This window comes from Pseudoxanthobacter soli DSM 19599 (assembly GCF_900148505.1).
GTDB lineage: Bacteria > Pseudomonadota > Alphaproteobacteria > Rhizobiales > Segnochrobactraceae > Pseudoxanthobacter > Pseudoxanthobacter soli.
Genome location: NZ_FRXO01000005.1, coordinates 341,434 through 455,541 on the forward strand (window position 1 = coordinate 341,434; position 114,108 = coordinate 455,541).

At 68.8% G+C, this 114,108-nt stretch carries 99 protein-coding genes, 1 tRNA gene, 1 other RNA gene and 1 pseudogene (1 of these 102 only partly in view); 79 read left to right on the plus strand and 23 right to left on the minus strand.

The features are described 5' to 3' along the window. The coding region (locus tag BUF17_RS23105) for a hypothetical protein (RefSeq protein WP_210215448.1) at positions 1-466 on the minus strand (466 nt) is incomplete at its 3' end. 729 nt (positions 467-1,195) lie between these two features. Here BUF17_RS23105 and BUF17_RS22615 point away from each other — a divergent pair. From BUF17_RS22615 to BUF17_RS14475, 33 genes and pseudogenes are all read left to right on the plus strand, one after another. Then, positions 1,196-1,648, plus strand: a complete 453-nt coding sequence (locus tag BUF17_RS22615) for a hypothetical protein (RefSeq protein WP_139282539.1) — start codon at positions 1,196-1,198, stop codon at positions 1,646-1,648. Continuing rightward, entirely contained in the window at positions 1,593-2,927 is a 1,335-nt protein-coding gene (locus tag BUF17_RS14325; RefSeq protein ID WP_073629801.1) for a DNA-packaging protein, read from the plus strand. Before BUF17_RS22615 ends, BUF17_RS14325 begins: the two co-directional genes overlap by 56 nt. 314 nt (positions 2,928-3,241) lie before the next feature. Then, entirely contained in the window at positions 3,242-4,441 is a 1,200-nt protein-coding gene (locus tag BUF17_RS14330) for a phage portal protein (protein WP_084564683.1), read from the plus strand. Between the two features lie 24 nt (positions 4,442-4,465). Further along, on the plus strand, positions 4,466-4,654 hold the full coding sequence (locus BUF17_RS14335) for a hypothetical protein (protein WP_073629803.1): 189 nt from the start codon (positions 4,466-4,468) through the stop codon (positions 4,652-4,654). 22 nt (positions 4,655-4,676) lie between these two features. Beyond that, complete coding sequence (locus tag BUF17_RS22970; protein WP_175563705.1) at positions 4,677-4,847, plus strand: hypothetical protein; 171 nt, start codon at positions 4,677-4,679, stop codon at positions 4,845-4,847. Between the two features lie 104 nt (positions 4,848-4,951). After that, positions 4,952-5,464, plus strand: a complete 513-nt coding sequence (locus tag BUF17_RS14340; protein WP_073629805.1) for an HK97 family phage prohead protease — start codon at positions 4,952-4,954, stop codon at positions 5,462-5,464. Positions 5,465-5,468: 4 nt separating this feature from the next. Next, positions 5,469-6,740 carry a phage major capsid protein gene (locus BUF17_RS14345; RefSeq protein WP_073629807.1) on the plus strand — a complete coding sequence of 424 codons (1,272 nt, stop codon included), beginning with the start codon at positions 5,469-5,471 and terminating at the stop codon, positions 6,738-6,740. 97 nt (positions 6,741-6,837) lie between these two features. Next, the gene (locus BUF17_RS14350; RefSeq protein ID WP_073629809.1) at positions 6,838-7,404 is read left to right on the plus strand and encodes a head-tail connector protein; all 567 of its coding nucleotides are present in this window, start codon (positions 6,838-6,840) and stop codon (positions 7,402-7,404) included. Then, complete coding sequence (locus tag BUF17_RS14355) at positions 7,401-7,727, plus strand: phage head closure protein (protein ID WP_073629811.1); 327 nt, start codon at positions 7,401-7,403, stop codon at positions 7,725-7,727. The genes BUF17_RS14350 and BUF17_RS14355 overlap by 4 nt, the downstream gene beginning before the upstream one ends. Next, complete coding sequence (locus BUF17_RS14360) at positions 7,724-8,128, plus strand: DUF3168 domain-containing protein (RefSeq protein ID WP_073629813.1); 405 nt, start codon at positions 7,724-7,726, stop codon at positions 8,126-8,128. The genes BUF17_RS14355 and BUF17_RS14360 overlap by 4 nt, the downstream gene beginning before the upstream one ends. Positions 8,129-8,159: 31 nt before the next feature. Next, the gene (locus tag BUF17_RS14365) at positions 8,160-8,573 is read left to right on the plus strand and encodes a phage major tail protein, TP901-1 family (protein ID WP_073629815.1); all 414 of its coding nucleotides are present in this window, start codon (positions 8,160-8,162) and stop codon (positions 8,571-8,573) included. Between the two features lie 13 nt (positions 8,574-8,586). Then, positions 8,587-8,934, plus strand: coding sequence for a gene transfer agent family protein (locus tag BUF17_RS14370; RefSeq protein WP_073629817.1), 348 nt, complete (start codon positions 8,587-8,589; stop codon positions 8,932-8,934). Positions 8,935-8,960: 26 nt separating this feature from the next. After that, positions 8,961-9,137: pseudogene (locus BUF17_RS14375) on the plus strand (phage tail assembly chaperone); the annotation flags it as partial. 98 nt (positions 9,138-9,235) lie between these two features. Then, positions 9,236-9,829 carry a phage tail tape measure protein gene (locus tag BUF17_RS14380; RefSeq protein WP_073629821.1) on the plus strand — a complete coding sequence of 198 codons (594 nt, stop codon included), beginning with the start codon at positions 9,236-9,238 and terminating at the stop codon, positions 9,827-9,829. Positions 9,830-9,832: 3 nt separating this feature from the next. Beyond that, positions 9,833-10,465 (plus strand): DUF2460 domain-containing protein, encoded by a 633-nt coding sequence (locus tag BUF17_RS14385; protein WP_073629823.1) that lies wholly within the window; start codon positions 9,833-9,835, stop codon positions 10,463-10,465. Next, positions 10,462-11,340, plus strand: a complete 879-nt coding sequence (locus tag BUF17_RS14390; protein ID WP_073629825.1) for a DUF2163 domain-containing protein — start codon at positions 10,462-10,464, stop codon at positions 11,338-11,340. Before BUF17_RS14385 ends, BUF17_RS14390 begins: the two co-directional genes overlap by 4 nt. A gap of 39 nt (positions 11,341-11,379) precedes the next feature. Beyond that, complete coding sequence (locus BUF17_RS14395) at positions 11,380-11,811, plus strand: DUF6950 family protein (RefSeq protein WP_073629827.1); 432 nt, start codon at positions 11,380-11,382, stop codon at positions 11,809-11,811. 12 nt (positions 11,812-11,823) lie between these two features. Beyond that, on the plus strand, positions 11,824-15,726 hold the full coding sequence (locus BUF17_RS14400; protein WP_073629829.1) for a baseplate multidomain protein megatron: 3,903 nt from the start codon (positions 11,824-11,826) through the stop codon (positions 15,724-15,726). Then, on the plus strand, positions 15,719-16,420 hold the full coding sequence (locus BUF17_RS14405; RefSeq protein WP_073629831.1) for a DUF2793 domain-containing protein: 702 nt from the start codon (positions 15,719-15,721) through the stop codon (positions 16,418-16,420). Before BUF17_RS14400 ends, BUF17_RS14405 begins: the two co-directional genes overlap by 8 nt. A 67-nt stretch (positions 16,421-16,487) precedes the next feature. Then, positions 16,488-16,757: a spike base protein, RCAP_Rcc01079 family gene (locus tag BUF17_RS14410; protein ID WP_073629833.1), complete on the plus strand. Its 270-nt coding sequence runs from the start codon at positions 16,488-16,490 to the stop codon at positions 16,755-16,757. Positions 16,758-16,770: 13 nt separating this feature from the next. Then, positions 16,771-18,045 carry a hypothetical protein gene (locus BUF17_RS14415; RefSeq protein WP_073629835.1) on the plus strand — a complete coding sequence of 425 codons (1,275 nt, stop codon included), beginning with the start codon at positions 16,771-16,773 and terminating at the stop codon, positions 18,043-18,045. A gap of 224 nt (positions 18,046-18,269) precedes the next feature. Then, a complete protein-coding gene (locus BUF17_RS14420; RefSeq protein WP_139282540.1) occupies positions 18,270-18,581 on the plus strand; it encodes a PepSY domain-containing protein in 312 nt (103 codons plus the stop codon). Positions 18,582-18,659: 78 nt separating this feature from the next. After that, complete coding sequence (locus tag BUF17_RS14425; RefSeq protein ID WP_073629839.1) at positions 18,660-19,322, plus strand: response regulator transcription factor; 663 nt, start codon at positions 18,660-18,662, stop codon at positions 19,320-19,322. Positions 19,323-19,345: 23 nt separating this feature from the next. After that, entirely contained in the window at positions 19,346-20,722 is a 1,377-nt protein-coding gene (locus BUF17_RS14430; protein WP_073629841.1) for an ATP-binding protein, read from the plus strand. Positions 20,723-20,899: 177 nt separating this feature from the next. Then, complete coding sequence (locus BUF17_RS14435) at positions 20,900-21,478, plus strand: RT0821/Lpp0805 family surface protein (protein ID WP_175563706.1); 579 nt, start codon at positions 20,900-20,902, stop codon at positions 21,476-21,478. 346 nt (positions 21,479-21,824) lie between these two features. Next, positions 21,825-22,940: a c-type cytochrome biogenesis protein CcmI gene (gene ccmI / locus BUF17_RS14440; protein WP_073629845.1), complete on the plus strand. Its 1,116-nt coding sequence runs from the start codon at positions 21,825-21,827 to the stop codon at positions 22,938-22,940. 89 nt (positions 22,941-23,029) lie between these two features. Beyond that, positions 23,030-23,551, plus strand: a complete 522-nt coding sequence (gene ccmE, locus BUF17_RS14445) for a cytochrome c maturation protein CcmE (RefSeq protein WP_073629847.1) — start codon at positions 23,030-23,032, stop codon at positions 23,549-23,551. A 16-nt stretch (positions 23,552-23,567) separates the two neighbouring features. Then, the gene (locus BUF17_RS14450; RefSeq protein WP_073629849.1) at positions 23,568-25,547 is read left to right on the plus strand and encodes a heme lyase CcmF/NrfE family subunit; all 1,980 of its coding nucleotides are present in this window, start codon (positions 23,568-23,570) and stop codon (positions 25,545-25,547) included. Beyond that, positions 25,547-26,095 carry a cytochrome c-type biogenesis protein gene (locus BUF17_RS14455; protein WP_073629851.1) on the plus strand — a complete coding sequence of 183 codons (549 nt, stop codon included), beginning with the start codon at positions 25,547-25,549 and terminating at the stop codon, positions 26,093-26,095. The genes BUF17_RS14450 and BUF17_RS14455 overlap by 1 nt, the downstream gene beginning before the upstream one ends. Before the next feature lie 236 nt (positions 26,096-26,331). Next, on the plus strand, positions 26,332-27,876 hold the full coding sequence (locus BUF17_RS14460) for a Do family serine endopeptidase (protein WP_084564715.1): 1,545 nt from the start codon (positions 26,332-26,334) through the stop codon (positions 27,874-27,876). Positions 27,877-28,237: 361 nt separating this feature from the next. Beyond that, positions 28,238-28,927, plus strand: a complete 690-nt coding sequence (locus BUF17_RS14465) for a winged helix-turn-helix domain-containing protein (RefSeq protein WP_428977654.1) — start codon at positions 28,238-28,240, stop codon at positions 28,925-28,927. Between the two features lie 2 nt (positions 28,928-28,929). Then, entirely contained in the window at positions 28,930-30,351 is a 1,422-nt protein-coding gene (locus BUF17_RS14470; RefSeq protein ID WP_175563707.1) for a sensor histidine kinase, read from the plus strand. Between the two features lie 105 nt (positions 30,352-30,456). After that, positions 30,457-33,438 carry a bifunctional [glutamine synthetase] adenylyltransferase/[glutamine synthetase]-adenylyl-L-tyrosine phosphorylase gene (locus tag BUF17_RS14475; RefSeq protein WP_073629857.1) on the plus strand — a complete coding sequence of 994 codons (2,982 nt, stop codon included), beginning with the start codon at positions 30,457-30,459 and terminating at the stop codon, positions 33,436-33,438. A 72-nt stretch (positions 33,439-33,510) separates the two neighbouring features. On the opposite strand, the gene BUF17_RS14480 is transcribed toward BUF17_RS14475, so the two are convergent. Beyond that, the gene (locus BUF17_RS14480; RefSeq protein WP_073629859.1) at positions 33,511-36,048 is read right to left on the minus strand and encodes a PAS domain-containing sensor histidine kinase; all 2,538 of its coding nucleotides are present in this window, start codon (positions 36,046-36,048) and stop codon (positions 33,511-33,513) included. 208 nt (positions 36,049-36,256) lie between these two features. Beyond that, positions 36,257-38,899 (minus strand): aminopeptidase N, encoded by a 2,643-nt coding sequence (pepN, locus tag BUF17_RS14485; RefSeq protein ID WP_073629861.1) that lies wholly within the window; start codon positions 38,897-38,899, stop codon positions 36,257-36,259. Positions 38,900-39,154: 255 nt separating this feature from the next. On the opposite strand from pepN, the gene BUF17_RS14490 reads away from it, so the two are divergent. The 6 genes from BUF17_RS14490 (at position 39,155) to BUF17_RS14515 (ending at position 48,552) form a co-directional block, all read left to right on the plus strand. Further along, positions 39,155-40,096, plus strand: coding sequence for a DMT family transporter (locus BUF17_RS14490; RefSeq protein ID WP_073629863.1), 942 nt, complete (start codon positions 39,155-39,157; stop codon positions 40,094-40,096). A 138-nt stretch (positions 40,097-40,234) separates the two neighbouring features. Continuing rightward, positions 40,235-42,166, plus strand: coding sequence for an adenylate/guanylate cyclase domain-containing protein (locus tag BUF17_RS14495; RefSeq protein WP_073629865.1), 1,932 nt, complete (start codon positions 40,235-40,237; stop codon positions 42,164-42,166). A 308-nt stretch (positions 42,167-42,474) separates the two neighbouring features. Continuing rightward, a complete protein-coding gene (locus BUF17_RS14500) occupies positions 42,475-44,376 on the plus strand; it encodes an ABC transporter ATP-binding protein (protein ID WP_210215450.1) in 1,902 nt (633 codons plus the stop codon). Next, complete coding sequence (locus BUF17_RS14505) at positions 44,373-46,346, plus strand: ABC transporter substrate-binding protein (protein WP_084564689.1); 1,974 nt, start codon at positions 44,373-44,375, stop codon at positions 46,344-46,346. The genes BUF17_RS14500 and BUF17_RS14505 overlap by 4 nt, the downstream gene beginning before the upstream one ends. A gap of 5 nt (positions 46,347-46,351) precedes the next feature. Further along, positions 46,352-47,377, plus strand: coding sequence for an ABC transporter permease (locus BUF17_RS14510; RefSeq protein ID WP_073629867.1), 1,026 nt, complete (start codon positions 46,352-46,354; stop codon positions 47,375-47,377). Beyond that, positions 47,374-48,552, plus strand: a complete 1,179-nt coding sequence (locus tag BUF17_RS14515) for an ABC transporter permease (RefSeq protein WP_073629869.1) — start codon at positions 47,374-47,376, stop codon at positions 48,550-48,552. Before BUF17_RS14510 ends, BUF17_RS14515 begins: the two co-directional genes overlap by 4 nt. A gap of 129 nt (positions 48,553-48,681) precedes the next feature. Here the strand turns inward: BUF17_RS14515 and BUF17_RS14520 are convergent, their stop codons facing one another. The 6 genes from BUF17_RS14520 to BUF17_RS14545 form a co-directional block, all read right to left on the minus strand. After that, on the minus strand, positions 48,682-49,980 hold the full coding sequence (locus BUF17_RS14520; RefSeq protein WP_073629871.1) for an arsenic transporter: 1,299 nt from the start codon (positions 49,978-49,980) through the stop codon (positions 48,682-48,684). A gap of 155 nt (positions 49,981-50,135) precedes the next feature. After that, positions 50,136-50,897: a polysaccharide deacetylase family protein gene (locus BUF17_RS14525; RefSeq protein WP_073629873.1), complete on the minus strand. Its 762-nt coding sequence runs from the start codon at positions 50,895-50,897 to the stop codon at positions 50,136-50,138. Continuing rightward, the gene (locus tag BUF17_RS14530; RefSeq protein WP_073629875.1) at positions 50,894-52,042 is read right to left on the minus strand and encodes a glycosyltransferase family protein; all 1,149 of its coding nucleotides are present in this window, start codon (positions 52,040-52,042) and stop codon (positions 50,894-50,896) included. The genes BUF17_RS14525 and BUF17_RS14530 overlap by 4 nt, the downstream gene beginning before the upstream one ends. Then, on the minus strand, positions 52,039-53,157 hold the full coding sequence (locus tag BUF17_RS14535) for a glycosyltransferase family 4 protein (protein WP_073629877.1): 1,119 nt from the start codon (positions 53,155-53,157) through the stop codon (positions 52,039-52,041). The genes BUF17_RS14530 and BUF17_RS14535 overlap by 4 nt, the downstream gene beginning before the upstream one ends. Before the next feature lie 15 nt (positions 53,158-53,172). After that, positions 53,173-54,393: a glycosyltransferase family 4 protein gene (locus BUF17_RS14540; RefSeq protein WP_073629879.1), complete on the minus strand. Its 1,221-nt coding sequence runs from the start codon at positions 54,391-54,393 to the stop codon at positions 53,173-53,175. 126 nt (positions 54,394-54,519) lie between these two features. Continuing rightward, on the minus strand, positions 54,520-55,734 hold the full coding sequence (locus BUF17_RS14545; protein ID WP_073629881.1) for a glycosyltransferase family protein: 1,215 nt from the start codon (positions 55,732-55,734) through the stop codon (positions 54,520-54,522). Between the two features lie 309 nt (positions 55,735-56,043). On the opposite strand from BUF17_RS14545, the gene BUF17_RS14550 reads away from it, so the two are divergent. Genes BUF17_RS14550 through BUF17_RS14560 form a run of 3 tightly spaced genes read left to right on the plus strand, consistent with a single transcriptional unit; the run spans position 56,044 to position 60,019 of the window. Further along, on the plus strand, positions 56,044-58,725 hold the full coding sequence (locus BUF17_RS14550; RefSeq protein ID WP_073629883.1) for an ABC transporter ATP-binding protein: 2,682 nt from the start codon (positions 56,044-56,046) through the stop codon (positions 58,723-58,725). Then, positions 58,722-59,171 carry a Crp/Fnr family transcriptional regulator gene (locus BUF17_RS14555; protein ID WP_073629885.1) on the plus strand — a complete coding sequence of 150 codons (450 nt, stop codon included), beginning with the start codon at positions 58,722-58,724 and terminating at the stop codon, positions 59,169-59,171. The genes BUF17_RS14550 and BUF17_RS14555 overlap by 4 nt, the downstream gene beginning before the upstream one ends. Before the next feature lie 2 nt (positions 59,172-59,173). After that, positions 59,174-60,019, plus strand: a complete 846-nt coding sequence (locus tag BUF17_RS14560; RefSeq protein ID WP_244530892.1) for an MBL fold metallo-hydrolase — start codon at positions 59,174-59,176, stop codon at positions 60,017-60,019. A gap of 49 nt (positions 60,020-60,068) precedes the next feature. On the opposite strand, the gene metC is transcribed toward BUF17_RS14560, so the two are convergent. Then, entirely contained in the window at positions 60,069-61,268 is a 1,200-nt protein-coding gene (gene metC, locus BUF17_RS14565) for a cystathionine beta-lyase (RefSeq protein ID WP_244530893.1), read from the minus strand. Between the two features lie 560 nt (positions 61,269-61,828). On the opposite strand from metC, the gene BUF17_RS14570 reads away from it, so the two are divergent. From BUF17_RS14570 to BUF17_RS14585, 4 genes are all read left to right on the plus strand, one after another. Further along, positions 61,829-62,863 carry an amino acid ABC transporter substrate-binding protein gene (locus tag BUF17_RS14570; protein ID WP_073629887.1) on the plus strand — a complete coding sequence of 345 codons (1,035 nt, stop codon included), beginning with the start codon at positions 61,829-61,831 and terminating at the stop codon, positions 62,861-62,863. A gap of 74 nt (positions 62,864-62,937) precedes the next feature. Continuing rightward, on the plus strand, positions 62,938-64,146 hold the full coding sequence (locus tag BUF17_RS14575) for an amino acid ABC transporter permease (RefSeq protein ID WP_073629889.1): 1,209 nt from the start codon (positions 62,938-62,940) through the stop codon (positions 64,144-64,146). Positions 64,147-64,154: 8 nt separating this feature from the next. Further along, positions 64,155-65,276 (plus strand): amino acid ABC transporter permease, encoded by a 1,122-nt coding sequence (locus BUF17_RS14580; RefSeq protein ID WP_073629891.1) that lies wholly within the window; start codon positions 64,155-64,157, stop codon positions 65,274-65,276. An 84-nt stretch (positions 65,277-65,360) separates the two neighbouring features. After that, entirely contained in the window at positions 65,361-66,149 is a 789-nt protein-coding gene (locus BUF17_RS14585; protein ID WP_073629893.1) for an amino acid ABC transporter ATP-binding protein, read from the plus strand. A 131-nt stretch (positions 66,150-66,280) separates the two neighbouring features. On the opposite strand, the gene sseA is transcribed toward BUF17_RS14585, so the two are convergent. Both sseA and BUF17_RS14595 read right to left on the minus strand, forming a co-directional pair. Beyond that, positions 66,281-67,165 carry a 3-mercaptopyruvate sulfurtransferase gene (gene sseA, locus BUF17_RS14590; protein ID WP_073629895.1) on the minus strand — a complete coding sequence of 295 codons (885 nt, stop codon included), beginning with the start codon at positions 67,163-67,165 and terminating at the stop codon, positions 66,281-66,283. Between the two features lie 69 nt (positions 67,166-67,234). Beyond that, positions 67,235-68,275 carry a cysteine synthase A gene (locus tag BUF17_RS14595; RefSeq protein WP_073629897.1) on the minus strand — a complete coding sequence of 347 codons (1,041 nt, stop codon included), beginning with the start codon at positions 68,273-68,275 and terminating at the stop codon, positions 67,235-67,237. A 267-nt stretch (positions 68,276-68,542) separates the two neighbouring features. Between BUF17_RS14595 and cysE the strand changes: the two genes are divergently transcribed. The 4 genes from cysE to BUF17_RS14615 all read left to right on the plus strand — a co-directional run bounded on the left by cysE (position 68,543) and on the right by BUF17_RS14615 (position 71,627). Continuing rightward, positions 68,543-69,391, plus strand: coding sequence for a serine O-acetyltransferase (gene cysE, locus BUF17_RS14600; RefSeq protein WP_073629899.1), 849 nt, complete (start codon positions 68,543-68,545; stop codon positions 69,389-69,391). Positions 69,392-69,549: 158 nt separating this feature from the next. Then, positions 69,550-69,762 (plus strand): DUF3126 family protein, encoded by a 213-nt coding sequence (locus BUF17_RS14605; RefSeq protein ID WP_073629901.1) that lies wholly within the window; start codon positions 69,550-69,552, stop codon positions 69,760-69,762. Between the two features lie 220 nt (positions 69,763-69,982). Further along, the gene (locus BUF17_RS14610; protein WP_244530894.1) at positions 69,983-70,699 is read left to right on the plus strand and encodes a histidine phosphatase family protein; all 717 of its coding nucleotides are present in this window, start codon (positions 69,983-69,985) and stop codon (positions 70,697-70,699) included. 196 nt (positions 70,700-70,895) lie between these two features. After that, positions 70,896-71,627 carry a hypothetical protein gene (locus BUF17_RS14615; RefSeq protein WP_073629903.1) on the plus strand — a complete coding sequence of 244 codons (732 nt, stop codon included), beginning with the start codon at positions 70,896-70,898 and terminating at the stop codon, positions 71,625-71,627. A gap of 174 nt (positions 71,628-71,801) precedes the next feature. Here BUF17_RS14615 and BUF17_RS14620 read toward each other — a convergent pair whose 3' ends face one another. After that, positions 71,802-72,233: an RbsD/FucU family protein gene (locus BUF17_RS14620; protein ID WP_073629905.1), complete on the minus strand. Its 432-nt coding sequence runs from the start codon at positions 72,231-72,233 to the stop codon at positions 71,802-71,804. Between the two features lie 411 nt (positions 72,234-72,644). Here BUF17_RS14620 and BUF17_RS14625 point away from each other — a divergent pair, with 411 nt between their 5' ends. Next, positions 72,645-73,616, plus strand: coding sequence for a GntR family transcriptional regulator (locus BUF17_RS14625; RefSeq protein WP_175563708.1), 972 nt, complete (start codon positions 72,645-72,647; stop codon positions 73,614-73,616). Positions 73,617-73,798: 182 nt separating this feature from the next. Further along, complete coding sequence (locus tag BUF17_RS14630; RefSeq protein WP_073629910.1) at positions 73,799-75,076, plus strand: alpha/beta hydrolase; 1,278 nt, start codon at positions 73,799-73,801, stop codon at positions 75,074-75,076. A gap of 231 nt (positions 75,077-75,307) precedes the next feature. On the opposite strand, the gene BUF17_RS14635 is transcribed toward BUF17_RS14630, so the two are convergent. From BUF17_RS14635 to BUF17_RS14645, 3 genes are all read right to left on the minus strand, one after another. Then, positions 75,308-75,673 (minus strand): DUF423 domain-containing protein, encoded by a 366-nt coding sequence (locus BUF17_RS14635; RefSeq protein ID WP_073629912.1) that lies wholly within the window; start codon positions 75,671-75,673, stop codon positions 75,308-75,310. Between the two features lie 141 nt (positions 75,674-75,814). Beyond that, entirely contained in the window at positions 75,815-76,735 is a 921-nt protein-coding gene (locus BUF17_RS14640) for a hypothetical protein (protein ID WP_073629914.1), read from the minus strand. 247 nt (positions 76,736-76,982) lie between these two features. Further along, a complete protein-coding gene (locus BUF17_RS14645) occupies positions 76,983-77,699 on the minus strand; it encodes a DUF1134 domain-containing protein (RefSeq protein ID WP_244530895.1) in 717 nt (238 codons plus the stop codon). 239 nt (positions 77,700-77,938) lie between these two features. Here BUF17_RS14645 and chpT point away from each other — a divergent pair, with 239 nt between their 5' ends. After that, complete coding sequence (chpT, locus tag BUF17_RS14650; RefSeq protein ID WP_073629916.1) at positions 77,939-78,568, plus strand: histidine phosphotransferase ChpT; 630 nt, start codon at positions 77,939-77,941, stop codon at positions 78,566-78,568. Between the two features lie 255 nt (positions 78,569-78,823). Here the strand turns inward: chpT and ctrA are convergent, their stop codons facing one another. Next, positions 78,824-79,525, minus strand: a complete 702-nt coding sequence (ctrA, locus tag BUF17_RS14655; protein ID WP_073629918.1) for a response regulator transcription factor CtrA — start codon at positions 79,523-79,525, stop codon at positions 78,824-78,826. A gap of 448 nt (positions 79,526-79,973) precedes the next feature. Here ctrA and BUF17_RS14660 point away from each other — a divergent pair, with 448 nt between their 5' ends. After that, positions 79,974-80,384 (plus strand): hypothetical protein, encoded by a 411-nt coding sequence (locus BUF17_RS14660; protein WP_073629920.1) that lies wholly within the window; start codon positions 79,974-79,976, stop codon positions 80,382-80,384. 93 nt (positions 80,385-80,477) lie between these two features. Here BUF17_RS14660 and BUF17_RS14665 read toward each other — a convergent pair whose 3' ends face one another. From BUF17_RS14665 to ssrA, 4 genes are all read right to left on the minus strand, one after another. Further along, positions 80,478-80,690: a ribbon-helix-helix domain-containing protein gene (locus BUF17_RS14665; RefSeq protein ID WP_073630084.1), complete on the minus strand. Its 213-nt coding sequence runs from the start codon at positions 80,688-80,690 to the stop codon at positions 80,478-80,480. A 278-nt stretch (positions 80,691-80,968) separates the two neighbouring features. Next, complete coding sequence (locus BUF17_RS14670) at positions 80,969-81,181, minus strand: DUF4169 family protein (RefSeq protein ID WP_073629923.1); 213 nt, start codon at positions 81,179-81,181, stop codon at positions 80,969-80,971. A gap of 55 nt (positions 81,182-81,236) precedes the next feature. Then, the gene (locus tag BUF17_RS14675; RefSeq protein WP_073629925.1) at positions 81,237-81,824 is read right to left on the minus strand and encodes an SspB family protein; all 588 of its coding nucleotides are present in this window, start codon (positions 81,822-81,824) and stop codon (positions 81,237-81,239) included. Positions 81,825-82,147: 323 nt separating this feature from the next. Continuing rightward, positions 82,148-82,504, minus strand: a transfer-messenger RNA (tmRNA) gene (gene ssrA, locus BUF17_RS14680). 178 nt (positions 82,505-82,682) lie between these two features. Between ssrA and BUF17_RS14685 the strand changes: the two genes are divergently transcribed. The 9 genes from BUF17_RS14685 to BUF17_RS14725 all read left to right on the plus strand — a co-directional run bounded on the left by BUF17_RS14685 (position 82,683) and on the right by BUF17_RS14725 (position 91,674). Next, positions 82,683-83,477 (plus strand): thymidylate synthase, encoded by a 795-nt coding sequence (locus BUF17_RS14685; protein WP_073629927.1) that lies wholly within the window; start codon positions 82,683-82,685, stop codon positions 83,475-83,477. Further along, entirely contained in the window at positions 83,474-83,965 is a 492-nt protein-coding gene (locus tag BUF17_RS14690) for a GNAT family N-acetyltransferase (RefSeq protein ID WP_073629929.1), read from the plus strand. Before BUF17_RS14685 ends, BUF17_RS14690 begins: the two co-directional genes overlap by 4 nt. Then, positions 83,962-84,531, plus strand: coding sequence for a dihydrofolate reductase (locus BUF17_RS14695; protein WP_073629931.1), 570 nt, complete (start codon positions 83,962-83,964; stop codon positions 84,529-84,531). The genes BUF17_RS14690 and BUF17_RS14695 overlap by 4 nt, the downstream gene beginning before the upstream one ends. A gap of 284 nt (positions 84,532-84,815) precedes the next feature. Further along, positions 84,816-86,048: an FtsH protease activity modulator HflK gene (gene hflK / locus BUF17_RS14700; protein ID WP_073629933.1), complete on the plus strand. Its 1,233-nt coding sequence runs from the start codon at positions 84,816-84,818 to the stop codon at positions 86,046-86,048. Then, positions 86,045-86,977 carry a protease modulator HflC gene (gene hflC / locus BUF17_RS14705; protein WP_073629936.1) on the plus strand — a complete coding sequence of 311 codons (933 nt, stop codon included), beginning with the start codon at positions 86,045-86,047 and terminating at the stop codon, positions 86,975-86,977. Before hflK ends, hflC begins: the two co-directional genes overlap by 4 nt. Then, on the plus strand, positions 86,974-87,159 hold the full coding sequence (locus BUF17_RS14710) for a DUF2065 domain-containing protein (RefSeq protein ID WP_073629938.1): 186 nt from the start codon (positions 86,974-86,976) through the stop codon (positions 87,157-87,159). Before hflC ends, BUF17_RS14710 begins: the two co-directional genes overlap by 4 nt. A 410-nt stretch (positions 87,160-87,569) precedes the next feature. Continuing rightward, entirely contained in the window at positions 87,570-89,087 is a 1,518-nt protein-coding gene (locus BUF17_RS14715; RefSeq protein ID WP_084564693.1) for a DegQ family serine endoprotease, read from the plus strand. Between the two features lie 257 nt (positions 89,088-89,344). Further along, positions 89,345-89,728, plus strand: a complete 384-nt coding sequence (locus BUF17_RS14720) for a GtrA family protein (RefSeq protein ID WP_139282543.1) — start codon at positions 89,345-89,347, stop codon at positions 89,726-89,728. An 11-nt stretch (positions 89,729-89,739) separates the two neighbouring features. Then, positions 89,740-91,674 (plus strand): hypothetical protein, encoded by a 1,935-nt coding sequence (locus BUF17_RS14725; protein WP_084564695.1) that lies wholly within the window; start codon positions 89,740-89,742, stop codon positions 91,672-91,674. Positions 91,675-91,697: 23 nt separating this feature from the next. Here BUF17_RS14725 and serB read toward each other — a convergent pair whose 3' ends face one another. Next, positions 91,698-92,633 carry a phosphoserine phosphatase SerB gene (gene serB / locus BUF17_RS14730; protein WP_073629940.1) on the minus strand — a complete coding sequence of 312 codons (936 nt, stop codon included), beginning with the start codon at positions 92,631-92,633 and terminating at the stop codon, positions 91,698-91,700. 15 nt (positions 92,634-92,648) lie between these two features. Between serB and miaA the strand changes: the two genes are divergently transcribed. The 5 genes from miaA to BUF17_RS14755 all read left to right on the plus strand — a co-directional run bounded on the left by miaA (position 92,649) and on the right by BUF17_RS14755 (position 98,390). Continuing rightward, on the plus strand, positions 92,649-93,623 hold the full coding sequence (gene miaA / locus BUF17_RS14735) for a tRNA (adenosine(37)-N6)-dimethylallyltransferase MiaA (RefSeq protein WP_073629942.1): 975 nt from the start codon (positions 92,649-92,651) through the stop codon (positions 93,621-93,623). A gap of 322 nt (positions 93,624-93,945) precedes the next feature. Then, a complete protein-coding gene (locus BUF17_RS14740) occupies positions 93,946-95,712 on the plus strand; it encodes an acetolactate synthase 3 large subunit (protein WP_073629944.1) in 1,767 nt (588 codons plus the stop codon). An 86-nt stretch (positions 95,713-95,798) separates the two neighbouring features. Then, positions 95,799-96,338: an acetolactate synthase small subunit gene (gene ilvN, locus BUF17_RS14745; RefSeq protein ID WP_073629946.1), complete on the plus strand. Its 540-nt coding sequence runs from the start codon at positions 95,799-95,801 to the stop codon at positions 96,336-96,338. A 222-nt stretch (positions 96,339-96,560) separates the two neighbouring features. Beyond that, positions 96,561-97,580 carry a ketol-acid reductoisomerase gene (gene ilvC / locus BUF17_RS14750; RefSeq protein ID WP_073629948.1) on the plus strand — a complete coding sequence of 340 codons (1,020 nt, stop codon included), beginning with the start codon at positions 96,561-96,563 and terminating at the stop codon, positions 97,578-97,580. Positions 97,581-97,874: 294 nt separating this feature from the next. Beyond that, complete coding sequence (locus BUF17_RS14755; RefSeq protein ID WP_073629950.1) at positions 97,875-98,390, plus strand: hypothetical protein; 516 nt, start codon at positions 97,875-97,877, stop codon at positions 98,388-98,390. An 11-nt stretch (positions 98,391-98,401) separates the two neighbouring features. Here the strand turns inward: BUF17_RS14755 and BUF17_RS14760 are convergent, their stop codons facing one another. Then, the gene (locus BUF17_RS14760; protein ID WP_084564697.1) at positions 98,402-99,085 is read right to left on the minus strand and encodes a TetR/AcrR family transcriptional regulator; all 684 of its coding nucleotides are present in this window, start codon (positions 99,083-99,085) and stop codon (positions 98,402-98,404) included. A 149-nt stretch (positions 99,086-99,234) separates the two neighbouring features. Here BUF17_RS14760 and BUF17_RS14765 point away from each other — a divergent pair, with 149 nt between their 5' ends. From BUF17_RS14765 to rpoC, 11 genes are all read left to right on the plus strand, one after another. Further along, positions 99,235-100,509, plus strand: coding sequence for an MFS transporter (locus BUF17_RS14765; RefSeq protein ID WP_073629952.1), 1,275 nt, complete (start codon positions 99,235-99,237; stop codon positions 100,507-100,509). Between the two features lie 310 nt (positions 100,510-100,819). After that, entirely contained in the window at positions 100,820-101,476 is a 657-nt protein-coding gene (locus tag BUF17_RS14770; RefSeq protein ID WP_073629954.1) for a TerC family protein, read from the plus strand. 206 nt (positions 101,477-101,682) lie between these two features. Further along, positions 101,683-101,758 (plus strand) — tRNA-Trp (locus tag BUF17_RS14775). 499 nt (positions 101,759-102,257) lie between these two features. Beyond that, positions 102,258-102,455, plus strand: coding sequence for a preprotein translocase subunit SecE (secE, locus tag BUF17_RS14780; RefSeq protein ID WP_073629956.1), 198 nt, complete (start codon positions 102,258-102,260; stop codon positions 102,453-102,455). A 26-nt stretch (positions 102,456-102,481) separates the two neighbouring features. After that, positions 102,482-103,012, plus strand: coding sequence for a transcription termination/antitermination protein NusG (gene nusG / locus BUF17_RS14785; protein ID WP_073629957.1), 531 nt, complete (start codon positions 102,482-102,484; stop codon positions 103,010-103,012). Positions 103,013-103,260: 248 nt separating this feature from the next. Beyond that, on the plus strand, positions 103,261-103,692 hold the full coding sequence (rplK, locus tag BUF17_RS14790; protein ID WP_073629959.1) for a 50S ribosomal protein L11: 432 nt from the start codon (positions 103,261-103,263) through the stop codon (positions 103,690-103,692). 6 nt (positions 103,693-103,698) lie between these two features. Continuing rightward, entirely contained in the window at positions 103,699-104,397 is a 699-nt protein-coding gene (gene rplA, locus BUF17_RS14795; RefSeq protein ID WP_073630089.1) for a 50S ribosomal protein L1, read from the plus strand. 535 nt (positions 104,398-104,932) lie between these two features. Continuing rightward, complete coding sequence (gene rplJ, locus BUF17_RS14800) at positions 104,933-105,451, plus strand: 50S ribosomal protein L10 (protein WP_073629961.1); 519 nt, start codon at positions 104,933-104,935, stop codon at positions 105,449-105,451. A gap of 57 nt (positions 105,452-105,508) precedes the next feature. Further along, positions 105,509-105,889: a 50S ribosomal protein L7/L12 gene (gene rplL / locus BUF17_RS14805; RefSeq protein ID WP_073629963.1), complete on the plus strand. Its 381-nt coding sequence runs from the start codon at positions 105,509-105,511 to the stop codon at positions 105,887-105,889. A gap of 232 nt (positions 105,890-106,121) precedes the next feature. Further along, positions 106,122-110,282 carry a DNA-directed RNA polymerase subunit beta gene (gene rpoB / locus BUF17_RS14810; RefSeq protein ID WP_073629965.1) on the plus strand — a complete coding sequence of 1,387 codons (4,161 nt, stop codon included), beginning with the start codon at positions 106,122-106,124 and terminating at the stop codon, positions 110,280-110,282. A gap of 143 nt (positions 110,283-110,425) precedes the next feature. Beyond that, positions 110,426-114,108: the 5' portion of a DNA-directed RNA polymerase subunit beta' gene (rpoC, locus tag BUF17_RS14815; protein ID WP_073629967.1), read on the plus strand. 532 nt of this gene lie beyond the right edge of the window; the window shows 3,683 of its 4,215 coding nt (coding positions 1-3,683); the start codon lies at positions 110,426-110,428; its stop codon lies off the right edge, out of view.

Genomic DNA, 114,108 nt, shown 5'->3' on the forward strand with positions numbered 1-114,108 from the left:
GCGGGCTGCGGGCTGCGGGCTGCGGGCTGCGGGCTGCGGGCTGCGGGCTTCGTTTCGCGTGTTTTACGCGTTTTGCCGGTTTTGACGGCTTTACCGATTTTAACGGCTGCGACCGCTTTACGCGGGAGCGGCCGGTTATTTCGATGTCGATGTCGATGTCGATGTCGATGTCGATGTCGGCATGATTCAGGTTGGATTTTAAGGAACGGGCCGGCGGCGCTTTCGGGTGCCGCACGACCCGTTTTCGTTTCTGGACCGTCCGGTCGCGGGCAAGCCTTGCTGGACCGGGCATCGTCGGCAACCGGGAGATGGGCGCATGACCGCGAGGAGATTTGAGGCGGGCATGGGGCCTGCGGCGCGGGCCGCTGACGGCCATGCCGGCGGGGCCGAGGCGGTTGGTGTTCTCTGCGGCGATGCGGATGCCGACGGTGCCTTCGCCAGCGACGCTGACACCGGCGAAGCACATGGCCGCGATGCGGCGGGGAGGAATGCGGCAAGCCCGACTGCGAAAGGCCGGAGTGCAGCGGGCCTGGATCCGGCAGGGCGCGAGCCAGCGGATCGGGATGCAGCTGGTCGGATTGCAGCAGGCCGGGATTCTGCGGGTTGCGATGCCGCGGGTCGGGATTCGGCAGGTGGCGATGCAGCCTGTCGCGATGCAGCAGATCGGGATGCGGCAGGGCGGGGGGCGGCGGGCCGGGATTCGGCAAGTCAGGACGCGGCAGGTCGGGATGTGGCAGGGCGCGAGCCAGCGGGCGGGGGGTCGGCAGGTCGGGGGTCCGCAGGTCGGATTGCAGTGGGTCAGGATTCGGCAGGTTGCGATACCGCTGGTCGGGTTGCGGCAGGTGGCGATGCAGCGTGTCGCGATGCAGCGGACCGGGATGTGGCAGGGCGGGAGGCAGCGGGCGGGGATTCGGCAAGTCAGGGCGTGGCAAGTCAGGGTGCGACAAGTCACGGCGCGGCACGTCGGGACGCGGCAAGTCAGGCCGCGGCAGGCCGGGATGTGGCGGGGCGGAATGCGGCAAGCCCGACTGCGACAGGCCGGAGTGCAGCGGGTCCGGACCCGGCAGGGCGCGAGCCAGCGGATCGGGATGCGGCCGGCCGCGATATCCCGCGTCGCGGTGCGGCCGGGCGCGATGCGGGCGGTGGCGGGCGGGCGGCGAAGCGGGGTGCGGGCGGGCGCGGGGGCGAGATCGCGGTGGAAGCCCGCGGGCGCGACAGGGCGCGCGGGCTTTACGAGGGCGACGGCATCCTGATCGGCGACATCGCCGAGGCGATGGGGGTGACGCCCTCGACCGTGCGGCGGTGGGCAAGGCTCGGCGGCTGGCAGCGCGGCGAGCGGCCGATCCCCCGCCGGCGCAAGGCGGACGCGGAGACGGACACCGACCGGGGCGCGATGGTGCGCCGGCTGATGCTCGCTTTCGCGCGGCAGGTGGCGGAGGTGGAGGCGCGGCTCGGCCCGGCCGGGAAACCGGCGGGCGAGCGCGATGCCCGCACGCTCGGCGTGCTCGCCAAGACGCTGGAGACGCTGATCGAGCTCGACCGCGCGGCCCGGGCGGGCGACGGCGGCGGCGACGAGGCGGGAAAGGATGCCGATGCTGTCCGGGAAGACATTGCGCGCCGCATTGATCGGCTGCGCGGAGCGCGGTGAACTCGAGGACCTGATCGCTGGGCTCGACCGGGCGAGCCTCGATGCCCTTGCCCACGACTGGACGCTGTGGGCGCGGGACGACCAGCTGCCGCCGGACGGCGGATGGACGCTGTGGCTGGTGCTGGGCGGGCGCGGCGCCGGCAAGACGCGGGCGGGCGCCGAGTGGGTGCGCGCCATGGCGACGGGCCGGGCGCCGTTCGCGGCCGCCCCGGCGGGCCGGATCGCGCTCGTCGGCGAGACCCTGGCCGACGTGCGCGAGGTGATGATCGAGGGCGTTTCCGGGCTGATCGCGATCCACCCCAAGGGCGAGCGGCCGGAGTGGCAGCCGTCGCGGCGGCGGCTGACGTGGCCGAACGGAGCGGTGGCGCAGGTGTTTTCCGCCGAGGACCCCGAGGGATTGCGCGGGCCGCAGTTCGATGCGGCTTGGGCGGACGAGATCGCCAAGTGGCGCCATGCCGAAGCGACCTGGGACATGCTGCAGTTCGGGCTTCGGCTCGGCGACCGGCCGCGACAGGTGGCGACCACCACGCCGCGGCCGATCCCGCTGCTGAAGCGGCTGATGGCGGAGCCGCGAACGGTCGTCACCCATGCGCCGACGGCGCGCAACGCCGCCAATCTGGCCCCGGGTTTTCTGGAGACCATCGTCGGCCGCTATGCCGGCACGCGGCTCGGCCGGCAGGAACTCGACGGCGAGCTGATCGAGGACAGGCCCGATGCGCTGTGGCGGCGCGGCGCCATCGAGGCGCTGAGGGTGGAGGCGGCGCCGGCGCTCGGCCGGGTGGTGGTGGCGGTCGATCCGCCGGCATCGAGCGGCGCAAACGCCGATGCCTGCGGGCTCGTCGTCGCCGGGCTCGGCCTCGCGGACGGGGTCGGCTATGTGCTGAAGGATGCGAGCGAACGCGGGCTGAGGCCGGCGGAATGGGCGGCGCGGGCCGTCGCGCTCCATCGCCGCTTCGAGGCGGACGGGCTCATCGCCGAAGTCAACCAGGGCGGCGAGATGGTGGCGGCGGTGCTGAGGGAGGTCGATCCCGGCGTGCCGGTGACCATGGTGCGGGCGACGCGGGGCAAGTGGCTGCGGGCGGAACCGGTGGCCGCGCTCTATGAGCAGGGCCGGGTGCGCCATGTCGGCACCATGCCGGAACTCGAGGACGAATTGTGCGATTTCGGCCCGTCCGGGCTTTCGAGCGGGCGTTCTCCCGACCGGCTGGACGCGCTGGTATGGGCGATGACGGCGCTGATGCTGGGCCGGGCGGGCGAGCCCAAGGTGCGGCGGATGTGACGGCCGCGGCAGCCACGGGCTGACGGGGGTGTGCGGCGGGCCGGCCGGGGCCGCCGGGCCGTTCGCGATCAGGGCCGGCGCTCCGGGGCGACTTGTCCGAGGGAACTCGTCCAAGATAACGCGTCCAAGGGTGGCTGTCCCCGCGGCTTGTCCCGCGGAGCCTGGAGCGCTTTCCGGCCGGGTGGCTCGTCCGATCGGGAGCCATCGCTCCGGCTTCGGAGGCTCGAGCACGACCTGCGTCCATGAGGCCGGCCCGGCGCGATTTGGTGGGGCACGGTCGTGCGGCGGTGAGATTCTCAGAGCAGGAGAGCGAGATGCGGAATTGGCTGCGCTTCGGCAGGGCGCGGGCGGCGGCGCGCGGCCGTGAAGCGGGAGGCGGCGAGGCGAAGGCATCGAGGACGGGGGCGCTGGTGGCGTTCTCCCGCCTCGGCCGGCCGGTGTGGACGCCCCGCGATTATGCGGCGCTGGCGCGGGAGGGCTTCGGCCGCAACCCGGTGGTCTATCGCGCGGTGCGGACGATTTCCGAGGCGGCGGCCTCGGTGCCGTGGCTGGTGTTCGAGGACGAGCACGAGATCGACGACCATCCGCTCGCCCGGCTGCTGGCGCGGCCCGGCGGGCAACGGGCCGGCGCGGAGCTGATGGAGGCGGTCTACGGCCATCTTCTCGTGGCGGGCAATGCCTATCTGGAGGCGGTCGGCGTCGACGGCGAGGTGAGGGAACTCCACGCGCTGCGGCCGGACCGGATGAAGGTGGTGCCGGGGGCGGACGGCTGGCCTTCGGCCTACGACTATTCGGTCGCCGGGCGCAGCGTGCGCTTCGCGGCCGAGAGCGAGGCCGGGGTGCGGCCGATCCTGCACCTTCGGCTGTTCCATCCGACCGACGACCATTACGGCTTCGCCCCGATCGAGGCGGCGCTGACGAGCCTCGACATCCACAACGCCGCCGGGGCCTGGGCGAAGGCGCTGCTCGACAATTCGGCGCGGCCCTCGGGGGCGCTGGTCTATAGCGGCGGCGAGGGCGGCAACCTCAGCGACGAACAGTTCGACCGGCTGAAGAAGGAGCTGGAAGAGGGCTTTTCCGGCGCGCGCAATGCCGGGCGGCCGCTGCTGCTGGAGGGCGGGCTCGACTGGCGCGCGATGGCGCTGACGCCGCGCGACATGGATTTCGTCGAGGCCAAGAACCTGGCGGCGCGGGAGATCGCGCTCGCCTTCGGCGTGCCGCCGATGCTGCTCGGCATTCCCGGCGACAACACCTACGCCAATTATCAGGAAGCCAACCGGGCGCTATGGCGCCAGACCGTGCTGCCGCTGGTGGCGCGCACGGCGGCGGCGCTTTCGGCCTGGCTGGCGCCGGCCTTCGACCGGCCGGTGCGGCTTTCCTTCGACGTCGACGCCGTGGAGGCGCTTTCGACCGAGCGCGAGGCGCTGTGGGCGCGCGTCGGCGCCGCGGGCTTCATCGACGACGACGAGAAGCGCGCCGCGGTGGGCTACGGCCCGCGACGCGGCAGGGACTGAAACGAGACAACCCCGGAGGCGCCCATGGACCCCGTCACCCAATCGGTCGTCCAGCGCGGCGACCTCGCCCATCTCGCGCTGTTCCTGTGGGCGAGCGGGGCGAGCGGCCTTCTGATGTGGGCGCTGCGCGAGCTTGCGGCCTCGAACCGCCGCTTCAACGACTTCGTCAACGAGATCGCCCGGCTGAACGCGCAGTTCCGCGACCGGGAGTGATTTTTCCAGAAGGAGAACGGCCATGGCAACGCTGCTGATTGCGGCGGGCCGGCTGACGCGTGCCGCCTTCGGCGGCCGGGCCGGCCGGGACAGGGACGAACACCGGCGGGTGTTCCGGGACTTCGCCGCCGGGCTCGGCGCCGTGCTGGCGCCGCGCCGCAGCGCCGCGCGGGTTCGGGCGGTGGCGCCGTGAGGGGCTGCGCGGAGGGGCGGGGAGCTGAGAGGCGGGGCGCGGCGGATGGCGCGGCCGATGCGGTCGACCTTGCCCGGCGCGAGACCAAGACGGTGCCGGCGGAGATGGGGCGGGCCGATGCCGACGGCGTGTTCGAGGGCTATGCCAGCCTGTTCGGCCGCGAGGACCTCGGCCGCGACCGGGTGATGCCCGGCGCGTTCCGCCGTTCGCTCGCCGCCCGTGGCGCGGCCGGCGTGAAGATGCTGTGGCAGCACGAGCCGGGCGAACCGATCGGCCGCTGGCTCGACATCCGCGAGGACGCGCGCGGGCTTCATGTCCGCGGCCGGCTCGCGCCCGAAGTCGCCCGCGCCCGGGAGGCGCTGGCGCTGATGCGCATCGGCGCCATCGACGGCCTTTCGATCGGCTTCCGCACGGTGAAGGCCCGGCGCGACGCGGCGGGCGGCGGCCGCGCGCTGATCGAGATCGACCTCTGGGAGATCTCGATCGTGACCTTTCCGCTTCTGCCCGAGGCGCGCATCGCGGCGGTGAAGACTGCCGGCGCGGCCGGGGCCGAGCTTTCCCGCGCGCTCGCCGGATCGTTCCGACGGGCCGCACAGCGCATCCAGACGATGAGGTGAGACGATGCAGGACATTCCGCGCGCGCCTGAGGCGAAGATGGCGGCGGCCTATCGCGACGGCCGCGATCCGGTCTCCGCGTTCGAGGACTTCATGACGGCGTTCGAGACCTTCAAGGAGGTGAACGATCGCCGGCTCGACGAGATCGAGCGGCGCTCCAGCGCCGATGCGGTGACGCTGGAACGGCTCGACCGCATCGACCATGCGCTCGACGAGCAGAAGCGGCGGCTCGACCACGCGAGCGTGAAGGCGCGGCGGCCGGGACTGGCGCCGGAGACCGGCGAGGCCGCCGGCCGGGCGGGCGCGGGCGAGCGCAAGGCGGCGTTCGAGACCTATGTCCGCACCGGCCGCGAGGCGGTTCATGCCGCCGGCATCGAGGCGAAGGCGCTTTCGGCGGCGTCGCCCGCAGACGGCGGCTACCTGGTGCCGGAGGAGACCGAGCGCGAGATCATGCGCCGGCTGGCGGCGATCTCGCCGATCCGCCGCATCGCCGGCAGCCGGCAGGTGTCCGGCACGGTCTACCGCAAGCCGTTCTCGGTGGCGGGGCCGGCGGTCGGCTGGGTGGGCGAGACGGCGGCGCGGCCGGAAACCGCGGCGCCGACGCTCGCCGAGCTCTCCTATCCGACGATGGAGCTCTACGCGATGCCGGCGGCGACGGGCACGCTGCTCGACGATACGGCGGTCGACATCGACCAGTGGATCGCCGAGGAGGTGGAGACGGCGTTCGCCGAGCAGGAGGGCGCGGCCTTCGTCGGCGGCAACGGAATCAACCGGCCGAAAGGATTCCTATCCTATACCACCGCCGCCGAAAGCGCCTGGAGCTGGGAGAAGATCGGCTATCTCGCCACCGGCGCGGCCGGCGCGTTCCCGGCGAGCAACCCCTCCGATGTGCTCGTCGATCTCGTCTATACGCTGAAGGCGGGCTACCGGCAGAACGCGAGCTGGGTGATGAGCCGCAAGACCCAGGCCGCGATCCGCAAGATGAAGGACGCCGAGGGCGCCTATATCTGGCAGCCGCCGGCCTCGGCCGGGACCGAGGCGAGCCTGATGAACTTTCCCGTGGTGGAGGCGGAGGACATGCCGGCGATCTCCGCGGGCAGCCTTTCCATCGCCTTCGGCGACTTCCGGCGCGGCTATCTGGTGGTGGACCGGGTGGGCGTGAGGGTGCTGCGCGATCCCTATTCCGCCAAGCCCTACGTGCTGTTCTACACGACGAAGCGCGTGGGCGGCGGGGTGCAGGACTTCGACGCCATCAAGCTTCTGAAGTTCGCGGCCTGAGCACGGCGCAAAGCCGCGAGAGATCGCGCGATCGCTGAGACCTTGCGGCCCCGCCGGGCGATCCGGCGGGGCCGTTTCTTTTTCGAGGGGACGGACGATGGCGACATTCCTGGTGCGGCCGCCGGAGGCCGAGCCCGCGAGCCTGCAGGAGGCGAAGCTGTTCCTGCGCGTCGACGGCGACGACGAGGACGACCTGATCGCCGGTCTCGTGACCACGGCGCGGACGCATGTGGAGCGCGAGGCGCGGCGGGCGATGGTCTCGCAGGGATGGCGCACGGTGCTGCCGGGCCGGCCGTCCGGCGGACGGGTGCCGCTCGGGCCGGCGCCGGTGATCGCGGTGACGGCGGTGACGGCCTACGACGCCGAAGGCACGGCGACGGCCGTCGATGCGGGCCGGTACCGTGTGGACCGCGCGGGCGAACCGGCGGAGCTGGTGCTGGAGCGCGCCGTGGCGGGGGCGGAGAACGGCATCGAGATCGATTTCGACTGCGGATACGGCACGGACGGCGCGGCGGTGCCGCGTCCTCTGGTGCAGGCCGTGCTGATGGTCGCGGCGCACTGGTACGAGCACCGCGAGGCGGCGACGCTCGGCGCCGTGACGGCGCCGGTGGCGCGCGGCGTCGAGGCGCTGATCGCGCCCTATCGCGCGGTGAGGCTGCGATGACGGCGATCGGACGGCTGTCACAGCGGCTGGTTCTGGAGCGGCCGGTGGCGGTCGGCGACGGCGCCGGCGGGCGGGTCGAGACCTTCGCCGCCCTGGGCGAGGTCTGGGCCGAGATCGTGCCGGCAGGGGCGGCGGAGCGGGAGATCGCCGGACGGCTCGACGGCGTCGCCAGCCATCGCATCGCCATCCGCCATCGCGGCGACGTGCGCGGCGGGATGCGGTTCGTGGCGGCGGACGGGCGGGTGTTCCGCATCCTCGCGACGTTCGATGCCGACGGGCGGCGGCGCCGGCTCGTCTGCGTGGCCGAGGAGGAAGGGCGATGAGCGGCGACGCGGCGACGGCGCTTCGGGAGGCCGTTCATGCCCGGCTTGCGGGGGATGCGGCGCTGGCGGCGCTGCTCGGCGACGGCGGCGTTCACGACACGGCGCCGCGCGGCGCGGCGTTCCCGTGGATCGCGGCCGGACCCTGGCGGGTGCGGCCGCTCGGCGACGGCGGGCTTTGCGAGCATCGCTTCGACCTCGCGGTGCGCTCGCGGGCTGCCGGGCGGAAGGAGGCGGAGGCGCTCGCGGCCCGCATCGAGGCGCTGCTGGACGGCACGGCGCTGGCGCCGGCGGGCCACCGGCTCGACGCGCTGCACGTCGTCGAGCGGGTGACGATGCCCGGCCGCGACGGCCGTTCCTTCGAGGCGACGGCCTCCTTCCGCGCCGTGACCGAACCGATCTGAACGAAATTCCGAACGAGAAGGGAGGCCGGCGATGGCGGCACAGAAGGGCAAGGACCTGCTGCTCAAGGTCGATACCACCGGGGCCGGGGTCTACGCGACGGTGGCGGGGCTGCGCTCGCGCAGGCTCGCCTTCAACGCCGAGGCTGCGGACGTGACGGACTCCGAATCCGCGGGGCGCTGGCGCGAGCTGCTGGCGGGGACCGGCGTGCGGCGGGCGAGCCTGTCGGGCTCCGGCATCTTCCGCGACGCGGCGGCCGACGCCACCGTGCGCGGCCTGTTCTTCGACGGCACCATCCGCAACTGGCAGGTCGTCATTCCCGATTTCGGCTCCGTGACCGGGCCGTTCCACGTCTCCGGCCTGGAATATGGCGGCGAGCACGACGGCGAGGTGACGTTCGAGATCGCGCTGGAATCGGCCGGCGCGCTGGCGTTTTCGGCACTGTGAGGGAGATTTCGCGATGAGAGCGAACAGGCGGCGCGGAGAGATCGAGGCGGAATTCGACGGCGAGCCCCATGTGCTCTGCCTGACGCTCGGCGCGCTGGCGGAACTGGAGACGGCGTTCGGGGTCGACGACCTCGGCGCGCTTGCCACCCGGTTCGGCGCAGGCAGGCTTTCGGCGGGCGACGCCATCAAGGTGATCGGCGCCGGGCTGCGCGGCGCGGGGGCGGCCGCCTCCGACGAGGACGTGGCGGCGATGGGCCGCCACGACGGCGCAATCGGCTTCGCCGCGGTGGTCGCGGACCTGCTTGCCGCGGCGTTCGGAGGCGGCGGGGACACGGCAAACCCTCCGCCGCCGCGGACGTAGGCGCGCCCGCGGCATTTCCCTGGGACTGGGTGATCGGCTTCGGCATCGGCCGGCTCGGCCTTTCGCCGGAGGCGCTATGGCGGGCGACGCCCCGGGAGATCGCGCTCGCGGCGGACTGTCTCGCGGGCGGACGGGCGCGCGCGGCGGACACGCCCGACCGCGCAGCGCTCGGCCGGCTGATGGCGCGCTTTCCGGACGCATGACGGCGAGAATGCAAGCAAAGCTTTGAATCCGAAGCGATTTCTCTTGGGTCGGACGGTTTCCAGCCGGTCGGAAAGCGCTCCGTGCGGAGGAGGACGGCATGGTGGACGAGACGACGGAGGGGGTCGCCGCGCTGACCAGGGCGACGGGCGACCTGGAGGACGTGTTCGACGGCATCGGCCGCGGGGCGCGCAGCTTCACCGGCACGCTGGTGTCGGGACTGAAATCGGCGGTCGGAGAGGGGCGCAGGCTCGACGGCATCCTGCAGCAGGCGGCCCTGAGGCTGAGCGACCGCGTGCTCGACAAGGCGCTGTCGCCGTTCGAGGACGCGGTTTCCGGCGCGCTCGCCGGTCTTGCCGGCGGGGCGGGCCTCAACCTGTTTCCCGCCCGGCTCGGCGCGGTGATCGGCAGCGGGCGGGTGCGCGCCTTCGCGAACGGCGGCGTGGTCGCCTCGCCGACCTTCTTTCCGCTCGGCAACGGCATCGGGCTCGCGGGCGAGGCGGGGGCGGAGGCGATCATGCCGCTGGCACGCGGCGCCGACGGGCGGCTCGGCGTGCGGACGAACGGCGGGGGCGGCGGCGTTTCGGTGACCTTCAACGTGACGACGCCGGATGTGGCCGGATTCCGCCGGTCGGAGGCGCAGATCACGGGGATGCTGGCGCGCAGCGTGGCGCGCGGCCGGCGGGGGATGTGAGCGATGGCCGGTTTTCACGAAGTCCGCTTTCCGGTCGACGTGGCGTTCGGCTCCACCGGCGGGCCGCAGCGCCGCACCGAGGTGGTGACGCTCGGTTCCGGCCGCGAGCAGCGCAACAGCCGCTGGGCCCGCTCTCGGCGCCGGTTCGACGCGGGCTACGGCATCCGCACCCTCGACGAACTCGCGGAGGTGATCGCCTTCTTCGAGGAACGGAGGGGCCGGCTCTACGGCTTCCGCTTCCGCGATCCGCTCGATTTCAAGTCCTGCCCGCCGAGCCGCGCGCCGGCCCCGACCGACCAGCAGATCGGCATCGGCGACGGCGCGACGAGGACCTTCCGGCTGGTGAAGCGCTACGGCGCGGGTTTCGCGCCCTATGACCGCGAGATCGCGAAGCCGGTCGCCGGCACCGTGCGGGTCGCCGTCGGCGGGGCGGAACAGGTGGCGCCGGCCTTCGCGCTGGACACCTCGACCGGTGTCGTGACGTTCGCGAGCCCGCCGGCAGCCGGCGCCGTCGTCACCGCCGGCTTCCAGTTCGACTGCCCGGTGCGGTTCGACACGGATGCCATCGAGATCGACCTGTCCGCCTTCCAGGCGGGGGCGCTGCCGTCGGTGCCCGTGGTGGAGATCAGGCCATGAAGACATTCGATGCCGCCTTCGCCGCGCACATCGCCGGCGAGACCACGACCCTGTGCCGCTGCTGGAAGCTGATCCGCACCGACGGCGCGGTCCGGGGGTTCACCGACCACGACGAGGCCGTGACGTTCGACGGGGTCGCCTTCGAAGCGGCGGGCGGACTGGAGGCGAGCGCGGAGACCGCGGGTTCCGGCCTTTCGGCCGGCGGCATGGACGTCGCGGGGGCGCTTTCGTCCGAAAGCCTCGACGAGGCGGACCTTGCCGCCGGGCGCTATGACGGCGCGCGGGTGGAACTCTGGCTCGTCAACTGGGCGGCGCCGTCGATGCGCGCGCGACTGCGTGTCGGCACGGTCGGCGACGTGACGCGGGAGGATGGGCGGTTCCGCGCCGAGGTCCGCGGCCTCGCCCAGGCGCTCGACGAGCCGCACGGGCGGATCGTGGGGCGGACCTGCGACGCGGTGCTCGGCGACGGCCGCTGCCGGGCGGACCTCTCGGGCCTCAGGGTGACCGGAACCGTGACGGCGATCGACGCGGCCGGCCGGCTCGTGGTCGGCGGGATCGGCGACCGCGAGGCCGGCTGGTTCACCCACGGCACGGCCAGCTTTCTCGACGGCGACGGGGCGGGCGAGCGCTGCGAGATCCGGCGCCACGGCCGCGACGGAGACGGCGCCCTGATCGAACTCTGGCAGATGCCGCGCGCGACCGTGGCGGCCGGCGACAGGGTGGAACTGACGGCCGGCTGCGACAAGCGGTTTGAGACCTGTGTCGCGAAATTCGCCAATCACCTGAATTTCCGCGGTTTCCCCCACGTGCCCGGCAACGATTTCGCGCTCTACCCGGCGAGCGGCGATGCCGCCGGCGGCGGCACGCTCGTCTGATCGACGAACCCGGCCAGCGCGGCCTTCCGGAGAGCGAACATGAAACGAGAGCGGATCGTCGCCGAAGCGCGGCGCTGGATCGGCACGCCCTATCGCCACCAGGCCTCGATGATCGGCGCGGGCGCCGACTGCCTGGGGCTCGTGCGCGGCGTCTGGCGCGCGGTCGTGGGGGCCGAGCCGGAGGCGGCCGGGGCCTATACCGCCGACTGGGCGGAGGCGACCGGCGAGGACCGGCTGGCGGAGGCGGGACGGCGCCATTTCACGCCGTGCGCGCCGGATGAACGGCAGGCGGGCGACGTGGTGCTGTTCCGCTTCCGCCCGGGCGCGCCGGCAAAGCACGCCGGGATCCTCGTGGAGATCGACCGGTTCGTGCACGCCTACGAGGGCACCGGCGTCGTCGAGACCGATCTGAGCCCATGGTGGCGGCGGCGGTTGGCGTTTGTGTTCCGCTTTCCCGGCATCGACGATTGAGGAGACCGGCCGATGGCGACATTGGTGCTTCAGGCCGCCGGCGCGGCGGTGGGCGGGCTGTTCGGCCCTATCGGCGCGCTCGTCGGCGGCGCGCTCGGCGCGGTGGCCGGCGCGGCCGTCGACCAGCGGCTGTTCGCCGGCCCGGCGGCCAGTGGACCGCAGCTCGGCTGCGTCGCGTTCCAGGGGGGGGCCGAGGGCACGGCGCTGCCACGGGTCTACGGCCGGATGCGGCTGTCGGGCACGGTGATCTGGGCGACGCAGTTCACGGAAACCGCGACCACGGCGAGCGGCGGCAAGGGCGCCGCGAGTGCCGGCGCGACCAGCTATTCCTATGCGGCGAATTTCGCGGTGGCGATCTGCGAGGGGCCGGTGACGCGGATCGGGCGCATCTGGGCCGACGGCAAGCCGCTCGACCGCGCGACCGTGAACGTGCGCCTCCATCACGGCGACGAGGGGCAGGGCGCCGACGTGCTGCCGGTGTTCTACCAGGGCCATGCGCCGGCCTATCGCGGCACGGCCTATGCGGTGTTCCAGAACCTGCCGCTCGCCGATTACGGCAACCGCCTGCCGCAGCTCTCGTTCGAGGTGATCCGCGTCGTCGACGATCTCGAACCGATGATCCGCGCGGTGACGCTGATCCCCGGCGCGACCGAGTTCGGCTACCACCCGGCGCCGGTGGTGACCACATGGCGGTTCGGCGGCGGCACGGCGATGAACCGTCACGTCGCCTCGGACCTGACCGATATCGAGGCCTCGCTCGACGAGCTGCAGGCGGTCTGCCCCCGTCTGGAGCGGGTGGCGCTGGTGGCCGGCTGGTTCGGCGACGACCTGCGGGCCGGGGCGTGCACGCTGCGCCCGAAGGTCGAGACCCGCGAGCGGGCGACGCTCGGCGCCGACTGGGTCGTCTCCGGCCTTTCCCGAGCGGATGCGCTGGAGGTTTCGCGCACCGACGGCAGCTCGAACTATGGCGGCACGCCCTCCGACGAGACGGTGATCGCGGCGATCCGGGCCATCCGCGCGCGCGGCCTGAAGGTGACGCTCTACCCGTTCGTGCTGATGGACGTGCCGGGCGGGAACGGACTGCCGGACCCCTATGGCGGCGGCGAGCAGGCCGCCTTTCCCTGGCGCGGGCGCATCACGGTGCATCCGGCCCGGGGCCGGGCGGGCAGCCCGGACGGAACGGCCGCGGCGGCCGGACAGGTGGCGGCCTTCGTCGGGACCGCGACCCGGACTGTCTTTGCGGCGGACACGGCGACCGTTCGCTATACCGGCGCGGAGGAATGGTCGCTGCGGCGGATGGTGCTGCATTATGCCCATCTCTCGGTTCTCGCCGGCGGCGTCGATGCGTTCGTGATCGCCTCGGAAATGCGCGGCCTTTCGACGGTGCGCAGCGCGCGGACGCGCTTTCCGTTCGTCGAGGCGCTGACCGCGCTCGCGGCCGACGTGCGTGCGGTGGTTGGGGCCGGACCGGTGGTGACCTATGCCGCGGACTGGTCGGAGTTCACCACCTACCGGCCGGACGACGGCAGCGGCGACGTGTTCTTCCACCTCGATCCGCTGTGGGCTTCGGCGGCGATCGACGCCATCGGCCTCGACGCCTACTGGCCGCTTGCCGACTGGCGCGATGGCGACCATCCCGACGGTGCGGTCGCCGGATCCACCTACGATCTCGGCTATCTCGCGGCCAATGTCGCAGGCGGGGAGGGCTACGACTGGTATTATGCGGATAACGCCGACCGGGCGGCGGCGGTGCGCACGCCGATCACCGACGGCGCCCACGGCAAGCCATGGGTGTTCCGCTACAAGGACATCGCCCAATGGTGGATGAACCACCATTTCGAACGCACCGGCGGCACCGAGAACGCCGAGGCGACGGGGTGGGAGCCTGGCTCCAAGCCGATCTGGTTCACCGAGATCGGTTGCCCGGCCATCGATCGCGGCGCCAATCAGCCGAACGTGTTCGTCGATCCGAAATCCGCCGAATCGGCCGTGCCCTATTTTTCGAGCGGGGCGCGGGACGACGCCATCCAGCGCCGCTATCTGCAGGCGCTGATCGGGCATTTCGACCCCGATGCGCCGGGCTTCGAGGCCGGTGCCAACCCGGTGCATCCCGCGACCGGCAAGCGGATGGTCGATGTGGGCGCGATGCATGTCTGGACCTGGGACGCGCGGCCCTTTCCCGCCTTTCCGGCCCTGACGGACATCTGGGCCGACGGGCCGAACTGGGAGCGGGGACACTGGCTGACCGGGCGGCTGGGGAGCACCTCGCTCGCCGGGCTCGTGAAGGCGATCTTCGCCGATCACGGCTTCTCGGACGTCGCGATCGACGGGCTGGAGACGGTGGTCGACGGCTATCTGGTCGACCGGCCGATGTCGCTGCGGGATGCCGTCGTGCCGCTGGCCGACGCCTTCCGGTTCGTGCTCGCCGACGGCGGCGACCGGGTGCTGGTGCGCGGGCTCGACCGCAAGCCGGCGGCGACGCTCGGCGACGACGATCTGGTGGAGACCGGAAGCGACGGCGAGCCGGCCGTGGCGTGGACGCGGACGCAGGATTCCGAGCTGCCGGCCGAGGTGCGGTTCGCCTATCTCGATTCAGGGCGCGACCTGCAGGCGGGCGCGGCCTCTGCGCGCCGGGCGATCGCGACGAACCGCCGGGTGGAGACCGTGGACCTCGCGGCGGCGATGCAGGAAGGCGTCGCCCGGCGGGCGGCGGAAATCCGCTTGCACGACGCCTGGACGGCGCGGGACCGGGTTACGCTGCGCCTGCCGCCGGGACAGATGGCCCTGGAGCCCGGCGACGTCATCGCGGTCGCCGCGCGGGGCACCGGACGCGAGGCGGTGATCGAGGAAATCGAGGACACCGACCACCGCCGGGTGACCGCACGGGCGCTCGACCGGCGGGTGCTGCGCGGAGGCGGGGGCGATGCCGCCCCGGGCACCGGCTGGTTGACGGCGACACCGGCGGGGCGCGGCCCTCCGGCGGTCGCGATCCTGGACCTGCCGATCCTTCAGGAGACCGTCGCCGCGCAACGGCCCTGGATCGCGGCGACGGCGACGCCCTGGCTCGGCGCGCTCGCGGTGATGCGTGCCGTCGGCGGCAGCGGCTTTTCCGAGGTGGCGCGGATCGAGCGGGCGGCGGCGTTCGGGTTCCTGACGGACGCGGTCGGATCCGGCCCGGTCGGGCGCTGGGACCGGGGCACCGTCATCCGGATGGACACCTCCGGGTCGCTGTCGTCGCTCTCGCCGGCGCAGGTTCTCGCGGGCGGCAACGTGCTCGCCATCCGCTCCGCCGCGGGCACCTGGGAGGTGCTGCAGTTTGCGACCGCGACCCTGGTAGGTAGCGGCCGCTACGAACTCTCCGGCCTGCTGCGCGCCCAGATCGGGACCGAGGACGCCATGGCGGCCGGCCATGCGGCGGGAGCGCTGGCGGTGCTGCTCGACGACCGGCTCGTCGCGCTGCCGATGGAGCGCGGCGAGATCGGCCGCAGCTTCGACTATCGCGTGATGTCGCCCTCGGTGCCGCTGGACGATCCGACGGTGACGGCGCTGTCGGCGACGGCCACGGGGCGCGGGCTGAGGCCGCTGAGCCCCGTCCACCTGCGCGGGCGGCGGGACGACGCCACCGGCGACGTGACGCTCTCGTGGATCCGCCGGACGCGGATCGGCGGCGACGACTGGGGCGGCGCGGACGTGCCGCTCGGCGAGGAGAGCGAACTCTACGCCGTCGAGATCCGCGAGGCGGCAGGGATGCCGGTCCGGCGGCGGTTCTCCGTGACCGCGCCGCGCGTGGTCTACACCGCCGCCCTCCAGATCGCCGATTTCGGCGCGCTGCCGGCGGGCTTCCGCTTCAGCGTCGCGCAGGTCGCGGCCGGCACCGGCGCCGGCACACCCCGGGAGGAGACTTTCCATGGCTGAGACGCCCCGTCTGGCGCTGCCGCTGCTTGAACCGGCGCAGGCGCAGAAACATGTGACCGTCAACGAGGCCCTGGCGCTGCTCGATGCGTTCGCGCAGCCGGTGGCGGTGAGCGCGACGCTTGCCGCTCCGCCCGCGAGCCCGGCCGAGGGCGCCTGCTATCTGGTTCCGGCCGCAGCCACCGGCGCGTGGGCCGGGGCCGGCGGCAAGCTGGCGCTCTGGTCCGGCGGCGCATGGACCTTCCGTGCGCCCTTCCGGGGCATGACCGTGTTCGTCGCCGACGAGGGCCGGCTCGCGCTCTACGATCCGCTGCGCGGCTGGGCGACGGCGCGGGCGATCAGCCCCCACGGCGCGGCGACCGCCGAGATCGTGCTGGAGGAGGAGGTCACGCTCGCCGGTGCCTTCGTCAGCACGGCAATGGCGATCCCGGACCGGGCGGTGGTGATCGGGGTCTCCACCCGGACCACGGCGGCCGTCACGGGGGCGACGTCGTATAGCTGCGGCATCGCCGGCGAGACGGCGAAGTTCGGCGGCGGTCTCGGCGTCGCCCTGGGCGCGACCAATGTCGGCGTCATCGGTCCGACCGCCTTCTATGCCGCGACGCCCGTCCGGCTGACGGCGGCCGGCGGCAACTTCACCGGCGGGAAGGTGCGCGTCGCCATCCATGCCCTCATGCCGAACGCGCCGCTGTCCTGAGCGGCGGCACGGCCTTTCCGATCTCCTATCCCCTCGATCACCGGCCATTTCCGACGGAGGAACAGCCATGCCCGCATCCGACCGCCATTCCGCGACCGCCTCCAGTCTCGCCGGGCCGGCGGACGCGATCTTCGCGATCACGCCCCACGCGAGCGACGAACTGCCCGAAGTGACGCGCGCGCTCTATGTCGGCGCCGGCGGCGACGTTGCCGTGGTCGACCGCTTCGGCGGCGCGGCGCTGTTCAGGAACGTGCCGGGCGGGACGGTTCTTCCGGTCCGCGTGCGGGCCGTGCGGGCGCCGGCGACGACCGCCGGCGACCTCCTCGGGCTGGTGTGACGGGGCAGGCGTGATGGCGATCGCTCTTGGAACCGGGCTCGGGATCGGCAGCGGCGGAATGCCGGGCCTCGAAGCCTATCTCTCGACCCGCGGCCTCGCGGGGTCCGTCGCCGGCGCGGATTTCCGGCGCAGGCTCTACTGGTTGCCTTCGACCGCCGATCCGACGAAGGCGCGGCCGGCGAGCGAAACGGAGTTCTTCGCGCAGTTCACCGCCGCGTCGACCGCGACGCGGCCCTATTTCGACGCGGGCGGCGTGCTGCGGGCGGACCTCGCGGCCAACCAGCCGCGCTTCAGCCATATCGGCGGAACCCGCCGCCTGGTGCTGGAGAACGCGCTGACGAACAAGCTCCTCTGCCGCAAGCACAACCCGGTCGACCTCGCCCAGCTGGGCACGGGGGGCGATGCCGCCGCGGTGCTTTCTCTGGTGGACGATCGGACGGCCCTGTCGGCGGCCGGGCTTTCCGCCGTCTGCTCGAATGGCATGGTCTACAAGGTCAACAATACCGCGGGAACGACGAATGCCATCGTTGCCTTCAACGGCTCGGTCGGCAACACGAACGTTCACTGCGTTCAGGCCTGGATGCGGGGCAGTGGAACCGTCGACCTGCGGCTTTCCGATGCGTCTGTGTCCGTCTCCGCTTCGTTGACGCCGAACTGGGTGCAGTATCAGTCCGGTGGCGGAACGCCGACGGCGACCAACATGACCATGCGGGTCGTCATCCCCGCCGGGGCGATCCTCTATTTGATCCTGCCTGGACTCTATGAGCAGCCGTTCGCGCCTCATGCGCCCGTCATCGGCGACACGGCGGCGGTGGCATCGCGCGCCGTCGAGAGCTTTCGCCTGCCAATCGGGCTGGAGGCGGCGATGCAAGGGAGTGCCGGCACGATGCTGGTGCGGATGGCGGCACGGCGGGCGGGTACATCGTCGTCTGATGTTCCGGTGGTACTCGGCGGCCCCGCGCACCCGCTCGTCGGTCTTCGGAGCGCGACAGGGGTGAGGACCATGCTCGACGGCGCGTCCGTGCTCGACGCCGTGCCCGGCGCCGACATCCTGGCCAACGGCCTCGGTGCGGTTGTCGCCTGGAGCGCAGATGGGGCGGCTTCGTGCGCCAATGGCGGCGCGGTGGTGTCGAGCGCGACGTCCATCCTCCCCGGCATCCGCTCCACCGGCTGGCTCGGCCGGGCCGGCGCCGGTGGATACGCCTACGGGGACGGCCTCTACGACCTGCTGGCGCTATTCCCCGCACGCCTGACAAACGGCCGGATGCAGGCACTGTCAGCGCCGTGATTTCGAGACCGGCCGAACCGGAGTTGCCATACGGGAGCGCTTTTCAAGGCGGTCGGGGCACCCTATTCATGTCGAGTTCAGCCGGCGGATGCATGATATCGACGGTGACTGGAACGAACGGCGACGGGGACTTTTTCCCGATCGCGGACGTTCCAGGACCGGGTGTGGTCCGGGTCCACGATGCGGTGCCGTAGCGGGGACCGGCGGTGTGCAGAGAAGCGCAGATGGCGAAAGCGCGAGACAGGCGATGGATTGGCTTTCTGGCCGTGGCGGTGACGGCTGCGGGCCTCACGATGCCTGCCGCGTCGGTGGCGTCCGCCGGGTGCCTCGATGCGGCCGCCCAGCGCAATGCGATCCAGTCCGGCGCGGTTGTCCGGCCGACGGCGGTGCGCCGGGTCGTTCCCGGTGAACTCATCGACCTGGCGCTGTGCGACCAGGGCGGCCATCTCGTCTATATCGCGACCGCACTCCAGCCAGATGGGTCGGTGAAGCGGGTGGTGGTGGACGCGCGCACCGGCAACGTGGTCGGCAATTGAGCGGAGCCGCGCGTCGGCGCGGCTGAGAGACAGGACAGGCCGGCATGGCGCCGGCTTTCAGAAGAGGGATGGCCCGACGTGCGTCTTCTCGTGGTGGAGGATGATCCGGATCTCAACCGTCAGCTCGTGACGGCCTTTCGCGACGCCGGGTATGCGGTCGATGCCGCCTTCGACGGGGAAGAGGGGCATTTCCTTGGGGATACCGAGCCCTACGACGCGGTGGTGCTCGATATCGGCCTCGCCAAGATGGACGGGTTGAGCGTGCTGCAGCGGTGGCGGCAGGGCGGCCGGGGCATGCCGGTGCTGCTGCTGACGGCCCGCGACCGCTGGAGCGACAAGGTCGCCGGCATCGACGCGGGAGCGGACGATTACGTCGCCAAGCCGTTCCACATCGAGGAGGTGCTGGCGCGCATCCGCGCCCTGGTGCGGCGGGCCGCCGGCCATGCCGCCAACGAGATCACCTGTGGCCCGGTCGCGATCGACATGCGAGCGGGGCGGGTAACGGTTTCGGGCGAGCCGGTGAAGCTGACGTCACACGAGTTCCGGCTGTTGTCCTACCTGATGCTGCACCGGGGCCGCGTGGTCTCCCGCACCGAACTGACGGAACATCTCTACGATCAGGATTTCGACCGGGATTCGAACACCATCGAGGTGTTCGTGGGACGCCTGCGCAAGAAACTCTCGGTCGACGTGATCGAGACCGTGCGCGGGCTCGGCTATCGCATCGCGCCGCCGGCGTGAAAAAGTGATGGCGTGAGGGCGTGATGGCAAGGCAGAAACAGCGTTCGCTGACCTTCACGCTGTTCGTGTCGTCGGCGCTGTGGAGCGGCGTGGCCCTCATCGTCGCCGCGGTGATTCTCGTTGCGCTCTACCGGGCGTCGGTCGAGCGGGCGTTCGACGCGCGGCTCGAAATCTATCTCAAGGCGCTCGTCGCCGGCATCGTGCCGGGCGAGGACAGCGGCGCGATCCTGCATGATCCCGGCAATCTCGGTGATCCCCGGTTCGGGCTGCCTTTGTCGGGCTGGTACTGGGTGGTGCGCGATGCCGGTGACAACCGCGTGGCGCTCGCCTCGCCGTCGCTCGCGGGCGATGCCCTCGCCGTGCCGCCCGACGTGCCGGGCGTGCCGCGGCCGACCTTCGTGCGGCAGGGAACCATCGCCGGCCCCGACGGCGAGCGCCTGCGCTTTCTCGAGCGTCTCGTCACGCTGGCGGATGGGCGGCGCTATTCCGTCGCGGTTGCCGGCGACGGCGGAGAGGTCGAGCGCGATGTTTCGATCTTCGGGAACCGCGTCGCGCTGACCCTCGGCATCTTCGGCCTCGGCCTCGTGCTGGCGACCTTCGTGCAGGTGCGCGTCGGGCTGCGGCCGCTGAAAAGGATGCGGGTCGCGATCCAGGAAATCCGCAGCGGTGCCAAGGCCAGACTGGAAGGCGACTTCCCGCGCGAGATCGAGCCCGTCGCGGAGGAACTCAACGCACTGATCGATTCCAACCGCGAGGTGGTGGAGCGGGCACGGACCCATGTCGGCAACCTCGCCCATGCGCTGAAGACGCCGCTGAGCGTTATCCTCAACGAAGCGCGCTCCGCGGGAGGACCGTTCGGCGAGAAGGTCGTCGAACAGGCGAAGCTGATGCGCGAGCGCATCGACAACGATCTCGACCGTGCCCGCGCCGCCGCCCAGCGGCGGGTGGTCGGCGTCTCCACCGAGGTCGCCCCGGCGGTCGACGGACTGGCGCGCGCGATGCGCAAGATCCACGACCAGCGCGAACTCGTGCTGTCGGTGCAGTGTCCGCCGGGCGCCCGCTTCCGCGGCGAGCAGCAGGACCTGGAGGAAATGCTGGGCAACCTGATGGACAATGCCTGCAAATGGGCGCGGCGGCGGGTGGAGGTTCGCGTCGATGCGGCGGCGATCCCCGGCCGGCCGATGCTGCTGCTGACGGTGGACGACGACGGGCCGGGCCTCGATCCGGCCGGGCGCAAGGCTGCGCTCGAACGCGGCCGGCGGCTCGACGAGACGGTGCCAGGCTCGGGACTCGGCTTGTCGATCGTGTCGGATCTCGCCGGCGCCTACGGGGGGCGGTTCTCCCTCGGGTCCGCTCCCTCGGGCGGGCTGCGGGCGGAACTCTATCTCCCGGCGGCTTGAGCCGCGCTCAAATCGCGTCTCCCGGTCCCCGGACTGTCTCCGGAAGGACACACTCGACCGGCGATGACCGCCCGCTCTCGCGTATGCTGTGACACCCCGGTCCGCAAACGCGATAGTGAAGGAAGCGGGTGCCGGCCGCCGAGCGGCCTTCCGGGTGTTGTAGCGATGAAGCGGGCGATGATGCTGAGGCATATGCCGTTCGGGTCGATGCGATCCGCACGGCAGGGTCATGCGCGGGCTTTCGAGCCCGATGCGGCAGCCGTCGTCGGGCCGATGTCCGGCCGCGCGGCGCCGTGCTGCGGCAGAGGCCGGGCGGCAAGGGCTCCGCACGCCGTTTCGGTGGTGGTCTTTCTCTCGGTGCTCGGCGGCTGCAGCACGACCAATTTGAATTTCCTGCAAGCGACGCCGCAGCCTACACCGGCGGCGGACGACGCCCTGTCCGATCCGGCCGCGGTGGCTTTCGCCGCGGCGCTGCCGATGGACGGAACCGTGGCGCGCGCGCTCGGCGACACCGACCGCAAGGCAGCGGCGAAGGCGGAGATCGAGGCCCTCGAACTCTCCAAGACCGGGGCGCCGGTGACCTGGAAGAACCCGGACACCGACTTCTACGGCGTGGTGGTGCCCGGCCCGACCTATGTCGTGAACAACCAGGAATGCCGCGATTACACGCACACGATCTATGCGGACGGCCAGTCGCTGACCTTGCGCGGCCGGGCCTGCCGGGGCGAGGACGGCACCTGGCGTCCGCTGACCTGACAGCGATCACGTCTGCGTTGCGCGGGCGTGTCGCGCGCGAGCGTGACAACCTGTCGCCATCGTCTGGCGCACCATCCACGCCACATTGCAGGGACGATTCGCCGACGAAAGATGGCGACGGCTTGCCGTTCGCCGGCCGCGGGTCGCAGCATGAACATGAAGCGCACACCGGCCGGCAGATCCCCGCTGGCCGCCTCAAGAGGCGCGTGATGGGCAGGACGGGTTTCAGCCGGACAGGCAGCGGATCGGATGACCGTAGATCGAAGGCGGCTGGCAGATCGAAGGCGGCTGGCATGAGCGGATCTGGATCGAGCGATCCGGAATCGAGCCGCCCGGGTGTTCGCAGGTGATCTGGATCCTGTTCGCGGTCATGACGGTGCTTGCGGCGCTGGCCGTGCTGGTTCCGCTTGCGCGGGCCGGCGGCGCGCGCGGCAGCGACGCGTCCGCCGCTGACATCGCGGTCTATGGTAGCCAGCTTGCCGAAATCGACCGGGATCTTGCGCGGGGGCTGATTGCCGAGCCGGAGGCCGGTGCGGCGAAGGCGGAGATCGGCCGGAGGCTGCTTCGGGCCGCGCGCGATCCGGGACGGCCGGGGCGAACGGAAGGTGCGGAGGCCGGCGCGAGACGGCGCCTCAAGGTGGCGGCGCTCGCGGTCGCCCTCGGCCTTCCTACCATGGCCCTGGCCTTCTATGCCGCGATCGGGCGGCCGGAGATGCCGGACGAGCCGCTTGCCTCGCGCGCGGTCGAAGAGGGCGACATGGATGCGCTCGTCGCGCGCGTGGAGGCGCGGCTGGCGAGCCAGCCGGAGGACGGCCGCGGATGGACGGTGATCGCACCGATCTATCTGCGCCTCGGCCGGGCCGGCGAGGCGGCGACGGCCTATCGCAACGCCATCCGCCTGACCGGCACGACGCCCGCGCTGGAAGCGGGCCTCGGCGAAGCGCTGGTGGCGGAGGCCGGCGGCATCGTGACGGAAGCGGCGCGGCAGGCGTTCAACGCGGCGCGTTCGGGCGATCCGAAGGCGGTGAAGCCGCGGTTCTATCTCGCGCTGTCGCTGTCGCAGGCCGGCGAGCGGGATGCGGCCATCACGGCCTGGAAGGCGCTTCTGGCCGACAGCCGCGGCGACGAACCCTGGGCCGAGGCCGCACGCGAACAGCTCGCTTTGCTGGAGGGCGGCGCGCCGTCACCGCCGGGCGGCGGCATTCCGGCTGGCGGGGAGGCGATTGCAGAAATGGCGCCCGAGGCGCAGCGGGCGGCGATCGAGGGCATGGTCTCCGGCCTCGACCAGCGGCTTGCCACGCAGGGCGGCACGCCCGAAGAATGGAGCCGGCTGATCCGCGCCTATGCGGTGCTGAAACGGCCCGACGACGCGAAGCGGGCCGTCGAACGGGCGAAGGCGGCGCTCCCGGCGCAAGCCAAGGCGTTCGATGAACTCGCCGCGAGCCTCGGCCTCCGGCCCTGAGGTGGGGCGTGCAAACGGCGCCCCTCTCGAATAAGAACATAAGCAGGGAGGCGGTCGGGGCGGCGGATCCTCCCGGCCGGTAGAGCGGAATGACGCGGAAACAGAGACGGCTTAGCCTCATCGCGCTTTGCGGCGTCGTGCTTTCGGCGGCCATCGGGCTCGTGCTGTTCGCGCTGAGCGGCGAGATCGTGTTCTTCCGTTCACCGACCGACATCGCCGAGCAGCACATCGAGCCCGGCACCCGCATCCGTCTCGGCGGCCTCGTGGAAGAGGGCAGCGTGGTGAAGGCCGGCAAGCGGGTCGATTTCGTCGTCACCGATACCGCGCACACCATTCTCGTGACCTATAGCGGACTGCTGCCGGACCTGTTCCGCGAGGGGCAGGGCGTGGTCGCCGAAGGCAGCATCGGCACGGACGGGGTCTTCCACGCCGACACCGTGCTCGCCAAGCACGACGAGCGCTATATGCCCCGCGAGGTCGTGGAGGCCCTGAAGGCACGCGGCGTCTGGGAGGAGGGCTCCACGGAGACGTCCGCGCTGGTGCCGGCCAAGGAGCAGATGCCCAAGGAGCAGATGATGAAGGGCCGCCCGGTGGCCCAGTCGACGCCATGAGCGGCGGGACCTGCCGATGATCACGGAAACCGGCCACTTCGCCCTCGTTCTTGCGCTGGCGCTGGCGCTGATCCAGTCCGTCGTGCCGCTCTGGGGCGCGCGGCGGCGGGACGAGCGGCTGATGGCCGTCGCAGGTCCGGTCGCGGGCGCCATGCTCGGTTTCGTGGCGATCGCCTTCGCCGCGCTGGTGCTCGCCTATGTCCGCTCCGATTTCTCGGTGGTGAACGTCGTCGAGAATTCCCATTCCGCCAAGCCGATGCTGTTCAAGATCACCGGCGTCTGGGGCAACCACGAAGGCTCGATGCTCTTGTGGGTGCTGATCCTGGTGCTGTTCGGCGGCCTCGTCGCGGCGTTCGGCGGCGGGCTGCCACAAACGCTGCGCGCGACGGTGCTCGCCGTGCAGGCCTGGATCGTGACGGCGTTCCTGTCGTTCATCCTGATGACGTCCGATCCGTTCGTGCGCGCCGTGCCGCCGCCGTTCGAGGGGCAGGACCTTAACCCGGTGCTGCAGGACATCGGCCTCGCGATCCACCCGCCGCTGCTCTATCTCGGCTATGTCGGCATGTCGGTGTCGTTCTCGTTCGCGGTTGCGGCGCTGATCGAAGGCCGCATCGATGCCGCGTGGGCGCGCTGGGTGCGGCCTTGGGTGCTGACCGCCTGGGTGTTCCTGACGCTCGGCATCGCGATGGGCTCCTACTGGGCCTATTACGAGCTCGGCTGGGGCGGCTGGTGGTTCTGGGACCCGGTGGAGAACGCCTCGTTCATGCCGTGGCTCGCCGGCACCGCGCTGATCCATTCGGCGCTGGTGATGGAGAAGCGCGACGCGCTCAAGGTCTGGACGGTGCTGCTTGCCATCCTGACCTTCTCGCTGTCGCTGCTCGGCACTTTCCTGGTGCGCTCGGGCGTGCTGACATCGGTCCATGCCTTCGCGACCGATCCGGCGCGCGGCGTGTTCATCCTCGGCATCCTCGTGGCGTTCATCGGCGGGTCGCTGTCGCTCTATGCGTGGCGGGCGCCGATCCTGCGGCAGGGCGGGCTGTTCGCGCCGGTGAGCCGGGAGGGCGCGCTCGTCCTGAACAATGTGTTCCTGACGGCCGCCTGCGCGACGGTGTTCGTCGGCACGCTCTATCCGCTGGCGCTCGACGCGCTGACGGGCGCGAAGATTTCCGTGGGCGCGCCGTTCTTCAACATGACGTTCGTGCCGCTGATGATCCCGGCGCTGCTGGCCGTGCCGGTCGGGCCGTTCCTGTCGTGGAAGCGGGCGGATCTCGCCGGCGTCGCGCAGCGGCTGCTCGCGGCGGCGCTGATCGCGGTCGCGACCGTCGCCGTGGCCGCGTGGGCGACCGGCGCGAACGGCGTTCTGCCGGCGCTGGGGCTCGGCCTCGCGGCGTGGCTGATCGCCGGCGCGGTGAGCGAGCCCGTGTGGCGGGCGTCGCGCGGCGCGCGTTCGGCCGGCGCGGCGGCGCGGCGGCTCGCCGGGCTGCCGTGGTCGGCGTTCGGCACGGCGCTCGGCCATCTCGGCCTCGGCCTCAGCGTGCTCGGCATGGTGGCGGCGACCTCGTTTCAGGTGGAGCACATCGCGACGATGAAGCCGGGCGAGACCGTCGATCTCGCCGGCTACACGCTGACCTATGACGGCGCGAGCGACGAGGAAGGCGCCGGCTTCCGTGCCAGCGTGGCGCACTTCACGCTGCGCTCGGCCGGCGTGGTCGTCGCCGAGATGAAGCCGGCGAAGCGCTTCTACATCGTGCGGCAGACGCCGACGACGGAATCGGCGATTGCCACCCGCTGGGGATCGCAGGTCTACGTCACCCTCGGCGATGCCGGTGCGGACGGCAGCTTCGCGGTTCACGCCTTCTACAAGCCGCTGGTCACGCTGATCTGGCTCGGCGCGGTGGTGATGGCCGCGGGCGCGGCCTTGTCGCTCGCCGACCGCAGGCTGCGCGTGGGCGTGCCGCGGCCAGCCCGCGCTGCCATCGCCGGAGCGCGGCCCTGATGCGCCGTGCTCTCGCCGCCGTGCTGCTCGCCGTTGCGACTGCAGCGGGCACATGCGGCGTCGCGGTCGCGCCGACGCCGGTCCATGCGGTGCAGCCCGACGAGATGCTGGCCGATCCGGCGCTCGAAGCGCGCGCGCGGGCGCTGACGGCGCAACTGCGCTGCCTCGTCTGCCAGAACGAATCGATCGACGATTCCGAGGCGTCGCTGGCGCGCGATCTCCGGGTGCTCGTCCGCGAGCGGCTCGAGGCCGGCGACAGCGACCGCCAGGTCATCGACTTCCTGGTCGCGCGCTATGGCGAGTTCGTGCTGCTCAAGCCCCGGCTGACGCCGCAGACCGTGCTGCTGTGGGCGACGCCGCCGCTGGCGCTGGTCGCGGGTCTTCTGCTGGCGTGGCGGGTGCTCCGCCGGCGCGGCGCGCGGGGGGACGCGGCGCCGCTGAGCGCCGACGAACAGGCGGACATCGACCGCCTGCTGGCGAGCGGGCAAGCCGCTCCGCCGGTGCCGGATCCGGATCGCGGGCGGCCGGCGCGGGACCCGGCCGCGTAGCCGCCGGCAGGGTATAGTCTCCGGCGGGTGTAGTCTCCGGCAGGCGTGGCTCCGGGCACGCGGCTCCGCCCGGCGGGAAGCCGGCTTCATTAACAAACTTTCATGTCGCGGACAGGCTGCCGTAAGGCGGCCGGTGTCATGACTCGTTCCCACGGGACCGGGCTGGGCGGCGCGCCCCGTAGCTGATCAGATCTATTTGTAAGGAAGCCACGCCGATGCACCTCCACGAGACGCCCATGGCCAAGACGTCCTCGTCCAATTCCGGTGTCATGCGTCGTCGCCGCAGCTCGCTGCTGACGGCCGGCGCGCTTTCTCTCGCGCTCGTCGGCAGCGTCGCCGGCGGGATCGCGACGCCCGCCTTCGCGGCGGCGGTGAACGTGCCCGCCAATGCCGCGACGCAGATGCCGAGCTTCGCCGACGTCGTCGCGGCGGTGCAGCCGGCGGTGGTCTCGATCCGCGTGAAGGCGGATGCCGGGCCGCAGATGTCGAGCTTCAACGGCGGCCAGGACGACGACCAGGGCAGCGGCCCCGGCGGCATTCCGTTCGAATTCTTCAAGCGCTTCGGCCAGATCCCCGGCGGGGAAGGCCAGGGTGCTCCCGGTGCCGGCAAGCGTGCGCCCCACGAGATGGTGATGGGGCAGGGCTCCGGCTTCATCATCTCGTCCGACGGCTATGTCGTGACCAACAACCACGTCGTCGACAAGGCGACCGAGGTGACGGTCACCACCAACGACGGAAAGGACTACAGCGCCAAGGTCATCGGCACCGACGAGAAGACCGACGTCGCGCTTCTGAAGATTTCCGGCGACCACGACTTCCCGTTCGTGAAGTTCGCCGACAGCGATGTGCGCGTCGGCGACTGGGTGATCGCGGTCGGCAATCCGTTCGGCCTCGGCGGAACGGTGACGGCGGGCATCGTCTCGGCGCGCGGCCGCGACATCGGCTCGGGTCCCTACGACGACTTCATCCAGATCGACGCGCCGATCAACAAGGGCAATTCCGGCGGTCCGACCTTCAACCTGAAGGGCGACGTCGTCGGCATGAACACGGCGATCTACTCGCCGACCGGCGGCTCCGTCGGCATCGGCTTCGACATTCCCGCCGAGACGGTCAGCCAGATCGTCTCGACGCTGAAGACGAAGGGCGTCGTCACCCGCGGCTGGCTCGGCGTGCAGATCCAGCCGATCACGGACGACATCGCCGACAGCCTCGGCCTGAAGTCCGACAAGGGTGCGCTCGTTGCCGAGGCCCAGTCCGACAGCCCGGCGGTCGCCTCCGGCATCAAGTCCGGCGATGCCATTCTGGCGGTCGACGGCAAGCCGGTCGCCTCGCCGCGCGAACTCGCCAAGGTGATCGCCGGTTACGAGCCGGGCACCACGGTGAAAGTCGACGTGTGGCGCGGCGGCAAGTCCGAGGAAGTCGCCGTCAAGCTCGGCAAGCTGCCGACCAAGCAGCAGCAGGCCATGGCCGACGATGCCTCGCCGCAGGACAGCTCGTCCGAGGTCGGCCAGCTCGGTCTGACCGTCGCACCGGCCTCTGCGGTCGGCAAGGACGAGAAGGGCGTCGCGGTGGTGAAGATCGATCCCGACGGTCCGGCCGCCGACAAGGGCGTGCAGGTCGGCGACGTGATCGTGGCCGCCGGCGGCAAGCCGGTCGGCGATGCCAAGGACGTTGCGGCCAGCATCGAGGCCGCCAAGGCCGACGGCCGCAAGGCGGTGCTGCTGCAGCTGAAGCAGGGCAGCCAGCTGCGCTTCGTGGCGCTGCCGATCGCCAAGGCCTGACGGCCAGGGACGCGTGAGGATATGGCCCCGGGGCGGATGCGCCGGGGCTGAGGCGGACCCCGCATCGCGGGGCGCCGCGACACAAGGCTCGCAAGGGTCAGAATCCGGTACTGGTGAGGCTCCCGTCGCCCCCGCCGATCCAGTACCGAAGGGGCGACAGGACGGCGTAAATCGTCCTGTCGCCTCTGGTATTTCCGCCGGTCCCTCCACCGTGGCCTGAAACCGGCCCCCAGGGCGTGGAGTGCGTGAGATGCGTGCGTCGCCATTTTGGTCCGTCGACACGAGATTCGATCCCAATAGCCTTGGATTGAGCGTGCTTTCCCTGCGCGAGGCAGTTTCCGTCGAGCGCGCATGCGGTATGATGGCGCCCATGCGGGTACTCCTCATCGAAGACGACAAGGATTCGGCGGCTTTCCTGATGCGCGGCTTGCGTGAAGCCGGGCACGTCGCCGAGCACGCCGCAGACGGCGAAGTCGGGGCCGCTTCCGTTGAGGCCGGCGGCTACGACGTCATCGTCGTCGATCGCATGCTGCCCTTCCGGGACGGCCTTTCCATCATCGAGGACATGCGCCGCCGCGGCGACCAGACGCCCGCGCTGATCCTCTCCGCGCTCGGACAGGTCGACGACCGCGTCCAGGGCCTGCGGGCGGGCGGCGACGACTATCTCACCAAGCCATTCGCCTTCACGGAGCTTCTGGCGCGCGTCGAGGCACTCGGCCGCCGCCGCCGTTCCGGCGACAACGAGATGATCTATCGGGTCGGCGAGCTGGAGCTCGACCGGCTGTCCCACACCGTGAGCCGCGCCGGGCAGGACATTCCGCTGCAGCCGCGCGAGTTCCGCCTGCTCGAATACCTGATGAAGAATGCCGGCCAGGTGGTGACCCGCACCATGCTGCTGGAGAACGTGTGGGATTATCACTTCGATCCGCAGACCAACGTGATCGACGTTCACGTCTCGCGGCTGCGGTCGAAGATCGACAAGGGCTTCGAGCGCCAGCTGCTGCACACCGTGCGCGGTGCCGGATACATGCTGCGCGACGGGATCCGCTGACCGTGTTCCGTGACGGCCTCGGCGGCGGCGGCCGTTTTTTCCGCACCACGGCGTTCAGGCTCGCCGTCATCTATCTGGTGGTGTTCGCCGCACTCGCGGTCTTCCTGATCGGCTATCTCGGCTACAACACCAACGAACTCATCAGCCGGCAGATGCAGGATACCATCGAGGCCGAGCTGCAGGGCCTCTCCGAGCAATACCGCGCCGGTGGCGTAGTGCGGCTGGTGCGCGTTATCGATGCGCGGTCGCGGTCTCCGGGTGCCAGCCTCTATCTCCTGACCGATTTCGCGGGCAACCGCATCGCCGGAAACGTCGCGGATGTGCCGTCGTCGGTGCTCGATTCGGCGGATGGCATCGCGCGCCCGGTGCACTATGTGCGCCTCGAAGGTGACGACGCGCCCGAGAAGGCGCGCCAGGACACCTCGGCACTGGTGCGTGTGTTCGTGCTTCCGGGCGGGTTCCGGCTTCTGGTCGGGCGCGACCTCGCGGAGCGGGACCATCTGAGCCAGGTCGTCAACGAGGCCCGCTGGATCTCGGCGGGCGTGTTCCTGCTGCTCGGCTTCGTGACCTGGTTCTTCGTGCAGCACCGGGTGCTGAGGCGGATCGAGGCGATGGCGGAGACCAGCCGTCGCATCATGGACGGCGACCTGACGGGGCGGCTTACGGTGGACGGGTCGGGAGACGAGTTCGACCGGCTGGCGGAAAGCCTCAACGCCATGCTGGAGCGCATCGAGCAACTGATGCGCGGCTTCAAGGAGGTTTCCGACAACATCGCCCACGACCTGCGGACGCCGCTGACGCGGCTGCGGGCGCGGGTCGAGGACGCCTTGCGGATGCCGCCGTCGGAGGCGCTCTACCGCGAGGCGCTCGAAGGCACCATCGAGGAATCCGACGGCCTGATCCGCACCTTCGAGGCGCTGCTGCGCATCGCGCGCGTCGAGGCCGGGTCCGCCGGGGTGGCGCCGGAGCCGGTGGACGTCGCCGAGATCGTGCGCGATGCCGCCGAACTCTATGAGCCGCTCGCCGAAGATGCCGGCGTCCGCCTCGAGGTCGAATCGGCTGAAAGCGCCACGGTGATGGGCAGCCGCGAGCTGATCGCGCAGGCCGTCATCAACCTCATCGACAACGCCATGAAATATGGCCGCCCGGCCGAACCCGGCGTTGAAGCCTGCATCCGCGTCTCCTCCCGCCGCGAGGACGGGGCGGCGCTGATCTCGGTCGCCGACAACGGCCCGGGGGTGCCCGAAGGCGACCAGAGCCGCATCGTGCGCCGCTTCGTGCGGCTTGAGGCGAGCCGAAGCGCGCCGGGCTCCGGGCTCGGACTCAGCCTCGTCCAGGCCGTCGCGGGGCTGCACAAGGGCACGCTCGTGCTCGGCGACGCCGCACCCGGCCTCATCGTCACGCTCCGGCTGCCGTCGGCGTAGCGGCCATCCGCCCCGACCGGGCCTGCGGGGCTTGATCCCGCGCCGGAACTCGCGGACACAGGAGCCGGGCGGCCTTCAGGCCGCCGCGTCCGGAAGGCGAGAGTGATGGCGGAAGAACAACAAGAGACGCCGGGACATGTTGGGGGACGCGCGGGCGATCATGGTGCCCTCGCCGCGCGGTTCGCCATCGAGCTTCCCTCCGAACCGGGGGCCTCTGCGGCGGCGGCGAACGACCTCGCGCTGGCGGCACGCCGTACGGGCGCGCCCGGACTCGCGGACGCGCTCGAACGCGACGAGCGGCTGCGTTCTTTCCTCGGCGAAGTGTTCTCCGATGCGCCGTTCCTGCGCGACCTCGCCCACATCGCGCCGGAGAGGCTGGAAAGGCTGCTCGGGGAAGCGCCCGAGCACGCGCTGGAACGCCTGCTCGCGGCGGTCGACCAGCCGATGCCCGACGAGGCGGCGCTGATGCGCCACATGCGGCTTCTCAAGCAGGAAGTCGCGCTGCTCGTCGCGCTGTGCGATCTCGGCGGCGTTTGGGCGGTGTCGCAGGTGACGCGCGCGCTCGCGCGGTTCGCCGATGCCTGCCTCGGCGCCTGCCTGCGCCTTTTGCTGGTCGAAGCCCACGACAAGGGACGCCTCACCCTCGTCGATCCCGCCGACCCGGGGCCGGGATCCGGCTTCGTGATCCTCGCCATGGGCAAGCACGGGGCGTTCGAACTCAACTATTCGAGCGACATCGACATCATCGTGCTGTTCGACCGCGAGCGGATCAGGATCGCCGACCGGGACGAGGCCGGGACGCTGTTCGTGCGCATGACGCGGCGGCTGGTGCGGATGATGCAGGAGCGAACCGCGGAGGGTTATGTGTTCCGCGTCGATCTGCGCCTCCGGCCGGATCCCGGCGCGACGCCGCTGGCGCTCTCCGTGCAGGGCGCGCTGATCTATTACGAAAGCCTCGGCCAGAACTGGGAGCGCGCGGCGCTCATCAAGGCGCGGCCGTGCGCGGGCGACATCGAGGCGGGCGAGGCGTTCCTGGCGGAAATCCGCCCGTTCATCTGGCGCAAGTCGTTCGACTATGCCGCCGTCGCCGATGTCCACGCCATCAAGCGCCAGATTCATGCCGTGAAGGGCCACGGCGCCATCGCCATCGCCGGCCATGACGTGAAACTCGGGCGCGGCGGCATCCGCGAGATCGAGTTCTTCGTGCAGACGCAGCAGCTGATCGCCGGCGGACGCGAGCCGCGGCTGCGCGGCCGCTCGACCCGCGAGATGCTGGCGATGCTCGCCGAACTCGGCTGGATCGAACGCTCGACGCGCGACGAACTCGATCGCGCCTACGTGTTCCTGCGCATCGTCGAGCACCGCATCCAGATGGTGCGCGACGAGCAGACCCACCAGCTTCCGGAAGACCCCGACGAACTCGCGCGCATCGCGCGGCTCTGCGGCTTCCCTTCGGTCGATCCGTTCGCGAAGGTGCTGCGCGGCCATTTCCAGGCCGTGCAGCGGCATTACAGCCGCCTGTTCGAGCAGGCGCCGCAGCTTGCCGCCGATCACGGCAGCCTCGTCTTCACCGGGGCGGAGCCCGATCCCGCCACCATCGCCACCCTGAAGGAATTCGGCTTCCGCAATCCCGTGGAGGTCGCGGAGGCGATCCGCGGCTGGCATTTCGGCCGCTACCCGGCGATCCGTTCGGCCAAGGCCCGCGAGCGGCTGACGGAGCTGACGCCGGCGCTGCTGGAGGCGCTGGCGCGCACCGACAACGTGGATGCGGCATTCGTCGCCTTCGACCGGTTCCTGTCCCAGCTGCCGACGGGCATCCAGCTGTTCTCGCTGCTGCGCTCGAATCTGGGCCTACTCGACCTGCTCGCCACCATCATGGGCTCGGCGCCGCGGCTTGCCGGCATCATCACGAGGCGGCCGCGGGTGATCGATTCCCTGCTCGATCCCGCCTTCTTTGGGTCGCTGCCGAACGAGGTCGATCTTTCCGCGCGGCTCGACCGTTCCCTCGGCGAGGCCCGCTCCTACGAGGAGGAGCTCGACCGCGCCCGCATCTTCGGCCAGGAGCAGGCTTTCCTGATCGGGGTGCGGGTGCTGACGGGCACCATCGCGCCCGGGCAGGCCGGCGAGGCCTATGCCGCGCTCGCCGACGTCGTGGTGCGCTCGCTGGTGAAGGCGGCCGAGTACGAACTCGCCAAGCACCACGGCCGCGTTCCCGGCGGCTCCGTCTCGGTCGTCGCGATGGGCAAGCTCGGCGGGCGGGAGATGACGGCCTCGTCCGATCTCGACCTCATCCTGCTCTACGACCACCCCGAGGACGTGTCCGCGACCGACGGGCTGAAGCCGCTGGCGCCGAGCCAGTATTATATCCGCCTCACCCAGCGGCTCGTCTCGGCGCTGTCGGCGCCGACGGGCGAGGGCACGCTCTACGACGTGGATTTCCGCCTGCGGCCATCCGGCAAGGCCGGGCCGCTCGCGACCCACATCAAGGCGTTCGAGGTCTATCAGGCGACCGATTCCTGGACGTGGGAGCAGATGGCACTGACCCGGGCGCGGCCGATCACCGGCGATCTCGCCTTCGTCGGGCGGGTAGAGCAGGTCATCCGCACCGCCCTGACGCGCACAAGGCCGGCGCTCGCCGCCGACGTGGCGGACATGCGCCGCCGCATCGAGGCCGACAAGGGAACCCGCGATCCGTGGGACCTGAAGCAGGTCGCCGGCGGAATGGTCGACATCGAGTTCATCGCCCAATATCTGACGCTGGCCCACGCGCGGGAGCGGCCCGACCTTGCCTCGCCCAACACCCTCGTCGCTCTCGGGCGTCTCGCCCATGCCGGCATTCTCGACCCGGAGGCAGCGCGGGTGCTCTGCCCGGCGATCGGGCTCTATCAGGCTCTGACGCAGGTGCTGAGGCTCGCCGTCGAGGGGCCGTTCAAGCCGGACACGGCGCCGCGCGGCGTGGTGGAACTCGTCTGCCGGGCGAGCGGCGAGCCCGATATCCGCGTGCTGGAGGCCCGGCTCGTCGAGGTGCAGGCGGAGGTTCGCGCCTGCTTCGAGCGCATCGTCGGCAAAGGCACCGCGCCCTCCTGATCGTGACGCTACGGGAAGGTCGGCGACGGGTGCGTCCCGGCGGCTTGCGGCGCGGCGCCTCTCAGGGAAGGCTCAGGCTGCGGAGGCCTGAACGGTCTCGCGGCGCGGCGGGTCCTTCGGCAGGTGCACGGTGATGACCGTGCCGACGCCGACTTCGGACTGGATGTCCATCCGCCCGCCGTGGAGCTGCACCAGCGAGCGGGCGATCGCGAGCCCGAGGCCCGAGCCCTTGTGGCTCTTGGTGAACTGGTTCTCCACCTGCACGAACGGCTGGCCGAGACGCAGGATTTCCTTCTTCGCGATGCCGATACCGGTGTCCTCGACCGAAACGGCGATGCCGTCCTGGTCGGAGCGGGCCCGCACGGTCACGCGGCCGCCCTGGGGCGTGAACTTCACCGCGTTGGACAGCAGGTTCAGGAGGATCTGCTTCATCGCACGGCGGTCGACGTTCATCTTCAGCTGCGACACGGCCGAGACGACCTCGATGTCCTTCTCGGAGGCGGTCGGCGACATGATCCGCGCCGCCTCGGAAACGACCTCCTCCAAGTCGATGGCTTCCACCGAGAGATCGATCTGGCCGGCCTCGATCCGCGACATGTCGAGAATGTCGTTGATCACGCCGAGCAGATAATTGCCGCTGTGGTGGATGTCCTGGCAGTATTCGACGTACTTGTCGGAGCCGAGCGAGCCGAACATGCCCTGGGTCATGATTTCCGAGAAGCCGATGATCGCGTTCAGCGGCGTGCGGAGTTCGTGGCTGATATTGGCGAGGAATTCCGACTTCGCGCGGTTGGCTTCCTCCGCGCGGGTCTTCTCCTCGGCATATTTCTCGGCGAGCTCGACGAGCTGGCGGGCCTGGCTCTCCAGCTTCTGGCGCGACTGGCGCAGGTCCGCGACGGTGGCGCGCAGCCGCCGCTCGCTTTCCATCAGCCGCTCCTCGTGCCGCTTCAGCGCGGTGATGTCGGTGCCAACCGAGACGAAGCCGCCGTCCTTGGTGCGCCGCTCGTTGATCTGGAGCCAGCGGCCGTCGGAAAGCTGCGCCTCGTAGGAGCGAGAGCCCTCCTCCGGATAGCCCTCGGCGGGGATCTCGGAGGTGACGATCGGCTGGCTGGCGGAGCGCATGATGGTCGGGTAGGGCGCTCCGGCGGCGATGGCCTCGTCCGGCAGGTTGTGAAGCTGCTGGTATTTCGAGTTGCACATCACCAGGCGGTTGTCGGCGTCCCACAGCACGAACGCTTCCGAGATGGTCTCGATGGCGTCGCGCAGGCGCATGTCGGCCGTCGCGGAACGCTCGGCAAGCGCGCGCTGTTCGGTGACGTCGACGGCGATGCCGATGAGGTGCGGCGTGGTGTCGTCGGTCTCGGCGGCGAGTTCGGCGCGCATCCGCAGCCAGATCCAGCGGCCGTCGGCGTGGCGCATCCGCAGCATGCGGTCCAGCGTGCCGGCGCCGCTCGTCAGCATCCCGTCGGCGATGGCGAACAGGTCGCCGTCCTCGGGATGGATCAGGGCGGAGACTTCGCGGAACCCGAGCAGGTCGTCCTTCGGCTCCATGCCGAGGATGTCGTACATCGAGGCCGACCAGAACATCCGCCCCCGGGCGAGATCCCAGTCGAACAGGCCGCAGCGCCCGCGCATCAGCGCGGCATCGATGCGCACCTGCGTCGAGGCGTAGATGGTGTCGGCCGAGCGGGCGCGGGTCGATTGCGCGAAGAAGGCATAGACCAGCACCAGGATCACGCCGCTGGTGCAGACGAACAGCGTGACGTTGGCGGAAAGGTCGCGGCGCCAGGAGCCGAACACCGCGTCGGTCGGCTGCACGGCGGCGACCATGCTGCCGCCGTCGGCGAGCTGGTGCACGGTGGCGAAGGCGGGCGTGCCGTCGACGAGGGTGAGTTCGAGAACGCCGGCCTTGGCGCCGAACGTCGTCAGCGGCTGGGATTCGCCGAGCACGTCGATCAGCGTCTTGCCTTCGAGGTCCGGCCGCACCGGATCGGTGACGACGATCTTGCCGTCGGCGTCGGTGACCATGAGCTGGCGGCCGTCGAGGGTCGCGCGACTCGGCAGCACGCCCAGAAGCGCGGCGCGGATCGTCTCGGCCGGCGTCGCGCGCACGGCGTCGAGCGGCATCGCGGCCTGATCCGCGGCGGCGGCGCTTTCCGCCGCGCGATCCTTGGCGTTCTTCTGGCCGCCCTTCGATTTCTCCGCCAGTTCCGCGGCAGCGGTCGCCTTCGCCACGGCGCTCAAGGCGCGGTCGTGGTCGATGGTGGCGGCCACACCGGTCGCGAGCAGCGCGAGTTCATCGCGTGCGGTGCGGTCGGCGCTCTCGTACGACGCGACGAGCGCGGCGCAGCGATAGCCGGCCATCACCAGGATGAACAGAATGGTCAGGACAGGGATGGCCCGGCGGAACAGCGGCTCCTTGGCGACGAGCTGGGCATAGGCCGGCGCTGCCAGCAAGCCTGCATGGCCGGAGAGCGCAACCGGTGTACCGCGCCCCTGTGCGGCGCGGCCGGTCGTCTGCGTTGCCGTCAGTCTCGCCCAGGCCGCGTTCAACGCCGAAAAAGGCGCACGACGCCGCCCCGAGGCGTCGGCGGTGTCCGCCCGCGCCATCTTAGCATCCCCGTGGAATTCGTTGATTCTTGGGTGGATCCGGCACTCGAACTGCCCGAATCATGGCCATTTGAATCGACGTGAATCACATTGTCCAGAGGGTATGGTTAAAAAATGGTGAGCGGCCGCAAACGGGCTCGCGGCACCGGGTGCCGCGAGCAACTGGAAGGGGTTGGCGCCGAATCCTGAGGTTGCGCCGGCTCGCGCCTCACGCGAGACAGCGGCCGACGATATCGGTCACATCGGGCGAAAGCGGCCGCACCGCCGCGATGCGGCGCAGCTCCACCTCCGCCTTGGCGCGCCGGCCCGGCTCCATCGTGCGCCACGACCGGAACGCGCCCAGCAGGCGCGCGGCGAGCTGAGGGTTGCGCGGATCGAGATCGATGGCGGTGGAGGCGAGGAAGGCATAGCCCGCGCCGTCCGGCCGGTTGAACTGGGCGGGGTTGGCCATCGAGAACGCGCCGACCAGCGAGCGCACCCGGTTCGGATTGGTGAAGGCGAATGCCGGATGGCCGGTGAGGCGGCGAACGGTATCGAGCGTGTCGTCCGACGGCGCGGTCGCCTGCACCACGAACCACTTGTCGATCGCGAGCGGGTGGTCCTTGAAGCGGTCGTAGAAGTCGGCGAGCGCGGCCTCGGCCCCGGCAGCGCCGGTGAAGACCAGCGCCGTCAGGGCGGCGAGGCGATCGGTCATGTTGTCGGCGGTATCGTAATGCCGCTCCATCCGTCCGGCGCCCGCGGGCACCAGCGAGAGATAGTCGAGCAGGGTGTTGCGGAACGCGCGCCGGCCTGCGCCGGCGGCATCGGGGCGGAACGGCTCGGCGGTCGACAGCCGGTCGTAGAGGCCGGCGAAGGTGTCGGCGAGGGCCTCGGCGATCGCGCGGCGCATGTTCCGGCGCGCCGCGGCGATGGCGGTCGGGTCAACGTCGGAGCCGATCTCGCGGGCGATGTCGGTCTCGCTCGGAAGCTGGAGCACGAGGGCGCGGAAGGCGTGGTCCAGGGTCTCGTCGGCGGCCACGGTACCGAGAGCGGAGACGAAACTGCGGTCGGTTTCCGGGGACGTGCCCCCTGCAGCGATCGCGGCGGCCGCGGCCTTCAGGGCAACGGTGGCGATGGCCTGAGCGGCCTCCCAGCGGTTGAACGGATCGCTGTCGTGACCGAGCAGGAACAGCCTGTCCTCGAGCGGCAGATCGATGTCGAGCACCACGGGTGCCGAGAACGCGCGCAGCAGCGACGGCACAGGACGTGCCGCCACGCCCTCGAACACCACGGTCTGGCTGGCCTCGGTCAAATGGATAACGTCGTCCTTCACCGTGGCGCCGGAGACGGCGGTGACGTCGAGATCGGCCCCGTTCGGCCCGACGAGCCCGAAGCGCACCGGGATCGGCACGGGCAGCTTGGTCGGCTGGCCGGGTGTCGGCGGGCAGGTTTGGGCGAGATCGAGGGTGAAACGGCGGGCCTCGGCGTCATACGTGCCGCGCGCGGTCACGCGCGGCGTGCCGGCCTGACGATACCACATCAGGAAGGGCGCGAGATCGGAGCCGGAGGCTTCGGCGAAGCAGGCGAGGAAGTCCTCGATGGTCGCCGCGTCGCCGTCGTGGCGGTCGAAATAGAGGTCCATGCCCCGGGCGAACGCATCGGCGCCGATGAGCGTCTTCAGGGCGCGGATCAGCTCTGCGCCCTTCTCGTAGACCGTCGCGGTGTAGAAGTTGTTGATTTCGTGGTAGATTTCTGGTCGGACCGGGTGGGCGAGCGGCCCGGCATCCTCGGTGAACTGCTGGGCGCGAAGGGTGCGCACATCCGAAATCCGCTTCACCGGGCGCGAGCGCTGGTCGGAGGAGAACTCCTGATCGCGGAACACGGTCAGCCCTTCCTTCAGGCAGAGCTGGAACCAGTCGCGGCAGGTGATGCGGTTACCCGTCCAGTTGTGGAAATATTCGTGGGCGATCACGCCCTCGATGCCGGTATAGTCCTGATCGGTCGCAGTCTCCGGCGCGGCAAGGACATATTTGTCGTTGAAGATGTTGAGGCCCTTGTTCTCCATCGCCCCCATGTTGAAGTCCGACACCGCAACGATCATGAAGATATCGAGATCGTATTCGCGGCCGAACGCCTCCTCGTCCCAGCGCATCGAACGCTTCAGGGCGTCCATCGCATAGGTCGCGCGGTCCTCGTTGCCGTGCTCGACATAGATGCGAAGGTCGACCTCGCGGCCCGAGGCGGTGACGAAATCGTCGCGCACGAGGGCGAGATCGCCCGCCACCATGGCGAACAGGTAGCTCGGCTTCGGATAGGGATCGTGCCAGACGGCGAAGTGGCGGGTGCCGTCCGCCGAGGTGCCGGAGACGATCTGGTTGCCGTTGGCGAGCAGGATCGGGGCCTCGGCCACCGGCGCCTCGATGCGGGTGGTGTAGATCGACAGCACGTCCGGCCGGTCGAGGAAATAGGTGATGCGGCGGAAGCCCTCGGCCTCGCACTGGGTGCAGTAGGTGCCGCGGCTGCGATAGAGCCCGCTCAGCGCCAGATTGGCTTCCGGATCGATCTCGGTGACGATTTCCAGCGTGAATGGGCGAGCCGGCGGCGTGGCGACGGTCAATCCGTCGGGCGTCGCGGTGAAGGCCTCGGCCGCCAGGGGACGGCCGTCGAGGGAAACCGACACGAGGGTCAGGCCGTCGCCGTCGAGGACGAGCGGGGCGCCGGCGTCCGTGCCGTCACGCGGGACGATGGCGAGCCTCGCCGTGACGAGGGTCGCATGCGGCGAGAGCAGGAAGTCCAGGTCGACGGTTTCGATCGCGTAGAGCGTCGGCTGGTAGTCGGCGAGGCGAACGGCCTGTCCGGCATGTCGCGACATCATGGGCTTCCCTTGTGGCGACGGCCGGTCACGGCCGTCGGTGGCTGCAAGGCGGCCGTGACGGCCGCGGATCGGCCGGTTTTAGGCGCTTGGGGCGTCCGGCACCAGAGCGTCGCCCGCATGGGGCGTCTGTCTCCAGCAAAGCCGCCGCCGTGCGCCGCGCCGGGCCGCGGCATCCGAAATCGGGTCGCGGCGCTCGCCGCTTCGTGGCATGTCCCGTCTGAGCTCATCCGATTCTCGACTGGAAACCGTGCAATGCCCGGTAACGCGCCGCCCCGCCGCACCATGACGCCGCTCGAATGGGGGATGCTGCTCATCCTCTCGGTGGTGTGGGGTGGCTCGTTCTTCTTCAACCGCGTCGCCGTGCAGGAGTTGCCGGTGTTCACGGTGGTGGTGTCGCGGGTGGCACTGGCGGCCATCATCCTCACCGTGATCCTGAGGCTACGGGGCGAACGGCTGCCGACGAGCGGGCGCGTCTGGGCCGCCTTCTTCGGCATGGGATTTCTCAACAACGCGGTCCCCTTTCTGCTGATCGTCTGGGGGCAGCAGTTCATCGCGTCCGGCGTCGCCTCGATCCTGAATGCCTCGACGCCGCTGTTCACAGTGCTGTTCGCGCATTTCCTGACGACTGACGAGAAGCTGAGCGGAGGACGGCTCGCGGGCGTGCTCATCGGCTTCGCCGGTGTCGCCGTGATGATCGGTCCCGATGCCTTCCGCGCGCTCGGCGGCAATCTGGCGGCGCAGCTCGCCTGCCTCGGAGCGGCGGTGTCCTATGCCTTCGCGGGCATCTTCGGGCGACGGTTCCGGGCGATGGGCGTCACGCCGATCACGACGGCGGCGGGGCAGGTGATCGCGTCGAGCACCATGCTGCTTCCGGTCATGCTCGTCGTCGACCGGCCATGGACGCTGCCGCTGCCGAGCGTGGCCGCGCTCGGGGCCCTCGTGGCGCTGGCGGCGGTGTCGACCGCCTTCGCCTATGTGCTGTTCTTCCGGATTCTCTCGACCGCAGGCGCGACCAACATCGTGCTGGTGACGTTCCTCGTTCCCGTCAGCGCCATTCTGCTGGGCGTTGCCTTCCTCGGCGAGCGCCTGCGGCCGGAGCATCTCGCCGGCATGGCGCTGATCGGCGCCGGCCTCGCGGCGATCGACGGCCGCCTCTGGCGCCGTCTCAATCCCCGCGCCGCCCGGGACGGGTGAGGGCACAAGACGGGCAAGAAGACGGCGCATGAAGGCGGCGGATGCCGCGCGGGCCGAAGCCGGCGGCGGGAACGGCCTCCATGGCGGGCGCCGCAGATCCGGGTTAAGTAAGGGGTCCAGCGTCGAGACAAGGCCCGCATGAAGCGCGAAACGTCCACGATGCCGCCGCCAGCGTCGCCCGTCGTGCCTTCCGGCAGCGAGGGAAGCTCCGCGCGTGCCGAAGCGCCGTCGAGAGGCGACGCGCCCGCTCGGTGGACCGTTCCGCTCGGCTGGGTGCTGGGCGGCGGCTACGGGCTTCTGCTGTTCGTCTCGCTCGTGATCGTGCTGTCGATCGCGGTCACCAGCAACTACAACAACACCTACAGTCTGCTCCGCGACAAGGCGATCCTGGTGATGGATCTCCTGTCGAGCCGCATCTCCGACCAGCTCGCCCCGGCGGAACTCGCCGCCAACGACATCGCCTCGCTTTACGCCGCTGGCGCTTTCGAGACGGATCGGCAGGACGACCGGCAGATGCTGGCGCTGCTGGAAGGCGCCCTCGTCGGCAATTCGTCCGTCGGCGGCGCGGTGATCTACGACCGGAATTTCGATGTCGTCGGGTTTTACCGGTCGAACGACGGCGCGATCCAGAAGCTCGCCGACGGCTCGGTGGAGGCGCTCAGCGAAGGCGATCGGAAGGTGCTCTCCGCGATGCCGGCGCACGCCGGCGCGACATGGGAGCCCCTGCGCTTCACCGCGGGCAACCTCGTCGCCAGCGTCGCCGCCCCCCTCGACCGCGACGGCCAGCGCGGGGGCTATGTCGTCGCCGCGGTCACGGCGGAAGCGCTCAGCCACGTCGTCGCCGAACTGGGGCAGGGCACGCGCGTCACGGCCTTTCTGCTCGATTCAAAGGGGCAGGTGTTCGCCCACTCCGGTGGCTCGGCGCTCAAGCTCCCCGACGCGATCAACCGCAACCACGGCTGGGTCACGCCGGCCGACATCGGCGACCGGGTGCTCGTCGCCTACGAGGATGAAGACCAGCCCGCGACGCTCGCCCGGGTCGCCGGCGACATCAACATCGACCAGGTGGAGGTGGGCGAGGATTCCTACATCATCATCACCCGCCAGCTGAACAGGTTCGGCGCGAAGCCTTGGACCGTCGGCGCCTACATGCTGTCCGCCGATACCCTCGACCAGCTGCGCGGCCTCTATGGATCGGTCATCGCCGGCATCGTGATGATCGTCATCGCCATCGCGCTCGCGCTCTGGATCGCGCGGCGCATTGCAAGGTCGATCGGCCAGCTTCGCACCGAGGCCGATCGCATCGCCGCGCTCGACCTCGACGCCGCCCGCCAGGTTCCGTCGAGCCGCATCGCCGAGTTCGACAGCGGCGCGCGCGCCTTCAACAACATGCTGGAGGCCGTGCGGGCCTTCTCGCGCTATGTGCCGAGCGGGCTCGTTCGCCGGCTGATGCGGTTCGGCTTCGCCGCCGCGACCCGGCCCGAGCGGCGCATCGCGGCGATCATGTTCACCGACCTCGCCGGCTTCACCACGCTCTCCGAGGAACTCAGCCCCGAGGACGTGTCGCTGCTGCTGAACCGCCATTTCAGCGCGCTGGTCGCCTGCGTCGAAGCGGAGAACGGCACCGTCGACAAGTTCCTCGGCGACGGCATGATGGCGGTGTGGGCCGAAGGCTCGCCTGCGGAGAACGCCGCTCGCGCCGCCCGCGCCGCCGTCGCCATCGCCCGCGCGGTCGAGGAAAGCGCGGCGCAGGCCCGCGCCGAAGGCGCTCTGGTGCTGCGGGTCCGCATCGGGCTTCACGTCGGCCCGGTGATCATCGGCAATCTCGGCGCGACCGAGCGCGTCAACTACACCACCATCGGCGATACGGTGAACGTCGCTTCACGGCTGGAGGCGTTCGGCAAGACACTCGCCGACGCCGACGCGCAGGATGCCGTGGTTCTGGCGACCGGCGATCTGGTCCAACTCGCCGATCCCGGCATTCGCTGTGCGGCGATCGGCGCGACCGCGCTCAGGGGCCGCTCCGGCGCGCTCACCGTCTACCGCATTCTGCCTCACGCGGCGCCGTGACCCTGCGCCGGCGGGGCGCGCGGCCAAAATGCACGGCGCCGGGATGTATGCCGGCTTCTGAATTGCGTGCGGCCGGCTCGGTCTGGCGCTCCCGTCCGATCGGAAAGCGCTCCAGCGGCTTTCGGACGCAAGGCCCGGATGCCGCCAGAAATCGCCGTTCGGACAGCGAAATTCGTCCTGCCCCCCTGTTTCCTTAACGGCGCCGTGCGGTCATAGTCTCGAACGGTCCGGCGATGGATGGACCGGGTCGGCATGAGGGGCGGTGCGGGGAGCGGCGAGCCCCCGGAGCCAGCCCCCGGCTTCAGGGGATGGCGTTCGTGGATGTCCTGACGATCGAGGGCCTCACAGTCGATTTCCGCGGCGACGAGGGTCTGGTCCGCGCCGTGGACGGGGTTTCCCTGTCGGTTCCGGCGGGACGCACCGTCGCCCTGGTGGGCGAGTCCGGCTCCGGCAAGACCGTGATTTCCCAGGCGATCATGGGGCTTCTGCCGAAGAAGGCGAAAATCACGTCCGGCCGCATCCTGTTCAACGATCCCGACGAGGGCGGGCGGCAGACCGACATCGCCGCGCTGGAGCCATCCGGCCGCAAGATGCGCGCGATCCGAGGCAATCGCATCGCCATCGTGTTCCAGGAGCCGATGACGTCGCTGTCGCCGCTCCACACCGTCGGCGACCAGATCGGCGAGGCGGCGCAGCTCCATCGCGGCTGCAGCCGGGCCGAGGCCCGCGAGATCACCCGCGAGATGCTGCGCCTGGTGCAGTTTCCCGACCCCGACCGGGCGCTGGCGTCCTATCCCTTCCAGCTTTCCGGCGGTCTGCGCCAGCGCGCGGTGATCGCCATGGCGCTGGTCTGCCGGCCAGCGCTTCTGATTGCCGACGAGCCGACCACCGCGCTCGACGTGACCATTCAGGCCGAAATCCTGAAGCTCATCCGCGACCTGCAGCGCGAGCTGGCGATGTCGGTGCTGATGATCACCCACGATTTCGGAGTGGTGGCGAACGTCGCCCACGACGTGGTCGTGGTCTATCACGGCCGCGTCATGGAATCCGGGCCGGTGGACGAGATCTTCCGGGCGCCGCAGCACGACTATCTCAAGGCGCTGCTCCGGGCCGTGCCCCGCTTCGAGATGGCGCCCGGGGAGCGGCTCGTGCCGATCCGGCCGATCGCTCCCGCCTCCAGCGGGTTCCTCGCGAAGACCGGCACGCGCGAGCGCACCTCGGACGGCCCGATCGTCACCTTCGAGCGGGTGTTCAAGAGCTACGGCGCCAAGCGCAAGCGCGGCAGTCGCCTCGTCGGCCCGATCCGGGCGATGGACGACATCAATTTCACCGTGCGCCGCGGCGAATGCCTCGGCATCGTCGGTGAATCCGGCTCGGGCAAGACCACCTCCGCGCTTGCGCTGATGCGGGCCATCGACATCGATTCCGGCCGCATCCTGTTCGATGACGGTCATGGCGCGGTGGACGTCGCGCACCTGCGCGGCAGCGACCTGTTCGCCTATCGCCGCAAGGCGCAGATGATCTTCCAGGACCCGTTCTCCTCGCTCAATCCGCGCATGACGGTGAACGAGATCATCTCCGAGCCGCTCACCATCCACGAGAAGCTCAGCCCGGAGGAACGCTCCGAAAGGGTGCGCGAGCTGATGCGCCTCGTCGGGCTCGATCCCCGCTTCCTGCGGCGCTATCCGCATTCGTTCTCCGGCGGCCAGCGCCAGCGCATCGGCATCGCGCGCGCGCTTGCGCTGAAGCCCGACCTGATCGTGTGCGACGAACCGGTCTCCGCGCTCGACGTCTCGGTCCAGGCCCAGATTCTCAATCTTCTCAAGGATCTCCAGTCCGAACTCGGACTGACCTACATCTTCGTCAGCCACAATCTCGCGGTCATCGACTACATGGCCGACCGCGTGGTGGTGATGTGCCGGGGGCGGGTCGTGGAGATCGGCGCCACCCGCGAGGTGGTGGGGGACCCGATCCACCCCTACACAAAGGCCCTGCTGACCGCCGTGCCCGAGGCGAGCCTGGACCATCCGCTCGACTTCGCCGCACTCTCCGCCGGACGCACGTCCGATCCCGCATCATGGCCGGAGCCGTTCCGCCTCGGGCCGGACACGCCGCCGACGCTGGTGGAAATGCGGCCGGGCCGCTTCGTCTGCGCGCCGGGCATCGCCGGCCAGATCCCCGCGACAGGTCAGCTGGAGGTTGCCGGATGAACGCCGCCCGTCTCGCCCTTTCCGGCCCGGCAGCCCTGTTCGGGTCCGCCGTCCGCCTCGCGTCCGCGCTCGGGCTCTGCGTGCTGTTGGCGGGCGTCCTGCCGCCGGCCGCCGCCCGCGCCGCCTCCGATCCCGCGCCGGCGGCGGAAGCGGAGGGACCGCAGCTTCCGCCGCTCGCCGAGCGGCTGCCGAAGGAGCCTCTGGTCGTCAATCTCGAGGCCATGGGCCTCAAGGTCGGCAAGCCCGGCGGTTCGATCCGCACCCTGATCAGCCGCGTCAAGGATGCGCGCATGATCACGGTTTGGGGATATGCCCGCCTCGTCGGCTACAACGAAAAGCTCGAGATCGTGCCGGATATCCTCAAGTCCGTGGATGTCGAGGATGGGCGCATCTTCACGCTGCACCTCAGGGCCGGTCACAAGTGGTCGGACGGCAAGCCCTTCACCGCCGAGGATTTCCGCTACTACTGGGAGGACATCGTCGGCAACAAGGAACTGACGCCTGCCGGCCCGGAGCCGTTCCTGCTGGTGAACGGCGAAATGCCGACATTCGAGGTCATCGACGATCTCACGGTGCGCTACAGCTGGAGCAAGCCGAATGCGTTGTTCCTGCCGAGTCTGGCGGCTGCTCGCGACCCCTTCATCTATCGCCCGGCGCACTACCTGAAGCAGTTCCATATCAAGTACGCCGATCCCGACAAGCTGGCGGCGATGATCAAGAAGAAGAAGGCGCGCTCCTGGGCTGCGCTTCACTTCAAGATGGACAATCTCTACGACGCGATGGACCCGCATGAACCGTCGCTGCAGCCGTGGGTGCCGTCGGAAAATTCGTCCGATCGCCGGCTGGTCATGCGCCGCAACCCCTATTTCCATCGCGTCGATGAAACCGGTCAGCAGCTTCCCTATGCCGACGCGGTGGTGATGAACGTGGTCTCCGCCAGCCTGATCCCGAGCCAGACCCAGGCGGGCGAGGCCGATCTTCAGGCGCGCGGATTGTCCTTCCCGGACATCACGGTGCTGAAGCGCGGCGAGGCGCAATCGGGCTACCGCACCTATCTCTGGCCGATGTCCACCTCGAACCAGGTGGCCATCTACCCGAACCTGACCGTGGCCGATCCGATGTGGCGCACGCTGCTGCGCGACACCCGCTTCCGCCGCGCGCTGTCGCTCGGCATCGACCGCGACATGATCAACCGCGTGCTCTATTTCGGCCTTGCCGAGCCCTCGAACAACGCCGTGCTGTCGAAGAGCAAGCTGTTCGAGCCGGATTTCCGCACGAAGTGGGCGACCTACGATCCGGCGGAGGCCAACCGGCTGCTCGACGAGGTCGGGCTCAAGAAGAAGCGCAGCGACGGCATCCGCCTGCTGCCGAACGGCGAGCCGCTCCAGATCGTCATCGAGGCGGACGGAACCAGCCAGGAACAGGTCGACATGCTCCAGCTCGTCGCCGAGACGTGGCGGGAGATCGGCGTCAACCTGTTCGTGAAGGGCTCTGACCGCGACATCATGTGGAACCGCGCGCTCGCCGGCAGCCTCGTGATGATGGCCGCGAACGGCTACGACAATGGCATCCCGACGAGCGAGATGAGCCCGGCCGAGCGCGTGCCGTCCGACAGTTCCTTCGTGCTGGGCATGGGCTGGGGCGCCTATCGCGACAGCGAAGGCGCCAACGGCGAGAAGATCGACTATCCGCCGGTGCAGAAGCTGATGGATGCCTATAACGACTGGCTCTCCGCACGCGACGACGATGCACGCACGGCGGCCTGGAAGACCATCATCCGCACCCATGTGGACGAGACGCTCTCGATCGGCATTGTAGCTTCGGTGAAGCAGCCGGTGGTGGTGGCCCGCAAACTGATGAACGTGCCCGAAACCGCGTTCTACGGCTTCGAGCCCGGCGCGTTCTTCGGCATCTACCACATGGACTGCTTCTGGTTCGACACGAACAACAAGACCGCCGATCGGAACTGAGCCTCATGCTGGCCTATATCATCAGACGCACGCTGGCGATGATCCCGACGCTCGCGGTCATCAGCTTCCTGATATTCGTCGTCATCCAGTTGCCGCCCGGGGACTATCTGTCCAACCAGATCGCGGAACTGCGCTCCTCCGGCGAGGCGGCCTCGATCGCGAAGGTCGAGTTCCTGCGCAAGGAGTTCTCCCTCGACCGGCCGTTCCTCGAGCGCTACCTGATCTGGGTCGGCGCTTGGCCGGGGCCGCACGGCTTCGACGGGCTGCTTCAGGGCAACTGGGGTTGGTCGTTCGAGTACGACAAGCCCGTCGCGGACGTGGTCGGCCCCACCCTGCCGCTGACGATCATCCTCAATCTCGCGACGGTGCTGTTCGTCTATGTGGTGTCGTTCCCGATCGGCATCTATTCGGCCACACGGCAATATAGCTGGGGCGATTACGGCTTCACGCTGATCGGCTATATCGGGCTCGCCGTACCGAACTTCCTGTTCGGGCTCATCCTGCTCTATCTCGCCAACCGCTGGTTCGGGCTTTCCATCGGCGGGCTGATGGACCCGCGCTATGTGGATGCGCCATGGAGCTGGGCCAAGGCGATGTCGATCTTGGGTCACCTCATCGTGCCGACGATCGTGATCGGCACTGCGGGAACCGCCGGCATGATCCGCAGGCTGCGCGCCAACCTGCTCGACGAGATTCACCGGCAATATGTCGTCACCGCCCGCGCCAAGGGGCTGAGCGAGCGCAAGCTTCTGGTGAAATATCCGCTGCGGATGGCGCTCAATCCGTTCATCGCCGATATCGGCCACCTGCTGCCGTCGCTCGTCTCGGGCTCGGTCATCGTCTCCGTGGTGCTCAACCTTCCGACCGTCGGTCCGGTGCTGCTCGATGCGCTGCGCTCGCTCGACCAGTTCCTCGCGGCCTTCATCCTGATGTTCGTGGCGCTCCTCACGGTGGTCGGCATGCTGATCTCCGACCTCCTCCTGGGCGTGCTCGATCCCCGCATCCGTCTCGGCGGAAAGGTGCGTAAATGAGTTCCGAAGTGTCCGCGACGCCCGGGCCGCGCACGCCCCACTATGTCGATCCGCGTCCGTTCGATCCGGCGGAGACGGAGATTCTGACGCCGGAGCAGGAGCGCTTCTATCAGGCATCGCAGTGGAGCATCATCTGGATGCGCTTCCGCCGCCACCGCGTGGCGGTGTGGTCGGGCGTCATCCTGATCCTGTTCTATCTGTGCGTGCCGTTCGCCGGCGTGATCGCGCCCTATACCCCGAGCGACCGCGACAACTATCATCTCTATGCGCCGCCGCAGGGCCTGCACCTGTTCCACGACGGCAAATTCGTCGGCCCCTTCGTCTACGGGCTGAACGCGCGCGTCGACATGGACGAGATGCGGTGGGTCTACGAGGTCGACGAGACCGCCGTGCAGCCGCTGCGCTTCTTCTGTTCCGGCAGCCCCTATTCGTTCTGGGGCGTAGTCGAAACCCGCTTCCATCTCGTCTGCCCGGCAGAGGGCGGCACGTTCTTTCCGCTCGGCACCGACCGTCTCGGGCGCGACATCTTCTCCGGCCTCATCTACGGCGCGCGGATTTCGCTCACGGTGGGCCTCGTCGGCGTCGCCATCTCCATCGTGCTCGGCATGTTCTTTGGCGGCATCGCTGGGTTCTTCGGCGGCTTCGTCGACACCGCCATCCAGCGCCTGATCGAGATCATGCGCTCGCTTCCCGAACTGCCGTTGTGGATGGCGCTGTCGGCCGCCCTGCCGGTGACGTGGAGCCCTGTGCTGATCTATCTCGGCATCACCGTGATCCTCGGGCTGCTCGACTGGCCGAGCCTTGCGCGCGCGGTACGCTCCAAGCTGCTCGCGCTGCGTGAGGAGGACTATGCCCGCGCGGCCGTGATGATGGGGGCCTCGCCGCGGCGCATCATCTTGCGCCACCTGCTGCCGGGTTTCACCAGCCACATCATCGCCTCGGCCACGCTGGCGATCCCCGGCATGATCCTCGGCGAGACGGCTCTGTCGTTCCTGGGTCTCGGCCTGCGGCGCCCTGCGGTGAGCTGGGGCGTGATGCTGAACGAGGCGCAGAACATCACGGCGGTGACCGTCTATCCGTGGCTGATGGCGCCGACGATCCCCGTCATCATCGTCGTGCTCGCCTTCAACTTCCTCGGCGACGGCATGCGGGACGCGGCCGACCCTTACAAGTAGGCCGCAGGACCGCATCTCGGAACATGTCCCGTTCGGATCAGGGCGACCTGAACGAATAGGATATCTTCAGGCTCTTGAAGCCGATGCGCTTCCTTCCGATCGGATCAGTCCATCCGACCGGAAGGGTTCTCAGGGAGCGGTCAGCGCGTGGGCGAGGAGCGCGCCGGCGAGTGCCGGCGGCATCACCACGAGGCCGAGTTTCAGGAACTGCCACGCGCCGACGTGCTCGCCTTCGCGCCGGAGCGCGGTGAGCCAGAGGATGGTCGCGAGCGAGCCCGTCACCGACAGGTTCGGGCCGAGATCGACAGCGATCAGCACCGCGCCGGCGATGTGATCGTGCAGCCCCACCGCCGCGGCCGTCGAGCCGGCGATCAGGCCGACCGGCAGGTTGTTCATCAGGTTCGACGCGACGGCGACGGCGACCGCCGCTCCCGCCGCCGTCCATGCGATCGATTCGGCCGCGAAATGCGCGACGACGCCCGCCAGAAGTCCGATCACGCCGGTCTTCTGCAGGGCCTCGACCAGCACGAACAGCCCGGCCACCAGCGGCAGAACGCTCCAGGAGACATGCCTGAGCACCGGCAGCGGCGAGCGCCCGCCGACCGCGAGGATCGCCGTGGCGGTGCCGATGCCGGCGAGGAAGGTGGGCAGGCCGAGTTCCCAGCCCAGGGCGGACGCGGCGATGAGCACGAGCGCCGTGCAGCCGATGCCGATCGCCGCCAGCCGGCCTTCGCGCGTCAGCCGGGTTTCCGGCACCGTCGCCGCCAGCGTGGCGGGAATGCTGCGCCTCAGCATCAGCCGCAGCGCGATATAGGTGAGCGCGATCGCGGCGATCGAGGGCAGGGTGAAGGTCGCGAGCCATGTGGCGAGCGGCGGCATCCGGTCGCCGAAGATGACGAGGTTCGCCGGGTTGGAGATCGGCAGCACGAAGCTCGCCGCATTGGCGATGAACGCGCAGACGAACAGATAGGGCAGTGCCGGCGCGCCGGCCGCCCGCGCGGCCGCATAGACCGCCGGCGTCAGCACCACGGCCGTCGCGTCGTTCGAGAGGAACACCGTCACCACGATGCCGACGCCGTAGACGAGGGCGAACAGCCGGCGCCCGGAGCCTTTGGCGTGGCGCACCGCGACGGTCGCTAGCCAGTCGAACAGCTTCTCCTGCCGCGCCAGTTCCGCCAGCACCATCATGCCGATCAGGAACAGGTAGACGTCCGTGCCCTTGAGGATGCCGGCGAGCGCGTCGTCGGCGGGCAGAAGGCCGAGCAGCACCAAAAGCAGCGCCCCGGCGGCGGCCCAGATCGCCTCGGGCAGTCGCCAGGGACGGACGATCACGCCCGCCGTCGCCACGGCGGCGATGGTCCAGGCCGCGAGGGTGGTGCGGCCGACCGTCAGGGTCTCCGCGCCGAATAGTGCCGGATCGAGGGCCATGGCCCGGTTACCTGTCTGCGTTGGAGGAGATGAGCGGAGCACCATCGACCACAACGGCCGGTCCGGCGCAATCCCGCCCGGAAGGCTGCCAGGTGGCCGGGATGCCGAAACGGCAGGGCGCGGGAAATCGACGGCGCTCCCCTCGGGGCGCGCGGCTAGGCTGCAAACAGCGCGGGCAGGTCCGGCCAGAGCGCGGCCGGGTGGGAGGCGGCGACTGAAACGAACGCCTCGACGAACGTCCACACGGCATCGTCGTGGGCGAGGTGATGGGTGAGAAGGCCGATGGGGGCCGCCGCATCCCGCCGCGCCGTGATCTGCTCGCCGGAGATGGCAAGCGCCTTGGCGTCGCCGATATAGCCCCGGTCGATGCGCCAGGCGATCGGGTCGACATGCGTGTCGACCCGGGCTGGCGCGCCGTCGAGCGCACCGAAGGCGGAAAGCCCGGGCAGTACCGCCTCGCCCCGCCGCTCGGCGACGGCGGGCGCGATGCGGTTCCAGGGTGGCGTCAGTACCGGCAGGAACCGCTGCGGAAACAGCGTCTCCAGCCGCGCCCGGCCGGCGACGAGTTCCGCGAGCACCGCGTCCACGGGCCGGGCGTCGCCGAGTTCGGCCGCGCGGCTGCCGGCCGGCTGGTGATTGGTGTGGCTCCAGCCGTGCTGGATCGCGTACGTGTTCCGCGTGCGCTCCACCCGCGCGCCGAGCGCCTCTGTCGCGCCGGCGGGGATGACCGCCAGCGCCAGCGGCACGCCGTGACGCTCCGCGATACCGATCAGCCGCTCCAGGGCCGGCGTCGGCTCCACGGCATCGTCGTCACGCCACCAGAACGAGACGGTGCGGCCGGCCGCCGCCACGTCGTCGAGCAGGGCGCGGAAGCCGGCCGCGAATGCGGCGGGCGTGGCAGGCGGTGCATCCGTCATCTCGGCTTCCGTGCGGCTTCGATCAGAATGGCGGCGCTGTGAAGGGCGCCTTCGGTGTCCACGGTCGTGGCGGGCGGGCGGCCGGCGGCGATGGCGGCATCGCAGGCGGCGGCGAGGCTGGAGGCATCGACCGCCGCCTCTTCGAGCACCGTCGCGCGCCCGCGGGCGGCGAGCAACTGCGCGCGCTGGCTCTGTTCGGTCTCCCGGCCTTCCGCGAACGGCACCAGAACCGCGGCGCAGCCGGCAGAGAGCACATCGAGCACGGTGTTGTAGCCGGCCTGGCTGACCGAGAGCCGAGCCCGGTGGAGTATCCGCGCGAAGTCCGGCCGCGCCGGTTCGACGATCGTGCCGGCGCCGGCCCGCGCCTGAAGCGCCCGGAGCATCGCCCCGCCGTGTTCATGGCCGACGAGAATGCGCCACGTCGCATCTCCGGCCCGCCGGGAAAGCGCGCGCGCGCCGAGCGCGGCCTCGATCAGCCGCCCGCCCACCGGCCCGCCGCCGCACGAGACCACCACCTCGTCGCGGCCGTCCTCACCCGCCGGTTCCAGCGCCGAAGGCGTGTGAACGAAACCGGTGTAGCGGATCAGGTCCGCGATCTCGCCGGCGAACGGAAAGCTGTCTTCGAGGCGGACGAACGACGGATCGGCGTGCACCAGCACCAGATCGTAGAGCCTCGCCGCCGTCTCGGCCATGGCGCGTTCCTTGGCCAGATCCTCCTTGCGAACCAGAATGTCGCGCACGGACGAGGCGACCAGCGCGCCGCTCCGGGCGGCGCGGACGGTCTCGATCAGCGGCTCCAGTTCGAAGGCGAATTGCCGGCGGCCGAACGGAAAGGTCTCGGTCACGAGGATGTCCGGCGCGACCCTTTGGGCGATGGCGGTGAGCACGCGGGTCCGTTCGGCCCGCCACGCATCGCCGATGGGCGCGCCGGCCTCGTTCAGGATGCGGGCGAAGCTCGCGTCGGCCGCGCGGGCCGGCGCAAGCCGCTCGATGGCGAGGCCGCCGGTGTCGAGCGTCGGCGGCAGGCGGTTGCCGGTGACGAGGGTGACGGCGACGCCGGCCTCGGCCAACGCCCGGCCGATGGCCGCCGCGCGGACCGCGTGTCCGGTGCCGAGCAGGTGCTGGACGTGGATGAGCGCCTTCATGGCAATTGCTCCGTGCGCGCCGTTCGCTCGCGGTGAACCGTCGTCGCGCCGGCGAGAAGGGCGGTCAGCCCGGCCCGTCCGGCGGCGAGGTCGTGGCGGGCGAGCACATGGCGACGCGCCGCCACTCCCATGCGATGGCGCAGGCTTCCGTCGTCGATGAGAGTGGCGAGCGCCGCGGCGAAGCCCGCCGCATCGCCCTCGGCAGCCAGCAGCCCGGTCTCGCCGGGGCGGACGATGGCGGCGACGCCATCCCGGTCGCCGGCGACCACCGGCAGCCCTGCCGCCTGCGCCTCCAGCAGCACGAGCCCGTAGGCCTCGTTGATCGCCGGCCAGACCTTGATGTCCGCGTCGCCGTAGAGCGCCGGCAAGGCGACCGGCGGAACGGCACCGGCGAAACGCACCCGGTCGGGAGGAAACAGGGCTCGCACCTCGTCGCGCGCCGGTCCGTCGCCGACGATGGTCAGGTGCCAGGGCCGGTCTTCCAGCCGGGCGAGCGCGTTCGCGAGCACGCGGTAGGAGGCGACCTTGTCGCCCGGCCGCATCATGCCGACCGCGATCAGCCGGACCGGCCCGCCGTCGGCATCCAACCGGGGCACGGCTGCGAACGGGACGGCATCGATGAAGGGCGGCAGGGCGTGGAGACGCCCGGCGTCGACCACGGCGGCAAGGCCTTCCCGGTCGCCCTCGTGCATCGCTGCCACTGCATCGGCCGCGGCGAGCGCGCCGTCGGCGAGGGTGAAGCGCGTGGCCCATGGTCCCGTCGCCCGCTTCGCCGCCCGGCTCGCCTCGACGATGGCATAGGGAATGCGGCGGCCGGCGGCGACCGCGGGGCCGATCAGGTCGGGCGCCTTGTGATAGTTGTGGTAGGTGAGCCAGAGATCGAAATGCGGGGCCTGCGGTGCGAGCAGGCGGGCGATCTCTGCCGACGCCCCGGCGCGGAGCGCGGTGTCGCGCGCATCATCGGGCACCGCCGCCCACGACACGAACGAGGTCGCCGGCACGGTCTTATGGCCGAGGTCGCCGAGCGCGCGCACCATCAGCCGCGCCATGGCGAGATCGCCCGAAGGCACCTCGCTCGACAGCGGCTTCAGCGGCGTGTGAAGGGCGATGCGCATCGGACCGGAACGGGATCAGGCGGCCACGGCCGCCCGGTGCCGCAGGAGCGCGGCCATGCGGTCGAGCCCCGGGTCGGTGGAGAACCGTTCGCGCACCACGCGGGAGGCCGTCTCGCCGAGGCGCCGGCGCAATTCGGCGTCCGTGATGAGCCGCTCCAGCGCACCGGCGAGAAGGTCGGGCCGCCGTTCCGGCACCATCAGGCCGGTCCTGTCCTGCTCGATGATCTCCGGCACCGCCGAAATCTCGGTCGAGAGGCAGGCGAGGCCCTGGGACTGGGCTTCCATCAGCACGTTCGGCAGCCCGTCGCGGTCGCCGTTGCGGGTCACCCGGCAGGGCAGGATGAAGATGTCCGCCCGCCGGTAAGCCTCGATCACGTCGGTCTGGGCGAGCGCGCCGCGCCATGCCACGCGGTCGGCAATGCCGAGCCGTTCGGCCAGCGCCTTCAACCGTTCGCTCAGCGCCCCGCCGCCGATGTGCTCGAACCGCCAGTCGAGCCCTGCCGGCAGGCGCGCGAGCGCGCGCAGCGCGTCGTCGATGCCCTTCTTTTCCACAGCCCGGCCGACGCAGAGGATGCGCACCGCGCCGTCGCGGTCGCTCCGGTCCGGCGGCGCCGGCAGGCGACTGAAATCGAGCCCGTGATAGACGAGTTCCACCTTCGCGGGATCGTCGGCGAGCGAGCGCAGATAGGCCGCATTTGCGCCGGTGCAGGTCGCGCCCCATTCCGCGCCCGCGATCTTGTCGCGAAGCTCCCACGCCGGCGAGGTCCAGATGTCCTTGGCGTGAGCCGAGAACGACCACGGCAGGCCGCGCAGCATCGCCGCGTAGCGGGTGACGGAGGCGGGGGTGTGCAGGAAATGCACGTGCAGGTGCTCGATATCCGCCGGAAGCTCACGGGCGAGCACGCAGGCCTGGCCGAGGCGGCGCCAGCGGCTCGCCGAACGGTCGCGGGCGAGATCGGTCTCGAAGGCCGCGTGCATCGCGGCGTAGGTCGGCAGCGCCTGCGCATAGGCCCGGCCCGCGGCGACGCGGGGCGGATCGTCGTGGAGATATTCCGGCAGGTAGAGAACGTCGGCCTCGATCTCGCGGTGGATCGGGTGCACCGCTCCATCGGTCGGGCGGCGCAGCGAGACGATCAGCACCTCGATGCCCCGGCGTTCGAGGCCGCGGATTTCCTGGGCGACAAAGGTTTCCGACAGCCGCGGATAGCCTTTCACGACGATTGCGATACGGCCCAAGCGTCGGTTCCTTCCCGTTGCGGCATCATCAGGCCCGCGTCCGGACGGCGGGCAGGAGAGGGTGGTTCATGGTCCGAAAGGGTCGTCGGAGCGGCGCTGCGGCCTCCGGGCCGCAGCCCTGCCGCGTCAGCCGGCCGCCGCCACGAGGCGCGGCCCCTGGCGGGTGGAAAGGATGTCCTTCACACGCCCGTTGATGACGTCGAGCCCACCGAGAAGGTGGGGGATGCCCGCCATCGAGGGGGGCGGCTGGCCAGGCAGGCTGGCGAGCGCGTCCGCCATGGCGTGGACATCCGGGTAGAAGTCGATCGGCAGCACACGGGCGAGCCCGGCCTCGGTGGCGAGCGAGGCGCGGATCGCCTGCTCCCGGCGCGGCACTACGCGCGGAACAAGCAATGTCGGCTTGTCGAACGACAGGATCTCGCAGAACACGTTGTATCCGCCCATCCCGACGATGGCGGTGGCCTGCGCCATGATGGATTCGATCTGCGGCGTGAAGGTGATGAGGTGCAAATCACGTACCTTCGCCGCGCGCTCGGCGAAGGCGGCCTGCCGTTCTGGGTCCATGAACGGGCCGAGCACGATGATCGCCGGGAACAACGGCCGGATATGGGCCTCGTAGGTGCGGATCACCCAGTCGACCAGTTCCACCCCGTCGCCGCCGCCGCCGGGGCTGACGAGGATGTAGGGTTCCCCGCCGAACGGCGAGCGGAACGGCGCCGCGACGGCCGCCGCCGGCAGATCGCGCTTCAGATAGCCCGTGAACAGCGCCTTGGCGCGCGCGGCCTCCGACACGCCGACACCCTGCAGGGGGTCGTGGATGTCGCCGAGACCGTAGATCCAGATGTCGTCGTAGAGATCGTCCAGCGCCTGGGCGACGCCCTTGCGCTCCCACTCCTCGGCGAGCACGCCGGGATCATCCATCACGTCGCGCAGGCCGAGCACGAGCCGGGTGCCGGCGCCGCTGAGCCGTTCCAGCGTGCCGCGTACCTCGCCGCGCAGGCCGAGCGGCTCCTTGTCGACGATGAAAATGTCCGGCCGGAAGACTTTCGCCGTGTGCTCGATGATGGAGCCCCGGATCGCCAGCGTCTCCTCGATGTCGAGGTGCAGGCTCAAAGACGTATATTCGCCGTTGCGCAGCTTGATCACGCCGGGGATACGTACGAAATCGACGCGCGTGCGAAAGTCGAAGCTGCCGATGATCGGCGAGCCCGACAGGATCAGCACCGACAGATCGGACATGCTGCCCACGAGCGAATGGGCAATGGCCCTGCAGCGACGCAGGTGGCCGAGACCGAACGAATCGTGGCTATAAATCAATATTCTCGGCGTCGAGGCCCGCATGTGGCTCGTCCCGCTCCGATTGTGGCGACGATCTGGGGCAAGGCATCCCCGACGGGGCCGCCGCATCCCATATCCATGAGTGGCCCGGCGGCGAATGGCACGGCGGCGCGATGACCGTCCGGCCGGATATACCGGATGGCGCCGGCTCTCCCCGAAGCGGATGAACGCGAACGCGTTCGGACCCTAACCTCCCGGCTGAACTACGTAAAGAGTGGCCGCAATCGAGGCGCGACAGCCGGCAATCTGTCGCTATAGTGCCGCCATGGCGCCCGCGTGGCGGCGGCGGGCGGACGAATGCAAGGCGTGGGAATGAAGAAGACGCTTTTCGGTTTCATCTGGCGGTACAGCAAGCGGCAGCAGATCATCATCGTCCTGATCACCGTCCTGTCGTTCCCGCTGGTCTATGCCTCGCTCGAACTGCCGAAGCTGATCGTCAACGACGCCCTGCAGGGCGACAAGTTCCCGCGCACCTTCTATGGATTCGAGCTCGACCAGGTGCCGTACCTGATCGTGCTCTGCTTCTGCTTTCTCGGGCTCGTCGTCCTCAACAACGTCGTCAAGCTGGTCCTCAATATCTACAAGGGCCTTGTCGGCGAGCGGATGCTGCGGCGCCTGCGATTCCAGCTGTTCTCCCAGATCGTCCGCTTCCGGCCGGCGCATTTCCGCAAGGTGTCGAGCGGCGAGCTGATTCCGATGGTCACCGCGGAGGTGGAGGACCTCGGCGCCTTCATCGGCGACTCGATCGCGGTGCCGGCGTTCCAGGGCGGCACGCTGCTCGTCTATATCAGCTTCATCTTCATCCAGGATCCGCTGCTCGGCCTCGCCTCCATCGCGCTCTATCCGGTGCAGGGCTACATCATCCCCAAGCTCCAGAGGCGGGTGATCATCCTGTCGCGCGAGCGCATCAAGAACATCCGCCGCATCTCCGATCGCATCGGCGAGACCGTCGGCGGCTCCGTCGACATGCACGCCAACGGCACCAGCGCCTGGCACGTCGCCAACATCTCGGACCGGCTCTACGAGAACTTCGTCATCCGCTTCGCCATCTTCCGGCGGAAGTACATGATCAAGTTCGTCAACAACTTCCTCAACCAGCTTCCGCCGTTCATGTTCTATCTGATCGGCGGCCTGCTGGTGATCAACGGCGAGATGTCGTTCGGCGCTCTGGTCGCGGTGCTCGCAGCCTACAAGGACCTGGCCGCGCCGTGGCTGGAACTCCTGAACTATTATCAGGACATGGCGAACGTCTCGGTCAAGTACGAGACCATCGTCGAGAACTTCGATCCGCCGGAGATCTATCCGGTGAACCGCATGAGCCGCGACGACGACGACGGCAGCGAAAGGCTGAAGGGCGACGTCGCCCTCGTCAACGCCACGGGGGGCCACACCGCGACGAGCCCGGAGGTGCGCGACGTGTCGTTCTCCATCCCGGGCGGCCGTCACGCCGTTCTCGTCGGCGACGACACCAGCGGGCGCACCGAGGCCCTTCAGATGCTGGCCGGGTTGCTGGCGCCGCAGGTCGGGCGCGTCGAGATCGGCGGGCGCGATCTCTCAAGTGTCGCCGAAACCATGCTCGGCCGTTCCATCGCCTATTCGTCCTCAAGCCCCTACCTCTTTAACACCACCATCCGCACCAACGTGGCCTATGGCCTGCGCCACAAGCCGATGGGCCCGCCGGAAATGCCGGAGGAGACGCTGGCGAAGCGCCGCGCCGAAGCCGAAGCGACCGCGAGCACCACCGACGAGTTCGACGCGCCGTGGGACGACTTCGCCCGCGCCGGGGTCGAGAACATGGAAGGGCTCGAGGAGAAGATCATCGATATCCTCGAGCATCTTGGGCTGCGCGAGGACCTCTACCGCATCGGCCTTCAGGCCCGGATCTCGCCCGATGCCTCGAGCGAGTTCGTGCACGCCATCATCACGGTGCGACGCTCCATCGGAGAGCGTGTCGAGGCCGACCCGAACCTCGCCGATCTCGTGGAACTCTGGAACCCGCGCGAGATCAACCACAGCGCGACGATTGCGGAGAACATCCTGTTCGCGCTGCCGTCCGATCCGGCGACCTCCCTTGGCTCCATCCCGCACGACCCGCTCGTCGCGCGGTTCCTGGCGGAGGCGAACCTCGCGGACGATCTCGTCCATGTCGGCATTGCCGTCGCCCGCACCATGATCGAACTGTTCTCGACCATGCGCGACGACGACGCCTTCGTCGGCTCCTATTCGTTCCTCACCGCCGAGGAACTGCCGGCCTACGAGGCGCGGCTGAAGAAGGTGAAGGGCGACAGCCTGGACGGCCTGAACAGCCTCGACCGCAACGATCTGATCGGACTTGCCTTCCGCGTGGTTCCGGCGCGCCACCGCATCTTCGACCTCACGCCGTCGCTGATCGAGCGCGTCATCGCCGGGCGCGACCTGTTCCGCGAGAAGGTGCTGCCTGCCGCCGACGGACGCTACGTGCCGTTCGATCCGGAGGTTTATATCTCCTCGCTCTCGATCGAGGACAACCTCCTGTTCGGCAAGGTCAGGGCCGACCGGCGCGGCGCCCGCGAGCGCACCGATGAGTTCGTGCGCGAGACCGTCGCGGCGCTCGGCCTCCGGGCGCCGGTGGTGCGCGCCGCGCTCGATTTCGAGGTCGGCGTCGCCGGTGCCAGATTGACCGCCGGCCAGCGCCGCAAGATCGGAATCGCCCGGGCGCTCATGAAGGATGTGCCGACAATCGTTCTCGACGACGTGCTGGATCTCGATCCACAGACGCTGTCGTTCGTGCGCGAACGCTGCGAAGGGCGGACCCTTGTGATCGGCGCCGAGCCGGGTCTTATCCCGGCGGCGTTCGATCTCTACATACGGATGCTGGACGGACGCTTGGTGTCCAGCGGGTCTTACGATACGGTGACGGGAGCCGATATGGCCGAGCACGGGGGCGCGGACGTCAAGGGCGCCCCCGAGGAAGCCGAGGAACGCCCCGTGGCGATTGGGGAGGCCGGCGCGTGAGTCTGGATATCGAAGTCGACGCCCTGAAGCGGGTGCCGCTGTTCCGCGGCATCGATCCGGCGAAGCTGCGTCTCCTGGCCTATATCAGCGAACGGATCCGCTTCCGGCAGGGCGAGCGGCTCTGCCAGCAGGGCGAGCGCGGCGAGACGGCCTATATCATCCTGTCCGGCAAGGCCGACGTCGTCATCCGCACCGGCGAGGGTGAGCGCGCCGTCGCCGAGGTGCGCCAGCACGACATCGTCGGCGAGATCTCGATCCTGATCGACGTGCCGCGCACCGCTTCGGTCGTGGCGGCAACCGACGTCACGGCGCTCGCGATATCGAAGGATAATTTTCTCAAGATGTTGACCCGATTCCCCGAGATGGGTCTGGAAGTGATGCGGGTGCTGGCTCATCGTCTCGAACGGACGACGCGGGATCTCGCGCACGTGGGCAGGCAGTCTTAGCGGTGACCGATCTCAGGGAACAGGGCGGCGAGCGGATCGAGATCCGTTTCTGGGGCGTGCGGGGATCGTTGCCGACGCCGGGTACCCAGATGATGCGCTATGGCGGCGAGACGATCTGTTTCGAGATCAAGATCGGCGGCCAGCGGGTGATCGTCGATTGCGGCTCGGGCGCACGGCGCCTCGGCAAGGCGCTGCTCGACGAAGCGCCCCTCGACGTCGACATCCTGTTCACGCATTCCCACCTCGACCACGTCTGCGGGCTGCCGTTCTTCAAGCCGGCCTACATGCCGGGCTGCAGCGTGCGGCTCTGGGCGGGGCATCTGCCGAGCGCCGAGGCCCACCGCGAAGCCATCAGCCGGCTGATGTCGCCGCCGCTGTTCCCGGTGAAGCCGAAGGAGATGCGCGCCTGCCAGTTCCGGCATTTCGCGCCAGGCGACCGGGTCGTGCTGCCGTCGGGCATCGAGGCGACGACGGTGGCGCTCAACCATCCCGGCGGCGCGACCGGCTACCGGTTCGACCACGAAGGCGCGTCGGTGTGCATCATCACCGACCACGAGCACGGCAATGCCGAAGTCGACGCGGCGCTGGAGGATTTCGTCCGCGGCGCCGACATCATGGCCTATGACGCCGCCTACACGGAGGCGGATTATCCCCGGTTCATCGGGTGGGGCCATTCGACCTGGGAAAAGGCGCTCGACCTTGCCGAGCGCGCCGGCGTGCGGGTCCCGGTCATGATTCATCACGACATCTATCGCACCGACGACGCGCTCGACGAGCTCCTGTCGCTTGCCCGCGAGCGATTTCCCGCCGTGATCGCGGGTTACGAGGGTTTGGTGCTCAAAATTTAGGCTTCGGCCTCTCCGGACCGGGGCCGCGCATTGCGCGGCCGCGGCCGTCTCAGCCCTGCGCCACGGCCATCGCCGCGAAGCCGGCTTCAAGGTCGGCGATCAGATCGGCCGGGTCCTCCAGTCCGATGTGCAGGCGCAGCAGCGTTCCGGAGTGCGTCCACGGCACGGCCGTGCGGCCAAGCTCGGGCCGCGCGCGGACGATCAGGCTCTCGTAGCCGCCCCACGAATAGCCCATCCCGAACAGCTTGAGCCGGTCGAGGAACGCGATCAGCGCCGCGTCGGCAACCGGGGCGATCTCGATGGCGAACAGCCCTGACGCGCCCGAGAAGTCACGGCGCCACAGCGCATGGCCGGGATCGTCCGGCAGCGCCGGGTGCCGAACGCGCGTCACCTCCGGCCGTGCGGCCAGCCAGCGGGCGATTTCGAGCCCGTTCGCCTGGTGACGGTCGAGCCGCACCGCCATGGTCTTGAGGCCGCGATAGGCGAGGTAGATATCGTCCGGTCCGACGCACAGGCCGAGCTGGCGATAGGTGTCCTGCAGCGCCGGCCAGACGCGTTCCGACGCCGCGACCGTGCCGATCATCACGTCGGAATGGCCGGAGATGTATTTGGTGCCGGCCTGGATCGAGAGGTCGACGCCGTGGGCGAGCGGCTGGAAGAACAGCGGCGTCGCCCAAGTGTTGTCCATCAGCGTGACGATGCCGCGGCGGGCCGCTTCCGCGGTGATCGCCGGCACGTCCTGCATCTCGAACGTGCCGCTGCCGGGCGCCTCGAGGAAGATCGCGCGCGTCTCCGGCCGGATCAGCGCCGCGATGCCGGCGCCGACGGCCGGGTCGTAATAGGTCGTCGTCACGCCGAGCCGCGCCAGCATCCCGTCGCAGAACTTCCGCGTCGGGCCGTAGACCGTATCGACCATCAGAAGGTGGTCGCCGGGCGACAGCACGCTCATCAGTGCGAGCGTGACGGCGGCGAGGCCGGAGGGTGCAAGCTTGGTTCCGGCCGCGCCCTCGAGCTCCGTCACGGCATCGGACAGTGCCTCGATGGTGGGGGTGGCGTGCCGCCCGTAGACATAGCGCTGGCGGTCGGCGAGGTGGGCCTCGGCGTTCTCGAACAGCACCGTCGAGGCATGAACGACCGGCGGATTGACGAAGCCGTGGAACCGATGGCCGTCGTAGCCGCCGTGAACCACCCGCGTCGCGGGCTTGTGGTCGGGCACCGGGCGGTCGTCGTGCGGCATCGTATCGGTCATGTCAGCTCATCCTGCGGCATCATCAGCGAGCGCCGGCCTGGTGCCGGCGTGCAAGGCGCGGCCTCCCGGAACCGGAAACCCTCCTGGCTGCCTTGCCGCGAGCCCTGCGAGAGGGGGCGAAGGCAGGTGCCATCGAAGGGCCGGCGGAAGATCGGTCCGGTCCCGCATAGCCCATCCTGTTCCCTGCGTCGATGGCTGCGCGGTCGGCGGGAGGCAGTCGCCATCTTCACCGGCCGGACGCCGGTTCTACCGCTCGTCAGGGGAAATGGCGCCGCAATGCACGGATCGGATGTGGATTTGCCTCCGATTGCCTACGAACGAGGCTTGACCGCAATAGGGCAATATCCTGTGATGGAGTCAGGGGGGCTGGCAGGAGACGCCATGGGGCAGCGATGCCGCCGTGATGGCGGACGACCGTGAGCCCCTGCCGCCTTATGGCTGCGGAGCCGGCCTTGTCAGAAGGCCCATTCTCCGTCCACCGGATCGCCTCCTGTCGGATTACAGCGGCAGCGGGCGCGGTTCGTTCGATGTGATCGACAAAGATGGGACCACGTCCAACCATGAAGAATAAATTTCTCTCCGTGATGCTCGGCGCCTCGCTTGCGGTGTCGTCGCTCGCCGCTGCGACCGGCTCCGCCGGTGCCGACACGCTCTCCGACGTGAAGGCGCGTGGCTTCCTCCAGTGCGGCGCGAACACCGGCCTGATCGGCTTCGGCGCGCCGGACGACAAGGGTGAGTGGACCGGCTTCGATGTCGATTTCTGCCGCGCGGTTGCCGCGGCGGTGTTCGGCGACGCCACCAAGGTGAAGTTCACGCCCCTGAACGCCAAGGAGCGCTTCACGGCGCTGCAGACCGGCACCGTCGACGTGCTGGCCCGCAACACCACCTGGACGCTGTCGCGCGACTCCCAGATGGGCCTGATGTTCACCGGCGTCACCTATTATGACGGCCAGGGCTTCATCGTCCGCAAGTCGCTCGGCATCTCGTCGGTGCTGGAGCTGTCTGGCGCCTCGATCTGCGTGCAGACCGGCACCACGACCGAGCTCAACCTCGCCGACTATTTCCGCACCCACAACATGCAGTTCAACCCGGTGGTGTTCGAGAGCGCCGACGAGGCGGTGCGCGCCTATGACGGCGGCCGCTGCGACGCCTTCACGACCGATCAGTCGGGCCTCTATGCCGAGCGCCTGAAGTTCGCCAACCCCGACGACCACATCGTCCTGCCGGAGCTGATCTCCAAGGAGCCGCTCGGTCCCGTCGTCCGCCAGGGCGACGACAAGTGGTTCACGCTGGTGAAGTGGGTCGGCTACGCGATGGTCGACGCCGAGGAAGCCGGCATCACCTCCAAGAACGTCGACGAGATCAAGGGCTCGACCAACAATCCCGACGTGAAGCGTCTGCTCGGCACCGAAGGTGACTTCGGCCAGGGCCTCGGGGTGGATAACGCCTGGGTCTACAACATCGTCAAGCAGGTCGGAAACTACGGCGAGGTGTTCGACCGCAATGTCGGCGCCGGAAGCCGCCTGAACATCGCCCGCGGCCTCAACGCGCTGTGGACCGACAAGGGCCTGCAATACGGCATGCCGGTTCGTTGATCCGAAATGCGGAAGGCGGGAACCCCGGTTCCCGCCTTCCGGCTTCATGGCGACACGTCAACGAGGGCATGCGAATGGCGATGGAATCGTTGCCGGCGACGGCGAAAGTGAAGGACGCCGGAAAAGGGAGAGCATCCCTGATCAACGACCCCAAGATACGGGGACTTTTCTTCCAGATCGTGCTGATCGGTCTCGTCGTCGCGGTGGCCTATATCGGCATATCGAATGCCGTCGCCAACCTGCGGGCCCAGAACATCGCCTCGGGCTTCGGGTTCTGGGACAGGCCCGCCGGCTTCGCGATCTCCCAGACGCTGATCGACTATTCGCCGGCTTCGAGCTACGGGCGCGCGTTCTTCGTCGGGCTGCTCAACACGCTTCTCGTCGGCGCCGTGGGCATCGTGCTCGCCACCATCCTCGGCTTCGTCGTCGGCATCGCGCGGCTGTCGCCAAACTGGCTGTTGAGCCGCATCGCGACCGCCTATGTCGACGTGCTCCGCAACATCCCGCTCCTGTTGCAGCTGCTGTTCTGGTATTTCGCGGTGCTGAAGAGCCTGCCTGCGCCGCGGCAGAGCCTCGATCTCGGCCTCGGCATCTCGCTCAACATCCGCGGCCTGTTCCTGCCCCGGCCGGTGTTCGGCGAGGGCAGCGGCCTGTTCGACATCGCGGTCATTGTCGCCATCGTGGCCATCGTCGGCCTGCGCACCTGGGCGCGCCGCCGTCAGGACGCGACGGGCCAGCAGTTCCCGGTGCTGTGGACCTCGCTCGCGCTCATCATCGGCCTCCCGTTCCTGGCGCTCGCCGTCACCGGGTTCCCGGTCCACTTCGACGTGCCCCGGCTCCAGGGTTTCAACTTCGTCGGCGGCATCACGCTCATCCCGGAACTCGTGGCGCTCATCCTCGGCCTCGTGCTGTTCACGGCCGCCTTCATCGCGGAAATCGTGCGCTCCGGCATCGTCGCCGTCAGCAAGGGGCAGAGCGAAGCCGCCGGTGCGCTCGGCCTTCATCCCGGCCAGACGTTGCGGCTGGTGGTCATTCCTCAGGCCATGCGCGTGATCGTGCCGCCGCTGACGAGCCAGTACCTCAATCTCGTCAAGAACTCGTCGCTCGCCGTTGCGATCGGCTACCCCGACCTCGTCGCCGTGTTCGCCGGTACCGTCCTCAACCAGACGGGCCAGGCGGTGGAGGTGATCACCATCACCATGCTGGTCTACCTGACCATCAGCCTCTCCACGTCGGCCTTCATGAACTGGTTCAACGCGCGCATCGCGCTGGTCGAGCGGTGAGGTAAGCCATGTCCTCCGTTGCCTATGTCCGCACCGAGCCCGCCGCCGTCCTGCCCCCGCCCCGGTCCACGACCGGCGCCGCGGCCTGGCTGCGCACCAACCTGTTCTCCAGCTTCGGCAATGCCGTCCTGACGATCGTCTCGATCTGGCTGCTGTGGTCGATCATCCCGCCGATCCTGAACTTCGCCTTCTTCCATGCTGTGTGGGAGGGCGCGGACCGCGAGGCCTGCCTCGGGGCGAATGTCGGGGCGTGCTGGCCGTTCGTCGAGGCGAAGATCGGGCAGTTCATCTACGGCGTGTACCCGATCGACCAGCGCTGGCGCGTCGATCTCGTCTATCTGATGCTGGCCGGCAGCCTGATCCCGCTCGCGATCCCGTCCGTCCCCTACAAGGGGTGGAACGCGCTGTTCGTGTTCGTGATCTTCCCGGTGGTGTCGTTCTTCCTGCTCTGCGGCGGCTTCGGGCTGCAGCCGGTGGAAACCTCGCTGTGGGGCGGCCTGCTGGTGACGCTGGTGGTCTCCTATGTCGGCATCGTCGCGTCGCTGCCGCTCGGCGTGCTGCTGGCGCTCGGGCGCCGCTCCAGGCTGCCGCTGGTGAAGCTGTTCTGCGTCTCGTTCATCGAGTTCTGGCGCGGCGTTCCGCTCATCACCGTGCTGTTCATGTCGAGCGTGATGCTGCCTTTGTTCATGCCGAACGGCCTGCAGGTGGACAAGCTCCTGCGCGCGCTCATCGGCGTGGTGCTGTTCTCGTCGGCCTACATGGCGGAGGTCGTGCGCGGCGGCCTTCAGGCGGTGCCGAAGGGGCAGTACGAGGGCGCGATGGCCGTCGGTCTCGGCTACTGGTCGATGATGCGCCTCGTGGTGCTGCCCCAGGCGCTCAAGCTCGTCATCCCCGGCATCGTGAACACCTTCGTCGGGCTGTTCATGGATACCTCGCTGGTGCTGATCATCGGTATCTTCGACCTGCTCGGTATCATCCAGCGCAACTTCACCGACGCGAAGTGGGCCACGCCGGTCACGAGTTCGACCGGCTACCTGTTCGCGGCGTTGGTGTTCTGGATGTTCTGCTTCGGCATGTCCCGCTACTCCCGCTACATGGAACGCCGGCTCGACGTCGGTCGCCACCGTTGAGCCGCCCGCGGACGGGCAGGGCAGGGGCGCCACCGCGCCGCCTGCCGCCCGGCCGAACATTGGACACAGAAGGAGAGTTTCTCCATGACCCAGGTGCAGTCATCCGCGGCCGGTGCGGCGATCCAGTCCGAAGTGGTGCCGGACGTCGCCATCGAGCTGATCGGCGTCAACAAGTGGTACGGCCAGTTCCATGTGCTGAAGGACATCCACCTCAAGGTGAAGCGCGGCGAGCGCATCGTCGTCTGCGGACCGTCCGGATCCGGCAAGTCCACCATGATCCGGTGCATCAACCGGCTGGAGGAGCATCAGGCGGGCTCGATCATCGTCGACAACATCGAGCTGACCAACGATCTGAAGCGCATCGACGAGGTGCGCCGCGAGGTCGGCATGGTCTTCCAGCACTTCAACCTGTTCCCGCATCTCACGATCCTCGAGAACTGCACGCTCGCCCCGATCTGGGTGCGCAAGATGCCGAAGCGCGAGGCCGAGGAACTGGCCATGCACTTCCTGACCCGCGTGCGCATCCCCGATCAGGCGAAGAAATATCCGGGCCAGCTCTCCGGCGGCCAGCAGCAGCGCGTCGCCATCGCCCGCGCGCTGTGCATGCGCCCGAAGGTCATGCTGTTCGACGAGCCGACGTCGGCGCTCGATCCGGAAATGGTGAAGGAGGTGCTCGACACCATGGTCAGCCTCGCCAACGACGGCATGACCATGCTGTGCGTGACCCACGAGATGGGCTTCGCCCGTCAGGTCGCGGACCGGGTGATCTTCATGGACGCCGGCCAGATCGTGGAGCAGAACGAGCCGAACGCGTTCTTCTCCAATCCCCAGCACGAGCGCACCAAGCTGTTCCTGTCGCAGATCCTGCACTGAGCGGGATACGCCTGGAGACACTTTCAGAAACACGAAGGGCGCCGCGGTTCGCGGCGCCCTTGTTCTTTTCAGGTAACTGAGTTCGTTCCGGTGCGCTGAATCGCGCCGCGCCGAAATAGGCCGCGCCGGAATCAGGTGGCCGGGCCGGTGACGACGGGCACGTCGGCCTTGCCGCCCCACTCCGTCCACGAGCCGTCATAGAGGCGGACGTCTTCCACGCCGATGGTGGCGAGCGCGAGGCTGAGGACCGCAGCCGTCACGCCGGAGCCGCAGGAGGTGATGATCGGACGGGTCGTGTCGATACCGGCCTCTGCGAACAGCCGCGCGATCTCGGCCGCCGGCTTCATCCGCCCGTTCTCGATCAGGCGCGTGAAGGGCAGGTTGCGGGCGCCGGGCATGTGGCCGCAGCGCAGGCCGGGCCGTGGTTCCGGCGTGGTGCCGATGAAGCGATCGGCGGGGCGGGCATCGGCCACCACGGCGGAGCCCGTCGTGAGGGCTGCCTTGACGTCGTCCAGCGAGGCGACCTTCGTCGCGTCGAAGGCTGGCACGAACGTCCGTGCCGAGGTCATCGCCGGGCCGCGCGCGAGCGTGCCGCCGGCCGCCACCCATGCCGGCAGGCCGCCGTCGAGCACATGGACGTCCGTGGCCCCCATCGCCCTGAACGACCACCACACCCGCGGCGCAGAGAACAGGCCCACGGTGTCGTAGATGACGATGGTGTCGTCTGTCCCGATGCCGAGCTTGCCGACCGCGGCCGCGAAGTTCGCCGGTGTCGGCAACATGTGCGGCAGGCCGCGCGTGCTGTCGGAGATCGCGTCGATATCGAAGAAAGCGGCGCCGGGAATGTGTCCGGCGACGAAGTCCTGCTTGCCCTCGCGCCCGGAGGTCGGCAGGTGCCAGGACGCATCCAGCACCCGCAGCTTCGGCTCGCCCAGATGGCTTTTCAGCCACGCGGCGTCCACCAGGTGGGGCGCGGCGCTGCTGCGTGGCTGCGATGCGGCGGCTGTAGGAGCCATGTGAAGTCGTCCTCGTTCTGCGTCGAACCGTCCGGCGAGCGGCGCTCGCGGCGGATTGGTCGGTTCTCGTCAGGGCGCCGGTTCGAACGGGATCGCGAAGTCCGGCTTCCGTTCCAGGAAGGCCGGCACTGGCAACCCCTTCTCACGCAGGAACGCCGGGTTGAACAATTTCGAGGCGTAACGGGTCCCGTAATCGCACAGGATCGTCACGATGGTGTGGCCCGGTCCCATCGCCTTGGCGAGTCGGATCGCACCGGCGACGTTGATGCCGGACGATCCGCCCAGGCACAAGCCCTCGTGTTCGGCGAGATCGAACACGATGGAGACCGCCTCCTCGTCACTGATGCGATAGGCGACGTCGACGGGGGCGCCTTCCAGGTTGGCGGTGATGCGGCCTTGGCCGATGCCTTCCGTGATCGAACTGCCCTCGGACTCCAGCTTGCCCGTCGTATAGTAGCTGAAGAGCGCGGCGCCGAACGGATCGGCGAGGCCGATGGTGATATTGGGATCGAAGCCCTTCAGCGCAATGCCGATGCCGGCCAGCGTGCCGCCCGAGCCGACCGCCGCGACGAAGCCGTCGATGCGCCCGCCGGTGTCGCGCCAGATTTCCGGCCCCGTCGTCTCGATGTGTGCCTGCCTGTTGGCGACGTTGTCGAACTGGTTTGCCCAGATGGCGCCGTTCGGCTCGGTGCGGGCGAGCTGTTCGGCGAGCCGGCCGGAGAGCTTCACATAGTTGTTGGGATCGCGATAAGGCACCGCGGGGACTTCGACGAGTTCCGCCCCCATCAGGCGCAGCGCCAGCTTCTTTTCCTCCGACTGGGTTTCCGGAATCACGATCACCGTGCGGAAGCCCATCGCGCCGGCCACCAGCGCGAGCCCGATGCCGGTATTGCCGGCCGTGCCTTCCACGATGACGCCGCCCGGCTTTAGCGCGCCGCGGGCGATGGCGTCGCGGATGATGAACAGCGCGGCCCGATCCTTCACCGACTGGCCCGGATTGAGGAACTCGGCCTTGCCGAGGATTTCGCACCCCGTTATCTCCGATGCGCGCCGCAGCCGGATCAACGGGGTGTCGCCAATGGTCGAGATCACATCGGGTCGAATGGTCATGGGCTTCGTTCGGATATCGGGTTCGGAGGGTCGTGCTGCGGTACCGGCTGTTGCCGGCGCGCGGAACGGGCACGAAGCGGAGCGGCAGGCTAGACCGCCCTCGCCCCCGCATCAACACCGCGCCGCCGCGTTCGCCGGGAGATGAACGACGCGCTCGGAACCGCGTTCTCTAAAGGCGGGCGAAAGCAGGACAGGCCTTTTGCGCCGGGGCGCGACAAGGATTATGTTACACCTCGCCGGCCCGGTCCGGGAAAAGGAGTTCGGCTGATGGTCCATTCACCGCAACGTGCGGATATCCACGGCGTGATCAGTCACGATCCGGTGTGGTCGCGGGTGCGCCTGGAGGCCGAGCAGATGGCCGCGGCGGAACCCGCCCTCACCAGCCTGATCGTCACCACGGTGCTCGGCCAGTCCCGCCTGGAAGACGCCGTCGTGCGCCGCATCGCCGACAGGCTGGCGACGCCGGGCGTCTCGTCCGAGCAGCTGCGCCTGACCTATCTCGAGGCGCTGGCCGACGAGCCGGCGATCGGCGACACGTTCCGGGTCGACCTGATGGCGGTCGTCGACCGCGATCCCGCCTGCGAGCGGTTCATCGAGCCCGTGATGTTCTTCAAGGGTTTCCACGCCATCGAGACCCACCGGCTCGCCAACTGGCTGTGGCGGCAGGGCCGGCGCGACTATGCCCTCTATCTGCAGAGCCGGTCGTCCGAGGTGTTCCAGACCGACATCCATCCGGCGGTGCCGATGGGGCGCGGCATCTTCCTCGACCATGCCACCGGCCTCGTGGTCGGTTCCACGGCCACCATCGGCGACGATGTCTCGCTGCTGCAGGGTGTGACCCTCGGCGGCACCGGCAAGGAAACCGGCGACCGTCACCCCAAGATCCGCCGCGGCGTGCTGATCGGGGCGGGTGCCAAGATCCTCGGCAATATCGAGATCGGCAATTGCTCGCGCATCGCGGCCGGCTCGGTCGTGCTGGCGCCGGTTCCGCCGAACACCACCGTGGCCGGCGTTCCCGCCCGCGTGGTCGGCAAGGCGGGATGTGCCGAACCGGCCCGTTCGATGGATCAGTTGATCGGCGATACCTCGGGCGTCGACCGCAGCGGCTCGCTCTGATAAAGCTCGCCGTCCGGAACGCCCCTTCCGCCGTGCTGGCTCGGCCGGCGAGGGTGGCAATCCGGGCCTGAGATCGGTGGCGGGCGTTCCGCCGCCGGACGGGCATGTGTCCCCGTGGCCGATGGGTCCGGGGGTGCCGACCCACGAAGAGGTGACCTTTGGACCGCAACGAAATCAAGAAGCTCGAAGGCTATCTGCGCCGCAAGTTCGAGCTCGAGAACCTGACCGTGAAGGCGCGGCCGCGCAAGAACGACTCGGCCGAGGTCTATATCGGCGAGGAGTTCGTCGGCGTGCTCTACCGCGACGACGAGGACGGGGAACTGTCCTGGAATTTCCAGATGGCCATCCTGGAGATGGACCTGGAGGAGTAATTCCTCCCGGCAACCGAGCCCCGCGGCGGCGGCCCGGGCGTCGCGTCGCCCGCGTGCGGGGGGCGCTCCAAGCTCTCGGGCATCCGCAGGGTGCCGCCGCGTCGTCCCGTTGCCGGGCTCTGGCGCTTTTCCGCCCCTTCCTGCAAGATCACGGCTGCGGAACGATCCTCCCATCCTCCGCCTCATGATGCCCATTGCAGCGTTTCGGGACGTTGGTGCCGTGATCCTTCTTCGCGCCGGCCTTTTTTCCCTTGCCATGCTTCTGATCGCAGCGTTCTCGGCCGAGGTGGCCGCCGCACCGGCGCGCGTCATCATCCTGCGGCACGGCGAGAAGGGCGGCGGCGAGACGCTGTGCAGCGTGGGCAAGGAGCGGGCCGAGGCGCTCGCGGCGCAATATCTCGGCAAGGTCGATGGCGCCAGCCTGCTGTTCGACCGGCCGCCCGCCGCGTTCCTCGCGATGACGCTCCACACGCTCGAAACCGCCACGCCCATCGTCGACGCCTGGGACATGGACCTCAAGACCGATCCGCTGATGCTGGAGCCGGCCAAGAACGACCATTCCTTCAATGCCAAGCTGAACCTGATGAACCAGCGGGTGGCGAACGACCTGCTGACCAATCCGAAATGGCACGGCAAGACCGTGGTTCTCGTCTGGGAGCACTATCACATCGCGAGCGAGGAACTCGAAAGCCAGTTTCCCGGCGAGCAGGTAACGTTGCGCCAGCTGCTCCATCTCGACCAGCTGCCGGACGTGCCGAAGACGTGGCCGAATCCCAACTACGACTATTTCTGGATCCTGCACTACGACCGGCCGGACGCGACCGTGCCGAGTTCGTTCCGGATGATGAAGCAGGTCTTCACCGCGCCCTACAACAACCTGCCCATGAACGACTGGGGGCAGCCGGAGAACCTGCCGCCGGGCTCCGGCTGTACCTGACGCCCCGCGCCAGTGCCGATGCCGCTCCGTGGAGCGGCAATCGAGGGCTTGAAGCCGCACCTGTCCCGCATTCTAATCTGCGCGTTCCGGCGGGGGCTGGAATGGCTGCGGGAGCACGCGGCGACCGGATGGACCCGTCCGCCCGCACGCGTCGCTCCGGACGGCTGGTTCCCGAACGTGTGGCGTGGGGAAGGACATGAAGCGCATTCTGGCCGGCGTGTTGTCGGCATTGATATCCGTCGCGGCGGCTGCGGCCCTGCCGGAGGCGGCCCATGCCGTGCCTGAACGGGTCATCATCCTGCGGCACGGCGAGAAGAAGAACGATTACGCGCTGTGCTCCATCGGCGAGGAGCGCGCCAAGGCGCTCGCCGCGCAATATCTGAGCCGCGATCACGCCAAGACGCTGTTCGCCCACCAGCCGCCGGTCGCCTTCATGTCGATCACGCTGCACACGCTGGAACTGGTGTCGCCCTCCGCAGGCAAGTGGGGCATTCCGGTCGACGATGTCAGCGTCATGCCGGAACCCCGCCGGGACGATCCGAAGTTCGTCGAAAAGCTCAACCAGCGCACGCAGGAGGCGGCCCACGAGGTGCTGACCGATCCGCGCTGGAACGGGCGCACCGTGGTGATGGTCTGGGAGCACCATCACATCGCCGACGCGAAGATGGAAAAGCAGTTTCCCGGCGAGGAGGTGACGCTCCGGCAGCTTCTCAATCTCGACAAGCTGAAGGACGTCCCGAAGACGTGGCCGAACGCGAACTACGATTATTTCTGGATCGTCGATTATGGCGATCCGAAGTCGGACGTTCCGACGGCCTTTCACATGGTCAAGCAGGCCTTCGAGCCGCCCTACAACACTCTGCCGTCCAACGATTGGGGAGCGCCGGAAGTGTTTCCGCCGGGGTCGGACTGCGAACACCGTAAATAGGCGCAGCCGGACGGCATCTCCGCCGTCCGGGGTCAGCCATGCCGTGGCTCAGGCCGCGGCCCAGAGCATAACCCGTTCAGATCGTGCCGATCTGAACGACAAGGATATGCTCAAGCTTTTGAATCTGGAGCGATTTCTGGTCGATCTGATGATTCCATCAGATCGGAAAGCGCTTTAGGGCTCGATCACGCCCTTCTTCAGGATGAGGTTGCCGTAGAGCCGGCTCTCCCCGGTCGCGACCACGGCGAAGGCGGTCTTGGCGCGCTCGTAGAAGGCGAAGCGCTCGATGCTGCGGACGCCGAAGCGGCCGTCGGAGGCGGCGCGCACCTGCTCCTGGAAGGTCACGCAGATCGGCGCCAGTTCGTCGGGCGCGTGCACCTGCTGCATCACGAACGCGGCCTCCGGCTCGAACTGGTCGAGCGGCAGCAGGTGAAGGATGGCCTCGGCCGCATGGGTCGCGGTTACGCCGTCGAGCCGCACCACGCGCTTGCCCATGGTCGCGGCGGGGAAGTTCGCATCGACGATGGCGATCTCGTCGCCATGGCCCATCGAGCGCAGGATGTGGAGCAGGTCCGGCCCGAGAATCGGGTCGATGTGCCTGAGCATGGGAACGGTCCTCGCGTGCTGTGTGGCCGGGCTGTCCCGCCCGGTCTCCTGATCGGATGAAAATCGCTGTCCCGGATGCCGTCCGGGTGAACGGTGCCTATGGCCGGAGCGGGCGAAAAAGCGGAACTTTTTCGATAAGATGCACCCCGCGGGGCGACGATAGAAAGCGCCTCCATTCTCTGTCAAGGCGCCCGGCAGGGTGGCCGCGCTGTCGCCTTGCCCTTGATCTCATTGAACCATTCCGGCAGTTTGCTCAAAGAGTGGGCGGGAAGCCGGTCGGCCGGCGATTCTCCCGTGCCGTTCATGCCTTTGGAAAACGATCGCTCCCGAACCCCGGGGCAGAAGGCGCGTTGGCGGGGAGGGAAGCGGTCCATCGTCGTGGCCTGGAAGGCGCGCGCCGCGGAGCCGCAAGTGGCCAAGTCGGACCATCTCTATCGCCGCACGGCGAATCGCATCCTGGACGCCATCGAGGCGCTTGAGCCGGGCGACCCCGCGCCGTCCGAGGCGGTGCTGACGACCCTGTGCGGCGTCAGCCGTTCTCCGGTGCGTGCCGCCCTCCAGCACCTCATCCAGAACGGTGTCCTCGCCGTTCACGGCAATGAGCGCATCGTCGCCCGAAAACCCCTCGAAAGCGACCGGTTCGACGAGACGCAGGTTCATTCCCCCGCTGACCACGTCGAAAGCGTGTTCATGGAACTCGTGCTGCGGCAGGATCTCCTGCCCGGTCAGCGCTTCACCGAGGCGGAACTCGCCCGGCGCGCCGATACGTCGACAGCGGTGGTGCGGGAATATCTCATCCGTCTGTCGCGGTTCGGCGTCATCCGCAAGCGCCCGCGCGGCAGCTGGACGCTGATGGCGTTCGATGCCGCGTTCGCCAACGAACTGGCGGACATGCGCTATATTCTAGAAATGACGGCGATCGACGCTTTTGCCTCGCTTGGTGCCGATCATCCGGTCTGGGCGGAAGTCGAGCGCATGATCGGCCGCCACAAGGAGCTGGCGTCCCAGATCGACGAGCGGTTTCACGACTTCTCGGCGCTCGATCAGGACTTTCACGCCATGATCATCGGCGCCAAGCGCAACCGCTTCTTCAGCGACATGTTCGACGTGATGACGCTGATCTTCCACTATCACTACCAGTGGGGGAAGGTCGGCGAGAAAGAGCGCAACAAGGTCGCCGTCAACGAGCATCTCGGCATCCTCGACGCGCTGGCCGCGCGCGACATTGCGACGGCGAAGGACAGGCTCGCCGCACACCTAGCGGTCGCCCGGCGCACGCTGCTGCACGCGATCTCACCCTCGTCGCGCCCGAACGGTCCCGGCAACCTGCCGATCGCCGCGCTGCCGCGCATGGCCGAAGTCGGCACCGCCGCCGAGAACTGACCGCGACAGTGCGGCTTCGGCGGTTCGCGGGCCGGCTGCGGCAGCGCCTCGCCGCGCGTGGTTAAAACCTTCTGGATGACCGCCCCCGTGCGGTTTCGGCGGTGCCCAGGGCGCGGTAGAACAGCGTGAGCACGTCGCGTTCCGACCGCGACCGGCCTCAAGTTCGACGAAAGGTCTCATCGGTGCGCGCGCTGCCTCAGGTCTGGATCCCGGTCTTCCTCATCAGCATCCTGGTCGCGGGTTGCGGCGGCCGGCCGATCAACTCGCTGTTGCCGGTCACCGAAACGGTGCCGGGCACCAGTTCTGTTCGGATGCTGGTGGTGACCACGCGCGCGGCGATCTCGAGCCGGCCGGGCGAGTTCTTCTCCGGCGAGCGTGGCGACGAACCGGCCTTCGCCGATATCACCGTCTCGATCCCGCCCGACGCAAACCGCCGGGTCGGCGAGATCCAGTGGCCGTCGAGCGTGCCGGGCAATCCGGCGCGGAATTTCGTCGTGACCAATGTCGAGCTTGAGAACAAGGCCGGCGCGCTGCGCACCTTCAAGGAGATCACCCCCAAGGCACGCCCGCGCCGCGCCCTGGTGTTCGTGCACGGCTTCAACAACCGCTTCGATGCCGCGGTGTTCAGCCTTGCCCAGATCGTCCACGATTCGAAAGCCGACGTGGCGCCGGTGCTGTTCACCTGGCCGTCGCGTGGCCGACTACTCGCCTACAATTACGACCGCGAAAGCGCGGCCTTCTCCCGCGATGCGCTCGAGGAAGTGCTGTGGGCGCTGGCCAAGGATCCGAACATCGACGAGATTTCGATCCTGGCCCACTCCATGGGCACCTGGCTCACCATGGAAACGCTGCGGCAGATGTCGATCCGCAAGGGCCGGCTGCCGGCAAAGCTGCAGAACGTCGTGCTCGCCGCACCCGACATCGATTTCGACGTGTTCCTGACGCAGGTGCGCGACATCGGCAAGCCGAGGCCGGAATTCATCGTGTTCGTGTCGCAGGACGACAAGGCCCTCGCGATCTCCAGCGTGCTCGGCGGCAGCATCTCGCGCCTCGGCGCCATCAACCCCGAGACCGATCCCTACCGCAAGATGCTCGAGGCGGAGAACATCAACGTCATCGACCTCACCAAGCTTTCGAGCGGCGATCCCTTCAACCACAACAAGTTCGCTGAAAGCCCGGAGGTGGTGCGCGCCATCGGGACCCGGCTTGCCGCGGGCGACTCGGTCACGTCCAGCAATGCCAGCATCGGCGAGCGCATCGGGCTGATCACCACCGGCGCTGCGTCCGCGGTGGGCCAGACGACCGGCCTGCTGATTTCCGCGCCGATCTCGGTGGTGGACGGAAACACGCGCGCGTCGCTCGGCAGTCAGGCGCAGGCCGTCGGCGAGTCGGTCGGCCAGACCATCGAGGCCACCACGGATACGGTCACAGCCGTGCCAGGGGCCGCCGCCGGCCGCTAAACCAAATCCCGTTCGGATCGGACCGATCTGAACGGGATATGTCTAAAGCTTTGAATCTCAAATCGTTTGTTGTCCATCTGATGCGTCCATCAGATCGGAAGGCGCTCCGGCGTGCCTGTTCACCGAGGCAGGCGCCGGTCGGCGGGAGCAGCCCGGTTTCGCTCCGTCTTCTCCTCGCCGTATCCGCACCGCTGGCGGGCAACGCAGCCCGTCACGGCCGGCCAGCGCCGTTCAGCGCCGCAGCAGGGAAAAACCTGCGACGGCGGAAAACAGCCAGCCGACGATCAGCGTCGTGCCGCCGACGGGCGCCAGGGATGACATCGGGCTTGCCCCGAACACATCGCTCCAGATGAGGCTCCCGGAGAACAGAACCACACCGACGGCGAGGACGACGGCGCTCCACGCGACGAGCTTGCGTCCCCCGAACGCGGCGGACAGCGCCGCGAGCCCGACGATGGCGACGGCATGGATCAGCAGGAACTGCGCCGCCACGGGCAGATTCGGCAGATTCGTCAGGTGGGCGCCCGCGGCTGCCGCCGCGACCCCGCACGCCCCGAACACGCTGCCGACGGCGGCGAGAACGGCTTCGATCTTCATCGCTTCTCTCCCGCAGTCCAATGCGCTCTAGAGCATAACCCGTTCAGATCGTATCGATCTGAACGACAAGGATATGCGCAAGCTTCTGAATCTGGAGCGATTTCTGGTCGATCTGATGATTCCATCAGATCGGAAAGCGCTCTAGGTCGCGGTCCGCTCGCGCAGGCGGCGGATCTTGTCGGCGAGGGTCGCCGCGGCGCTGACGCCGCCGGGCGCCGGCGGGCCGTCGGCGAGGATGGCATCGATGCGCCCGCCGCGGCCCTCGATGGTGGCCGTCACGGCGGCGACTTCGGCCGCGAGGTCCGAAAGCCGCTCGCGCAGGAGCGCGGCTTCCACCTCCTCGATGGTGGCGGGCACGGGCGGATCTCCGGCCAGGGGCTGTCCGTCATCCGCCACCGCGGCGGCTTGCGGCAGGGCCGCGGCATCCGCGCCGTTGCCCTCGGGCTTCGGCGCGGGCGGGGCGAAGGCCTTCAACTGGTCGAGTTCGGCGTTGAGCGCGGTCGCGCGGAAGCTCGCCGCCGCGGCGTCGATCCGGCGGGAATCGGCGGTCTCGCGCGCCTCCGTCAGCGCGCGTTCGACGCTCGCGAGGCGCTCGGCGAGCGCACGCTGCTCTGCGGCCGCGGTCGATGCGGATTGCCGGGCCGCCTCGAGCTCCGCCTGGAGGGCCGCGACGCGTTCGTCGGCAACGGCCGGAGGGGCCTCCTGAACGGCGGGAGGGGCATAGAGCGACGGCTCGATCCGTCCGCTTGCCGGCACCTGCTGCGGCGGCTCCTTGCGTGCCGGCTGCTGCCCGGGGGGTGTGAAACGCTGGTGCTGCAGACGGGCGATCTCGATGCGGGCGACGCGCAGTTCCTCGGCGAGCCGCTCGGCGCGCACCTCGACACGACGAAGTTCGATGGCGAATTCGGCGCGCAGCAGGTCGCGGTCGGGCCGTGTCGCCGCCGCGAGCTTGACCGGCCCACGGCGACGGCGGGGTCGTCGCAGCACCGTCGCCAGCACGATCAGCGCCACGAGAACCGCGCCGACTGCGATCGCGGCTTGCGTCAGGTCGATTTCGCTCACCAGGCCGCCTCCCGATCGATCTTTCCGGCGCGGCCGGTGATCAAGGCAAGGTTGCATCGCCGGGCGCGGGACGGGACGAAGGCCGAGGCCTTTACCGTGCAGATCGCGCCGACGAGGCAGGATAGAGGCGCGGCAACAGGCTTGCCAGACGCACGTCGCCCTACTCTCTGGATAAAACGGGTGCGAAGGGCAAGCCCCGGCGACGCGGATCGCCCCTGCGTGCCCGGCATGAGCCGGATTTCCCTGGTCAGAAGGGATTCCAGGTCGGCTCGGCGGTGAACTTCAGGTAGCCGAGATTGACGCCGAGCCGCGCGCCGAGACCCGACTTGACGGGCACGATATAGGTCGGCTCCGCCGCGAGCACCGTCATGCCGAACCCGCCCACCACATAGGCCGATCCGTTGACGCCGACGAAGCGCTGGAACAGCTGCTGAAGCGAGGGCAGCCGGTAGACCAGCATCATCACCCTCGCGCCATCGCCGCCCACGTCGAAGCCAAGCGAGGGCCCCTGCCAGTAGATGCGCTGCGGCTGACCCTGGCGGCTGTAGATGTCGCCCTCGCCATAGCGCAGGCCACCGAAGAACGCGCCGGATCCCTCGCTGCCGAGGATGTAGGCGTTCGGCTCGCCATATTGCGAGAACGCGCGCTCGACGACCGTGGCGAGTCCGCTCGAGATCTGACCGAAGAACTTGTTGCCGGTCTGGATCATCTCCGTCGAGGAATAGGTCGGCGGCATCACCCCGCCGTTCGCGGCGGGCGGCGTGCCGGCCGACACCGGCGGCGAGGGCACGCTGTTGAAGGTCGTCGGCGGGTTCGGGTTCGGCAAGGCTCCGCCGCCCTGGGCGCCAGGCTGGCTGTAGTCGGAGCCGCCATAGTCCTGCGCGAACGCGGCGTCGCGGGCGAACGATGCGCCGGCGGTGAGGATGGCGATGGCGGTCAGGAGCCTGACGAGAAAGGCGTTCATGGCCGGCATTATCCTTGGCTGCTGAAGCGGCTCCCGATCGGGCGAAGTCATCCGATCGGCGGGAAGGGGCTTCGGGTTTTGGAGCATGGGGCTAGTCCGGCCGTTTGGACCGGTGCGGTGCGGACGGGACGTGCGCTCCATGGGGCGGTTGTCCGGCGACGGCCCGGCGTGTATGGCTCGGCGACGGCCGTTCGGCACCGCCGACGGCAGCGACCTTCGAATGCACCGGGAATTGCGACATGAGCCTCGACCTCGCCGCGCTGTTGTGCAGCCGCATCTGCCACGACGTCATCAGCCCCGTCGGCGCCATCACCAACGGCCTCGAAGTGCTCGACGAGGACGATTCGGGCGACATGCGGGAGGTCGCGATGGACCTGATCCGCAAGAGCGCGCGGCAGGCTTCCGCCCGGCTCCAGTTCGCGCGCCTGGCGTTCGGCTTCGCGGGTTCGGCCGGGGCATCCATCGATCTCGCCGACGCCGAGCGGCTGGCGAAGGGATATGTCGACAGCGACAAGACCAGCCTCGACTGGCGCATGCCCGCCGCGCTCGTCGCCAAGGACCGGGTCAAGCTGCTGCTGACGCTCATCGTGCTGGCCCTCCAGGCTATTCCGCGGGGCGGCTCGATCCGGGTGTGGTCGCCGGGCAGCGCCGAGATCGACGATCTGACAGTCGTCGCGACGGGCTCCCACGCGCGCATTCCGGCCGGAATCGAGGACCTGATCGCGGGCACCCAGACCGAACCGCTCGATGCCCATAGCGTGGTGCCGTATTATGTCGGCCTCCTGGCGCGCTCCGTGGGGCTTGCGATCCGCATCTCCAGGGACGGCGACGTAGTCACCTTCGTCGCCTCGTCGCGCGCCGCCGCCTGAAGACGGCCCGGAAAAACGAAGCGCCCGACCGGCCAAGGAGCCGCGGGCGCTGGCCGGCTGGGAATCCGATGCGATCCGGCCGAAACCGCCCCGATCGCGAGCTGGTGGAGCGCCCTCGGCGGGGCGCTTGCCCCCGGCGTTTCTCCGCCGATGGCGAGGAAACAGCGCTTCACGGGAGCCGGGCGTCATGCCCGGCCTTGGCGTCATGCCCGGCCTTGCCGTCGGCGCGACCACGCGGGTAGGCCCGCGTCGCCCTCAGGCGGTATCGCGGACCGGCTCGTCCTCGCCGTCGCGCAGAACGTAGCCGCGGCCCCAGACGGTCTCGATATAGTTGCGCCCGTTGGTCGCCGCCGTCAGCTTCTTGCGCAGCTTGCAGATGAAGACGTCGATGATCTTCAGCTCGGGCTCGTCCATGCCACCATAGAGATGGTTGAGGAACATCTCCTTGGTGAGCGTCGTGCCCTTGCGCAGCGAAAGGAGCTCCAGCATCTGGTACTCCTTGCCGGTGAGGTGCACGCGGCTGCCCCCGACCTCCACGGTCTTGGTGTCGAGATTGACGGTGAGTTCGCCCGTCTGGATCACCGACTGGGCGTGGCCCTTGGAGCGGCGGACCACGGCGTGGATGCGCGCGATCAGCTCGTCCTTGTGGAAGGGCTTGGTCATGTAGTCGTCGGCGCCGAAGCCGAGACCGCGCACCTTGTCCTCGATATTGCCGAGTCCGGAGAGAATCAGGATCGGCGTCTTGACCTTGGACAGGCGCAGAGCACGAAGAACCTCGTAACCGGACATATCCGGAAGGTTCAGATCGAGCAGAATGATGTCGTAATCGTAGAGCTTGCCGAGGTCGATGCCTTCCTCGCCAAGATCCGTCACGTAGATGTTGAAGCGCTCGGACTTCAGCATCAGCTCGATGCTCTGCGCGATAGCGCTGTCGTCTTCAATCAGCAGTACGCGCATGCCAAATCCCTGTGTTCGCCGTGTCATTGGGCTTGGCGCAGCGACCTTAAGCTCAGGCCTCCGCGAAGGACTGCTGTTCGTCCCGACTCAACGTTACCTCAAAAGGGTTAACAGATTACGATTCCGGCTGGCAACGCCTTGACCACCTGAATTCACAGAAGAGCGGAACACAATGGAATCCATAGCGGATTCCGAGCCGCTCCCGGTCGCCGTCGCTGCCGTCCGGTGTCGTGTGCTGACCCTCTCGGGAGATCGCCCGCCGAGCCCTTTCACCCAAACCTCGTTGGGCTGCATGGTTACCCAATCCGGTAAACGTTCAGTTACCCGGAAGGCGTCGATTGCACAGGAAACAATGCCGACGAACCCGCCAACCATTTGGCAATGAATCGCGAACCTTTTGGAAATGACTCCTCGCTTATCGTCAGCGGTGCGTGAGGAGTGAATTGCGATGAAACCGAGAGACAATCTCATCCGGGCAAAACAGTTCCAGCTCGAAGATGCGCGCCGTCGCCTCGCCCAGATCGAGGTCATGGTCGGCGAACTCATGCGCATGGCCGGCGAACTGGATCAGCAGATCGACGTGGAAGAGAAGAAGAGCGGGGTCACCGATCCCGAACACTTCGCTTATCCGACATTCGCCCGTGCCGCGCGCCAGCGCCGCGACAACCTGCTCGCGTCCATCGACGGCCTCGCCGAGCAGCGCGCGCAGGCGGCCGATGCCGTCGCCGCGGCGGAAGCCGATCTTGCGACCGTGGTGCAGAAGGCCGAGCGCGCCGACGAGCGTCTGGTGACGGCGCGTGTGTCGACCCTCGGCGGGCGGGCGCCCGCCCGCGCGGCAGCGGCCCAGATTTCCCGCTGATAGCGTGAGGGAAGCGTGCGCCCTGCCGAGGGCGCGCGAAGGAAGGGGGCGGCACGCGACGGAAAGTGGTCCGGCCACCCGGGCGTGACCCGTTCAGCGCCGCGAAAGATCCCGGAAGTGGTCGAGCACGGTCACGCGCACCGCGGACGCGAGCCCGCCCGCGCCCCGTTCCCGGTCGATGGTGCTGACAAGCGCGGGAAGGCTCAGACCCCGCGCCGCCGCCACCGCCTCGATGCCGCTCCAGAAGGCAGGCTCCAGCGCGAGGCTGGTGCGGTGGCCGTCAAGGGTGAGGGAGCGCTTTTCCATGGTCGCCGTGATCCGCATTGACGGGCGATAGCCCGGAACGCATTCCGTTCGGATCGATGCGATCTGGACGCCCGGACCGGCGCGATCATCGAAGCCGGAGGGTTTGCTCTCCAAGTGTTGCTGTCTGATCGGCCTGCTTCCGCTCGGCCGGCGTTCGTGCGCTTGATCGAACGCCCCGGTCCGGTCGGGAAGGGCCCGCAAAGCCACCTCAGAGTGGCCCGTTCAGATGTGCCGGCTCAGCCCCCCGCGAACGGGTGCGACAGAGGCGGGGAGGGCGATCAGGCGTCTTTCTCGTTGTCGCCGGGGGGCGGGCCATCCGTGCCGAGGCGGTGCCCGTCGAGGTGGCGCGCGGCGCTCTCGGCTTCAGAACGCGCCTGCCCGCGCTCGGCCGCGGTGCGTCCGAACAGGATGCGGTTCGCCTCCGCCGTAGCCTCGCGCTCGGCGCGGGCCTTGCGTTTGCGCACCAGTCGCAGATTGACGATGTCCGCCATCCGTTTGCCTCCGCGGGACCTGCGCCCGGGTTCCGGCTCCCGCGTTCCGCCCGGTTCAGGTCTTGCGGCGGAACGCGTCCAGCGACACGACCGCCGCGCCCGCATCGGGCGCAGCCTCACCCTCGGCGGCCGGCTTGCCTTCGGCTTCCGGAGCTTCCGGCTTATCCTCGCCCGAGGCCTCGGCGCCCGATGCCGGCTTCACGTCTGGTTTCGCGGCTGGCTTGACCATCGAGAGCGGGGCCGAAACCTCCGCCTCGTCGGTGTCCTCGGCGGCCGCTTCCTCGTCGCGGTGCGGATCGAACTGCAGGCCGAACTGGACGGAAGGGTCGAAGAAGCCCTTGATCGCGCGGAACGGCACGAACAGCTTCTCCGGCACGCCGCCGAACGACAGCCCGACCTCGAAGCCGTAATCGGAAACCGTCAGGCCCCAGAACTGGTGCTGGAGCACGATGGTCATTTCCTCGGGATATTTCTGCTTGAGGCGGGAGGAAATGCGCACGCCCGGCGCCGAGGTGTCGAACGCAATGAAGAAGTGATGCTCGCCGGGCAGCCCGGCCTGGAGCACCTCGTTCAGAACCTTGCGCACCACGCTTCGCAGCGCGTCCTGCACCAGGACGTCGTATCGGATCAAATCCTCGGCCATCGCTCGTCGCTCTTCGGGCTGGTCGGTCGTCGGGCAGCCGCTGGTTCCGGAAGCAGCCGGGCGGCCGCGCTTCCTAAGGGCTCGGGAGCCATGCACCCCGGCTCCGTCATCCCCGAACCCGCGTTTGCCCCCGTCGGGATCAGAAGGGGCTCACCGCCGGCAATATCGGCCGGGCAGCGGAACCGCCTCGCAGGCGCTTTCAGCCTGTCGTTCCGAACCGGAGAGCCGGCGAGGAACACCTTTTGGACGGCCCTGAGGCCGAATTCGACGACGGAGAAGCGCGACGCATCTGGCGATGCCGGCCGCGGCTCGTCCGCGAAATGAGTGAGGGCTTCTGTTGCCAGGTGCCCCCGAACCCCGCCTTACTGCGCTAACAGCAAGGGCTTAATTAGAGGTACCGCACCGCATCACGCGGCGAGGCGAGCCTCAGCATAGTTGTCATTGGCAACTATAGGTTTGGTCCGATAACGGCGGTACCATGCCGGGCGAAAGCACGACCTTTACACTCTCGTCGATCCTATTTCGCCCCCACCTCAACCCGCTTGTCCGAAGCGGGCTCAGGTGGAGGCGCCGGGTACCGCCCCCGGGTCCGATGAGCTTATTACGTCGACCGTTTATCGCCATATCCGACCGTCGCCGGCAGCCCGAATATAAGATGAAGCGGCGGGATGTGAAAGGGCAGAACGGAGATTGGCATGCGCGGCCATCCACAAGCCGCGTCGTCGGGGGTGCCGTCGCGGCGCTCCGCACGCGACGCCGCGGGCGACTCGCGCTAGTAAGGAACGATCGGAGCCGGCGTCCGTTCGGCCCGGACCGACGTCTGCGGACGTCCCACCGCATCAGCCTCGGGAGCGCGCGATGCGCCAATATCACGATCTCATGCGCCGCATCCTCAGCGAGGGCGCGCTGAAGAGCGACCGCACCGGCACCGGCACTCTGTCGGTGTTCGGCCATCAGATGCGCTTCGATCTCTCGGAAGGCTTTCCGCTGGTGACGACCAAGCGCATCCACCTGCGTTCGGTCATTCACGAGCTGTTGTGGTTCCTGAAGGGCGACACCAACATCGCCTATCTGAAGGAGAACGGCGTCTCCATCTGGGACGAGTGGGCGGACGAGAACGGCGACCTCGGGCCGGTCTACGGCTATCAGTGGCGCTCGTGGCAGACGCCGGATGGCGGCGTGATCGACCAGATCGCCGACGTCGTCAGCGAAATCCGGCGCAATCCCGATTCGCGCCGGCTGATCGTCACGGCCTGGAACCCGGCCGATGTTCCGAAGATGGCGCTGCCGCCGTGCCACCTGATGTTCCAGTTCTATGTGGCCGACGGGCGGCTCTCCTGCCAGCTCTACCAGCGCTCGGCCGACACCTTCCTCGGCGTGCCGTTCAACATCGCGTCCTATGCCCTGCTCACCCACCTCGTCGCCAAGGTGACGGGGCTCGCGCCGGGTGATTTCGTCCACACCCTCGGCGACGCCCACCTCTACGTGAACCACATCGACCAGACGCGCGAGCAGCTCTCCCGCGCGCCGCGGCCTCTGCCGCGGCTCGAGATCGCACCGCATGTCAGCGATCTCGCCTCGATCCGCTTCGAGGACATTGAAGTCGTCGGTTACGATCCCCATCCCCACATCAAGGCCGAGGTGGCGGTGTGAGCATCTCCATCCGTTCCGCCGGACCGGCCGATGCCGGGATCGTGTTCGGCTTCGTGCGCGCGCTCGCCGAATACGAGAAACTCTCTCACGAGGTCGAGGCCGACGAGGCGATGATCGCCGCCGCGCTCGCCGGGCCGAACCCGCGGGTGTTCTGCGACATCGCGGAGTGGAACGGCGCCCCGGCCGGCTTCGCGCTGTGGTTCTATAATTTCTCCACCTTCCGCGGCCGCCATGGCATCTATCTCGAAGACCTGTTCGTCGATCCGGCTCTGCGCGGCCATGGCATAGGCAAGGCCCTGCTCGTCCATCTCGCGCGGCGGTGCGTGGACGAGGGGCTCGGCCGGCTGGAATGGGCGGTGCTGGACTGGAATGCGCCCTCGATCGCGTTCTATCGCGCCCAGGGCGCCGTGCTGATGGACGAGTGGACCGGCTGCCGCGTCTCGGGGGAGGCGTTGGCGAGGCTCGCCGGCGAGACGGCCGCCGCATGAGCGATCATGGCGTCAACGACGATGCTCCCGGTAAGGCTCCTGGCGGCAGGCCGCGTCTCGTGCTCGTCGCGGCCGTCGCGGAGAACGGCGTTATCGGCACCGGCGACGCCATGCCGTGGCACCTGCCGAGCGACCTGAAGCGCTTCAAGGCCGAAACCCTGGGCCATCCCATGCTGATGGGGCGGCGCACCTATCTCTCCATCGGCCGGCCGCTGCCCGGCCGCGACACCGTGGTCGTCACCGCCGACCCGTCGTTCGCGCCCGAAGGCGTGCACGTGGCGCCGACGCTTCCGGCGGCACTCGAGGAAGCCGGCCGGCTCGCCGCCGGGCGGGGTGTCGGCGACATCATGGTGGTCGGGGGCGGGGTTCTCTATGCGTCGCTGATCGATGTCGCGGACCGGCTGTCGATCACCGAGGTCCACGCCCGCCCACAGGGAACCGTGATGTTCCCGCGGATCGACCCCGCGATGTGGCGCGAGGTGTCGCGTCAGGGTCCGGTGCAGGGACCGGCCGACAGCGCGCCGGTCTCTTATGTCGCTTACGAGCGGATTTCGCACGACTCCTGACCGGTGCTCGATTGACGCCGGGCGCTCGGCCACCCACCTGTTGTTGCGCCGGATCGGCGGCGCCCGCCTACGAAGTGTTGACCGGACGGTGCGCGATGCCCGGGCGGGCGTTCGTTGAAAGGCCGGGGGGAAGCCCCTATAACCCGGGCAGGCGAGCACAAGACCACGGCCGGACAAGGCGTGGAATCATGCCGAATGTGGAATTCTGGCGACGCAGGTCGCTGACGACTTAAGATGCTGACGGCTCTGCCGGTCGGCGGCGGAACCGGAACCGAGGAGCAAGGATGCCCTGGAGCAATCAGAGCGGTGGCGGCGGCGGCTGGAAGGGCGGCGGGCCATGGGGCAGCGGCGGCAATAACGGCGGCCCTTGGGGCAATGGTCCCCAGCGCGGACCGAGCGGCGGCCCCCCCGATCTCGAGGAACTCCTGCGGCGCAGCCAGGATCGCCTGAAGCAGGTTCTGCCGGGCGGCGGCGGTGGCGGCCTCGGCTGGCGCACGGTGCTGGTCGCCGGCGTGGCGGTCGCGGTGCTGTGGCTCGCGACCGGCTTCTACCGCGTCGAACAGGGCGAGGTCGGCGTCGAGATGGTGTTCGGCCGCTATATCGGCATGACCCAGCCGGGCCTCAACTATAACTGGCCCTATCCGGTCGGCTCGGTCGAGACGCCCGACGTGCTGCGCATCCGCGAGACCACCGTCGGCCTGCGCGAGATCGAGGCCGTCCGCGGCGGGCCGTCGAGCGGCGTCGACGTGCCGGAGGAAAGCCTGATGCTGACCGCCGACGAGAACATCGTCGACGTCGACTTCAAGGTGCTCTGGCGCATCAGCAACGCGCCCGACTACCTGTTCAACATCCAGAATCCCGAGGCGACCGTGAAGGCCGTTTCCGAAAGTGCGATGCGCGAGGTGGTGGGCCGCACCAACATCCAGCGCGTGCTGACCGACCAGCGCGAGCAGGTGCAGGTTCAGGTCCAGTCGCTGATGCAGCACATTCTCGACAGCTACAAGTCGGGCATCGAGATCAATCAGGTGCAGATGCTGAAGGTCGACCCGCCGCAGCAGGTCATCGACGCCTTCCGCGACGTGCAGGCCGCCCGCGCCGACCAGGAGCGCGTCCAGAACGAAGCCCAGGCCTACGCCAACCGGGTTATCCCCGAGGCGCGCGGCGAGGCCTCCCAGATCGTCGAAAGCGCCAACGGCTACCGCGACCGCTCCGTGGCGGAAGCCCAGGGCCAGACCTCGCGCTTCCTCTCGATCCTGGCCGAATATTCGAAGGCGCCGGACATCACCCGCGAACGCCTCTACCTGGAGACGATGCAGAAGGTGCTTGGCTCGAGCGACAAGATCATCATCGACGACAAGGCCGGCGGACCCGGCGTCGTTCCCTACCTGCCTCTCGACCGTCTGCAGAGCCGCCCGGCGGCGCAGCCGCGCGCGGCCACCTCCGGCCAGTCTTCGAGCCAGTCGCCGCTGTCCGGTCAGACTTTCTCGGGCCAGGACCTGTCGGGAGCGGTGAAATGAGGGGCGGCATCATCGGTCTCGTCGTCGCCGCCGTTCTCGCGGTGCTCGGCTACTCGTCGGCCTACGTGGTCTATCCCACCGATCAGGCGATCGTCCTCCAGTTCGGTGAAGTGCGCCGCGCGGTCACCCAGCCGGGGCTCTACTTCAAGATCCCGTTCATCCAGAACGTCGTGTTCCTCGACAAGCGCGTGCTCGACCTGGAACTGCCGGAACTCGAAGCCATCGCCTCGGACCAGAAGCGCCTCGTCGTCGATGCGTTCGCGCGCTATCGCATTGAAAATCCGGTTCTTTTCTACCAGACGGTGAACAGCATCCCGGAGGGCAACCGTCGGCTCTCGACCTTCGTGCAGTCGTCGATCCGCTCGGTGCTCGCCGATGCGACCTTCCAGGCCGTGGTGCGCGACAGCCGTCCCGAGCTGATGGAGCGCATCCGCCAGGAAGTCGAGCGCCGCGCCCAGGGGCTTGGCGTCTCGGTGGTCGACGTCCGCATCCGCCGCGCCGACCTGCCGGAGGCGAACTCCCAGGCGATCTTCCGCCGGATGCAGACCGAGCGCGAGCGCGAGGCGACGGAAATCCGCGCCCAGGGCGAGGAAGCGGCCCGCCGCATCCGTGCCCAGGCCGACCGCCAGGCGACCGTCATCATCGCCGACGCCAACCGGACGGGCGAGGAAACCCGCGGTCAGGGCGACGCCCAGCGCAGCGCCATCTTCGCCGAGGCGTTCAGCAAGGACCCGTCGTTCTTCGCGTTCTTCCGCTCGATGCAGGCCTACGAGGACTCGCTGAAGTCCGGCGAGACCCGGCTGGTGCTGTCGCCGTCGTCGGAGTTCTTCCGCTTCTTCGACAATCCAGCGGGTAACGGGGTCCGCCCGGCCACACCGGGCCTTGCGCCTGCACCCGCCTCCGGCCCGGCGCCGGCGGCGCAGGAATGAACGACCTCGTCGTCGCGCTCGGACTTGTCCTCGCCATCGAGGGCACGCTCTACGCAGCGGCACCCGGGGTGCTCAAGCGCATGATGCAGCACGCCGTCGGAACACCCGACGGCGTCTTGCGCATCGGCGGGCTGGTGGCGCTGGCCATCGGTGTGGCGCTGGTCTGGCTCATCCGCCACTGAGGCGGTTGCCCAAAAGCGCGATCGATGCGCGGTTGATGCACCATCGACGCACCGTCCGTGCGCGGCGGTGCCCGCTTCGCGCGCGGTGAAGTTCGAGCGCCGCGACGGCCTCTCCGCATCGTGAGGGATTTCGTCGCGACCGTCGGCCGGACCGCCCCGCAATCGCCGCGTTCTTGCCCTGTAGGTCGTTCTTGCCTTGCGGGTCCTGCCGTGCAGGACTTGCCGTGCAGGTCTTGCCGTGCAGGTCTTGCCCTCGGGCAGGCCTTGCCCTGCAGGTTTCGAATCCGTGCGTCTCGGAGCGGGATCCGCTCCGGCTCAATTCTCTCGAGCGGCTCATGTCCGGTCCGGGTCAGTCCACCGGAGGGGGCGCTCCAGAACCAATCGGCTGCGCCCGAACGGGAGACCCCAGCATGCTATTCAGGACATCCCCTTCCGTCACCGGCGTCCGGCCGGGCCGTCGTCCGGCGGGCCGGCGTCTCGCCGCGGCCGGTGCCGCCTGCGGGCTCGCCGCCGCGCTCGCGTTCGGCGCGGTCGGGCTGCCCGGTCCGGCGGTCGCGGCCGGCCCGGCATCGGTCGCCGACCTCGCGGAGGGACTGCTCGACGCGGTGGTCAACGTCTCCACCTCGCAGAAGGTGGAAGCGCCGAGCCAGGTGCCGATCCCGAAGCTCCCCGAGGGCTCGCCGTTCCAGGACTTCTTCGACCAGTTCATGGACCGCCAGGGCAAGGGCTCCGACCGCCCGCAGCGCGTCCAGTCGCTCGGTTCCGGCTTCGTGATCGATCCGTCCGGTATCATCGTGACCAACAACCACGTCATCGATGGCGCCGACGAGATCACGGTCAACTTCTCGGACGGCTCCAAGCTCAAGGCCGAGGTGCTCGGCCGTGACAAGAAGACCGACCTTGCGGTGCTGAAGGTGAAGCCGACCAAGCCGCTCAAGGCGGTCGAGCTTGGCGATTCCAACAAGATCCGCGTCGGCGACTGGGTGATGGCCATCGGCAACCCGTTCGGCCTCGGCGGCACCGTCACGCTCGGCATCGTCTCGGCCCGCAACCGCAACATCAACGCGGGTCCCTACGACGACTTCATCCAGACCGACGCCGCCATCAACCGCGGCAACTCGGGCGGACCGCTGTTCGACATGGACGGCAAGGTGATCGGCATCAACACCGCCATCATCTCGCCCTCCGGCGGCTCCATCGGCATCGGCTTCGCCATCCCGTCCTCGACGGCGAGCCACGTCATCAACCAGCTGCGGCAGTTCGGTGAGACCCGGCGCGGCTGGATCGGCGTGCGCATCCAGGAGGTGACGGACGACATCGCCGAGGGTCTCGGCCTGCCGTCGGCCAAGGGCGCGCTCGTCGCGGGCGTCACCGACAACGGCCCCGCCGCGAAGGGCGGCATCGAGCCGGGCGACGTCATCATCACCTTCGACGGCCGGCCGGTGCCGAAGATGAGCGACCTGCCGCGCATGGTCGCCGACACCGAGGTCGGCAAGGCCGTCGACGTGGTCGTGATCCGAAAGGGCAAGGAAGAGACCCTGAAGATCACGCTGGAACGCCTCGACGAGAAGGCCGAGGCCGCCGCGGACCAGGAAGACGGCGGTGCCGACACGGTGAAGCCCGTCACCGACCAGGTCGCCGGCCTGACGCTGTCGGCGATCACGCCGGAGCTGAAGGACAAGTTCAAGCTGGGCGATTCGGTGAAGGGCGTGCTCGTCACCGAAGTCGATCCGGCGAGCAACGCCGCCGAGAAGCGCATCCAGCCCGGCGACGTGATCGTCGAGGTGGCGCAGGAGCAGGTGACGAGCCCGGCCGACGTCGTCACCAAGTACGACAAGGCCAAGAAGGACGGCCGCAAGACCGTGCTTTTGCTGCTGTCGAACGCCTCGGGCGACCTGCGCTTCACCGCGATCCGCACCGACGACTGATCGGGCGAGCGGTGCTCCGGCGGTGCTGACCGCCGGACGGACTTTCTCACGGCCGGGTCTCCAGCCCGGCCGTTGCCGTTTTCGGCCCGACACGGCTTCCGGGCCCCGCGCGGCGCGGTTCGCCGGGTGTCCGAACACCGGCCGAGCGGTTCCATGGCGCATGGCCCGTGTTTTCGGCCTTGCTCTCGCCGGCCTCCCCGTCGCAAATGCAGCCATCCCGAAGCCGCCGACCGAGGCGGCGGAACCGGACGGCAACGGTGAACACCCAATTCCTTCGTTTCGCGGTGGGCGGCGCGATCGGCTTCGTGGCCGATGCCGGCATGCTCTACCTGATGATCGCCCTCGGGCTCGGCTATTTCGGCGGGCGGGCGGTGTCGTTCGTGTTCGCGGTCTGGGTGACCTGGCAGTTCAACCGCCGCTTCACCTTCCAGGCCCGCACCGACATTCCGGTCTGGCGCGAGTTCCTGCACTATTTCGTGGCGATGATCGGCGGCGGCGCCGTCAACTATGCGGCCTATAGCGCGACCGTCGTGCTGCTGCCGCCGTCCAACCTGCTGCCGCTGATCGGCGTCGCGGTCGGCGCGGTCGCCGGCATGGCCGTGAACTTCGCCACCGCCAAGTGGCTGGTCTTCAAGAGCTGACAGACGCGGCGATGGGACAGGCGGTCAAGCACGGACGGCAGGCGGGCACGGCGGGCGGCCGCGCGGCGGCCACGTCGCGCCTCGGCCGTCTCGCCGCCCTGCTCGAACATCCCCGTGCGACGCTGTGGGCGTACCTCATGGTGCCGCTCGCCGCCGGGCTCGTCGCGCTCGCCCTCGGGCAGGACGCGAACTGGGACCTGCGCAATTATCACTGGTACAACGCCTTCGCGTTCTTCGAGGGCAAGCTCGCCACCGATCTCGCGCCGGCGGGGTTGCAGACCTATTTCAACCCGCTGATCGACCTGCCGTATTATTGGGCGAACCGGCAGTTCCCCGCGCCGGTCGCCGGGTTCGCGTTCGGCGTTCTGAACGGCCTCGATTTCGTGGTGCTGCTCGCCGTCGCGCGGGCGGTGCTGACCGGCCTGCCCGCACCGCGCCGCAACCGGGTGGCGCTTCTCCTCGCCCTGGCGGGCGTGCTGACGCCACAGTTCCTGTCGGAACTCGGCACCACCATGGGCGACGACACCACGGCGCTCGCCGTGCTCGGCGCGCTCGCCCTGGTCGCCACCCGGTGGCCGCGGCTGAAGGCCGATGCGGAGCGCGGCTCGCTCGCGGGCTCGCCCGCCGCCGCGGCGATCCTCCTCGCGGCCGGCGTGCTCTCGGGGGCGGCCACGGGCCTCAAGCTTACCAATGCCGTCTATTCGGTCGCGCTCTGCGCGACGTTCCTGATCGTGCCGGTCCACCCGGTCGCGCGACTGAGATTCGCGTTCCTGTTCGGGCTCGGGGTGCTCGCCGGCATCGCGCTGACCTCGGGCTGGTGGTTCCTGACGCTGTGGCGCCAGTTCGGCAATCCGCTCTATCCGCAGTTCAGCAGCCTGTTTCCGAGCCCGCTCACGGCCGATGTCGGTGTCGTCGACAATCTCTGGCGCCCCAACGGCACGGTGGAGCGGCTCATGTGGCCGTTCATCACCACGCTCGACCCGCGGCGCATCGGCCAGATCACCGTGCATCAGATCGTCTGGGCGGTGCTCTATGTGCTGTTCGTGTGGTGGGCGGCGTCATCCGTGTTCCGCCGGCTCAAGCCCGCGCCCGGCGCCTCCGCCGCGCCGGTTCGCGTCGAACACGCCCGGCCCGCGATCGGGCTCGACGGGCGCGAGGCGCTGGTGCTCGGCTTCGTCGGCATCGGCTACGTGGTCTGGATGCTGATGTTCAGTATCGGACGCTATCTGGTGCCGATCGAACTGCTGGCCCCGCTCGCCGTGTTCCTGCTGCTGCGGCGCGTGCTGCCGCCGGCGCGCGCCGACCGGGTGGCCGCGTGGGTGCTGGCGTTCAACGCGCTCGTGGTGCTCGGCGGCGGTGTCACCGGATGGGGCCATGCCGGCTGGGCGCGCGAGGCGATCCGGGCCGACCTGCCGGCGCTCGCCGAGCCGGAACGCACCACGGTGCTGATCGCCGGCCGGGAGGAGCCTTACGGCTTCCTCGCGGCGGAACTGCCCCGGCAGGTCGCCGCCATCGGCCTTGCGACGGCGTTTCCGGCGTCGACGGCCTATTTCGAGCGGGCGCGCGCCATCGCGGATGAACGGGGCGGCCCGGTGTTCGCGGTGGTCGCGGCGAGCCGCGACGGCCGAGCCGAGGACATGGCGCGCTACCAGAGCCTGTTCGCGGCGAGCGGCCTCGCCGAAAGCGCCGCGGCGTGCGGCCTCGTCGAAAAGCTCAAGGGGTTCGGCGTGCGGGTCGATGTCGTGAGCCGGCCCGGCGGCGGCTGCGCGCTCGCGCTGCCGGCGGCGCTCGCGCGCGATCCGGCGACGGAAGACCGGGCGCTCGCCGCCCTCGGCGCAAGCTTCACGGCCGCGGCGGGCTTCCCGTTCGATCCCGCCGCCTGCACCCGGCGCGTCGCCCATGTCGGCACGCGCGCGGTTCCATTCCAGTGGTGCCGGGTGCGGTGAGGCCCGGACCGGCGGGCGCCCGATCAGCCGCCGACGAATTCGTCCTGACGGTAGCCCTGGAAATAGAGCAGGGCGGTGAGGTCGCCGTGATCGATGCGCGCGTCCGCCTCGGCCGCCACCGCCGGCTTGGCATGGAAGGCGACGCCGAGCCCGGCGGCCCGGATCATGGCGAGGTCGTTGGCGCCATCGCCGACCGCGATGGCATCGGCGGCGGTCAGGCCCTTCTCCGCGATCAGCGCCTCGAGCCGGGCGAGTTTGGCGTCGCGGCCGAGGATGGGCTCGCCGACCGTGCCGGTCAGCCGGCCGCCCTCGACGAGGAGGAGGTTGGCGTTGTGCTCGTCGAAGCCGAGCACGGCCGCGACCTTTTCCGTGAACACGGTGAAGCCGCCGGAGACGAGCGCGGCATAGGCACCGTTGGCGCGCATGGTGGCGATAAGCGCCTTCGCGCCGGGGGTGAGCGTGATGCGCTCGCGCCAGACCTTTTCGGTGACGCCGGCATCGAGCCCGGCGAGCAGGCCGACGCGCTCGCGCAGCGCCGGCTCGAACGCGAGTTCGCCGCGCATCGCCCGTTCGGTGATCGCGGCGACGTGGTCCTTGAGCCCGAGTTCGGCGGCGAGCTCGTCGATGCACTCCTGACCGATCAGGGTGGAATCCATGTCCGCCACCACAAGGCGCTTGCGCCGGCCCGCCCGGGGCTGCACGAAGACGTCGATCGGCTCGCCCGCGAGCGCCTCGCGGATCGCATCCTCGAACCCCTTCGCCTCGGCGGCCGGGGCCGGGAACGCGAGGTCGGCGGCGATGCCGGGGGCGAGCACGGCCGTCTCAAAAGACGGCAGCACGCTCGCCGCGCGCGCGATGGCGCCGCCGTCGACGGCCTGCCGCTCGGGCGAGGCGACCAGCGTCGCGACGAGATCGGCGGTCGCGGACGCAGCGCCGGACACGGGAGAGAGGGACGTCATGAGGGAACTCCGGTGATGGCGGCCGGACCGGACGGCGCCGTCGGACGCGGCGGGGACCGCGCGGGCCGCTCGGCGATCCTGATAGCCGGGCCGACCGCGAGCGGCAAGTCGGCGTTCGCCCTGGCGCTGGCGCGCGCGACCGGCGGCCTCGTCGTCAATGCCGACGCCATGCAGGTCTATCGCGAGCTTCGCATCCTGACCGCGCGCCCATCCGAGGCGGACGAAGCGGCCGCGCCGCATCGCCTCTACGGCCATGTCGGCGCGGCCGAGCCCTATTCGGCGGCGCGGTGGGTGGAGGACTGCCTCGCCGTTATCGACGAGGCGGCGGCGGCCGGCGTTCCGGCCATCGTCGTCGGCGGCACGGGGCTCTATTTCGAGGCGCTGACCCGCGGGCTCTCGCCGGTTCCGGCGATCCCGGAGGACGTGCGCGAGCACTGGCGGCGCCAATCGGCGGTGCTCGATGCCGCCGCGCTGCACGGCGAACTGGCGCGGCGAGACCCGGAGATGGCCGGCCGGCTGGCGCCGAGCGACACACAACGCCTCGTGCGCGCGCTGGAGGTGATCGAGGGCACCGGCCGCTCGCTGGCGGACTGGCAGGCGATCGCGCCGGTTGCCCCGCTCGCGTCCGGGGCGACGCGCAGAATCGTGATCGCGCCCGAGCGCGCGTGGCTGCACCGGCGCATCGCTGAGCGTTTCGCGGCGATGGTGGACGCCGGCGCGGTGGCGGAGGCGGCGGCGTTCGACGCGCTGGCACTCGATCCCGCCATGCCGGCGGCACGCGCCATCGGCGTCGCCCCGCTCGTCGCCCACATTCGCGGCGACCTCTCGCTGGAGGAGGCCGAGAGCCGTTCGGTGATCGACAGCCGCCGCTATGCCAAACGGCAGGAAACCTGGTTCCGCAACCGGATGGCGGACTGGGAAAGGGTCGATCCGCGCAACATAAGTGAAGCTGCGGAGCAAATTGCGAAAGAATGCCATCGAAGGCCTTGACCCGATCCGGCCGCCCGCCTATGGTCCGGCCCGAAACGAAGGAGTTGCGGCCGATGGTCGGTCTGGGCCTTATCGTACTTTGGGAGCGCGCTGCCGGGATGGCCTGATGGTCATCCGGATCGGTCGGCGCGCGCGAGGGGCTCTTGAGAGCCCCTTTTTTGTTGCCCGGCCTTCGGAACATCCCGGCCGGGCAGGGCGCGCAGACCGCTTCAAGGCAACAACTTCGAAAACGATCGGGTTCGGATCGCACCACTCGACAGCGAGTGATCGAAACCGACAGGACGCCCGCGCAAGCGAGGCGCGGGAAGCCGGAGGCGAGACGATGAAGCGCGAGATGACGGGCGCCGAGATGGTTATCCAGGCGATGGTCGACCATGGCGTCGACACCATCTTCGGATATCCGGGCGGCGCGGTGCTGCCGATCTACGACGAGATCTTCCAGCAGGACAAGGTTCGCCACGTTCTCGTGCGCCACGAGCAGGGCGCGGGCCATGCCGCCGAAGGCTATGCCCGCTCCACCGGCAAGGTCGGCGTCATGCTCGTCACCTCCGGCCCCGGCGCGACCAACGCGGTCACGCCGCTCGCCGACGCGCTGCTCGATTCCATCCCGATCGTCTGCATCAGCGGGCAGGTCGCGACGCACCTGATCGGCAACGACGCCTTCCAGGAATGCGACACCGTCGGCATCACCCGGCCGTGCACCAAGCACAACTGGCTGGTGAAGCGCATCGAGGACCTGCCGCGCATCCTGCACGAGGCGTTCTATGTCGCCACGACGGGCCGGCCGGGCCCGGTCGTCGTCGACATTCCGAAGGACATCCAGTTCACCCGCGGCGTCTATACCGGCCCGCAGAACGTCGTCCACAAGACCTACCGGCCGCGCCTGAAGGGCGACATCGACGCGATCCGCCAGGCGGTCGAGCTGATGGCGAAGGCCGAGCGCCCGGTGTTCTATACCGGCGGCGGCGTCATCAATTCCGGCAAGGCGGCGAGCCAGCTCCTGCGCGAGCTGGTCGAGCTGACCGGCTTCCCGATCACCTCGACGCTGATGGGGCTCGGCGCGTTCCCGGCCTCCGATCCGAAGTGGCTCGGCATGCTCGGGATGCACGGCACCTACGAGGCCAACCTCGCGATGCACGACTGCGACCTGATGATCAATATCGGGGCGCGGTTCGACGACCGCATCACCGGGCGCCTCGATGCGTTCTCGCCGGGGTCCACCAAGATCCACGTCGACATCGATCCGTCGTCCATCAACAAGACGGTCAAGATCGACCTGCCGATCATCGGCGACGTCGCCCACGTTCTGGAGGACATGGTGCGGCTGTGGCGCGCCTCGGGCGAGCGCAACGATCCGGCCAAGCTCGCGGCGTGGTGGAAGCAGATCGAGGGCTGGCGGGCGAAGAAGTCGCTCGCCTACAAGCGCCGTCGCGACGTCATCATGCCGCAATACGCCATCGAGCGGCTCTATGAGCTGACGAAGGACAAGGACGTCTACATCACGACGGAAGTCGGCCAGCACCAGATGTGGGCGGCGCAGTTCTTCAAGTTCGAGGAGCCGAACCGCTGGATGACCTCCGGCGGCCTCGGCACCATGGGCTACGGCCTGCCGGCGGCGCTCGGCGCGCAGATGGCCCACCCCGACAGCCTCGTCATCGACATCGCCGGCGACGCCTCGGTGCAGATGACGATGCAGGAGATGTCGTCGGCCATCCAGTACGGGTTGCCGATCAAGATCTTCATCCTCAACAACCAGTACATGGGCATGGTGCGCCAGTGGCAGCAGCTGCTGCACGGCAACCGCCTGTCGCACTCCTACACCGAGGCGATGCCCGACTTCGTCAAGATGGCGGAGGCGTTCGGCGGCGTGGGGATGCGGGTCGAGAAGCCCGACGAGCTCGACGATGCCATCCGCGAGATGATCTCGGTGAAGGCGCCGGTGCTGTTCGACTGCCGCGTGGCCAACCTCGCCAACTGCTTCCCGATGATCCCGTCGGGCAAGGCGCACAACGAAATCCTGCTCGGCGACGACTTCACCGACGACGAGCTGGAGGACGTGATCGACGAAGAAGGCAAGATGCTGGTCTGAGGATCGGCGGAACGCCCGGTCGGAGCGCCTGTCAGCCGGAGGACATCCTCCGGCCAGCGGGCAAATGCCAGAGGCGGGAAACTCCCATGTTCATGAAGATCGATCCCAACACCATGCGCGCACCCGAGATTTCAGAGAAGCACACCCTTTCGATCCTGGTCGACAACGAGCCGGGCGTGCTTGCCCGGGTCATCGGCCTGTTCTCGGGCCGCGGCTACAACATCGATTCGCTCACGGTGTCGGAGACCCAGCACGACAAGCAGGTCTCCCGCATCACCATCGTCACCACCGGATCGCCGATGGTGATCGAGCAGATCAAGAGCCAGCTCGACCGCCTGGTGCCGGTGCACCGCGTCGCCGACCTCACCGTCTCCGGCTCGCCGATCGAGCGCGAGCTGGCGCTGATCAAGGTGCGCGGCCGCGGCGAGGATCGCCGCGAGGCGCTTCTGGTCGCGGAGGCCTTCCGCGCCCGCGTGGTCGACACCACGCTGGAGAGCTTCGTGTTCGAGCTGACCGGCAAGCCGGAGAAGATCGAGCAGTTCATCGAGCTGCTGCAGCCGCTCGGCATCGTCGAGGTGGCGCGCACCGGCGTCGCCGCCATCAGCCGCGGTTCCGAGGGTCTCTGATCCCGCCGCTTCGGGCGTCCCGGCCGGGGCGCCCGCATTTCTCCCCGGCTTCGGTCTTGTTCGGCGCGGCGCCGGTGTTTATGGAGCTTGCGTCAGCGGCTCCGCCCCTTCTGCCGAACCTGCGTGATCCCGACCCGGCCGCCGGCCTCGGGACGGTCATGCGCAAGACGACAGCCGACACAACAGCCGACCACCGGAACGCTTGAAAAGGAAGAACACGAGATGCGCGTTTATTACGACCGGGATGCCGACCTCAATCTGATCAAGGGCAAGAAGGTTGCCATCGTCGGCTACGGCAGCCAGGGCCATGCCCATGCGCTGAACCTGAAGGATTCCGGCGTCAAGGAAGTCGCGGTCGCGCTGCGTCCGGGTTCCCCCACCGCCAAGAAGGCCGAGGCCGCCGGCCTGCCGGTGATGTCTCCCGCCGAGGCCGCCAAGTGGGCCGACGTGGTGATGATGCTCACCCCCGACGAGCTCCAGGCCGACATCTACCGCGAGAGCCTGCACGACAACCTCAAGGAAGGCGCCGCCCTCCTGTTCGCGCACGGCCTCAACGTCCACTTCAACCTGATCGAGCCCCGCAAGGACATCGACGTGCTGATGGTGGCGCCGAAGGGCCCCGGCCACACGGTGCGCGGCGAATACCAGCGCGGCGGCGGCGTGCCCTGCCTGATCGCGATCGCCCAGGACTATACCGGCAACGCCCACGATATCGGCCTGTCCTATGCGTCGGCCATCGGCGGCGGCCGCGCCGGCATCATCGAGACCACCTTCAAGGAAGAGTGCGAGACCGACCTGTTCGGCGAGCAGGTGGTGCTGTGCGGCGGCCTCGTGGAGCTGATCCGCGCCGGCTTCGAGACCCTGGTCGAGGCGGGCTACGCCCCCGAGATGGCCTATTTCGAGTGCCTGCACGAAGTGAAGCTGATCGTCGACCTCATCTATGAGGGCGGCATCGCCAACATGAACTACTCGATCTCCAACACCGCCGAGTACGGCGAGTACGTCACCGGTCCGCGCATCATCACGGCCGAGACCAAGGCGGAGATGAAGCGGGTGCTGAACGACATCCAGTCCGGCAAGTTCACCCGCGACTGGATGCTGGAGAACAAGGTTCACCAGACCTCGTTCAAGGCCACCCGCGCGAAGGCCAACGCCCACCCGATCGAGGAAGTCGGCGCCCGCCTGCGCGACATGATGCCGTGGATCAAGGCGAAGGCCCTGGTCGACAAGTCCCGGAACTGATCGGGGACGGCACGCGCCGTCTTCCCGCGCGAGCGAACGAAGGGCGGTCCCTCTGGGGCCGCCCTTTTTCGTGACCGGCCGATACCGGCAGAAATTTGCATGGCGCGCTGCCGGAAAGCGCTCTAGAGCATATCCCGTTCAGATCGAACCGATCTGAACGACAAGGATATGCTCAAGCTTTTGAATCTGGAGCGATTTCTTATCGATCTGATGATTCCATCAGATCGGAAAGCGCTCTAGCCGGTCAATATGGACGCGGCGGGCCGCGATTCGGATCTTGGGGGAGGGGACGCAATGAACATCGCACAGGGGTGGACCGCACCGACGCGGCGCGGCGTGCTCGCCGCCGCCACCATCGCCTTCCTCGCGGGCGCCGCCGTTTCCGGTGCTGCCGCCGCGGCCGAGAACAACACCCTCGACGGCAAGCCGCCCGTCGGCACCATCTCGCTCGAACAGTTCCAGGCGGGGTACATCGCCAGCGCCGGCGGCGGCCAGGGCGTGCTGAATTTCCAGGGTCAGGCGGTGCCGTTCTCGATCGGCGGCGTCGGGGTCGGCGGTCTCGGCGCGGCGGAAACCAACGCGAAGGGCTATGTCTACGGCCTCAAGAGCCTGGCGGATTTCCCGGGCAACTACGTCCAGGTGCGCACCGGATTCGCGTTCGGCGTGTTCGGCGGCGGCGACCTCACCCTGAAGAACGACAAGGGCGTGACGCTGAAGCTGAAGGCGAAGCGCAAGGGCCTGATGCTCGGCTTCGGCGGCGACGTGATCTCGATCACCCTGGACGAGCTGAAGCCGGCCAATTCGCGATAGTCCGGTCGGCCTCAGTCCGATCCGTCCACCGGATTCCGGTCGGCCGTCCCGCTCCGGTCCGTCGCCTTCGGCGCCTTGAGGCTCGCCTCGATCAGCCGGTCGGCGACCGCGGCGAGCGAGCCGCCCGGCCCGCCCACGCCGAACAACTGGCCGGAGGTGTAGGTCCCTTCCAGCAGCAGCAGCAGGCCGTCGCCGAGCAGAGCCGGATCGTCGGCCCCCATGGCGGCCGCCATTTCGGTCAGCCGCCGGCGCAGTTCCCGCTTGTTCTCCTGGGAGACCAGCCGGGCCGGATGGTCCGGATCGGGATATTCGACCGCGGCATTGGTCAGCCCGCAGCCGCGGTAGCCGTCGACGCAGGCGCGTGTGCCGGTCCCGGAGAAGAACGCCCGTATCTGGGCGCGCGGATCGCCGGGATGGGCGGCGACCGCGGCGTCGAACCGCCCCCAATATTCGGCGTCGTAATCCGTCAGATAGGCCGCCGCGAGCGCGTCCTTGGAGGCGAAGCTGCGATAGAGGCTCGGCTTCGTCACACCGGCGCGCGTCACGATCTCTTCAACGCCCACCGCGCGGATGCCCTCGCGATAGAACAGATCGCGCGCCGTCGCGCGGATGCGGTCGCTCGCCCGGCGCGGCTCGCCGCCTGTCGCCGGCTGCCCCACATCGCCCGGTCGGCCGCTGGGTGAGTCCGTCGCCATGTCCGTCGTCCTGTCCGTCGTCCCGTCGGGTTCGATGCCGGGCGGCACGAAGCCGTGCCGGTCCCCGTCGTCCGCTTGCGGTGTTATTCCGCTTGCAATGTTACCGATCGGTACGTATAGGGGAACAAAGCAACGTACCGGTCAGTCACATGCATATAGCGCGCAAAAGGCCGTTCGGCCAGAACTATGCCTTCGTCGTCGCGGGTGTGGTGTTCCTCTGCCTGCTGGCGTCGGCGGGCCTGCGCTCGGCGCCGAGCGTGATGCTGATCCCGCTGGAACAGGCCTTCGGCTGGAGCCGCGATCTCGTCTCGCTGTCGGCTGCCATCGGCATCTTCCTCTACGGGCTCGTCGGGCCGTTCGCGGCGGCGCTGATGCAGCGCTTCGGCATCAAGCGGGTGCTGGTGCTCGCACTCGTGCTGATGTCGGCCTCGACATATGCCTCGACCTACATGAGCGAGCCCTGGCACCTCGTCGCCACCTGGGGGGTGCTCTCCGGGCTCGGCTCGGGCTGCGTCGCGGTGGTGCTTGGCGCCACGGTGGTCAATCGGTGGTTCTCCACCAACCGCGGCCTGATGATGGGCATCCTCACCGCGTCGACGGCGACCGGCACGCTTCTGTTCCTGCCGGTGCTGGCCTGGCTCGCCCAGACCGGCGGCTGGCAGCCGGTCGCGCTCGCGGTCGCCGCCGGTGCCGCGCTGCTGGTGCCGCTGGTGCTCCTGCTCGTGCCCGAGCGGCCGTCCGATATCGGCCTGCGGCCCTACGGCATGGCCCCGGACGCGGCGCCCGCCGCGACCGCGCCGGCGGTCAACCTGTTCGCGGCCACGTTCGGCGTGCTCGGCCGCGCCGTCCAGCGGCGGACGTTCTGGTACCTGTTCGCAACCTTCTTCATCTGCGGATTCACCACCAACGGGCTCGTCGGCACCCACCTCATCGCGATGTGCGCCGACCGCGGCATCGTCGAGGTGCAGGCGGCCGGGCTGCTGGCGCTGATGGGCGTGTTCGATCTCGCCGGCACCACGCTGTCCGGCTGGCTGACAGACCGCTTCGACGCGCGCAAGCTCTTGTTCCTCTATTACGGCCTGCGTGGCATTTCGCTGATCTATCTGCCGTTCACCGACTTCTCGTTCGTCAGCCTGTCGGTGTTCGCGGTTTTCTACGGTCTCGACTGGATCGCGACCGTGCCGCCGACGCTCAGGCTCACCACAGCCGCGTTCGGCGAGCGCGATGCGCCGGTGGTGTTCGGCTGGGTCGTCGCCGGCCATCAGGTCGGCGCGGCGAGCGCGGCGTTCTTCGGCGGCTACATGCGGACCCTGACCGGCGACTATCTGGAGGCGTTCGTCATCGCCGGCATGACCGGCATCCTCGCCGCCATCCTGGCGCTGATGATCCGCGGCGAACCGCGGCGGGAGCCCGTTCCCGCGTGATGCCGCGCCGGCGCGGCCCGCCGGGGCCGCGCCGCTTCACGGGTTGAATGCCGGCGGACTGCGCCGAAAAACGTGTTTCCCCGAAGCGCGAACTTGACTAAGAAGTGACCGACCAGGCCGGGCCCCTCTGGCAGTTCACCCGAACTGTGATGTCGGACTGGGAGACATCGGAGCGGCCCCGCCTTCGTCTTCCCGTTCGACGATTCTCTGCCTGTTGCTTTCGCGGTTGCCCGTCGTTCCGCCGGAACCGCGCGTCACGTCCGGGAAGGTGCGTGGCTGCTCTTTCAGCGTTCGCGATGAAAGGGTTCCCATGACCGAAATCTTCAGCGTCGAAGCCATGACCGCCTTCTTCCAGGTGGTGCTGATCGACCTCGTGCTTGCCGGCGACAACGCCATCGTCATCGGGCTTGCCGCGGCGGGCCTTCCCAAGGAACAGCGCAACAAGGTCATCTTCGTCGGCGTCATCGCCGCGACGGTGCTGCGCATCGCCTTCGCCAGCGTCACCACCTATCTGCTCGGCATCGTCGGCCTGCTGCTCGCCGGCGGCATCCTGCTGCTCTGGGTGTGCTGGAAGATGTGGCGCGAGCTGCGCGTCAGCCACCGGGAGGAGGAGGGGGCGGTCGAGGCGCTGGCCGATGCCGACCTCAATGCCGACGGCACCATCGCGGGCGGCGCGCCGCGCAAGACCTTCGCCCAGGCGGCCTGGCAGATCGTGATCGCCGACGTCTCGATGTCGCTCGACAACGTGCTCGCGGTCGCCGGCGCGGCGCGCGAGCATCCCTGGGTGCTGGTGAGCGGTCTCGTGCTGTCGATCGCGCTCATGGGCCTCGCCGCGAGCTTCATTGCCCGCCTGCTCCAGCGCTTCCACTGGATCGCCTATATCGGCCTCGCCGTGATTCTCTACGTCGCCATCGAGATGATCTATCGCGGCACGCTCGAGGTCTGGCCGGTCATCGCCGCGCTTTAAGCGGCTTCGGCGGACGGGACCTTTCCGTCTGGCGCGACCGGGGGCGACGCCCCGGTCGCGCCGGGCGGGGAACCGCGACGGCCCGCGCGGCCGGACTTTTCCCCGGATCGCCATGCCGTGCGCCGGACAAGGCTCTAGTGCGCGCCGGAATCATGGTGTAAGAAGCGGCCGTTCCGCACCGCGAGCGCTGCTTCGGGGTGGAGCCTAGGGGTGTAGCTCAGTTGGTAGAGCAGCGGTCTCCAAAACCGCAGGTCGTGGGTTCGAGTCCCTCCGCCCCTGCCATTCCGCCGGACCGGCCAAGCCGCATCCGGCCGGAAAGCCCAGGCCAGCCGAAGGCGCCGGGCCTCGCGCGCAGCTTCCCCTTTGACATCGCGGCCTTGCCTCCCCATATCAGCGTCGTTCCGTCCGCGCGCCGCATGTCGCGCGGTTGTCAGGCGGATGCACGGGACGGGGTTTGCAAGGGATTGTCTTCAGAAGGGGCTTTCTTGGACCGGGCTTCGACATCGACACGGACGGAAGGCCTGCCGGACTTGCGGTTGGCGGCAACCTCCGTTATTAACGCACGACTCGCGAAGGCCCTTGCGGATTGCGTGAGAGAAGATTAATGAGGTCGCTCCATTGGGGCGAGCGGTTCATTCCGCTCGCCTCTCTGTCGTGTTCGGAATTTGGCGTGTGATTCGATTCGCGCGCCGTGACGGGCAGGACAGGCTTGGGGGCGACCCGGCGGCGTCATTATCGAGGCCGGGCTGTTAAGGCCGGGTAAGTCAGGCAGACCGAATTTATGGCGAAATCCAATCCGTTGGTGTTCCTCCAGCAGGTTCGTGCGGAGGCGGCGAAAGTCACGTGGCCGACCAGGCGCGAGACGCTGATCACCACCGTCATGGTGTTCATCATGGTGGCGGCCGCCGCTGTCTTCTTTCTGGCCGCCGATCAGGCGATGAGCTGGGGCGTGAGCTATCTGCTCAGCCTGGTGCGCTGACGCCGCTGCGAACGGAGGGATACGCAATGGCCAAGCGCTGGTACATCGTCCACGCCTATTCGAATTTCGAGAAGAAGGTCGCCGAGTCGATCCGCGAAAAGGCGGCCCAGAACGGGCTCGAAGAGCTTTTCGACGAGATCCTCGTCCCGACCGAGAAGGTCGTGGAGGTGCGCCGCGGTCGCAAGGTCGACACCGAGCGCAAGTTCTTCCCCGGCTACGTGCTGGTGAAGATGGACATGACCGATCAGGCCTATCACCTGATCAAGAACACGCCGAAGGTCACCGGGTTCCTCGGTACGGACAACCGTCCGATGCCGATCCCGGACGCGGAGGCGATGCGCATCCTGCAGCAGGTGCAGGAGGGCGTGGAGCGTCCGAAGCCGACCGTGTCGTTCGAGGTCGGCGAGCAGGTGCGGGTCTCCGACGGGCCGTTCGCTTCCTTCAGCGGCCACGTGGAAGAGGTCGACGAGGAGCGCGCCCGTCTCAAGGTCGCGGTGTCGATCTTCGGCCGGCCGACGCCGGTCGAGCTGGAATACGGCCAGGTCGAGAAGGTCTGACGATCGGTCTAGCCCGGTGGCGGCGTTCGCCGGGCGACGCAGGTTTCCGTGCGGGTGGTTCGGCCCGTGCGGCGAGAGCTTCCAGTCCCGCGATGCGGATGCCCGATCGGGCGGCGCGCGGCGGGGCGGATGAGCGAGGGGCGGGAGGAAATGGATGCTGACGCCGGCATCCCCGGTCCGAACCGCCCCGATCCCGCCGGACGGTGTCCGGCGCAACGGTCGGGAAGGGGTCCCGACGGGAGAGAGCAATGGCGAAGAAAATCGACGGCTATATCAAGCTGCAGGTGAAGGCGGGCTCCGCTGCCCCGTCTCCGCCGATCGGCCCCGCGCTTGGCCAGCGCGGCCTGAACATCATGATGTTCTGTAAGGAGTTCAACGCCCGCACGCAGGACCTCGAGAAGGGTCAGCCGTGCCCGGTCGTGATCACCTATTTCTCGGACAAGTCGTTCACGTTCGAGATCAAGACCGCGCCCGTCAGCCACTTCCTGAAGCAGGCTGCCGGCATCTCGTCCGGGTCCAAGACTCCGGGCAAGGGCGCCATGGCCGGCAAGGTCACGGCCGCCCAGTGCCGTGAGATCGCGGAGAAGAAGCTGAAGGATCTGAACGCCACGGATCTCGATGCCGCTCAGCGCATGATCGAAGGTTCCGCCCGTTCGATGGGCCTCGAGGTGGTGGGGTAATTGACGATGGCAAAGCTCGCCAAGCGCATCAGCGCCACTCGCCAGGGCATCGACCGCGAGAAGCTCTATGGCCTCGACGAGGCTCTGAAGCTCGTGAAGGACCGGGCGACCGCGAAGTTCGACGAGACCGTCGAAGTCGCGATCAATCTCGGCGTCGACCCGCGTCACGCCGACCAGATGGTCCGCGGCGTTTGCGTGCTGCCGAACGGCACGGGCCGCACGGTCCGCGTCGCGGTGTTCGCCCGCGGCGACAAGGCTGACGAAGCCCGCGCCGCCGGTGCCGACATCGTCGGCGCCGAGGACCTGCTGGAGACCATCCAGGGCGGCGCGATCGATTTCGATCGCTGCATCGCGACCCCGGACATGATGCCGCTCGTCGGCCGCCTCGGTAAGGTGCTCGGCCCGCGCGGCCTGATGCCGAACCCGAAGGTCGGCACCGTGACGAACGACCTCAAGACCGCCGTGCGCGACGCCAAGGGCGGCGCCGTGGAGTTCCGCGTCGAGAAGGCCGGCATCATCCACGCCGGTATCGGCAAGGCCTCGTTCGAGGTCGACGCGCTCGCCCAGAACATCCGCGCGCTCGCGGATGCGGTGGTGCGTGCCAAGCCGGCCGGCGCCAAGGGCACCTACGTGCAGCGCGTCGCGCTGTCCTCGACCATGGGTCCCGGCGTGAAGGTCGACCCGGCGACGCTCGCCAGCGCCTGAGGGCGCGGCGTCCGACGCAAGCCCGTCCGGCTTCCGCCGGGCGGCGCGGACGCATCCCCGGCGGATGGAAACATTCGGGGCGGGGAGACGTTCCGCAGACATGAATTGGATCCCCGCCGCACCGCTCGCGGCGCGGGGGCGATCCCAAGGCCCGTCGGCGCTCGTTCGCCGATGGGGAGACCGGGCCGGAAACGGCGGGGCAACCCGGCGTCGACGGCCTGGACCTGTCCGAGACTGCAGGTGCGTCCGTCCGCTTCCTTCTTCCGAAGGCGCGGGCATCGCTTAAGCCCCGCGGGGGCCTGCATAGGCGGGATGGGACCGGATTCACGACCACGCGGCACGCGGGGTTGAACGCCCGCGCCGTCCGCGCGGCTTTTCCGGTTCGCACCGTTAGCCTTGCGGCACGCCATTGGCGCGTTCGCGGGCGGGCAGGCATCGAGAGCGCCGACCCGAGTTCCGCGAATGCGTTCGAAGGATGAAGGCGGCAATGGCAACCGGCGCATGGATTTTCCGTGCGCCATTTGGAGTGAGGCAAGTGGATAGAGCGGAAAAGCGAGAGCTTGTCACGTCGCTCCACGGGGTGTTCGAGAACACCGGCGTGGTCGTCGTGGCCCACTATCAGGGTCTCACCGTCGCCCAGATGTCGGCCCTGCGCGGGCGCATGAAGGCTGCGGGAGCATCCCTGAAGGTCGCGAAGAACCGCCTCGTCAAGCTTGCCCTTCAAGGCACCGAAGCTGAGGGCATCTCCGGCTTGTTCACCGGTCCGACGGTCATCGCCTATTCGGCGGACCCGGTGGCCGCGCCGAAGATCGCGGTCGAGTTCGCCAAGGGGAACGACAAGTTCGTCGTCCTCGGCGGCGCGCTCGGACGTCAGACCCTCAATGCGGAAGGCGTCAAGGCGCTTGCGACCATGCCGTCGCTGGACGAGCTCCGCGCTCGCCTGGTCGGCATGATCAACACGCCCGCCACCCGCATCGCCGGGGTTCTGCAGGCCCCGGCCGGCCAGCTCGCGCGTGTTTTCAACGCGTATGCCACGAAGGACGAAGCGGCCTGAGGCCGTTCACGCGTCACCCCATCAATCTAACGGTACGAACCGACTGGAGTTAATGAAATGGCTGATCTCGCGAAGCTCGTCGAAGAGCTGTCGACCCTGACCGTGCTGGAAGCCGCCGAGCTCTCCAAGCTGCTCGAAGAGAAGTGGGGCGTCTCCGCGGCTGCCCCGGTCGCCGTTGCGGCGATCCCGGGCGGCGGCGGCGATGCCGCCCCGGTCGTCGAGGAGAAGACCGAGTTCGACGTGATCCTCGTCGACGCCGGCGACAAGAAGATCAACGTGATCAAGGAAGTCCGCGCCATCACCAACCTCGGCCTGAAGGAAGCCAAGGACCTGGTCGAAGGCGCCCCGAAGGCGGTGAAGGAAGCCGTCTCCAAGGCCGAGGCCGACGAGCTGAAGAAGAAGCTCGAAGACGCCGGCGCCAAGGTCGAAGTGAAGTAATCTTCCTCGACTTCAGGAAGATCGGTCCGGGGCGCTCGTTGCGGGCGTCCCGGATCGGCATTTGACGGGAAGGTCCCTCGCGGGACCCGACCGCAGCAGACCGCGGCGGAGCGTTTCGGCTCCGGGGCGGCAGGTTCAGACGGGACGACTCTCCGAAGCGTCGGCGGTCCAAAGCGACCCTCCTGCCGACGGTTCCGATGGTCGTCCACCGACGCGAGACGAGGAGCGACTTATGGCGCAGGCTCTTAACGCACAGGCTCTTCAGGCCCATTCGTTCACCGGTCGCAAGCGGATCCGCAAGTTCTTCGGAAAAATCCGCGAAGTCGCCGAGATGCCGAACCTGATCGAGGTTCAGAAGGCGTCTTACGACCAGTTCCTGCTGGTCGACGAACCCACGGGCGGCCGCCCGGACGAAGGCCTCCAGTCGGTCTTCAAGTCGGTGTTCCCGATTTCCGATTTCGCCGGCACCTCGCTGCTCGAGTTCGTACGCTACGAGTTCGAGCCGCCGAAATACGACGTCGACGAGTGCCGGCAGCGTGGCATGACCTTTGCCGCGCCGCTGAAGGTGACGCTGCGCCTGATCGTGTTCGACGTGGACGAGGATACCGGCGCCAAGTCCGTCAAGGACATCAAGGAGCAGGACGTCTACATGGGCGACATGCCGCTCATGACGGACAACGGCACCTTCATCGTCAACGGCACCGAGCGCGTCATCGTCTCGCAGATGCACCGTTCGCCGGGCGTGTTCTTCGATCACGACCGCGGCAAGACCCATTCCTCGGGCAAGCTGCTGTTCGCCGGCCGCATCATTCCCTATCGCGGCTCCTGGCTCGACATCGAGTTCGACGCCAAGGACATCGTGCACGCCCGCATCGACCGCCGCCGCAAGATCCCGGTGTCGTCGCTGCTGATGGCGCTCGGCCTCGACGCCGAGGAGATCCTCAACACGTTCTACAAGCGCGTCGTCTACACCCGTGACGGCGACGGCTGGCGCATGCCTTACGATGCCCAGCGCATGCGCGGCATGAAGGCGCCGATCGATCTCGTCGACGCCGACACCGGCGAACTCGTGATCGAGATGGGCCGCAAGCTCACCGCGCGCGCCGCCCGCCAGCTCGCCGAGAAGGGCCTGAAGGCCCTGAAGATCACCGACGAGCAGCTCTACGGGCAGTATCTCGCCGAGGACCTGGTCAACCCGTCCACGGGCGAGATCTATGCCGAGGCCGGCGACGAAATTTCCGAGAAGATGCTGGCCGGTCTGATCGGCGAGGGCTTCGACGAGATCCCGGTGCTCGACATCGACCACATCAATGTCGGCGCCTACATCCGCAACACGCTGGCCGTCGACAAGAACGAGAGCCGCGAGGAAGCGCTGTTCGACATCTACCGGGTGATGCGCCCGGGCGAGCCGCCGACCCTCGACACCGCCGAGGCGATGTTCCACTCGCTGTTCTTCGATTCCGAGCGCTACGACCTCTCCGCGGTCGGCCGCGTGAAGATGAACATGCGCCTCGATCTGGACTGCCCGGACAACATCCGCGTGCTGCGCCGCGAGGACGTGATCGCCGTCATCCGCACGCTCGTCGACCTGCGCGACGGTCGTGGCGAGATCGACGACATCGACAATCTCGGCAACCGCCGTGTGCGTTCGGTCGGCGAGCTGATGGAGAATCAGTATCGCGTCGGCCTCCTGCGCATGGAGCGCGCGATCAAGGAGCGCATGTCGTCGGTCGAGATCGACACGGTGATGCCGCAGGACCTGATCAACGCCAAGCCGGCGGCTGCCGCCGTGCGCGAGTTCTTCGGGTCCTCGCAGCTGTCGCAGTTCATGGACCAGAACAACCCGCTGTCGGAAGTCACCCACAAGCGCCGCCTCTCGGCGCTTGGCCCGGGCGGCTTGACGCGCGAGCGCGCCGGCTTCGAGGTGCGCGACGTGCATCCGACGCACTATGGCCGCATCTGCCCGATCGAGACGCCGGAAGGCCCGAACATCGGCCTGATCAATTCGCTCGCCACCTTCGCGCGGGTGAACAAGTACGGCTTCATCGAGGCGCCCTATCGCAAGGTGATCGACGGCGCGGTGACGAGCGAGGTCATCTATCTGTCGGCCATGGAGGAATCGAAGTACTACGTCGCCCAGGCGAACGTGGAACTCGACGCCGCCGGCCGCCTGACGGAAGACCTGGTGATCTGCCGCCATGCCGGCGACGTCATGATGGTGTCGCCCGATCGCGTCGACTACATGGACGTGTCGCCGAAGCAGCTCGTGTCGGTCGCCGCGGCGCTGATCCCGTTCCTTGAGAACGACGACGCCAACCGCGCGCTGATGGGCTCGAACATGCAGCGTCAGGCCGTGCCGCTGGTGCGCGCCGAGGCGCCGTTCGTCGGCACCGGCATGGAAGCGGTCGTGGCGCGGGATTCCGGCGCGGCCATCGCGGCCCGCCGCGGCGGCGTGATCGATCAGGTGGACGCCACCCGTATCGTTATCCGCGCGACCGAGGATCTGGAGACGGCCCGTTCGGGCGTCGACATCTACCGGCTGCAGAAGTTCCAGCGCTCGAACCAGAACACCTGCATCAACCAGCGTCCGCTGGTGCGGGTGGGCGACGTCGTGCGCAAGGGCGACATCATCGCCGACGGTCCGTCCACCGATCTCGGCGATCTGGCGCTCGGCCGCAACGTGCTCGTCGCGTTCATGCCGTGGAACGGCTACAACTTCGAGGACTCGATCCTTCTCTCCGAGCGGATCGTGTCGGACGACGTGTTCACGTCGATCCACATCGAAGAATTCGAGGTGATGGCCCGCGACACCAAGCTCGGGCCTGAGGAAATCACGCGCGACATTCCGAACGTGTCGGAAGAGGCGCTGAAGAACCTCGACGAAGCCGGCATCACCTATATCGGCGCCGAAGTGCAGGCGGGCGACATCCTCGTCGGCAAGATCACGCCGAAGGGCGAGAGCCCGATGACGCCGGAAGAGAAGCTTCTGCGCGCCATCTTCGGCGAGAAGGCCTCCGACGTCCGCGACACCTCGCTGCGCGTGCCCCCGGGCGTGCAGGGCACGGTCGTCGAGGTGCGCGTGTTCAACCGCCACGGCGTCGAGAAGGACGAGCGCGCCATGGCGATCGAGCGCGAGGAGATCGAACGCCTCGCCAAGGACCGCGACGACGAGCAGGCGATCCTGGACCGCAACGTCTATGGCCGTCTGGCCGAGATGCTGGACGGCAAGGTCGCGGTGGCCGGCCCGAAGGGCTTCAAGAAGGACACCGAGATCAACCGCGGTGCGCTGATCGAGGTCTCCCGGTCGCAGTGGTGGCAGTTCGCCGTCGCCGACGACCAGCTGATGACCCAGATCGAGGGCCTGCGCGCGTCCTACGACGAGAGCCGCAAGCGCCTTGAGCAGCGCTTCATCGACAAGGTGGAGAAGCTGCAGCGCGGCGACGAGCTGCCTCCCGGCGTGATGAAGATGGTCAAGGTCTTCATCGCCGTGAAGCGCAAGATCCAGCCGGGCGACAAGATGGCCGGCCGTCACGGCAACAAGGGCGTCGTGTCGAAGATCGTGCCGTGCGAGGACATGCCGTTCCTCGAGGACGGCACCCACGTCGACATCGTGCTGAACCCGCTCGGCGTGCCGAGCCGCATGAATGTCGGCCAGATCCTCGAGACGCATCTGGGCTGGGCCTGCGCCGGCATGGGCAGGCAGATCGGCGAACTCGTCGACGCCTACCGCAAGTCGGGCGACGTGGCGCCGCTGAAGACGACGCTGGTCGAGGTGTTCGACGACGGCCGCGAGCCGATCGCCGAGTACGACACCGACTCGCTGGTCTCGCTCGGCGAGCACCTGCGCAAGGGCGTGCCGATCGCGACGCCGGTGTTCGACGGCGCCCACGAGCCGGACATCGTCGAGATGCTGGAGCGTGCGGGCCTGCACCGCTCCGGTCAGTCGCGGCTGTTCGACGGACGCACCGGCGAGCAGTTCGACCGCCCGGTGACGGTTGGCTACATCTACATGCTGAAGCTGCACCACCTGGTCGACGAGAAGATCCACGCTCGTTCGATCGGCCCGTACTCGCTCGTGACCCAGCAGCCGCTGGGCGGCAAGGCGCAGTTCGGCGGCCAGCGCTTCGGCGAAATGGAGGTGTGGGCGCTCGAGGCGTATGGCGCGGCCTATACGCTGCAGGAGATGCTGACGGTGAAGTCGGACGACGTCGCCGGCCGCACCAAGGTCTACGAGGCGATCGTCCGCGGCGACGACACCTTCGAGGCCGGCATCCCCGAGTCGTTCAACGTGCTCGTCAAGGAAATGCGTTCGCTCGGCCTCAATGTCGAGCTGGTCGACGGCAAGCGTCAGGCCGGCAATTCCGAGGAAGATCAGGCCGACGCCGCGGAGTGATCCGCGGCTTCGCCGACCCGGTCGCGGCCTGAACCGGCTGCGACCGGCCGACCGAGACGACTGAAACTGGATTTGACGGCGATGCGACGGCCGGAGCTCATACGGAGCCCGCTTCGTCCTCGCCGATGCGAAGGAGAGAGCCGATGAACCAAGAGGTCATGAACCTGTTCAATCCGCAGGCTCCGGTGCAGACCTTCGATAACATCAAGATCGCTCTGGCCAGCCCGGAAAAGATCCTGTCGTGGTCCTACGGCGAGATCAAGAAGCCCGAGACGATCAACTACCGTACGTTCAAGCCGGAACGCGACGGCCTGTTCTGCGCGCGCATCTTCGGCCCTATCAAGGACTACGAGTGCTTGTGCGGCAAGTACAAGCGCATGAAGTACAAGGGCGTGATCTGCGAGAAGTGCGGCGTCGAGGTGACGCTGTCGCGCGTCCGCCGCGAGCGGATGGGCCACATCGAGCTCGCCGCCCCCGTCGCGCACATCTGGTTCCTGAAGTCGCTCCCGAGCCGCATCGGCATGCTGCTCGACATGACGCTGAAGGACCTGGAGCGGATTCTCTATTTCGAGCACTACTGCGTTCTGGAGCCGGGCCTCACCCCGCTGAAGCTGCATCAGCTTCTGACGGAGGAGGAGTATCTGCGCGCCCAGGACGAGTACGGCGACGATTCCTTCACCGCCATGATCGGCGCCGAGGCGATCCGCGAGATCCTGCGCAGCCTGAACCTGGAGCAGATCCGCGACCAGCTTCGCGTCGAGATCGCCGAGTCGACCTCGGACCTCAAGCCGAAGAAGCTCGCCAAGCGGATGAAGCTGATCGAGGCGTTCATGGACTCGGGCAACAAGCCCGAGTGGATGATCATGACCGTCATCCCGGTCATGCCGCCCGATCTGCGTCCGCTGGTGCCGCTCGACGGCGGCCGGTTCGCGACCTCGGACCTGAACGACCTCTACCGCCGCGTCATCAACCGCAACAACCGTCTGAAGCGGCTGATCGAGCTGCGCGCGCCGGACATCATCATCCGCAACGAGAAGCGCATGCTTCAGGAAGCGGTCGATGCGCTGTTCGACAACGGCCGCCGCGGCCGCGTCATCACCGGCGCCAACAAGCGTCCGCTGAAGTCGCTCAGCGACATGCTGAAGGGCAAGCAGGGCCGCTTCCGCCAGAACCTGCTCGGCAAGCGCGTCGACTATTCCGGCCGCTCGGTGATCGTGGTGGGTCCGGAGCTGAAGCTGCACCAGTGCGGCCTGCCGAAGAAGATGGCGCTCGAGCTGTTCAAGCCGTTCATCTATTCGCGGCTTGACGCCAAGGGCTATTCGTCGACGGTGAAGCAGGCCAAGAAGCTCGTCGAGAAGGAAAAGCCGGAAGTCTGGGATATCCTGGACGAGGTGATCCGCGAGCATCCGGTGATGCTGAACCGCGCGCCGACGCTGCACCGCCTGGGCATCCAGGCGTTCGAGCCGACGCTGATCGAAGGCAAGGCGATCCAGCTTCACCCGCTGGTGTGCTCGGCCTTCAACGCGGACTTCGACGGCGACCAGATGGCGGTGCACGTGCCGCTGTCGCTGGAAGCCCAGCTCGAAGCCCGCGTGCTGATGATGTCGACCAACAACATCCTGCACCCGGCGAACGGCGCGCCGATCATCGTGCCGTCGCAGGACATCGTGCTCGGTCTCTATTATCTGTCCATCATGGCGGAGAAGGAGCCCGGCGAAGGGTCGGCGTTCAGCAATCTCGGCGAGTTGCAGCACGCGCTCGAGTCCAAGGCGATCACGCTCCACACCAAGATCCGCGGCCGCTTCAAGACCGTGGACGCCAACGGCAACCCGGTCTCGAAGATCTACGAGACGACCCCGGGCCGCATGATGATCGGCGATCTGCTGCCGCGTCATCCCGGCGTGCCGTTCGACGTCTGCAACCAGCTCATGACCAAGAAGCAGATCTCGGCCATGATCGACACGGTCTACCGTGCCTGCGGGCAGAAGGAGACGGTGATCTTCTGCGACCGCATCATGTCGCTCGGGTTCTCCAACGCGTTCAAGGCCGGCATCTCGTTCGGCAAGGACGACATGGTGATCCCGGACACCAAGGAGCGGCTCGTCGAGGAAACCCGCCAGCTCGCCAAGGAATACGAGCAGCAGTACTCCGACGGCCTGATCACTCAGGGTGAGAAGTACAACAAGGTCGTCGATGCCTGGGCGAAGTGCACGGATCGCGTCGCCGACGAGATGATGAAGCGCATTTCGGCCGTTCAGATGGACGACAACGGCCGGCACAAGCACATCAACTCGATCTACATGATGAGCCACTCCGGTGCCCGCGGTTCGCCGGCGCAGATGAAGCAGCTCGCCGGCATGCGCGGCCTGATGGCCAAGCCGGACGGCTCGATCATCGAGACGCCGATCATCGCGAACTTCAAGGAAGGCCTGTCGGTGATGGAGTACTTCAACTCCACCCACGGCGCCCGCAAGGGTCTGGCCGACACCGCGCTGAAGACCGCGAACTCGGGCTACCTGACCCGCCGTCTCGTCGACGTGGCGCAGGACTCGATCGTGACCGAGTACGATTGCGGTTCGACGGGCGGCATCAAGATGACGGCCGTCGTCGACGCCGGCACCGTGGTCGCCTCGCTCGGCATGCGCATTCTCGGCCGCACCGCGGCGGAGAACATCACCGATCCGGCGACGGGCACGGTGCTGGTCCCGGTCGGCAAGCTCATCGACGAGAAGGACGTGGAGCGCGTCGAGAAGGCGAGCGTGCAGTCCGCGCGCATCCGCTCGGTCTTGACCTGCGAGTCCAAGGCCGGCGTCTGCGGCGCCTGCTACGGTCGCGACCTCGCCCGCGGCACGCCGGTCAATCTCGGCGAAGCGGTCGGCGTCATCGCGGCGCAGTCCATCGGCGAGCCGGGCACCCAGCTCACCATGCGCACGTTCCACATCGGTGGCACGGCGCAGGTGGTCGACTCGTCCTTCATCGAGTCCTCGTTCGAGGGCACGGTGAAGATCCGCAACCGCAACGTCGTTCGCGACAGCGAGGGCAAGCTCATCGTCATGGGCCGCAACCTCGCGGTGGTCGTGCTCGACAAGGACGGCACCGAGCGTGCGGTCAACCGCATCACCTACGGCGCGCGCCTGCACGTCGACGACGGTGACGTGGTGAAGCGCGGCCAGCGTATCGCCGAGTGGGACCCCTATACCCGCCCGGTGATCACCGAGGTCGACGGCATCGCCGGCTACGAGGATCTGGTGGAAGGCGCCTCCGTGACGGAGTCCGCCGACGAGGCCACCGGCATCACCAAGCGCGTCGTGATCGACTGGCGCTCCAACACCCGCGCGCAGGATCTGAAGCCTGCGGTCGTGGTGAAGGGCGCCGACGGCAAGCCGCTGAAGCTGTCGAAGGGCGGCGAGGCGCGCTACCTGCTGGCGGTCGACGCGATCCTCTCGGTCGAGCCGGGCTCGACGGTGCGTGCGGGCGACGTTCTCGCCCGTATCCCGCTGGAGAGCGCCAAGACCCGCGACATCACCGGCGGTCTGCCGCGGGTGGCGGAGCTGTTCGAGGCACGGCGGCCGAAGGACCACGCGATCATCGCGGAAGTCGACGGCACGGTGCGGTTCGGCAAGGACTACAAGAACAAGCGCCGCGTCATCATCGAGCCGCATGACGGTTCGCTGGAGCCGGTGGAGTACCTGATCCCGAAGGGCAAGCACATCCACCTGCAGGATGGCGACACCATCGAGAAGGGCGACTTCATCCTCGACGGCAACCCGGCGCCGCACGATATTCTGGCCATTCGTGGCGTGGAGGCGCTGGCCGCCTACCTCGT

What these genes read in the sequence shown, in the direction of transcription:
- serB (WP_073629940.1), bottom strand. Translation starts at nt 92,633, where the DNA reads ATGACGTCCCTCTCTCCCGTGTCCGGCGCTGCGTCCGCGACCGCCGAT.
- BUF17_RS14595 (WP_073629897.1), bottom strand. Translation starts at nt 68,275, where the DNA reads ATGACCATTCGACCCGATGTGATCTCGACCATTGGCGACACCCCGTTG.
- rplA (WP_073630089.1), top strand. Translation starts at nt 103,699, where the DNA reads ATGGCAAAGCTCGCCAAGCGCATCAGCGCCACTCGCCAGGGCATCGAC.
- BUF17_RS14520 (WP_073629871.1), bottom strand. Translation starts at nt 49,980, where the DNA reads ATGGCCCTCGATCCGGCACTATTCGGCGCGGAGACCCTGACGGTCGGC.
- BUF17_RS14370 (WP_073629817.1), top strand. Translation starts at nt 8,587, where the DNA reads ATGAGAGCGAACAGGCGGCGCGGAGAGATCGAGGCGGAATTCGACGGC.
- BUF17_RS14660 (WP_073629920.1), top strand. Translation starts at nt 79,974, where the DNA reads ATGAAACCGAGAGACAATCTCATCCGGGCAAAACAGTTCCAGCTCGAA.
- BUF17_RS14410 (WP_073629833.1), top strand. Translation starts at nt 16,488, where the DNA reads ATGCCCGCATCCGACCGCCATTCCGCGACCGCCTCCAGTCTCGCCGGG.
- BUF17_RS14365 (WP_073629815.1), top strand. Translation starts at nt 8,160, where the DNA reads ATGGCGGCACAGAAGGGCAAGGACCTGCTGCTCAAGGTCGATACCACC.
- BUF17_RS14665 (WP_073630084.1), bottom strand. Translation starts at nt 80,690, where the DNA reads ATGGAAAAGCGCTCCCTCACCCTTGACGGCCACCGCACCAGCCTCGCG.
- BUF17_RS22970 (WP_175563705.1), top strand. Translation starts at nt 4,677, where the DNA reads ATGGCAACGCTGCTGATTGCGGCGGGCCGGCTGACGCGTGCCGCCTTC.
- BUF17_RS14330 (WP_084564683.1), top strand. Translation starts at nt 3,242, where the DNA reads ATGCGGAATTGGCTGCGCTTCGGCAGGGCGCGGGCGGCGGCGCGCGGC.
- BUF17_RS14675 (WP_073629925.1), bottom strand. Translation starts at nt 81,824, where the DNA reads ATGGCCGAGGATTTGATCCGATACGACGTCCTGGTGCAGGACGCGCTG.
- BUF17_RS14725 (WP_084564695.1), top strand. Translation starts at nt 89,740, where the DNA reads ATGGGACAGGCGGTCAAGCACGGACGGCAGGCGGGCACGGCGGGCGGC.
- BUF17_RS14575 (WP_073629889.1), top strand. Translation starts at nt 62,938, where the DNA reads ATGGCGATGGAATCGTTGCCGGCGACGGCGAAAGTGAAGGACGCCGGA.
- BUF17_RS14450 (WP_073629849.1), top strand. Translation starts at nt 23,568, where the DNA reads ATGATCACGGAAACCGGCCACTTCGCCCTCGTTCTTGCGCTGGCGCTG.
- BUF17_RS14695 (WP_073629931.1), top strand. Translation starts at nt 83,962, where the DNA reads ATGAGCGATCATGGCGTCAACGACGATGCTCCCGGTAAGGCTCCTGGC.
- miaA (WP_073629942.1), top strand. Translation starts at nt 92,649, where the DNA reads ATGGCGGCCGGACCGGACGGCGCCGTCGGACGCGGCGGGGACCGCGCG.
- BUF17_RS14710 (WP_073629938.1), top strand. Translation starts at nt 86,974, where the DNA reads ATGAACGACCTCGTCGTCGCGCTCGGACTTGTCCTCGCCATCGAGGGC.
- ilvN (WP_073629946.1), top strand. Translation starts at nt 95,799, where the DNA reads ATGTTCATGAAGATCGATCCCAACACCATGCGCGCACCCGAGATTTCA.
- BUF17_RS14550 (WP_073629883.1), top strand. Translation starts at nt 56,044, where the DNA reads ATGAAGAAGACGCTTTTCGGTTTCATCTGGCGGTACAGCAAGCGGCAG.
- hflK (WP_073629933.1), top strand. Translation starts at nt 84,816, where the DNA reads ATGCCCTGGAGCAATCAGAGCGGTGGCGGCGGCGGCTGGAAGGGCGGC.
- BUF17_RS14335 (WP_073629803.1), top strand. Translation starts at nt 4,466, where the DNA reads ATGGACCCCGTCACCCAATCGGTCGTCCAGCGCGGCGACCTCGCCCAT.
- BUF17_RS14620 (WP_073629905.1), bottom strand. Translation starts at nt 72,233, where the DNA reads ATGCTCAGGCACATCGACCCGATTCTCGGGCCGGACCTGCTCCACATC.
- BUF17_RS14740 (WP_073629944.1), top strand. Translation starts at nt 93,946, where the DNA reads ATGAAGCGCGAGATGACGGGCGCCGAGATGGTTATCCAGGCGATGGTC.
- BUF17_RS14430 (WP_073629841.1), top strand. Translation starts at nt 19,346, where the DNA reads ATGGCAAGGCAGAAACAGCGTTCGCTGACCTTCACGCTGTTCGTGTCG.
- BUF17_RS14515 (WP_073629869.1), top strand. Translation starts at nt 47,374, where the DNA reads ATGAGTTCCGAAGTGTCCGCGACGCCCGGGCCGCGCACGCCCCACTAT.
- BUF17_RS14405 (WP_073629831.1), top strand. Translation starts at nt 15,719, where the DNA reads ATGGCTGAGACGCCCCGTCTGGCGCTGCCGCTGCTTGAACCGGCGCAG.
- BUF17_RS14355 (WP_073629811.1), top strand. Translation starts at nt 7,401, where the DNA reads ATGACGGCGATCGGACGGCTGTCACAGCGGCTGGTTCTGGAGCGGCCG.
- BUF17_RS14345 (WP_073629807.1), top strand. Translation starts at nt 5,469, where the DNA reads ATGCAGGACATTCCGCGCGCGCCTGAGGCGAAGATGGCGGCGGCCTAT.
- BUF17_RS14535 (WP_073629877.1), bottom strand. Translation starts at nt 53,157, where the DNA reads ATGCGCATCGCCCTTCACACGCCGCTGAAGCCGCTGTCGAGCGAGGTG.
- BUF17_RS14475 (WP_073629857.1), top strand. Translation starts at nt 30,457, where the DNA reads ATGGCGGAAGAACAACAAGAGACGCCGGGACATGTTGGGGGACGCGCG.
- BUF17_RS14350 (WP_073629809.1), top strand. Translation starts at nt 6,838, where the DNA reads ATGGCGACATTCCTGGTGCGGCCGCCGGAGGCCGAGCCCGCGAGCCTG.
- chpT (WP_073629916.1), top strand. Translation starts at nt 77,939, where the DNA reads ATGAGCCTCGACCTCGCCGCGCTGTTGTGCAGCCGCATCTGCCACGAC.
- BUF17_RS14390 (WP_073629825.1), top strand. Translation starts at nt 10,462, where the DNA reads ATGAAGACATTCGATGCCGCCTTCGCCGCGCACATCGCCGGCGAGACC.
- BUF17_RS14755 (WP_073629950.1), top strand. Translation starts at nt 97,875, where the DNA reads ATGAACATCGCACAGGGGTGGACCGCACCGACGCGGCGCGGCGTGCTC.
- pepN (WP_073629861.1), bottom strand. Translation starts at nt 38,899, where the DNA reads ATGTCGCGACATGCCGGACAGGCCGTTCGCCTCGCCGACTACCAGCCG.
- BUF17_RS14460 (WP_084564715.1), top strand. Translation starts at nt 26,332, where the DNA reads ATGGCCAAGACGTCCTCGTCCAATTCCGGTGTCATGCGTCGTCGCCGC.
- BUF17_RS14635 (WP_073629912.1), bottom strand. Translation starts at nt 75,673, where the DNA reads ATGAAGATCGAAGCCGTTCTCGCCGCCGTCGGCAGCGTGTTCGGGGCG.
- ctrA (WP_073629918.1), bottom strand. Translation starts at nt 79,525, where the DNA reads ATGCGCGTACTGCTGATTGAAGACGACAGCGCTATCGCGCAGAGCATC.
- BUF17_RS14420 (WP_139282540.1), top strand. Translation starts at nt 18,270, where the DNA reads ATGGCGAAAGCGCGAGACAGGCGATGGATTGGCTTTCTGGCCGTGGCG.
- BUF17_RS14495 (WP_073629865.1), top strand. Translation starts at nt 40,235, where the DNA reads ATGAAGCGCGAAACGTCCACGATGCCGCCGCCAGCGTCGCCCGTCGTG.
- BUF17_RS14580 (WP_073629891.1), top strand. Translation starts at nt 64,155, where the DNA reads ATGTCCTCCGTTGCCTATGTCCGCACCGAGCCCGCCGCCGTCCTGCCC.
- BUF17_RS14340 (WP_073629805.1), top strand. Translation starts at nt 4,952, where the DNA reads ATGGGGCGGGCCGATGCCGACGGCGTGTTCGAGGGCTATGCCAGCCTG.
- rpoB (WP_073629965.1), top strand. Translation starts at nt 106,122, where the DNA reads ATGGCGCAGGCTCTTAACGCACAGGCTCTTCAGGCCCATTCGTTCACC.
- BUF17_RS14685 (WP_073629927.1), top strand. Translation starts at nt 82,683, where the DNA reads ATGCGCCAATATCACGATCTCATGCGCCGCATCCTCAGCGAGGGCGCG.
- BUF17_RS14435 (WP_175563706.1), top strand. Translation starts at nt 20,900, where the DNA reads ATGATGCTGAGGCATATGCCGTTCGGGTCGATGCGATCCGCACGGCAG.
- BUF17_RS14585 (WP_073629893.1), top strand. Translation starts at nt 65,361, where the DNA reads ATGACCCAGGTGCAGTCATCCGCGGCCGGTGCGGCGATCCAGTCCGAA.
- BUF17_RS14715 (WP_084564693.1), top strand. Translation starts at nt 87,570, where the DNA reads ATGCTATTCAGGACATCCCCTTCCGTCACCGGCGTCCGGCCGGGCCGT.
- BUF17_RS14325 (WP_073629801.1), top strand. Translation starts at nt 1,593, where the DNA reads ATGCTGTCCGGGAAGACATTGCGCGCCGCATTGATCGGCTGCGCGGAG.
- BUF17_RS14455 (WP_073629851.1), top strand. Translation starts at nt 25,547, where the DNA reads ATGCGCCGTGCTCTCGCCGCCGTGCTGCTCGCCGTTGCGACTGCAGCG.
- BUF17_RS14490 (WP_073629863.1), top strand. Translation starts at nt 39,155, where the DNA reads ATGCCCGGTAACGCGCCGCCCCGCCGCACCATGACGCCGCTCGAATGG.
- BUF17_RS14360 (WP_073629813.1), top strand. Translation starts at nt 7,724, where the DNA reads ATGAGCGGCGACGCGGCGACGGCGCTTCGGGAGGCCGTTCATGCCCGG.
- BUF17_RS14765 (WP_073629952.1), top strand. Translation starts at nt 99,235, where the DNA reads ATGCATATAGCGCGCAAAAGGCCGTTCGGCCAGAACTATGCCTTCGTC.
- hflC (WP_073629936.1), top strand. Translation starts at nt 86,045, where the DNA reads ATGAGGGGCGGCATCATCGGTCTCGTCGTCGCCGCCGTTCTCGCGGTG.
- BUF17_RS14395 (WP_073629827.1), top strand. Translation starts at nt 11,380, where the DNA reads ATGAAACGAGAGCGGATCGTCGCCGAAGCGCGGCGCTGGATCGGCACG.
- nusG (WP_073629957.1), top strand. Translation starts at nt 102,482, where the DNA reads ATGGCCAAGCGCTGGTACATCGTCCACGCCTATTCGAATTTCGAGAAG.
- rplK (WP_073629959.1), top strand. Translation starts at nt 103,261, where the DNA reads ATGGCGAAGAAAATCGACGGCTATATCAAGCTGCAGGTGAAGGCGGGC.
- ilvC (WP_073629948.1), top strand. Translation starts at nt 96,561, where the DNA reads ATGCGCGTTTATTACGACCGGGATGCCGACCTCAATCTGATCAAGGGC.
- BUF17_RS14670 (WP_073629923.1), bottom strand. Translation starts at nt 81,181, where the DNA reads ATGGCGGACATCGTCAATCTGCGACTGGTGCGCAAACGCAAGGCCCGC.
- BUF17_RS14380 (WP_073629821.1), top strand. Translation starts at nt 9,236, where the DNA reads ATGGTGGACGAGACGACGGAGGGGGTCGCCGCGCTGACCAGGGCGACG.
- secE (WP_073629956.1), top strand. Translation starts at nt 102,258, where the DNA reads ATGGCGAAATCCAATCCGTTGGTGTTCCTCCAGCAGGTTCGTGCGGAG.
- BUF17_RS14615 (WP_073629903.1), top strand. Translation starts at nt 70,896, where the DNA reads ATGAAGCGCATTCTGGCCGGCGTGTTGTCGGCATTGATATCCGTCGCG.
- rplL (WP_073629963.1), top strand. Translation starts at nt 105,509, where the DNA reads ATGGCTGATCTCGCGAAGCTCGTCGAAGAGCTGTCGACCCTGACCGTG.
- metC (WP_244530893.1), bottom strand. Translation starts at nt 61,268, where the DNA reads ATGACCGATACGATGCCGCACGACGACCGCCCGGTGCCCGACCACAAG.
- ccmE (WP_073629847.1), top strand. Translation starts at nt 23,030, where the DNA reads ATGACGCGGAAACAGAGACGGCTTAGCCTCATCGCGCTTTGCGGCGTC.
- cysE (WP_073629899.1), top strand. Translation starts at nt 68,543, where the DNA reads ATGGTCCATTCACCGCAACGTGCGGATATCCACGGCGTGATCAGTCAC.
- BUF17_RS14400 (WP_073629829.1), top strand. Translation starts at nt 11,824, where the DNA reads ATGGCGACATTGGTGCTTCAGGCCGCCGGCGCGGCGGTGGGCGGGCTG.
- BUF17_RS14415 (WP_073629835.1), top strand. Translation starts at nt 16,771, where the DNA reads ATGGCGATCGCTCTTGGAACCGGGCTCGGGATCGGCAGCGGCGGAATG.
- BUF17_RS14385 (WP_073629823.1), top strand. Translation starts at nt 9,833, where the DNA reads ATGGCCGGTTTTCACGAAGTCCGCTTTCCGGTCGACGTGGCGTTCGGC.
- BUF17_RS14530 (WP_073629875.1), bottom strand. Translation starts at nt 52,042, where the DNA reads ATGAAGGCGCTCATCCACGTCCAGCACCTGCTCGGCACCGGACACGCG.
- BUF17_RS14525 (WP_073629873.1), bottom strand. Translation starts at nt 50,897, where the DNA reads ATGACGGATGCACCGCCTGCCACGCCCGCCGCATTCGCGGCCGGCTTC.
- BUF17_RS14770 (WP_073629954.1), top strand. Translation starts at nt 100,820, where the DNA reads ATGACCGAAATCTTCAGCGTCGAAGCCATGACCGCCTTCTTCCAGGTG.
- BUF17_RS14465 (WP_428977654.1), top strand. Translation starts at nt 28,238, where the DNA reads ATGGCGCCCATGCGGGTACTCCTCATCGAAGACGACAAGGATTCGGCG.
- BUF17_RS14505 (WP_084564689.1), top strand. Translation starts at nt 44,373, where the DNA reads ATGAACGCCGCCCGTCTCGCCCTTTCCGGCCCGGCAGCCCTGTTCGGG.
- BUF17_RS14480 (WP_073629859.1), bottom strand. Translation starts at nt 36,048, where the DNA reads ATGGCGCGGGCGGACACCGCCGACGCCTCGGGGCGGCGTCGTGCGCCT.
- BUF17_RS14545 (WP_073629881.1), bottom strand. Translation starts at nt 55,734, where the DNA reads ATGCGGGCCTCGACGCCGAGAATATTGATTTATAGCCACGATTCGTTC.
- BUF17_RS14760 (WP_084564697.1), bottom strand. Translation starts at nt 99,085, where the DNA reads ATGGCGACGGACTCACCCAGCGGCCGACCGGGCGATGTGGGGCAGCCG.
- BUF17_RS14645 (WP_244530895.1), bottom strand. Translation starts at nt 77,699, where the DNA reads ATGAACGCCTTTCTCGTCAGGCTCCTGACCGCCATCGCCATCCTCACC.
- BUF17_RS14500 (WP_210215450.1), top strand. Translation starts at nt 42,475, where the DNA reads ATGGCGTTCGTGGATGTCCTGACGATCGAGGGCCTCACAGTCGATTTC.
- sseA (WP_073629895.1), bottom strand. Translation starts at nt 67,165, where the DNA reads ATGGCTCCTACAGCCGCCGCATCGCAGCCACGCAGCAGCGCCGCGCCC.
- BUF17_RS14570 (WP_073629887.1), top strand. Translation starts at nt 61,829, where the DNA reads ATGAAGAATAAATTTCTCTCCGTGATGCTCGGCGCCTCGCTTGCGGTG.
- BUF17_RS14510 (WP_073629867.1), top strand. Translation starts at nt 46,352, where the DNA reads ATGCTGGCCTATATCATCAGACGCACGCTGGCGATGATCCCGACGCTC.